The organism is Frigoribacterium sp. PhB116 (assembly GCF_004364285.1).
Taxonomy (GTDB): domain Bacteria; phylum Actinomycetota; class Actinomycetes; order Actinomycetales; family Microbacteriaceae; genus Frigoribacterium.
The window spans coordinates 449,325-563,287 of sequence record NZ_SOBE01000002.1 but is presented as its reverse complement, the minus strand read 5'-3'; the positions used below and the strand labels follow the sequence as shown (position 1 = coordinate 563,287).

Sequence of the window (113,963 nt, the reverse complement as noted above, 5' to 3'; positions counted from 1 at the left end):
AACGCGTTCAAGCGCCTCTGCCGTGAGGAGTACCTCAACTACCTGCGCGTGCGCGAGTGGCAGGACGTCTACCGGCAGCTGCTGCGGGCGGCGAAGCCCCTCGGGCTGCACGTCGGCGAGCGCAGCACGAACCCCGACGGGGTGCACCGCAGCCTGCTCGCCGGCCTGCTCAGCCAGATCGGGCTGCTCGACCCGCAGAAGAAGGACTACGTCGGCGCCCGCCAGACGCGGTTCCTCGTGTTCCCCGGCAGCTCGCTCGCCAAGAAGCAGCCCGCCGCGATCATGAGCGCCGAGCTCGTCGAGACGAGCCGCCTCTTCGCGCGCGTCAACGGCGCCATCGACCCGGCCTGGGCCGAGCCGCTCGCCCCCGACCTCGTGAAGCGCAGCTACGGCGAGCCGCACTGGGAGAAGAAGCAGGGCTCCGTGGTCGCCTACGAGCGCGTGACGCTCTACGGCGTCCCGATCGTGCCGCGGAGGCGCATCCAGTTCTCGCGGATCGACCCCGGCTACGCCCGCGAGCTCTTCATCCGGCACGCCCTCGTCGAGGGCGACTGGGAGAGCCGGCAGTCGTTCGAGAAGGCCAACCAGCAGCTGATCCGCGAGCTCACCGAGGTGGAGGAGCGCACCCGTCGCCGCGACATCCTCGTCGACGGCGACGCCGCGTTCGAGTTCTTCCAGCGCCGCGTGCCGGCCGAGGTCACGAGCACCCGCGACTTCGAGGGCTGGTGGCGCAAGGCCAAGCAGGAGACCCCCGACCTCCTGACGATGACCGCCGCCGACCTGCTCGGCGACGACGAGCCCGACGTCGACGAGGCCGGGTTCCCGAGCACGTGGCGGCAGGGCGACCAGACGCTGACCCTGCGCTACAAGTTCGAGCCGGGAGCCGACGACGACGGCGTGACTGTGGTCGTGCCCCTGCCGCTGCTGGCGCGCCTCCGTCCGGCCGGGTTCGACTGGCAGGTGCCGGGCCTCCGCGACGAGCTCGTGACGTCCCTGATCAAGTCGCTGCCGAAGCAGATCCGCAAGAACGTCGTGCCCGCCGCCGACTGGGCGTCGAAGATCACCGCCGAGCTGCCGGCCGAGCCGCCGCACGACGTCGCCGAGTCGTTCACCGCGACCCTCGCCTCCGTGATCAAGAAGCTGACGTACACGCCCGTCGACGCCGCCGACTTCGACCTGGAGCGCGTGCCCGCGCACCTGCGCGTGACGTGGGCGGTCGTCGACGAGCGCGGCCGCACGGTCGGCGCGGGCAAGTCGCTCGACGAGCTGCAGCACCGGCTCAGCGACGACATGCGCGAGAGCGTCGCGCGGGTCACCCAGGGGCAGGGCGCAGGAGGCGCGGGTCGCGGACGACGAGGACGCGGCGGCCCCGAGGGCGGTCGCCCCGACGCCGCGACCGACGCCCCCGCGAACGCCATCGAGCGCGGCGGCCTCACCTCGTGGGACTTCGACGAGCTGCCGACCGTCGTCGACACGCGGCACGGCGACACCGTGATCCGGGCGTACCCGGCGCTGGTCGACGAGGGCGCCTCCGTGGCGATCCGCCTCATGGCGACGCCTGCCGACCAGGCGCGCGAGACGCCCCGGGGGGTGCGCCGCCTCCTCATGCTCGCCGTGCCGAGCCCGGTCGCCTACGTGCAGCAGCACCTCACCGCGCCCGAGAAGCTGATCCTCGCGACGAGCCCGTACCAGAACACGTCCGCCCTCTTCGCGGACTGCCTCGTCGCGGTCGTCGACGACGTGCTGCACCGGGTGAAGCCCGACGGGCAGCTGTACACGAAGAAGGAGTTCCTCACCGTGCGCGACCGGGTGTCGGGCGCCGTGATGGACCAGATGTTCCAGACGGTGTCGCTCGTGGCCCGCACGTTGACTGCCGCCCGCGATGCGGACAAGGCGATGAAGGCGGCGACGAACATGTCGCTGCTCACGGCGCTCACCGACATGCGGCAGCAGCGCGACCGGCTGGTGTACCCGGGCTTCGTCTCGGCCACCGGCCTGCAGCAGCTGCAGCGCGTGCCCGTCTACCTCGTCGGCATCACCCGCCGCACGGCGAAGCTGCTCGAGGCGCCGTCGCGCGACCGGGCGTGGCTGACCGAGGTGCAGCAGGCGACGGAGCGGTACGAGGCGGCGGGCGGGGCGTTCCCGCCGGCCGAGGGGGCGCCTCCCCCGCTCGTGCGTGCCCGCTGGATGCTCGAGGAGTTCCGCCTCAGCCTGTTCGCACAGGACCTGCGGCCCAGCGAGAGCGTGTCGCTGCAGCGCATCGCGAAGGTGCTCGCCTCGGCGTAGCCGCCGGCCGCCGCGACCGGTCGCGTCCCACGTGCGGCGCGGCGCTAGCCTGGACGGATGCGAGCGACGGTCAAGGACGTGGCCGCCCGGGCGGGCGTCTCTCCGAAGACGGTCTCGAACGTCGTGACGGGGGCGGTCCGGGTCAGCGCCGAGACGAGGGCGCGAGTCGAGGAGGCGGTGGCCGCCCTGGCCTACGTGCCCAACCTGAGCGCCCGCGGGCTCCGCACCGGCCGCACGGGCTCCATCGCGCTCGCCTTCCCCGACCTCACGACGCCCTACAGCGCCGAGATGTCGCACTGGTTCGTCGAGGTCGCGCACGAGCGCGGCTGGTCGGTGCAGCTCGAGCAGACCGGAATGCGCCCCGAGCGCGAGCGCGAGCTGCTGCTGAGGGGCAAGGAGCACCTCGTCGACGGTCTCGTGCTCAACCCAGTGAGCCTCGACGAGAGCGCCATCGTCGGCGCGGAGTCGCTGCCGCCGGTCGTCGTCATCGGAGAGGTCGAGCAGAGCCTCGTCGACCAGGTCAGGGTCGACAGCGTCGCGGCCGCCCGCGACATGACCCGGCACCTGATCGAGCTCGGACACCGGCGCATCGCCGTGCTCGGCAGCTCGGGCGACCGCTTCGACACCGCGACGGCCCGCGCGCGCACGCTCGGCTGGCAGCAGGCGCACGAGGCGGCCGGGCTGCCCGTCGACCCCGCGCTCCGGTGGTCGTGTCGATCGTGGTCGCCCGAGGCGGGCGCCGCTGCCGTGCGCGAGCGCCTCGCCGCCGACGGCCCGCCGGACGCGCTCTTCTGCTTCACCGACTCGCTCGCCATCGGCGCCGTGCACGCCCTCTGGGCGGCGGGCCTGCGGGTGCCGGACGACGTCTCGGTCGCGGGCTTCGACGACATCGCCGACGGACGGTTCACGCTGCCGCCGCTCACGACCGTGCGCCTCGACAAGCGGCTCTTCGCCGAGCGCACGCTCGAGCTGCTGGCGGCGCGCATCGCCGACCGCGACCGGCCGCCCGAGCTCGCGATCATCCCGCACGAGATCGTGCGGCGCGAGAGCACGGCCGCCGCGCGCTCGAGCTGACGCTCGGACTGCCCTAGTCACACCCCCTCCAAGGCACCGCACCCCCGAATTCGGGGGTGCGGTGCACCGTCCGGGGTGTGTCACGCGACCGAAGTGTCCGCGGACGGCAGGCGCGTCACTCGACGATCAGGGCCGCAGTGCCGCTGACCGTGATGCCGCCGACCACGGGGACGTCGACCACGAGCAGGCTCGGACGCCCGACGTGCCGGCCCTGCCGCACCGCGAACCGCGCAGGAGGCGCGAGCAGGCCGCCAGCCCGCAGGTACGCCCCGAGGGCGGCGGCCGCCGATCCCGTGGCCGGGTCCTCGGTGATGTCGCCGACGGGGAACAGGTTGCGAGCCTCGATCGCGGGCAGCTCGGCGTCGGCTCCGCGGGTCGCGACGACAGCGGCGAGGTCGAGGTCGAGGTCGACACCCTCCGTGCAGACGACCGTGACGGTGCCCGACCAGCCCTGCTGGTCCATCACCTCGCGCACCGCACCGGGGTCGAACTCGAACGAGTCGAACACCGCGAGCGACCGCACCGCGACGACCGGGTGCCAGTTGCCGGCGAACGCCTCGGCGAGCGGCCACGCCGGGTCGAGGTCGTCGCGGTCGAGCGCGAGCAGGCCGAGCAGCTCGTCGCCGACGGCGTCGCCCAGGGGACGTGTGCGCGGCTCGACGCTCGTGAAGGAGGCGCGCAGCTCGCTCTCTCCCCCGGCCACCGCCACCTGCGTGGTCTCGATGACGACCGGCCCGACGGCCGTCTCGAAGCGGAACAGCCCGGGGCCGCGCTCGTCGGCGAGCGCCACGGCGGTCGCGATGGTCGCGTGCCCGCAGAACGGCACCTCGGCGATCGGTGAGAAGTAGCGGGTGCGCACGACTCGGTCGTCGCCGCCGACGGCTCCGTCGACGACGAACGCGGTCTCGGCGTAGCCGACCTCGGCGGCGATCACCTGCATCTGCAGGTCGTCGAGCCTGGACGCGTCGAGCACCACACCGGCAGGGTTGCCCCCGCCCGGCCCGTCGGCGAACGCAGTCAGCCGCAGCACGTCGGTCGAGGAGGCGGTCGTCGGCACGCGGGGAACGGTCACCGCACCACTGTCCCGGCGGACGCCTCCTCCGGGCAAGGTCCACCCGGCAGTCGCTGGCCGTGCCGGGCCGATGCGCGACGACCTGCCGGCTGCCTCTTGCGCCTGGATTACAACGATGGAATAGTGCGAGCAGTCACACGTCACGAAGGAGTGAAGATGACCCTGCCCGACCACCCCGCTCGCAGCCGTCCAGGCGCCGAGGCCGGCCCGCCCGCCACCCGCCGCCACGGCGCCCGCGACAGCCGCACCCGCGCCGACACCGCCGACACCGCCGGCACTGCCGGCACTGCCGGCATCGGCTCAGGCCTGAGCCGCCGCGGCGTCCTCGTCGGCGGCGCGGCCCTGCTCGGCACCGCGTTCGCGGCCACCGCCCTCTCGGGCTGCGCGACTGGCGCGACCACCGCCTCCGGCGCGACGGTCGAGCAGCTCAAGTTCTGGCACCTGCTGAGCGGGGGCGACGGCGTGAAGATGTCCGCCCTCGTCGACCAGGCCAACGAGCAGAACCCCGAGTTCCACGCGACGCAGACCGTGCTCGCCTGGGGCACGCCGTACTACACGAAGCTCGCCATGGCGTCGGCCGGCGGCCGCGCCCCGGACGTCGCGATCATGCACGCGTCGCGCGTGCCCGGCTACGCGCCCGGCGGTCTGCTCGACGCGTGGGACGTCGAGAAGCTCGCCTCGTACGACCTCCGAGAAGAGGACTTCGCACCGGCGGTCTGGAAGGCCGGCTTCAGCGGCGACCAGCTGTACTCGGTCGCGCTCGACTCGCACCCGTTCATCCTGCTGTACAACACCGACATCGCCGCCCAGGCCGGCGTCCTCGGCCCCGACGGGCAGCTCGCCGAGATCACGAGCCCCGCGCAGTTCCTCGAGGTCGCGACCGCGATGCAGGCCGTCACCGGCAAGCACGGCGCCTCGTGGGGGTACCTCAACGACGGCGCCCAGCTCTGGCGCATGTTCTACACGTTCTACAAGCAGCAGGGCGCCGACATGGAGCTCCGCGAGGGCGGGACCGTCGAGTACGACGAGGAAGCGGCCGTCACCGCCCTCGAGTTCATGCAGCAGATGACGGACGGCACCGTGATGGCCGAGGCGAGCGACATCCAGTCGGGCATCGCCGAGTTCGTCTCGGGCGAGAGCGGCATGCTCTTCACCGGCGTGTGGGAGGTGCCGAGCGCCGCCGCGTCGGGCATCCCCTACGACGCGAGCATCATCCCCACTCTGTTCGGCACCCCCGCCGTCTACGCCGACTCGCACGCGTTCGTGCTGCCCCGGCAGAGCACCGTGGACGAGACCAAGCGCGAGGACGTCTACAAGATGGTCTCGACGATCCTCAAGGACTCGATCTCGTGGGCCGAGGCCGGGCACATCCCCGCGTACGGGCCCGTGGTCGACAGCAGCGAGTACGCCGACCTGATCCCCCAGGCGCACTACGCCGAGGCGGCCGAGTACCTGAACTACGACCCGCCGGCCTGGTTCACCGGCTCGGGGTCGGACTTCCAGACGTACTTCCTCGACAGCATCCAGTCGGTCATCCTCGCGAAGGACGACGCCGCGACGGGCATGAAGCGGTTCGTCGACCGGGTGAACACGCAGCTCGGCCGCCCCGCCCCGGTGTGAGCCGAGCAGCTCCTCCTCCCCCTCCCTGACGACCCAGCCCTGCACGACGACGAAGGAGTCGATCTGTGACGACCACGACGGTCACGACCCCGGCGGCCCCCGCCGACCGGAGCCCTGCCACCGCCGGCAGGCGCGCCCGCGCCGGCGGCACCGGCGGCGGGACGACCACCCGCCTGCGCCCCGGCGCCCACAAGGAGAACCGCATCGGCTGGGGCTTCGCCGCCCCGTTCACGATCCTGTTCGCCCTCTTCCTCGTGTGGCCCCTCCTGCACGGCCTGTACCTGAGCTTCACCGGGCAGAGCCTCACGGGCCAGGGCGGCGAGCTGATCGGCGTCGCCAACTACGCCGAGGCCTTCGCCGACGGCGCCATGTGGCGCTCGATGCTCAACACGTTCTGGTTCACGATCCTCAGCACGATCCCGCTCGTCGCGGTGGCGCTCGTGCTCGCGCTGCTGGTCAACACGGGCCTGCCGGGCCAGTGGCTCTGGCGGCTCAGCTTCTTCCTGCCGTACCTGCTGGCGTCGACCGTCGTGTCGCTGTTCTGGATCCAGCTGTACAGCCCGACGCTCGGCCCGATCAACAACGTGCTGGCCACCCTCGGGCTGCCGCAGCCCGCCTGGCTGCAGGACCCGGACACGGCCATGATCGCCGTCGTCGCCACGACGGTCTGGTGGACGGTCGGCTTCAACTTCCTGCTGTACCTCGCGGCCCTGCAGAACATCCCCGACCAGCAGTACGAGGCGGCCTCGCTCGACGGCGCCGGCCGCTGGCGCTCGCTCTGGTCGATCACGATCCCGCAGCTCGGCCCGACCACCGGCCTGATCGTCATCCTGCAGGTGCTCGCGTCGCTCAAGGTCTTCGACCAGATCTACCAGATGACCAACGGCGGGCCGGCGGGCACCACGCGCTCCACCGTCCAGTACATCTTCGAGTCGGGCTTCACCGGCTACCGCTTCGGCTACTCCAGCGCCATCTCGTACATCTTCTTCGCCGTGATCGTGGTCATCTCGGTCGCCCAGTTCTCGATCACGGCCCGCAACCGCAAGGGAGCCCAGCGATGACCGCACCTGCCGTCGCCCCCGCCGCAGCGCCCGGCGGCGACCTCCGAGCCCCCACCGCCGAGCGCGGCCGAGGCGCGAGCCGAGGAGGCGGCAGCCACGGCCACGCACCCGGCAAGCAGCGCTTCGGCGTCATGGGCGTCCTCAGCATCGTCGTCCTCGTCGTGCTGGCCGTGCTGTGGCTGCTGCCGTTCCTCTGGTCGCTGGCCACGTCGTTCAAGAGCGAGGCCGACGCCGCGGCGACGCCCCAGACCTGGCTGCCCGCGGGCGGCTTCACGCTGCAGGCCTACCGGGCGATCCTCGAGCAGGGGAACATCCCCACCTGGCTCTTCAACAGCCTGCTCACGTCGATCGCCATCACGCTGATCGTCGTGGCGACGTCGGCCCTCGTGGCCTACGCGTTCTCGCGGCTCGACTTCCGCGGCAAGAAGTGGCTCTACGTGGCGACGATCGCGTCGATCATCGTCCCGCCGCAGGTTCTGATCGTGCCGCTGTTCTACCAGATGCTCGCCTTCGACATGGTCGACACGTACTGGGGCATCATCCTTCCGCAGGCCATCGCGCCCGCCATGGTGTTCGTGCTCAAGAAGTTCTTCGACCAGGTGCCGATCGAGCTCGAGGACGCGGCCCGCGTCGACGGCGCCGGGCGCATCCGGGTCTTCTTCACGATCCTGCTGCCCCTGTCGCGGCCCATCCTCGGCGCGGTGTCGATCTTCGTGTTCATCGGAGCCTGGAACAACTTCCTCTGGCCCTTCATCGTGACGAACGACGCGTCGCTGCTCACGCTGCCCGTCGGGCTGCAGACCATCAAGAGCGCGTACGGCATCCAGTACGCGCAGAACATGGCCGCGGCGATCTTGGCGGCGCTCCCGCTCATCCTGGTGTTCCTGTTCTTCCAGCGGCAGATCATCAAGGGCATCTCGACCACCGGCTTCGGGGGGCAGTAGCGACCAGCGCCTCCTCTGCGCGGCCGGCGCCTCCTCGGGGCGCACGCCGCGCCTCCTCGATCCGCACCTCCTGACCGACCGACCACCCGCCAGCACGCCGCTCCCCCTCTACCTAGGAGAACCATGACCACCGCCCGCATCACCGTCGACCGCGAGTTCACGATCGGCACCGTGCCGCGCCGCCTGTTCGGCTCGTTCGTCGAGCACATGGGCCGGTGCGTGTACACCGGCATCTACGAGCCCGGCCACGAGACCGCCGACGAGAAAGGCTTCCGTCGCGACGTCCTCGCCCTCACCAAGGAGCTCGGCGCGACCGTCGTCCGCTACCCCGGCGGCAACTTCGTCTCCGGCTACAACTGGGAGGACGGCGTCGGGCCGGTCGACCAGCGCCCCCGCCGCCTCGACGGCGCGTGGCACACCGTCGAGTCGAACGCGTTCGGCCTGCACGAGTTCGTCGAGTGGTCGAAGCTCGCCGAGGTCGAGGTGATGGAGGCCGTCAACCTCGGCACCCGCGGCGTCGACGCGGCCCGCGAGCTCGTCGAGTACGCCAACCACCCCGGCGGCACGGCCCTCAGCGACCGCCGCATCGCCAACGGCGCGGCCGACCCGTTCGACATCAAGCTCTGGTGCCTCGGCAACGAGCTCGACGGCCCCTGGCAGATCGGGCACAAGACGGCCACCGAGTACGGCCGCCTCGCCCAGGAGGCCGCCAAGGCGATGAAGTTCGTCGACCCGAGCATCGAGCTCGTCGCGGTCGGCAGCTCGGGCCGCGGCATGCCGACCTTCGGCACGTGGGAGCACGAGGTGCTCACCCACGCCTACGACGAGGTCGACTACGTCTCGATGCACGCCTACTACCAGGAGCACGACGGCGACGCGACGAGCTTCCTCGCGACGGCGGTCGACATGGACGCCTTCATCGAGGAGGTCGTCTCGACGATCGACGGCGTCAAGGCCGCGGGCAAGCACGACAAGCAGGTGCACATCTCGTTCGACGAGTGGAACGTCTGGTACCAGACGGGCCTCGACACCGACGACCAGCCGCACAACGTCTCGAAGGGCTGGGTCGAGCACCCGCGCCTCATCGAGGACCAGTACAACGTCACCGACGCGGTCGTCGTCGGCACGTTCCTCAACTCGCTGCTGCGCCACGGCGACAGGGTCAAGATCGCCAACCAGGCCCAGCTCGTCAACGTGATCGCCCCGATCCGCAGCGAGCAGGGCGGGCCGGCCTGGCGCCAGACGATCTTCTGGCCGTTCGCCCGCATGGCGGCGCTGGCCCAGGGCGAGATCCTCCGCACGCAGGTCACCAGCGACAAGATCGACACCCCGAAGTACGGCGACGCCGACCTCGTCGACGTCAGCTCGACGTGGGACGAGGAGACGGGGCGCATCGCGTTCTTCCTCGCCAACCGCGGACTCGAGGAGGCGGCGGACGTCGAGCTCGTCCTCCGCGGCTTCGCGGACGCCCGGGTCGTCCGCTCCGAGGTGCTGGCGGTGCCGGAGGGCGGCGACCGCTTCACCGCCAACACCGAGCAGGCGCAGGACGCGGTCGGCCTCGTGCCCCTCGACGGCGTCGCGGTCGACGGCGGCAGCGTCCGCCTGACCCTGCCGGCCCTGTCGTGGGCCGTCGTCGAGCTCGAGGTCGCGAAGGCCTGAGCCGTGCAGCGGAAGGATCCCTCTCGAATTTGAGAGGGGTCCTTCCGTCGAGAGCCGCAGCATCAGCGTTCACGAACGCTCGGGACGCCGATCTGTCTCGCTTCGGGGGACGGCCCCCGGCCCTACTTCTTGCGACGCGGGAACAGCCGTGAGATCGAGTCGCGCACCGACTCCTCGATCGTGTCGCTGAACGAGTTCGAGAACGACAGCGAGTCGCCCGCCGCGGACGACGCGGTCATCGACGCGATCACGCTCTGGCCGTGGTGCGCGCGGGCCTCGCGCGCGGTCGGGAAGCCGAGGCCCTGGGCGGCGGCGAGGCGCTCCAGGAGGCCGACCCGCTCCTCCTCGGTGCGCCCGGTCGCGGCGGCGAGCTCACGTGCCGCGTCGTCGTCGATCCCGTCGGCGACCCACTGGGCGGCCCGGCTCGGCAGCTCGCCGGCAGCGAGCATGCCGATGACGCGCTTGGCCTCGTCGTCGCGGATCTCGGCGCGGGCGACGGCGACGTCGCGGGGCGTGGTCTCGGGAGTCGGGGTCTCGTCAGGCACGCTCCACCCTAAGCACACGATGCCGAGGGCCACCTCCCCCAGAGCGGGCCGTCAGCTGTAGAGCCGGACCGGCGCCGCGTCGTGAGCGGTCGGCGTCGGCAGTGCGTCGAGCCCGTCGACCTCGCCGCTGACCGCACGCTCGATGCGACGCTTCTCGTCGACGCTCGACCGGATCAGGGGCAGGCCCCGGGCGATGGCGGCCCGGATGCGCTCCTGCAGCAGCGGCGCCGTCACGCGGCGATCGGTGAAGTCGCTGGCGTGCGCGTAGACGCCGAGGGGCAGCGTCAGTGCCTGGAAGAAGCCGAACAGCGGCCGCAGCGAGTGCTCGAGGATCAGCGCGTGCCGCTCGCTGCCGCCCGTCGCCGCGAGCAGCACCGGCACGTCGACCAGCGCGTACTGCTCGACGAAGTCGAAGAAGTGCTTGAAGAGCCCCGTGAAGGAGGCGCGGTAGACCGGCGAGGCCGCGATCAGCAGGTCGGCGCCCTCGACGGCACGGAGCTCGCGCTCGACCCGTTCGTCGAGCTGGTCCCGGGTCAGCGCGCCGGCGAAGAGCGGCCCGAGCTCGCTCACCCGGATCACGTGCCGCTCGATCGGCAGCACGAGGGCGAGCTCGTCGAGGACGGCGTCGACGAGCGCGTCCGTCTTCGAGGGCGAGCTCAGCGTGCCCGACACGGCGACGACACGGAGCGGCTGCGGAGGTGTCTGCGTCATGCAGCCATGGTGCTCCGGAGACGGCGCGTAACGAAGCCGTGTGACGCCGTGAGTCATGCGACAGTGGTCGCGTGAACCCGACCACGCACGCGCACGGCCCCGATCCGGCCGACCCCCTCAGCACCCTCGCCTCCTCGTTCGGCCAGGCGGCGGACGTCTACGAACGCGGCCGCCCCTCCTACCCCGTCGACGCCGTCGAGTGGCTGCTGCCGCAGGGCGCACGGCACGTCGTCGACCTCGGCGCGGGCACCGGCAAGCTCACCCGCGTCCTCGTGCCGCGTGCCGAGCAGGTCACCGCCGTCGAGCCCAGCGAGGGCATGCGCTCCGTGCTCGAACAGGCCGTGCCCGAGGCCCGGTCGCTCCCCGGGTCGGCGGAGTCGATGCCGCTCGACGACTCGTCGGTCGACGCGGTCTTCGTGGCCCAGGCCTGGCACTGGGTCGACCCGCGGGCTGCCGTTCCCGAGGTCGCCCGGGTGCTGCGTCCGGGCGGCACGCTCGGCCTGCTCTGGAACATCCGCGACGAGACCGTGCCGTGGCTGGCCGAGCTGTCGCAGGTGATGCACTCCCCCGCCGAGCGCGACATGTCGTCCGACGCCCCGACGGTCGGCGAGCCCTTCGCCCCGATCGAGCGTCGCGACTTCCCGTGGGTGCACGAGCTCGGCCGCGACGAGCTGCTCGCCATGATCGCGTCGCGCAGCTACGTCATCACGCTGCCCGAGGACGACCGCGCCCAGGTGCTCCGCGACGTCGGCCAGCTGCTCGACACGCACCCGGACACCCGCCGAGCTGACCTCATCCGCCTGCCGTACGTGACCCGGGCCAGCCGGGCGGTGCTGCCGGGCTGACCCGCCGGCCCTACGGTGGGGGCATGCAGCAGGAGGCGCGACTCGTCACCGTCGACCGGGTCTGGTCGGGCAGGTGGCACGGCCCGAGCGTCGTGCGCGTGTCGCCGACCGCGATCCACCTCGTCGGGGCGGTCGACCCCGGCCACGGCGAGGACGCCGACCTGCCCCACCTGCCCGGCGCGCTGTTCTCGCCCTTCACCGACTCGCACGTGCACCTCGGCCTGGTCGACCCCGAGCAGCTCGTGCGGGGCGGCGTCGGCCGCGTGCTCGACCTCGGCTGGAGCCCCGACGTCGCCGCGCTCTGGCCCGAACGGGGCCGGGTCGACGCCGGCTGGCCCGAGGTGCAGGTCGCGGGCGGCCTGCTCTGCCCTCCCGGCGGCTACCCGTCGCGGGCGGGCTGGGCGCCGGGCGACGCGTCCGTCGTCGTGGCCGACGCCGCCGACGCCGAGCGGGCCGTCGTGCGGATGCGCGACCTCGGCGCCTCCGTCGTCAAGCTGACCCTCAACAGCGACGTCGGGCCCGTCTTCGACGACGACGTGCTGCGGTCGATCGCGGTCGCGGCCGATCGGGTCGGGCTGCTGACCGTGGCGCACGTGCAGGGTGCCGGGCAGGTGGGCCGCGCGCTCGACGCCGGACTGCTCCGGTTCGCGCACACCCCGTTCAGCGAGCTGCTGCCCGACGACCTGCTCGACCGCGCGGCCGACGGCACGTGGATCAGCACGCTCGACATCCACCGCGGAGACGAGGCGCAGGAGGTGGCGATCGCGAACCTGCGCGGGTTCCGCGAGCGGGGCGGCCACGTCCTCTACGGCACCGACCTCGGCAACGGCGACCTGCCGGTCGGGGTGAACGAGCGAGAGCTGCGGGCGCTGCAGCGCGTCGGCCTCGGCCGCGAGGCGCTGCTCGCCGCACTCGGCAGCGACGACTCGCTCGACGCCGGGCAGGACGGCGCACACTGGACACCGCGCGCGTCGTGGGTGCCCCAGCCGCCGCCGGACGACGAGCGCGACGATCCCGCGTGGCTGGCCCGCGCCTCCGTCCTCACCGCCTCGACCCTGCAGGAGCTGCTCCCGTGACCACCGCCTCCGACTCGCCCGCCGCCGCCTCGGCGTCCCCTGCCTCGACGACCCCGACCACCTCGTTCGGGCCGGCCGCCCCGCCCGTCGACCCGGCCGAGCTCGACGACCCGCTGGCGAGTGCGCAGCGCGACGCGGCCGACCCGCTCGCGCACCACACGGCCCTGTTCCTGCCCGCGGGCGACGTGGTCTCGTACCTCGACGGCAACTCCCTCGGCCGGCCGATGGCGGCGACGCCGGCCCGTCTCGACGCGTTCGTGCGCGGCGACTGGGGCACGCGCCTGATCCGCTCGTGGGACGAGCGCTGGATGCAGCTCCCCACCGAGCTCGGCGACCGGATCGGCGCCGCCGCCCTCGGAGCGGCCCCGGGGCAGACCGTCGTGGCCGACTCGACGACGGTGCTGCTCTACAAGGCGATCCGCGCCTCCTTGGCGGCTCGTCCCGGCCGGCACGAGATCGTCATCGACGACGACCAGTTCCCGACCGACCGCTTCGTCGTCGAGGGGATCGCCCGCGAGCGCGGCGCGACCGTCCGCTGGCTCGCGGTCGACGAGACCCGGGGGGTGACGCCCGAGCAGGTCCGCGACGTGGTCGGGCCCGACACCGCCGTCGTGCTCGTCAACCACGTGTCGTACCGGTCGGGGTTCCTCGCCGACCTGCCCGCGATCACCGAGATCGTGCACGAGGCCGGGGCGCTGCTCGTCGCCGACCTCTGCCACTCCGTCGGCGTCGTGCCGACCGAGCTCGACGCGTGGGGCGTCGACGTCGCCGTCGGCTGCACCTACAAGTACCTGAACGGCGGGCCGGGCGCGCCGGCGTTCCTCTACGCCCGCGCCGACCTGCTGCCGGAGCTCGAGCAGCCGGTCCAGGGCTGGATGGGCGCCGCCGACGTGTTCGCGATGGCCGAGGGCTACGTGCCCGACACCGGCATCCGCAAGTTCATCAGCGGCACCCCGCCCGTCGTCGGCATGCTCGCGATGCAGGACATGCTCGACGCGATCGAGGAGGCCGGGCTCGAGGCCATCCGCGACAAGTCGCTCGCGCTCACCGACTACGCGTTCGACCTCGTCGACGCCTGGCTCGCGCCCCTCGGCGTCACGACGGCGACGCCGCGCGAGCACGAGCGCCGGGGCAGCCACGTGACGGTGCGGCACCCGCGGTTCCGCGAGGTCGTGGCGACGCTCTGGCAGGAGGGGGTGGTGCCGGACTTCCGCGGCCCCGACGCCCTGCGCATCGGCCTCTCGCCGCTCAGCACCACCTTCGACGAGGTGCGCGTCGGGGTGGCCGCGATCCGCGAGGCGCTGCAGCAGGGCTGACCCGCGCCTCCTGCGCTCACGGCCCGGGGCTCAGCCAGCCGGCGCCGGCCCGGCGCTCTCGCGCACCACGAGCCGCGTCGGCACGATGCGGTCGCCCGACGCCGGCCGCCCCTCGAGCAGCTCGAGCAGCACCCGCATCGAGCGGGCGCCGATCTCGCCGAAGTCCTGGTGCACGGTGGTCAGCGGCGGCCAGAACGAGCCCGACTCGTCGGTGTCGTCGAAGCCCACCACGCTGATCTCGCCCGGGATGGACCGTCCGCGCTCGTGCAGGGCGTGCATGACGCCGAGCGCCATCTGGTCGTTCGCGGCGACGACGGCCGTCACGTCGTCGCGGCTGGCGATCGCGTGGCCGAGGCGGTGGCCGGAGGCGGTCGTCCAGTCCCCCTTGAGCGGCGCCTCCGGCTCGAGGCCCGCGTCGCGCATCGTCGCGTGCCACGACGCCGAGCGCCGGGTCGCCGAGTACGACGTGTCGGGGCCGGCGATGTGCACGATGCGCGTGTGCCCGAGGTCGATCAGGTGCTGGGTCGCGAGGCGGGTGCCCTGCTCCTGGTCGGTGTCGACCACGACGAAGGGGTCGCCCGCGTCCGAGTCGATGATCACGACGGGCAGCCCGCTCGGGATGATCACGTCGGCCCGGTCGAGCATGTGCGCCTCGATGATGATGACGACTCCGTCGACCGCCTCCTCCTGCAGGCGACTGAAGGCGCCGGCCACCTCGCCCTCGGTGGGCTGGGCGACGGGCATCAGCGTGATCGTGTAGCCGGCGCCGGAGGCGGCGGTCACGATCGCATCGAGGGTGCGCATGTTCCCGAGGGTCGACAGCGTGAACATGATCACGCCGACGCTGCGGAAACGACCCGTCTTCAGCGCCCTGGCCGCGCTGTTCGGCCGGTAGTCGAGCGCGGCCATCGCGTCGAGCACCTTCTGGCGGGTGCCGTCCTCGACGTTCTGCGCGCCGTTCGAGACGCGCGAGACGGTCTGCGACGAGACGCCGGCGCGTGCGGCGACGTCGGCCATCGACACCGTACGGGTCCGCGGGGCGCGTCGAGATGCCGACTTGATTTCGGACGGCGGAGGTGTCATGGTTGCGAGCATCCCAGATGTTTACGTAAACACACACCCTCACGGGCAGCGTGTTCACGGCTCCTCACCCCGATGAAGTGGATGGACATGACGACGACGTCGACACCCGCGACCCGCTCGGAGGCGACCGCACCGTCGCCCCGCAGCAGCTCGCAGATCCGTCGAGACAAGCGACGCTGGACAGGCTGGGGCTTCGTGCTCCCGTTCCTCGTCGTCTTCGCACTCGTGCTCGTGGCCCCCGTGGTCTACGCGATCTACCTGAGCCTGTTCCAGGAGCAGATGATCGGCGGCAACTCGTTCGTCGGCGCCGACAACTACGTCCGCGCGCTCACCGACCCGAACTTCTGGGACGCGCTCGGCCGCGTCGCGCTGTTCCTCGTGGTGCAGGTGCCGATCATGCTGGTCGTCGCCCTGGCCGCCGCCCTCGCCCTCGACTCGGCCCGGCTGCACTTCACGGCGTTCTTCCGCATCTCGATCTTCCTGCCCTACGCCGTGCCCGCGGTCGTCGCGGCCCTGATGTGGGGCTTCATCTACGGCAACCGCTTCGGCCTCGTCGGCAACCTCGAGGACGCCACGGGATGGGACCTCCCCGACCTGCTCTCGCAGAGCTGGGTGCTCGCGTCGATCGGCAACATCGTCACGTGGGAGTTCGTCGGCTACAACATGCTGCTGTTCTACGCCGCCCTGCGCGTCATCTCGCCCGACCTGTACGAGGCCGCCGAGCTCGACGGCGCCGGCCCGTTCCGCATCGTGCGGAACATCAAGCTGCCCGCCATCCGCGGAGCGATCGTCATCGGCATCATCTTCTCGATCATCGGCAGCTTCCAGCTCTTCAACGAACCGAACATCCTGCAGACGCTGGCGCCCAACGCGATCAGCACCTTCTTCACCCCGAACATGTACGCCTACAACCTGTCGTTCGCGGGCCAGCAGTTCAACTACTCCGCCGCCATCGCGATCATCATGGGCGTCCTGACGATGGTCGTCGCCTACGTGGTCCAGCTCGTCGGCACCCGGAAGGACCACTGATGTCGACCCTCACCGGAACCCCGATCGCCGCGCCCGACGCAGGGACGCCCACCGTCACGCCGAGCCGTGCAGCCACCTCCAGGAAGCGCCGCGCCGGCGCCCCCCGCGACAAGCGCAGCGTGCTGCTCACCGTCGTGATGGCCCTGCTGCTCGTCTACTCGGTGCTGCCGCTCTTCTGGCTGCTCGTCAACTCGACCAAGACGCAGGAGGCGCTGTTCAGCTCGTTCGGCCTCTGGTTCAGCGGCGACTTCGCGCTGGTCGACAACATCGAGGGCGTCTTCACCTACGGCGACGGCGAGTTCGTCCGCTGGCTCGGCAACACCCTGCTCTACGTGGTGGTGGGCGCAGGAGGCGCGACCCTGCTGGCCACGCTGGCCGGCTACGGCCTGGCCAAGTTCGACTTCCCGGGCAAGAAGGCCGTCTTCGCGGTCGTGCTGGGCGCGGTCGCCATCCCCGGCACCGCCCTCGCCGTCCCGACCTTCCTGATGTTCAGCCAGATGGGCCTGACCAACACCCCGTGGGCGATCATCCTGCCCTCGCTGATCAGCCCCTTCGGCCTCTACCTGATCTGGACCTACGCCGTCGACTCCGTGCCGACCGAGATCCTCGAGGCCGCGCGCATGGACGGCTCGAGCGAGGTCCGCACGTTCTTCACCATCAGCCTCCGCCTCCTCAGCCCCGGCCTCATCACCGTGCTGCTCTTCTCGATCGTCGCGACCTGGAACAACTACTTCCTGCCGCTGATCATGCTGAGCGACTCGCGCTGGTACCCCCTGACGGTCGGCCTGAACCAGTGGAACGCGCAGTCGACGACCGTCGGCGGCGATCCGATCTACAACCTCGTCATCACGGGATCGTTCCTCGCGATCATCCCGATCGTCGTGGCGTTCCTCTTCCTCCAGCGCTACTGGCAGTCCGGCCTCTCGGCCGGCGGCGTCAAGGCCTGACGCGCGTCGGCACTGCCGGCCCGCCCCTCCTCGTCCCCTCCCGCACCACAGCCCCTCCCGCACCACAGCCACGCCCCCGTCCCACCTCCACGATGAAGTGAAAGGCACCACCCATGTCCCGTAACCTCCCCCGCACCGCGAAGCGCGTCGTCGCTCTCGGTCTCGGCATCGCCCTGGCCGGCTCGCTGGCCGCCTGCTCCTCCGGCTCCGGAGGCGGCGCCAGCGCCGACACCGCGACCAGCGACGAGCTCGCCGCGGCTCTCGAGGAGAAGTCCTCGATCACGGTGTGGGCCTGGGCCCCCGCCGTCGAGCCCATCGCCGAGGCCTTCGAGAAGGCGCACCCCGACATCACCGTCGACGTGCAGAACGTCGGCACCGGCGCCGACCAGTACACGAAGCTGCAGAACGCGATCAAGGCCGGCAAGGGCGCCCCCGACGTCGCCCAGGTCGAGTACTTCGCCGTCCCCCAGTTCTCGCTCGGCGACTCGCTCGCCGACCTGAGCGGCTACGGCTACGGCGACCTCGAGGACGACTTCACCGCCTCGACGTGGAACTCCGTCACCGACGGCGACGCCGTCTACGCCCTGCCCCAGGACTCCGGCCCCATGGCGATGTTCTACCGCCAGGACGTCTTCGACAAGTACGGCATCGCCGTCCCCACGACGTGGGACGAGTACGTCGCCGCGGCCGAGACCATGCACGCCGCCGACCCGAACCAGTTCATCGCGGGCGACACCGGCGACGCGGGCTTCACGACCAGCATGATCTGGCAGGCCGGCGGGCACCCCTACTCGGTCGACGGCGACACCGTCTCGATCGACCTGCAGGACGAGGGCGCCAAGAAGTGGACCTCGACCTGGAACACCCTCGTCGAGAACGGCTCGCTCGCACAGACCCCCGGCTGGACCGACGAGTGGTTCCGCGCCCTCGGCGACGGCTCGATCGCGACGATGCTCACCGGCGCCTGGATGCCCGGCAACCTCGAGGCCCAGGCCGCCGACGGCTCCGGCCAGTGGCGCGTCGCCCCGATGCCCCAGTACGAGGAGGGCGACACCGCGACCGCCGAGAACGGCGGATCGTCGATCGCCGTGATGGAGCAGTCGCAGAACAAGCTCGTCGCCGCCGAGTTCGCCAAGTTCGCCACCGCCGAGGAAGAGGGGCGCCAGATCTCGTTCGACGCCGGCGGCTTCCCGTCCACCACGGCCGACCTCACCGACCCCGAGTTCCTCTCCGAGGCACCCGAGTACTTCGGCGGCCAGAAGATCAACGAGGTGCTCGGCCAGGCCGCGCAGGACGTGCTGCCCGACTGGCAGTACCTGCCCTTCCAGGTCTACGCGAACAGCATCTTCAGCGACAGCGCGTCGTCGGCCTACACCAACGGCACCTCGCTCGACCCGGTGCTCGAGGAGTGGGCGAAGGCCACCGCCTCGTACGGTGAGCAGCAGGGCTTCACGGTCGAGACCAAGTAGGGCCTCGCAGCACACGCACGACCAGCACCACCAGCAGCACCAGCACCAGCACCAGCACCAGCACCAGCACCAGCACCAGCACCACCGCAGCACCGCCTGACCACCGCAGCGGGGAGGCGCGACGCACGTCGCGCCTCCCCGTCGCTACGTCCCCTCGCCCCACCGGAGGAACACCATCAGCAGCAGCACCGCCCCCACGAGCACCCGTTTCGTGATCGGCCCCGACCACTTCGAGCTCGACGGCGCCCCCCACCGTGTCGTCGCCGGCGCCCTGCACTACTTCCGGGTGCACCCCGACCAGTGGGCCGACCGGATCCACAAGGCCAGGCTGATGGGCCTCAACACCATCGAGACGTACGTCGCCTGGAACGCGCACTCCCCGCGCCGCGGCGACTTCGACACGAGCGCCGGCCTCGACCTCGGCCGGTTCCTCGACCTCGTCGCCGCCGAGGGCATGCACGCGATCGTGCGCCCTGGCCCCTACATCTGCGCCGAGTGGGACGGCGGCGGCCTGCCCGGCTGGCTCTTCGACGACCCGGCCGTCGGCGTCCGCCGCAGCGAGCCGCTCTACCTCGCTGCCGTCGACGAGTTCCTCGAGCGCGTCTACGAGGTCGTCGTGCCCCGGCAGATCGACCACGGCGGGCCCGTCGTGCTCGTCCAGATCGAGAACGAGTACGGCGCGTACGGCGACGACTCCGGGTACCTGCGGCACCTCGTCGACCTCACCCGCGCCTCCGGCGTGGTGGTGCCCCTGACGACGGTCGACCAGCCCACCGACGAGATGCTCGCGGCGGGCAGCCTGCCCGAGCTGCACAAGACCGGGAGCTTCGGGTCGCGCGCGGAGGAGAGGCTCGCCACCCTGCGCCGTCACCAGCCGACGGGGCCCCTGATGTGCTCGGAGTTCTGGGACGGCTGGTTCGACCACTGGGGCGAGCACCACCACACGACCCCGGTCGAGGAGGCGGCGCGCGAGCTGGACGCGCTGCTGACGGCGGGCGCGTCGGTCAACATCTACATGTTCCACGGCGGCACGAACTTCGGCTTCACGAACGGCGCCAACCACAAGGGCACGTACCAGTCGCACGTGACCTCGTACGACTACGACGCTCCCCTCGACGAGGCCGGCTGGCCGACCGACAAGTTCTTCGCGTTCCGCGAGGTCATCGCGCGGCATCTGCCGGTGCCCGACGAGTTGCCCGCGCGGCGGTCGCCGTCGCCCGTGCTGTCGACGACGTTCGACCGGAGCGTGCGGCTGGTCGACGTGGTCGGGGACCTCGGCACGCGACCGGCCGTCGGCGGAGACCTCGGCGTCGGAGCCTCGGGCTGGACCGCGACCGAGGACGTTCCCACCATGGACGCGCTCGGCAGCTACCGCGGCTTCGCCCTGCACCGTGTCGACCTGCCGGCCGGCGACGAGCCCCGGGTGCTGTCGTTCGCGGGTGTGCGCGACCGCGCCGTCGTCTCCGTCGACGGTCGCCGGGTGGGCGTCCTCCAGCGCGACCAGCACGAGCGCGCGATCACGGTGCCGCCGGGCCGCGTGCTGGAGGTGCTGGTCGAGGACCAGGGACGCGTCAACTACGGCGTCCGCATCGGCGAGGCGAAGGGCCTCGTCGGGCCGGCGCTGCTGGACGGCGCCGCGCTGACCGGCTGGCGCAGCACGCCGCTCGACCTGGGGGCGGTCGTCGCGACCCTGTCCGGCGACGCGACCCAGTCGGGCGGCGCGACCCAGTCGGGCGGCGCGGCCCAGTCGGGCGGCGCGACCCAGTCGGGCGGCGCGGCCGGCGCCTCCTCGGGGTCGGCGTCGGACTCCGCCGTGACGACGCTCGACGGCCCGGTGTTCGCGCACGCGACGGTGACGCTCGACGAGCCCGCTGACCTGTTCCTCGACACACGGTCGTGGGGCAAGGGCGTCGCGTTCGTCAACGGCTTCGCGCTCGGCCGGTACTGGACGCGCGGGCCACAGCACACGCTCTACGTGCCCGGTGAGCAGCTGCGCGCGGGCGAGAACGACCTCGTGGTCTTCGAGACGGGTGCCGCGGCGGCCCCGGTCGTGTCGTTCGTGGCCGACCCCGACCTCGGGCACACCGAGCAGTAGCCCCGCTCGCGGGGCCCGTCCTGCCGAGCTACACCCCCGAACCAGCACTACACCCGCAGAACTGGGGGTGTAGTGCTGGCTCGGGGGTGTTTCGTCTTCGCACGACGTGTCGTCAGCGGCGGCGGGAGGCGCCCGGTCGACGGAACCGGCCCGTGGCGGCGAGCACCGCGACGAGCAGCACGGGGACGATCCAGCCCGACCAGCCGAGGATCGTGCCCTGCACGAGGTCGATCCGCTCGCCCGCCGCGGCGAAGAGCAGGGACGACCCGGCTGCGGCGTTGAACGCGCCGTGCGCCAGGGCGGCCGGCCAGACGCTGGCCGACCGCAGCCGCAGCCAGGCGAAGACGGCCCCGACCACCACGCACGTCCCGGTCATCATCAGCACGCCGAGCCACCCCGGCGTCTGGACTCCGTAGTTGTACCCGAGCAGGATCAACGGCGTGTGCCAGAGCCCCCACGCGACGCCGCTGAGCAGGACGGCAGGCGCGGTGCCGAGGGGCAGGAGGCGCGGCAGCAGGAAGCCCCGCCAGCCGAGCTCCTCCCCCAGCGCGGGCACGGTGTTGACGAACGCGCCGATCGGGATCGACACGAGCTGCAGGGCGACGAGCAGGCCGATCGGCGGCAGCGGCCCCGGATCGCCGAGGCCCGCGGTCGCCTGGGCCACCTGCTGCTCGGTCAGCTCTCGGAACGCCGAGAACCCGGTGACGTCGGCCGGGTAGGAGCCGAGTGCGGCACCGATCGGCAGGGCGACGAGCACGAGCGCGACGGGCACGACGAGCCCCAGGCCGAGGTACGCGAGCAGTCGTCCGACAGGGCGCAGTGGCCACAGCCCGAGGGCCCCCGGGATGGAGGCCGGTCGGTCGACGAACCGGCTGACGAGCAGGGCCCCGATCGCGGGCGTCGCCATCATCGCGACCGCGCAGACGCCCAGCAGCGGGCTGGCGAGGCCGTCGCCGAGCCAGAGCGGCAGGCAGACGAGCCAGGCGAGGCCGAACGCGATCAGCACGAAGGCGGCGATCGGCCACCACGAGACCCTCAGCCCCACGACGATCGAGCCGGTGGAGGCGTCGGCCGAGTCGGCAGGCAGGTACCGGTCACCAGCCACGTGCGCCGCGACCGGCTGCCACTCGGCGGTCGTCGACTCGTCGAGGTCGCACGCGTCGGCATCCACGTCGTCGACCCGCTCGCCGCCAGGTGCCGTCCATCCGTGCGCGGGCGGCCGGGAGGAGGGGTTCGTCGTCATCGTTGCTCCGTCGGTCAGCTCGGGCCTCGTGGCAGGGGTCTGCTCCATGGTCGCGTGCGCGGCGGGCCTGCGCCTCCTCCGACCAGCCGACCCGCGCCTCCTCCGCTCGGCCCGACCTGCCCGACCTGCTCGACCGTCGAGCGCGCACATCTCAGGAACAGCTCGTCTCGCGTTCCTGATCCGTGCACGACGAAGGAACCCGCGTCCTGATCCGTGGAGGATCAGGACGCGGGTTCCTGAGTGGTGCAGCAGAGCCGGGCGGGCTAGAAGTCCCAGTCCTCGTCCTCGGTGTTGACGGCCTTGCCGATGACGTACGACGAGCCCGACCCCGAGAAGAAGTCGTGGTTCTCGTCGGCGTTCGGCGAGAGCGCCGACAGGATCGCCGGGTTCACGTCGGTCGTCTCCTTGGGGAACATCGGCTCGTAGCCGAGGTTCATCAGCGCCTTGTTGGCGTTGTAGTGCAGGAACTTCTTGACGTCCTCGGTCAGGCCGACGGTGTCGTAGAGATCCTGCGTGTACTGGATCTCGTTCTCGTAGAGCTCGAAGAGCAGGTTGAACGTGTAGTCCTTGATCTCCTGCTTGCGCTCGTCCGAGGCGCCCTCGAGGCCCTTCTGGAACTTGTAGCCGATGTAGTACCCGTGCACGGCCTCGTCACGGATGATGAGGCGGATCAGGTCGGCCGTGTTGGTGAGCTTGGCGCGCGACGACCAGTACATCGGCAGGTAGAAGCCGCTGTAGAACAGGAACGACTCGAGCAGGGTCGAGGCGACCTTGCGCTTCAGGGGGTCGTCGCCCGTGTAGTAGTCCAGGACGATCTGGGCCTTCTTCTGCAGGTTCGGGTTCTCGACCGACCAGCGGAAGGCGTCGTCGATCTCGGGCGTCGACGCGAGGGTCGAGAAGATCGACGAGTAGCTCTTGGCGTGCACCGACTCCATGAACGCGATGTTCGTGTAGACGGCCTCCTCATGAGGGGTGATCGCATCGGGGATCAGGCTGATCGCGCCGACGGTGCCCTGGATCGTGTCGAGCAGCGTCAGGCCCGTGAACACGCGCATGGTGAGCTGCTGTTCTTCGGGCGTGAGGGTGTTCCACGACTGCACGTCGTTCGACAGCGGGATCTTCTCGGGCAGCCAGAAGTTGTTGACGAGGCGGTTCCAGACCTCGACGTCCTTGTCGTCCTGGATGCGGTTCCAGTTGATCGCGCTGACCGACTTGATCAGCGGGATCGACTTGCCGGTGGCGTGCACCGGGTCGCCGGCGACGCTGTTGATCTTGTCGGTGATGGTCATGTCGTCTCTTCCGTCGGGATGATGCCGTGGATCTCAGTTCAGGAGGCGGGGGCCGGTCGTCGAGACCGGCCCCCGCCGGGTGGCCCTCAGGCCTGGGTCGTGCGACCTACAACATGCAGCTGACGCAGCCGTCGACCTCGGTGCCCTCGAGGGCCAGCTGGCGCAGACGGATGTAGTAGATCGTCTTGATGCCCGCGCGCCATGCGTAGATCTGGGCCTTGTTGATGTCGCGGGTCGTCGCGGTGTCCTTGAAGAACAGGGTGAGCGAGAGGCCCTGGTCGACGTGCTGCGTGGCCGCGGCGTAGGTGTCGATGATCTTCTCGGGGCCGATCTCGTACGCGTCGGTGTAGTACTCCAGGTTGTCGTTCGTCATGAACGGCGCCGGGTAGTAGACGCGGCCGAGCTTGCCTTCCTTGCGGATCTCGATCTTCGACGCGATCGGGTGGATCGACGAGGTCGAGTGGTTGATGTACGAGATCGAGCCGGTCGGGGGCACCGCCTGCAGGTTCTGGTTGTACAGGCCGTGCTGCATGACGCTGGCCTTGAGCTGACGCCAATCCTCTTGCGTGGGGATGGCGACGCCCGACGCGGCGAAGAGGCCGGCCGCGCGCTCGGTGCTGGGCACCCACTCCTGCTCGGTGTACTTGTCGAAGAACTCGCCGGAGGCGTACTTCGAGTCCTCGAAGCCGCCGAAGGTCACGCCGCGCTCGATCGCGATCGTGTTCGAGGCACGCAGGGCGTGGAACAGCACCGTGTAGAAGTAGATGTTCGTGAAGTCGATCGCTTCTTCGCTGCCGTAGTGGACCCGCTCACGAGCGAGGTAGCCGTGCAGGTTCATCTGGCCGAGGCCGATGGCGTGCGACTGGTCGTTGCCGACCTCGATCGAGCGGACCGACTGGATGTGGCTCATGTCGCTGACCGCGCTGAGGCCGCGGATCGCGGTCTCGACGGTCTTGCCGAAGTCGGGGGCGTCCATCGACAGCGCGATGTTCATCGACCCGAGGTTGCACGAGATGTCCTTGCCGATCTCGTTGTACGACAGGTCTTCGTTGAACGTGGTCGGGGTGTTGACCTGCAGGATCTCCGAGCACAGGTTCGACATGTTGATGCGGCCCTTGATGGGGTTCGCCTTGTTGACCGTGTCCTCGAAGACGATGTAGGGGTAGCCCGACTCGAACTGGATCTCGGCGATCGTCTGGAAGAAGTCGCGCGCCTTGATCTTGGTCTTCTTGATGCGGCCGTCGGCCACCATCTCGCGGTACTTCTCGCTGATCGCCACGTCGCCGAAGGGGACGCCGTAGACCTTCTCGACGTCGTACGGCGAGAAGAGGTACATGTCCTCGTTGTTCTTGGCGAGCTCGAACGTGATGTCGGGCACGACGACGCCGAGGGACAGCGTCTTGATGCGGATCTTCTCGTCGGCGTTCTCGCGCTTGGTGTCGAGGAACCGCATGATGTCGGGGTGGTGCGCGCTGAGGTACACGGCACCGGCGCCCTGGCGGGCACCCAGCTGGTTCGCGTAGCTGAAGCTGTCCTCGAGGAGCTTCATGACGGGGATGATGCCCGACGACTGGTTCTCGATCTGCTTGATCGGGGCGCCGGCCTCGCGGATGTTCGAGAGCGACAGCGCGACGCCGCCGCCGCGCTTCGACAGCTGCAGCGACGAGTTGATGCCGCGCGAGATCGACTCCATGTTGTCCTCGATGCGCAGCAGGAAGCAGCTGACGAGCTCGCCTCGCTGGGCCTTCGCGGTGTTGAGGAACGTGGGGGTGGCCGGCTGGAAGCGGCCGCCGATGATCTCCTCGACGAGGTCGATCGCGAGCTGCTCGTCGCCCTGGGCCAGGCCGAGGGCGGTCATCACGACTCGGTCTTCGAAGCGCTCGAGGTAGCGCTTGCCGTCGAACGTCTTGAGCGTGTACGAGGTGTAGTACTTGAACGCGCCGAGGAAGGTCTGGAACCGGAACTTCTTCGAGTAGGCCAGGTCGTTCAGGCGCTCGATGAAGGCGAAGTCGTACTGCTCGATGGTGGCGAGCTCGTAGTACTCGTTCTCGACGAGGTAGTCGAGACGCTCACGCAGGTTGTGGAAGAAGACCGTGTTCTGGTTGACGTGCTGCAGGAAGTACTGCTTGGCCGCCTCCCTGTCCTTGTCGAACTGGATCTCGCCCGACGGGCCGTACAGGTTCAGCATCGCGTTGAGCGAGTGGTAGTCCATGCTCATGCCCTGCCCGGGTGCTGCGATCACTTCGAGATCGTCGACTGCTGCGTCCAAAATTCTTCCAATCCGTTCTGTACTGCTGAGACGTCGTCCGGGGTGCCGAAGACCTCGAACCGGTAGAGCAGAGGCACGTCGCACTTGGCGGCGACGATGTCGCCGGCCAGGCAGTACCCCTCTCCGAAGTTGGTGTTGCCCGCCGCGACCACGCCTCGGATGAGGCTGCGGTTGCCCTCGTCGTTGAGGAACCGGATGACCTGCTTCGGGACGGCGCCTCTGCCCTCGCCGCCGCCGTAGGTCGGCAGGACGAGGACGAAGGGGTCACGGGCGTGGAGCGGGGGCTCGGAGGGGAAGAGCGGGATGCGCTCAGCCGGCACCCCGAGCTTCTCGACGAACCGGTGCGTGTTGCCCGAGACGCTGGAGAAGTAGACGAGATGGGTCACGGTGACGACCGCCTCCTCTGCTCGTGGTGCTGTGCCTCCGGCGACGGGAACGGGCTGTGGCCCGCACCCGTCACGAGGAGGCGCGGGTCAGGAGACGCGGGCGGCCAGGCCGGCGATCTTGTCGGGGCGGAAGCCGCTCCAGTGGTCGTCGTCGGCGATGACGACGGGCGCCTGCAGGTAGCCGAGCGCCTTGACGGTCTCGAGCGCGGCGTCGTCGGCGGTGACATCGAGGACTTCGTACTCGATGCCCTTGTTGTCGAGGGCGCGGTAGGTGGCCGTGCACTGGACGCAGGACGGCTTGGTGTAGACGGTGATGGCCATGGTTTCCCCTGTGTTCTCGGGCCGACGCGGGGGTCGGACGCGGTGGTTCTGATGCGGGTCTGGGGCAGCGGGCGTAGTGCCTGCGGCAACTCCTCGATACTACATCTTGTGGCCCGGACTCGGGCCCACAACTAGATGCGGTGTTACAGGCGTGTAGTTCTGTCGGGCGAGTTCTCCACAGGAGTTCCCCCAAGTTCTGCACAGATCTGGCGGAGTTGCCCCCAGGATCTGGCGGTTGTGCACATGTTCCTCCCCACCTCCGACATCGCGACGGCGTCGTCCCCAGTTCGGGGCCACGGCGTGTCGCGGCGTGTCGGGACGGGGCTGCCGCACGCGCCCGCGCCTCCGTAGACTCGACCTCTCGTGAGCACCTATTCGTCCCTCCTGAAGACCCCCGGCGTGGGGCGCATCATCGCGGCCCAGCTGACCGCGCGGTTCCCCTTCGGGATGCTCTCGCTCGCGTTCCTGCTGCACGTCGAGCACGTGCACCACTCCTACGCGGCAGCCGGGCTCGTGCTCGCCGCGACGAGCATCGGCCAGGCGATCTCCGGACCGCTCACCAGCCGCTGGATGGGCCGCTGGGGCATGCGCCCCGTGCTGCTCCTGACGCTCAGCGTCTGCCTCGTCACGATGCTCGCGTTCACCGCCTACGACTTCTCGGTGCCCGCCTTCATGGCGCTCGGCTTCGTCACCGGCCTCAGCGTGCCGCCCGTGCAGCCCGCCGTCCGCACGATCTACCCGAAGATGGTCAACTCGTCGCAGCTGACTCCCCTCTTCTCGCTCGACGCCTCCGCCCAGGAGATCATCTGGGTCGCCGGTCCGGTCATCACCACCTTCGTCGGGACGCAGGTGGGCACCCGCGAGGCGATCTGGCTGGCCGCGCTCTTCCTCGTCGGCGGCGGCATCTGGTTCATCGCCTCGCCTGAGGTCGGCCGTGTGCGCATCCCGCGCAGCAAGCGCTCGTTCGGCAAGGTGCTCGCCCGGCCCACCGTGCTGCTCGCCACCGTCGCGGGCTTCCTGCTCATCGGCGCGTGCGCCGCGGTCGAGGCCGGCGTCGTGGCGCTCTTCGGCGAGGGCAGCGCCGACTCGGGCATCGCCCTGGCCGTCTTCGCCGCCGGCTCGCTCGTCGGCGGTCTCGCACTCGGGCACGTGCCCGTCGGCCCCTGGGCGCTCGGCCGCCGCCTCGCGATCGTGTTCGTCGGCATGGTGCTCGCGATCTTCGCCACGGGACTCCTGCCGATCAGCGGCGCCCTCCTCGTCGCCGGGGTCGGCATCGCGCCGGCCCTCGCCGTGATGTTCGCCATCGTCTCGTCGAGCGTCAAGTTCAGCGACACCGCCGAGGCCTACGGCTGGGCCGGCACCGGCCAGCTGATCGGCTCGGCCCTCGGCTCGGCGATCGCCGGCTTCTGGATCGACCGCATCGGCGGGCAGGGCGGCCTCGTGGTCGCCGCCGCGTTCGCGTTCGTGGGGGTGATCGTCGGACTCGTGTTCCACCGCTCGCTGCCCGACCTCCGGGGGCGCGACGCGAGCCCGCTGCCCGACACGGAGCCGGTCCCCGTCCAGGCCAGCTGACCGGCGCCTCCTCCTCGTCGCCCGGCCCGTGCCTCCTCGTCTGCCGGCCCGGACCTCCTCGGCCCGGCCGTGATCGCGGATGGGAGGATCGGGGCATGTCCGACATCAGCGTCCCGTCCGTCGCGCTCTCCGACGGAGCCCGCATCCCCCAGCTCGGCCTCGGCGTCTACAAGGTCGCCGACGACGAGGCGCGCACAGTCGTCGCCACCGCCCTCGATCTCGGGTACCGCCACGTCGACACGGCGTCGTTCTACGGCAACGAGGTCGGCGTGGGGCAGGCACTGCGTGCCTCCGACGTGCCGCGGGACGAGGTCTTCGTCACGACCAAGGTGTGGAACACCGAGCAGGGCTTCGACGAGACGCTGCGCGCCTTCGACGCGAGCCTCGACCGCCTCGGCACCGACCACGTCGAGCTCTACCTGATCCACTGGCCGGCCCCCACGCAGGACAAGTACGTCGACACCTGGCGTGCGCTCGAGCGGATCGCCGAGGAGGGGCGGGCCCGGTCGATCGGCGTCAGCAACTTCCAGGTGCACCACCTCGAGCGGCTGCTCGGCGAGACGAGCGTCGTGCCGGTCATCGACCAGGTCGAGGCCCACCCGTGGCTGCAGCAGCACGAGCTGCGCGAGTTCTGCGCGGCCCGGGGCATCGCCGTCGAGGCCTGGTCGCCGCTCGCCCGCGGTCGCGTGCTCGACGACGCCGCGATCGGCCGGATCGCGGCGAAGCACGGCGTCGAGCCCGCGCAGGCCGTCATCCGCTGGCACCTGCAGCAGGGGCTCGTGGTGATCCCCAAGACCGTGGACGCGCGCCGGCTGGCGTCGAACCTCGACGTGTTCGGCTTCGAGCTCGACGACGACGACCTCGCCACGATCGCCGCGCTCGACAGCGGCGAGCGCTCCGGCTCGCACCCCGACCAGGTCGGCTGACCTCTCCTCTCTCTCTCGTCATTCTTTCTCGCTCGAGTCGGCGGGTTCCCGTCACCCCCAGCGGGTTCCTGTCACGTGCGGCGGGTTGCAGTGCCCGCCGGCGGGTGGGCGCCGACCCGCCGCGGGCTGCGGGAACCCGCCGACATCGACCGAGACGAGACGAGAGAGGCCTGCCCCGGCAGCACCGGGGAGGCGCAGGTCGAGGGGCGCGCGCCGCTCGCGTACCGTGGTGGGCGCACATCACGAGCAAGGAGCACCCATGACGATCGTCGCCGCCGCTGACGGATCCGCCCTCGGCAACCCCGGCCCCGCCGGCTGGGCCTGGTACGTCGACGACGACCGCTGGGCAGCGGGCGGCTGGCCCCGCGCGACGAACAACCAGGGCGAGCTCACGGCCGTGCTCGAGCTGCTGCGGGCCACGGCCGACGCCGGCGAGCCGGTGCACATCCTGTGCGACAGCCAGTACACGATCAAGGCGTGCACCGAGTGGATGCCCGGCTGGAAGCGCAAGGGCTGGCGCAAAGCCGACGGCAAGCCGGTGCTGAACGTCGAGATCCTCAAGGAGCTCGACGACGCCCTCGCCGGGCGCGAGGTCACCTTCGAGTGGGTCCGCGGCCACGTCGGGCACGAGATGAACGAGGCGGCCGACGTCCGCGCCCGGGGTGCCGCCACCGCGTTCCAGAACCGCACCGACGTACCCTCAGGCCCCGGCTGGCCCGGCGCGCCCGTCGCGACGACGTCGCCGGTCGCGGCGCCGCCCGAGCCGCCCGCCACCCTCTTCTAGGCATCGCACCGGGTCTCGTGCACCGCACCGCGCCTGGACCCGGCGCAGCGCACGGGACGCGGTGCGGCGAGCCGCGGCGCGGCGCGCTACATCGAGGGGTGCGTGCTCGACAGCCCGCCGTCGACGACGAACTGCGCGCCCGTCGAGAACGCGGAGTCGTCGGACGCGAGGTGCAGGGCGAGCCCGGCCACCTCCTCCGGCATGGCCAGCCGCCCGCGGGGGCTCATCGTGCGGAACGCGTCGAGCAGGGCGGGCTGGGCCTCGACCTGACGTCGGAACAGCGCCGTGTCGGTCGGCCCGGGGTGCAGCGAGTTGATGCGGATGTCCCAGCCCTCCTGGGCGGCGTGCGCGGCGCTCGAGCGGGTGAGGCCGACCAGGGCGTGCTTGCTGGCGGTGTAGGCCGCGTCGTCGCCGAAGCCGAGGAACGACGTCGCCGGCGCCAGGTTGATGATCGAGCCGCCCGACCGCTCGGGGTTGGCGCGCATCTGCTCGATCGCGAACCGCGTGCCGAGCATGACGCCCGTGACGTTGACGGCGAAGACGCGGTTCCAGCTCTCGAGCTGCGTCACGTCGATCGACTGTCCCGAGACGATGCCCGCGTTGTTGACGAGCACGTCGAGGTGCCCGTAGTGGTCGGCCACCCTGTCCATCACGCGCTTCCAGTCGCCGCCGTTGGCGACGTCGTGCTGGATGAACTCCGCGCCGGCCTCGGCCGCGACGGCCGATCCGTCGAGGATGTCGGTCGCGACGACCTGCGCCCCCTCGTCGGCGAAGCGGCGGACGATGGCCTCGCCGATGCCCGAGGCGGCTCCCGTGACGATCGCGACTTTGCCGGACAGGCGAGACATGGGTCCTCCTCGGGGGGCCCGGCGACGGGTCGCCGGGGGCGGTGCACCGGAGGGTCGCTCCGGGGGTGACGGGCAGCCGTGGTCGGCCGGGCCGCCGACAACGTTACTCCTCGACGACCCTGCCTCCGCTGCCGCCGGCGCGCTCGGAGGCCGGGCCGACGGCCGTGACCGTGACCACCGCCTCCCCCCGCTCGTCGCTCGACGCGAGGTCGACGACGGCCGAGATGCCGAAGTCGTGGTCGCCGTCGGGGTCGGCCAGGATCTGCCGCACGCGCCACACGGTCGGCAGCTGCTCGATCTGCAGCATGTGCGGCCCGCGCGCGTCGGTGTCGGTGCCGATCGTGTCGTACTCGTCGAAGTAGCGGTCGAGGGCCTGGCCCCAGCGGTCGGTGTCCCACCCCGAGGAGGCGTCGAGCTGACCCAGCCCCTCGGCGTCGTCCCGGGCCATCAGCTGCACCCGGCGGAACATCTCGTTGCGGACCGCGATGCGGAACGCGCGGTCGTTCGCCGTGAAGCGGCGGAGCACCGGCGGCACGATCTCGTCATGGGCCTCGACCTCGCGGGGGTTGAGCATCTCCTCCCACTCGTCGAGCAGCGACGAGTCGACCTGGCGCACCAGCTCGCCGAGCCACTCGATCAGGTCGGCCAGCTCGTCGGTCTTGGCCTCGTCGGGAACGGTCTGGCGCAGGGCCCGGAACGCGTCGGAGAGGTACCGGAGCACGAGGCCCTCCGAGCGCGCGAGACCGTAGAAGGCCACGTAGTCGCCGAACGTCATCGCGCGCTCGTACAGGTCGCGCACGACCGACTTGGGGCTCAGCGCGAAGTCGCCGATCCACGGCTGGGACGCCGCGTACGTCTCGAACAGCGCGGTCAGGAGCTCGTCGAGGGGCTTCGGCCAGGTGACGCCCTCGAGCAGCTCCATCCGCTGGTCGTACTCGACGCCCTCGCGCTTCATCTCGGCCACGGCCTCGCCGCGGGCCTTGAACTGCTGCTGCGAGAGGATCGGGCGCGGGTCGTCGAGGGTCGCCTCCACGACGGAGACGACGTCGAGCGCGTAGCTCGGCGACTCCTGGTCGAGCACGTCGAAGGTCGCCAGGGCGAACGGCGAGAGCGGCTGGTTCAGGGCGAAGTTCGCCTGGAGGTCGACCGTCAGGCGGATGGTGGGCGCGCCTCCGTCGTGGCTCGCCTCCTGCACGACGACCTCCGCGGTGCGGAGCGTGCGGTAGATCGAGATGGCCTGGCGCGCCATCGCGTACTGCGCCGACCGGGGTTCGTGGTTGTCGAACACGAGCGAGCGCACGTTCGCGAAGACGTCGCCCCCGCGGCCGATGACGTTGAGCAGCATGGCGTGGGTGATCTGCATGTGCGAGACCAGCGCCTCCGGCTCGGCGGCGATCAGCTTGTGGAAGCTGGGCTCGCCCCACGAGACGAATCCCTCCGGCGCCTTCTTGCGGACGATCTTGCGCTTCTTCTTCGGGTCGTCGCCCGCCTTCTCGATCGCTTTCAGGTTGTCGATCTCGTGCTCCGGCGCCTGCAGCACGACGGTGCCCGAGGTGTCGTAGCCGGCGCGGCCGGCGCGACCCGCGACCTGGTGGAACTCCCGCGCCGTCAGCTGTCGCATCCGGGTGCCGTCGAACTTCGTGAGCGCGGTGAGCAGGACGGTGCGGATCGGCACGTTGATGCCCACGCCGAGGGTGTCGGTGCCGCAGATGACGCGGAGCAGCCCCCGCTGGGCGAGCTGCTCGACGAGGCGCCGGTACTTGGGCAGCATGCCCGCGTGGTGCACGCCGATGCCCGAGCGCACCAGTCGGCTGAGGGTCTTGCCGAAGCCGGTGCTGAAGCGGAACCCGCCGATCAGCTCGGCGATCTCGTCGCGCTGCTCACGGCTGGCCACCTTGATGCTCGACAGGGCCTGCGCGCGCTCGAGCGCGGCGGCCTGCGAGAAGTGCACGACGTAGACGGGGGCCTCGCCGGTGGAGAGCAGTTCTTCGACCGTCTCCTGCACGGGGGTCTGGGCGTACGAGTAGTGCAGCGGCACCGGGCGCTCGACGCCGGTCACCCGGGCGACCGGGCGCCCGGTGCGGCGCGACAGGTCGTCGACGAGGCGCGTGACGTCGCCGAGGGTCGCCGACATGAGGAGGAACTGCGCACGGTCGAGCAGCAGCAGCGGCACCTGCCAGGCCCAGCCGCGCGACTGGTCGCCGTAGAAGTGGAACTCGTCCATCACGACCTGGTCGACGTCGGCGTCCGAGCCGTGGCGCAGGGCGAGGTTCGCGAGGATCTCGGCGGTGCAGCAGATGATCGGCGCGTCGGCGTTGACCGACGAGTCGCCCGTGACCATGCCCACCTGCTCCGGCCCGAACAGCTCGACCAGGGCGAAGAACTTCTCGCTGACCAGGGCCTTGATGGGCGCGGTGTAGTAGGTGCGCTTGCCCTGCGAGAGGGCGACGAAGTGCGCGCCTGCGGCGACCAGCGACTTGCCGGTGCCGGTCGGCGTGCTGAGCACGACCGAGGCGCCGGAGACGAGCTCCATCATCGCCTCGTCCTGCGCCGGGTACAGCGGCAGGCCCCGGTTCTCGGCCCACTCCGCGAAGTCGGCGTAGGCCGTGTCCTGGTCGTACGACTCGGGCCCCGGGTTCTCGGGCAGCAGGGCGGACAGCGGTGCGGAGGGGGCGGGCGACATGATGTGTCGATCCTGCCCCATGCCAGCGACAGCGAGGCGAGGCGGGCCGGAGGCGGTCGGCACCGGTCCGGGCACGCGGGAGGGGCGAGACGGCGAGTCCCGAGACAGCACACGCCCCCGTGGCCGAGCAGGGCTCGGGCGGAGGCGTGCGGTCGCGCCCTCGGACGGGGCCGGGCGGGATCGGATCAGGAGACCACGCTCGGTCGCACGTCGACGATGACGGGCGCGATGTGCCCCGGTAACCAGCCGGTGAGCACACTGCACTGTAGCCCGCGCCTCTTCGGCGCGGTGGGGTGAACGGCGGGTGATTCATGCGTCCGACTAGAACTGGGGGCACCGAGGGGCTGCGGAGCTGCGCTCCGCGGCCAACGGGCTCAGCGCAGCGGGATGTGCCCGCCGAGCGTGTCGTCCACCTGCTCGACGGCGCCCTCGCGAGCGGCGTCGTCGGCGGCCGAGCCGGCGTGCTCCTCGACGGGCGCCGGGTCGTCCCCGTGCACGGCGGCCGAGTCGTGGCGGGGGTCGACGTCGTGGTCTGCGGGGTCGTGGCTCTGGGTGTCGCTCATGGGGCGCCTCCTCGTGTCGTCCGTCGCCGTGGCGGCGGAGGGGCCCGGACGGCCCCGTCCCGCACGACCGTACCCGCGGCTCCGTCGCGCACGTCCAGCGCCGACACGGTAGACAGGAGCAGGCGCACCGAGCGCCGCCCCGACCCCAGGAAGAGTGCAGACGATGTCGTCATCCACCCCGTCCCCCGCGGCCCTCCGCGTCGCAGTCACCGGAGGCAGCGGCAAGCTCGGCCGAGCCGTCGTCCGCGACCTCGCCGCCCACGGCTGGGAGGTCGTGCTGCTCGACCGCGTGCCGAGCCCCGACCCGGTCGAGGGCGTCACGTACGTGCAGGTCGACCTGTCCGACTACGGCCAGGTGCTGCAGGCGCTCACCCACGTCGACGACCGCTACGACTCGATCGACGCCGTCGTGCACCTCGGGGCGATCCCGGCGCCCGGGCTCGTGCCGAACGCGACCCTCTTCCACAACAACGTCACCGGCAGCTACAACGTGTTCGCCGCAGCCCGTGCGGCCCACATCCGCAACGTCGTCTGGGCCTCGAGCGAGACCCTGCTCGGCATCCCGTTCGACCTCGACCCGCCCTACCTGCCCCTCGACGAGGAGTACGCCGTGCGGCCCGAGTCGTCGTACTCGCTCGGCAAGGCCCTCGACGAGGAGATGGCCCGCCACTTCACCCGCTGGGACCGCCAGCTGAAGATGATCGGCCTCCGCTTCTCGAACGTCATGGACGACGGCGACTACTCCGAGTACCCCTGGGACGAGACCCCCGAGAAGAAGACGTTCAACCTCTTCTCGTACATCGACGCCCGCGACGGTGCCCAGGCCGTGCGGAAGGCGCTCGAGAGCGACCTCGTCGGCTTCGAGGCGTTCATCATCGCCGCGACCGACACGGTCATGAACACGCCCACCGCCCTGCTCGCCGACCAGTTCTGGCCGACCGTCGAGCGCCGGGCCGCCGTCGAGGGCACGGACTCCCTGCTCAGCAGCGACAAGGCCCGCGACCTGCTCGGCTTCGTGCCCGAGTACAGCTGGCGCACCTGGGGCGACCGGGTCGGCAAGCAGGAGGCAGCGGCGGCCGACGACGAGACGGGCGACGACCTCTAGCCCGTCGGAGCCGAGCGGGCACCGCGGCCCTGCCCGCTCGGCGATCAGGCGCGGAGCATCCCCGTCGTCACGAGCTCGCGCACCCGGGGCAGGAGCTCGGCCGTGAGCGCGCCCTCGTCGGCCTCGAGCAGGTGGGCGAGCGCGCCCACGATCGCGCCGACGCTGAGCTCGCCGTCGCAGGCGCCCACCAGCGCCGAGAGGGCCGTGCCCGACTCGACCGACCGGGCGAAGCCGCCTCCCTGCCTCAGCGTGATGACCGTGGGGTCGTCGTTGCCGGGCCAGTAGTGCCGCTCCTCCGTGACGTCGCCGGCGACCGTGAGACGGGTGCCCAGCAGGGCGTCGTCGTCGAGCGAGCGGAGCAGGTCGACGGCGTCGAGCGTCGCCCCGAGGTGCCGACCGAGGCCGACGTCGTTCGAGCCGAGGCCCCCGAGGAGGCGCTCCGTGCGGACCACGGGCTCCGTCGCCGCGTCGAGAGGTCGCCTCAGGGTCACGTAGCCGAAGCCGACCTCGACGACGCCCCGCTGCTCGAAGTCGCCGAGCCAGGCCTCGTAGAGCCGCTCGAAGTCGGCGGTGCCCGCACGGGTGCCGCCGTCGCGGATCCAGGTCTCGGCGTAGGCGGCCGGGTCCTGCAGCTCGCGCTCGACCACCCACACGTCGAGCGGGACGCCGCCGCGGGCGACCCAGTCGGCCACCGAGTACGCCCCGCGCTTCCCGGCAGCCGCGTCCGCCCCTCCTGTCTCCCAGTTCCCGAGCAGCTGCGCGACGCCTCCCGGCGTGAGGTGGGCGCCGACCTGCGACACGACGGACGCGACGAGGTCGTCGCCGACCATGCCGCCGTCGCGGTACTCGTACTCGGGCACGCCCTCGGCCCGGGGCGTGATGACGAACGGCGGGTTCGAGACGACGTGGTCGAAGAACTCGCCCTCGACGGGCTCGAAGAGGCTGCCGAGCCGGAACTCGATGCCGTCGACGAGGTTGAGGGCGGCGTTGAAGGCCGCGAAGTCGAGGGCGCGCTGCGAGATGTCGGTGGCGACGACCCGGCGGGCGTGCCGGGCGACGTGCAGCGCCTGGATGCCGCAGCCCGTGCCGAGGTCGAGCGCGCTGTCGACGGTGCGCGGGATCATCAGCCCGGCCAGCGTCGCCGACGCCCCGCCGACCCCCAGCACGTGGTCCTCGCGGAGCGCGCCCCCGAGGGCCAGCTCGCCGAGGTCGGAGGCGATCCACCAGCTGGCCTCGCCGGACGCGTCGACGAACGCGTACGGCCGCAGGTCGACCAGCGCGCGCACCTCGTCGTCGGAGGCCTCGATCAGGCCGAGCGCGGCAGCGCCTGCCGCCCCCAGGGTCGGCAGCGCCGCCTCCACGTCGGCGAGCGGCTGCGGCCATCCCAGGATGAGCAGCGACGCCAGCGTCGCCGCCGGACGGAGCGACGGCACGCGGGAGGCGCTCCTCACGAGCGCACGACGGGCCGCGACGCGCTCTCCCCGGAACAGTGCCGCGCCCGCGCTCGCGCCCCAGGCGTCGGGCCCCGTCAGCCGGTCGACCGTGAAGTCGGAGGACGCGAGGTCGGCCCGGAGGCGCGCGAGCAGGTCAGGGTCACGGGAGTCGAGGGGCACGACTCCATCTTCGCGGACCAGCGGTCGGCCCGTCTGCCCGCACGGCCCAGTCGCGCCAGACGCCCCACGCTGGCCGCCGCCACGCCGTGCCTGCGCTGCAAGGGAGTCTCCGAACTACGTCCCGTGGCGGAGCATCTGCCCCTAACTAAATGCGCACGACAGCCCATCCGCTAGCTTATACTTCGTGTCTTCAAAGACCTCCAAACTCGTTCGAGGTTTGCTACTACTCCCGCTAGCACGGTGTCTGGTCAGGACGCCCGCGGCAACCATTTCGGGACCGGCCAGCTCGGCCGCTCCGCCGCGGTTTCCAACGACAAGGTTGGTGATCGCAGTCCTGGGGACCGTGGCTCTTGGTCTCGGGACTGTGGGGCTCGTAAATCAGTTCGACGCCGCTCTGCCGACGATCGGCGATCCTCCGCCGCCTGGATCGATCAATCTCTACTTTGATCGTCCCGACGTTAGAGCTCAGCTCAACGTTGAGGTCACCTCGGCCTTGGCGACAATGGAGAATGAGGACTACGCCTCAGATGCGTACGTCGTTCGCGTCCTGGCCGAAGGCCTCGACCAGAATGACATGCCAACGTTTTTCATAGCACTTGGTGGATCCGCTCTTCCGCGAGACGACCTTGCAGATCAGAGTGACCGACAGAGCTCGAATGGCAGATGTTCATCGGCGACTGTTAGCGCGGTTCCGGAGCTGGCCTGTATCGAGACCAGCGGCTCACCCGATTCCGCCTGGGCCTCAAACGAGGTTAAGGAAGACATCGTCGTCGTATCCGGGCGACTCAAGCCCGTCGGCGAACATGGTGGCGGAATCGCGTACCTCGACATCTCGGCCTATGCATCGACGCTCGTCAAGTCAGGCCAAACTGAAGTGTTCCAGCTACCCACCGTCGGAACGACCTACTTGCCGGCCACGATCGGTGACGAGGCCGAAATTGTTATCGACGATTTCACAGGGCTGAAGGTTCCTAGTCCTTTGTCGATCACCGTCAGCTACGGACGACTCTCCCCTGCAGACCGGCTCGAGTCGGTGTCCATCGAGCCAATCACGCGTGAACCATTGACGTGGGTCGAAACATCTCGCGCGACTCTGACCCCATCCGGCACCATCACTGATTCGAGGGCGGAACGAGATGCCGGCCGGGTGACTTTCTTCTGGGGCGTTTTGGCGGGGATCCTAGGGAGTCTTCTCCTGCCGCTACTTGGCTGGTGGCGGGTTACGGTTGCTGCTTGTTGGCGGTGGGGGATTTGCGGCCGCACAAGCAATAAGTCCGTTCGTGGCCTGAGCGGATAGTCCAGTCGCGGCCTTCTTGATTCGTCGGCGTGCCGCAATCCGGCCAGGGCGTTAAGACCCGCGCGCGAGGATGTCCGGCAGGCTGCCTGGCGGGCGTGGCCCGCGCCTTCGAGTTCACTTTGGAGCAGTGAACAGAGACGTCGGCGCACTCGAATGGGACGCCTCCTTACTCAATGCAGCCGAGGCTGCCTGACGCCGAATCCTCTGGGCAGCGATAAGCGCCCTGATCGCTGTACACACAAAGTCCACAATTAGCTAGGTTCGTGTCATGAATGACGAAGCGGGCGAATTTCTGAACGTGCGACAGACAGCCATGGCTCTTGGTGTTCACGTGAACACCGTCCGCAATTGGGTGAAATCGGGAGTCTTGGTGTCTTCCCGAGTGCCTGGATCCTCGGCACACCGATTCTCACGCCTGTACGTCGAACGAGTAGCTCGAGAGCGGGGCGAATCGAAGTCCGTGGCCGCCCCTTCCTTCAGCACCATCGGGCCAGAGCTTGCTCGCGCGCTAGACATTGATCGATGGGGCGCCACGCTCGATGCTAAGGGCGCGTTCCCTGACCTCGTACGCCGCCTCCTCGCCAGCACGCCCGGTGTCACGGATCTGGAGATGCGTGCCCATGAGGGCGTGGCGGCACCTGGGTGGGACGGCACCGCTGCCTCAATCAGCGCGCTGGTTCTGCCGAACGGACCGCTTCGATTCGAGCTCGGCACGGACGCAAAACCGAGACAGAAAGCGCAAAGCGATTACGACAAGCGAGTCCCTCCATCTGCTGAGGACTGCCGCGCGACCTTCGTGTTCATAACGCCGCGAAATTGGGCAGGAGGTCAAGACTGGGCCGCCGAGCGAGCTCGCGACGGACACTTCGCAGGGGTGCGCGCACTAGACGCTCACTCGATAGAGGCATGGTTGCTCACAGCACCAGCCGTCCACTATTGGCTGTCCGAACGCCTGGGCTACCGGCCGCGCGACGCATACACCATCACGACATGGTGGGATCGGTTCACGTCACGCACCAGCCCGAGACTTCCAGAGAGCTTTTTCATCGCCGGTCGCGAGTCCGAAGTGGAGAAGCTAGAAAGCTTCCTCAGGGCGGGGACGAACGCTGAGCCCATAACGATCTCTTCCCCGTGGGTCGACGAGGTCATCGCCTTTGCCTACGCCGCGATCGCACATGTCGACCATGCTCGCGAGCGAATGGTCGTCGTACAAGACGAGTCTTCATGGCAGCGCATCTCCGAATCGCGCGAGCAGCTGATCCTGATTCCCCTTCATAGGGATGGCCTCGATCTGGGTGCTGCGATTGATCGCGGCCACCAGGTGATTCTTCCAGCAGGAACGGCCGACATCGTGCGGGGAGACCGTCACATAGCCCTCCCACGAATCGGACGCGTGGAGGGCGCGGCAGCATTGAGCGAAGTTCCTGATCAGGACCGAGCGAGCCTCGTGGCCCTCGCTCGCCGGAGCATGCCAGCCTTGTTCCGACGGATCGGGCGCGAGTCTAGATACCAGCTTCCTCCCTGGGTTGAACACGCAGATACAGCCGCAGTTCTTGCGCCGCTGATTTCCGCTGGCTCATGGACGGCCTCGGAAGGCGACCAAGCGGTCATCGAACAACTCACCGGAATACCTAGGGCGCAGATCGAACTCCTCCTGAGTTCGCTCGCCACCAAACCGGATCCCCCGTTCGTGCGCTCTGGTGGGAACTGGACTCTCGCGTCGCCCGCGGAGGCGGCGCTCAGCCTCCTCCCCAAGCTAAGCCCGGACCACTACCGAGTCTGGTCCGACGTCGTGACGAAGGTGCTTCTTGAAGTAGACCCATACGACGGCATGGGCAGTTTCGAGCGCATGCAGGCCCAGGCGAGCGGGACACGGCCAAAAACTTCCGAGACTCTGAAGCGTGGAATGGCAAACGCCCTCACCCTCGCGGCAGCCACCAGCGAAGATTTACCCACCTTGCAGATACAACGTCAGATCGACCAGATCGTTCACCGACTACTAACAGAGGCGAGCACCCGCAGGGGTTCTGGCTGGAGTCAACTCTCAAGATCGTTTGCCGCTCTGGCCGAGGCGTCACCGGATATCTTTCTGGATTTCGTGGACAGTGATCTCGGTGCCGCAGAACCGCAGTCAGCGGACCTCTTCCAAGACAAGTCCGGCGACTTCTGGGGCCCATCGTCCCCTCACCCCAATCTTCTCTGGGCGCTCGAACTGCTCTGTTGGTCCCCCGTCTACTTCTCTCGCAGCGCATCGGTGCTAGCCAAGCTGACACACATCGACCCGGGTGGACGACTTAGCAACCGTCCTGCCGAGAGTCTCGCAAGTGTCGAACTCGGCTGGCTTATGAATAGCGGTGCGAGCGTCGACGACAAGGTCGAGTTTGCTCGCCAGCTCCATCTCCGAGACCCGCAGGTTGGGTGGAAGCTCATCCTCGCCCTATTGCCCTCTCGCCATGCGACGGCACTAACGCCGCAGAAGCCGAAGCACCGGGATTGGACCGCCACGAGGGAGTCGGTGACGTGGGCGGACTGGGGCCGTTTCACGGAAGCTATGACAGCTCTGTCCACAGACGCTGCCGGAGCCAATGCCGATCGATGGCGTGACCTCATCCCGAAGATCGACGAGCTACCGCCGGCCTTTCGAGACGGGTCTCTTGACGCACTCGAGCGGGCTGCGCTAGAGGGTACCTGGTCACAAGCCGAACGAACCGCCGTCTGGCAGACGATCGAGAACGAGACTCTCCAGCATCGTGAGTTCAGCACGAGTCAGTGGGCGATGCCTGAAAAACACTTGCGACGTCTCGAGGCCATCGCTGCTGTCATCGAGCCAGCCGACGATCCAATGCGTTTTGTCAGCGCCTTCGGATGGCGGGCCCCGATTCCGGGTACACCTCGGTCAACCGACAAGTACCGAATCGAGCGAGACCGTCTGCAGCGCAACGCGGTGGAAGCTGTTCTTTCGCAGGGAATAAATGCGCTCACTAGGCTCGCCCTCGCAGTCGAAGACGCACGATCGCTGGGCACCGTTCTGGGCGCTCGAAACGATGCGCCTGACGGCCAACTCCTCGACTGGCTCGATAGCGATCAGCAGAACCTTGCCCAGGTTGCAGTCGCTTTTGTAGGGAGCCGCATTGCCGAGAACGGCTTGTCAGAAGCTGAGACAATTCTCAGTTCCGGTCACGTCGAGAGTGAGCGCGCCCAGGTAAATGTCTTGGGCACGCTTCCGTTTGGGCGAGCCCAGTGGGAATGGGCTTCGACTCTTGAAGCTCCGCTTCGAGACAGCTACTGGAAGAGCGTCCGCCCTTTTCACGTGGAGCCGGGAGAACTCGAGGAAGCCCTCCGGCTTCTCTGTGGACACGAGCGTCCTTGGCGAGCGCTCGACTTACTTTCGGCTTCGTTGACCTCGGAACCTAAGCCAGGAATCTCCATCGTCGAATTCGTTGTGGATGCACTCGTCATGACGCACGAACCACTAACGGACCATCAGGCAACGTCGCACCACTTGGAACAGGTACTCACCTTCCTAGAGCAGGAGGCACCTGATCACCCACGACTGCCGGCGTTCGAGTTCACCTTTTTTGAGCTTCTCCATGATCATCGGCCATCAGCAGCCCTTTACGGGCTCCTGAACGAGGACCCAACAGAGTTCGTCGCGCTCGTCAGCATGGTCTACCGAGGCGAGAACGAGCCAGCTGGCGATCCGTCCGCCCAAGATCAAGCGCGAGCGCACCTTTCGTGGAGTGTGCTGCACGAATGGAGCGCGATTCCTGGTGGGCGACCTGACGGCACGGTCGACGTGAACCATCTCACGACTTGGGTCCGAGCGGCACGGCTCGCCTTCTCTGAGACCGCGCGGATGTCTATCGGTGACGAGGTCATTGGTGAGGTTCTCGCCACGAGCCCTACCGGTACCGATGGCGCCTGGCCTGCCGAGCCAGTGCGCGAGATCATCGAAAACGTCGGCAGCGCCCGGCTCGACGCGGGCCTCGCGATCGGCCGCTACAACCAGCGTGGTGTGCACTCTCGGGATCTTTTTGACGGCGGAACCCAGGAAAGGACGTTGGAAGAAACTTACCGAGCATGGTCAGCGCAGATCACCAACAAGTGGCCCCGCACGGCAAGGATTCTTCGCGGTATTGCTGAGGACTTCGCGCGCGAGGCGGAACACCACGATGCCGACTCTGAGAGGCGTTCCGACGACGCATAAGCTCGGCTCTCGGCAACACCCCCGCCTGCGGAGCCGTGGCGAACTTTTTTCGGTATTGCGATGGACGCCACTCATGACAAGCGAGGTCACAGGGGCTAATGGTGGCGTGACTGACTAAACACGACGACCATCCGGTGGCTCTCAACGTCGTTCCGCGACCCTTAGATCTGCGCCGACCGAGGCACCTCATGCATCAAGACGCCAAACTTGGAGGTAGAGAGCGGGTAGGGATTCGGACACGCTGAATCCGGGGTGCCCATAGGAGTCGCCAACATGAATGCTGACGCCCCCCAAGTGAGGCGCATTCGACGAACGTAGCTGCAGTCGTGGGCGCACCGAACCCGACGAAGAAAGCCGGTTAAGCACGATCCCTCGTGCCTAACCGGCTGTCTGATGGTGGAGCTAAGGGGATTCGAACCCCTGACCTTCTCATTGCGAACGAGACGCGCTACCAACTGCGCCATAGCCCCAGACCTGCTCCGCAACGATAGCACCCGAGGAGGCGCCGGTCCGAATCGACGCGACGCCCGCCTCCCCGAGGCGGCTCAGACCGCGCGGCGTCGCTCGAGCGCCTCGTCGAGGCGGAAGCTCGGCTCGCCGAGGTCGTCGACGATGCCCATGCGCGCGAAGCGGCTGGGGGCGGCGGGAGGCGGCGGCGGGGGGGCAGCCGCCGTCTGCGCGGCAGGTGCCCTCGACGTCGCGGGCGCCGGCACCGCCCGGGGCGCGGAGAGGGCCGCCTCGGCCCGAGCGGCCTCGCGCAGCGCCTGGTGCTGTGCCCGCTGGGACTCCCTCAGCGCCTGGACGGAGCGTTCCGACTGACGTCGCAGGTCGTCTGCGGGCGACTCCGCGGCGGGAGCCGACGCCGCCGCCGTGGCTGCGGGCCGGGACGCGGGTCGCTGGCGTCCGCGGCGCAGGTACAGGGGCGTCGGCACGGGGACCGGGGTCCACTCCCGCGACTCGGCCTCGACCTCTGCCTCGGGGTCGGCGAGCGACGAGGAGAAGTCCTTGAGCGGCTGGCCGACGCGAGGAGCGGAGGCGACCTGACGCCGCGCCCGCGCCCGTGACACCGCGGCCAGCTGGGCGAGCATCGCGACCGCTCCGGCCCCGAAGACGAGCCCCGCGATCGAGGCGACCCAGAACGAGGTCGCGATGCCCGCGACGATCGCGACCGCCCCGAGCACGAGCACGACGGTCGAGACGAGACGCGAACGACGGAGGCGGCGGGCGGCCAGGGCGGGATCGTGGTCGGCGGCACGGAGCACGGGTGCCGCTGCGGCCAGCTCGCGGGTGACGGCACGCTGACGAGCGGCCTCGTGGGCCCGGCGGAGGGCCTCACGCTTCGTCTCCTCGCGGGCGAGGATGCGCTGCGCGTCGGCGACGGACCGAGCGTTGGCCTCGATCCGCACCTCCTCCGGCAGCTCGGCCGTCTGGGCGAGGATGCGGAGGGTCTGCTGCAGGCGCACGGCGTTGCGCTCGGTGGCGAGGTACTCGCGACGGCGCTGCCAGGTGGGCACGAGGTAGACGAGCCAGAGCACGGCGACGAGCGCCAGCACGAGGCCCCCGCCCCACGACCCGATGTCCATGCTGACGAGGGTATGAGCGGCGGCACGGCGCGTCGGCCATGTCGTGGGGTGTGTCTCGCCCAGTTCTGCGCGGATCCAGGCCAGATCCGGGCAGATCTCCAGCAGACCCGCCTAGAGCGGCAGCTGCCGCTCGGCCTCCGCCAGCGCGTCGGGCGGCACGCTGCCCTGCCCGACCGGGACCGTGCCCGACCGCCACCGGTGCAGGACGCCCTCGGGCACCTCCTCGGCCACCAGCGCGAAGCAGAAGTGGTCACGCCACATGCCGTTGATGTGGATGTAGCGACGCCGGAGCCCCTCGTAGCGGAAGCCGAGCTTCTCGACCACGCGGAGGCTCGGACCGTTCTCGGGGCGGATGCAGATCTCCATCCGGTGCAGGCCGAGGGCACGGAAGCAGTGGTCGGTGGCCAGCGCGACCGCGATCGGGGTCGCGTCGTTCCCGGCTGCCGACTGCGTGACCCAGTAGCCGATCGTCGCCGAGCCGAGCGAGCCGTAGGTGATGCCGCTGACGTTGAGCTGCCCGACGAAGCGGCCGTCGAGCTCGATGGCGAACGGCAGGCCGAGGCCGGCGCGGGCGTTCACCTGGAGGGAGCGGATGCTGCCGCGGACGTCGTGGCTCGTGAACCCGTTCGGGTTGGTGGCCTCCCACTGCCGGAGCCACGAGCGGTTCTCAGCCAGCGCTTGGTCGAGGTCGCGGGTGTCACGCAGGCGGAGGGGCCGGATGACGACCCGCCCCTCCGCCAGCGTGGGGATGCTGCTCACGTGGTGGTCGCCTACTCCAGCCCTGCCGTGAACTCCTTGAGCCACGGGCGGAGCTCGTCGCCGAGGTCCTCCCGGTCGCTCGCGAGCTGCACGATGGCCTTGATGTAGTCGAGCTTGTCGCCCGTGTCGTACCGGCGGCCGCGGAAGACGACGCCGTACACGCCGCCGGTCCACTCCTCTGCGCCGGCCATCTTCATCAGGGCGTCGGTCAGCTGGATCTCGCCGCCCTTGCCCGGCTCCTGCTTCTCGAGCACGTCGAAGACTTCGGGACGGATGACGTAGCGACCGATGATGGCCAGGTTCGAGGGCGATTCGCCCTGTGCCGGCTTCTCGACCAGGCCGGTGACCTTGACGACGTCGTCCTCGTCGGTCTCCTCGACCGTGGCGATGCCGTAGAGGTGGGTCTGCGAGGGGTCGACCTCGAGCAGGGCGATCACGGTCGCGTTCTTCTGCCCCTGCACCTCGACCATGCGCGTCAGCAGCGGGTCGCGGGCGTCGATGATGTCGTCGCCGAGCAGGACGGCGAACGGCTCACGGCCGACGTGCATCTTGGCGCGGAGCACCGCGTGGCCGAGGCCCAGCGGGTCGCCCTGGCGGACGTAGTGCATGTCGGCCAGGTCGGTCGACTGGTTGACCTTGGCGAGCTTGTCGTGGTCGCCCTTCTTCTTCAGGGTCTCCTCGAGCTCGGACACGTGGTCGAAGTGGTTCTCGAGGGCGTTCTTGTTGCGCCCGGTGATCATGAGGACGTCGGTGAGGCCCGCGTTCACGGCCTCCTCGACGACGTACTGGATCGCCGGCTTGTCGACGACGGGGAGCATCTCCTTCGGCATTGCTTTGGTCGCGGGGAGGAATCGGGTACCCAGGCCGGCGGCGGGGATGACTGCTTTGCTGATCGTGAAGCCCATGCCGCTCAGCGTATCCACCCGCGGCGTTCCGCGGGGGGCACATTTCGTGCCCGTACCATCGGGGACATGACGGACGAGGTCGGCAACGCCAAGCGCGCACTCCGGGCGGAGCTGCGACAGCGGCGCCGCAACCAGGGCGACCACGCTCGTGACCAGGCGACCGCGGGCCTGACGAGGCACCTGGTCGACCTCGCGTCCGGGCTCTCCGTCCGGTCGGTGTCGGCCTACCTCTCCACCGCGGACGAGCCGAACACCCGGCCGTTCCTCAACTGGGCCTACGAGAACGACGTCCGCGTCCTGTTCCCCATCTCCCGTCCCGACGGGCTGCTCGACTGGGCCGTCGGCGACGGCGAGACCGAGACGCTCGGGCTGTTCGACCTGCCCGAGCCGGTCGGCGAGGTGCTCAGCCCGATGGCGATCAACGACGTCGACCTCATCATCGTGCCGGCCGCCTCCGTCGACCACACGGGGATGCGGATGGGCTGGGGCCGAGGCTACTTCGACAAGACCCTCGGATCGATGGAGAAGCGACCGCCGGTCTATGCTGTGGTGTTCGATTCCGAGTACGTGGAGCAGGTGCCGTGCGAGCGTCACGACCAGCCCGTCGACGGCGTCGTCACGCCCAGCGGCATCCACGAGTTCTGAGCTCGCAGGCCGCCTCCTCGACCCACAGCTAGGACGCCCGTGCCCACCTACTCGTACCGCTGCACCGAGTGCGGCAACGCCTTCGACGTCGTCCAGTCGTTCACCGACGACTCGCTGACGGTCTGCCCCGTCTGCCAGGGCGTGCTCCGCAAGGTGTTCAGCCCCGTGGGCGTCACCTTCAACGGGTCGGGCTTCTACCGCACCGACTCCCGGAGCGGGAGCGGCAGCTCCTCGACCAGCTCGTCGTCGACCTCGTCGTCGTCCTCCGACAAGAAGTCGTCGGGCGCGAAGGAGAAGAGCGCAGGAGGCGGCGCGTCGTCCACCGGGTCGGGCTCGTCCTCGGGCGGGTCGTCGAGCTCGTCCTCGGGCGGCTCCTCGTCGGGGAGCTCCGGCTCCTCCTCCTGACCCCGGTCTGCGTGACCGGGCGAGGAGTGGTTGAGTTGTCGGCGACGACGACCACCCCTCGACCCGAAGGAGCGCACCTGTGAAGGGCTTCAAAGAATTCGTCCTGCGCGGCAACGTGATCGACCTGGCTGTCGCCGTGGTCATCGGAGCCGCGTTCACCGCGATCGTCACCTCGCTCGTGACCAACATCTTCAACCCCCTGATCGGTGCGGCGTTCAACGCGTCGATGCTCGACAAGGCCCTGATCGTGAGCATCCCCACGGTGAGCGGCGCCGAAGCCGAGCTCAAGTTCGGTGCCGTGCTCGGTGCCCTGATCAACTTCCTGATCATCGCCGCCGTCGTGTACTTCTGCCTCGTGCTCCCGGTGAACAGCCTGCTGAAGCGCACCTTCGCGAAGCAGTCGGACGAGACCGTGCCGCCGGCGGACGTGCCGCCGACCGACGTCGAGCTGCTGAGCGAGATCCGAGACCTGCTGCGGGCGCAGTCGGGCGTCGACTCCGGCGTCGCCGGTCACGGCAGCCACGCCGCCGACCCGACCCCGAGCGGCAGCGTCAACCTCGGGAACGGACCGCTCGGCAGCCGCTGAGCTCCCGGCTCCGCACGACGACGACGGCCCGCCACTCCCTCACCGGGAGCGGCGGGCCGTCGTCGCGTGCGGGGAGCTAGGGGGTCAGCCCCAGTGCGGCGGCACGTCGTCGCGGAGCTGACGGTCGTTCTCCCCCGACGCGTGCCGAGGAGGCTCGGGTGCAGGAGCAGGATCGCTGCCGGGCACCGGTTCGGTCGAGACCCGCCGGCCGCCGCGACGCCGCACCACGAGCGGGGCCGACGCGATCGCCTCGACGACCGCGGGGTCGTCGGCGGGCCGACCCGCTCCTCCTGCGGGACCTGAGTCGGGGTCGCGCGGGCTCGTCACCTCCGTCATCGCGGTCAGAGCCGGTTGACGTGCTGGCGGGCCGACAGCGTCGGGACCTCCTGCGTGCGCGTCCCGTCGATCCCCAGCACCTCGGCGACCCGTGCGGCCACGGAGTCGGGATCGGTGAACAGCTGGAAGGCGTGCACCCGGACGTAGTGCCAGCCGAGGCGGCGCAGCGTCTCCGGCCGGGCCCGCAGCGACTCGCGGAGGCTCGTGCGCGACAGCGTCGTGTCGGTCTCGATGGTCACGCAGACGCCGTCGTGGGCGGCGACCAGCCCGAGCTTGCCGCGGTGCCCGAGGGCGACGGGGATGCCCTTCGCCTCGAGGCGCCGCGCCAGGTCGACGAGCATCGGGTCGGAGTCGTCCGGCACGTGCTCGGCGCTGGTGCGCGCCTGGACCTCGGTGAGGATCTCGGACAGCGCGACGGTGCCGTGGCCCATGCGTCCGCCGTCGATGTCGTCGGGCTGGAAGCAGGTGACGATGATCATCGAGCGACGCGCCCGCGTCATGGCGACGGCGAGCAGACGCTCCCCGCCGGGCTGGCCGAGCGGCCCGAAGTCGCTGAGCACGCGGCCGTGCGGGGTGCGCCCGTAGCCGATCGAGAAGATCACGTGGTCGCGGCTCTGGGCGACGCTCTGCTCGAGCGTGGCGACCATGAACGGCTCGCCCCGGTCGCCGACGACGAACTCCGTCAGGTCCTTGTGGCCGGACACCGCCGTGAGCACGGCCTGCTGCACGCGCACGGCGTGCTTCGCGCTCGCGGTGATGACCATGAGCGACTCGGCCGGTCGGGTGCGCGCGTGCTCGACGACGAGCGAGACGACGCGGTCGACCTCGGCGTCGACGCTCTCGACGGCACCGGACTCGGGGTCGGGCACGGCCGTGCCGCCGGAGACGTAGTCGAGCGCGATGCTGCCGTGCCCGAGGAAGCTGCCCGCCCAGGGCAGCGACTCGATGCGCCCGCCGTAGAAGCGGCGGTTGACGAGCTCGGCGAGGTCTTCTCCGCCGGCGCGGTAGCTGCGGGTCAGCGAGAGGGTCGGCAGCAGGGTGGACAGGCGGGCGAGGGCGCTGTCGGCGTGCAGGGCGTCGAGCTCCGCCTCGTCGTGACGAGGCGGCTGCTTGCCGGGCGTCACGGCGATGTCGAACTCTGAGGGCGTCTGCGTCACGGGGTCGCCGAAGGCCACCGTCTGCTTGCCCCGGCGGATCGCCCCGACGTTCTCGGCGATGGTCGTCGCGCCGGCGTCGACGAGCACGACCGTGTCGAACGGCACCGTGTCGGCGATGGTGTGCACCTCGTAGGGCGAGGCCAGCCAGACCGGGGCGATGGCGCGCGAGAGGTGCGGCGCGGCGTCGTGCAGCAGGCGGGCGGTGAGGTGCGGCTGGCGCAGCAGGGCCTTGAGGGCGGACGCCTCCTCCGGCCAGTCGACGAGACCGATCTTCCAGTTCTCAGCCAGCTGCCAGCCGAGCAGCTGGGCGCTGCCGGCCGCGTGCGCCTCGTCGACGAGCCTGAAGTCGGCCTCGAGGCGGTCGAGCATGGCGGTGTTGGCCCCGAGCAGCGCACGGTCGGCCTCGAGCAGCGACTCGAGCGCCGAGCGCCACCAGGCGAGCTCGAGCTCGGCGGCGACCTGCTGCTCGGGCACGTGGCGGTTCGCGAGGTCGGTGATGAGCGGCGCAAGCTCGAGGTCGCGCAGGGTCGTCATGAGCTCGGTGCGCTCCTGCAGGTTCTGCAGCACGTCGCTCTCAGCGGCGAGGTCGCGCAGCTTCGGGCCGAGCTCGGCCACGCCGATCTCGGTCAGGCTGTCGTCGCCGCGGAGGCCGAGGGGCGAGTCGAGGCGCTCCAGATCTTGGCTGACCTGCTGGTGCAGCACGTGCGCGTCGGCGATCCCCGTGGGCACCTCGGGCGGCGTGCCCGCGACCACGTAGCGCTGCCAGGCGATGCGCTGCTGCTGGATGCGCTGCAGGGCGCTGTGCAGGTCGGCGATGTGCACCCCGGGCCGCACGTATTCCTTCGCGAGCTTCTTGAGGCGGCGGCGGTTGGCGCTCGACATGTCGGGCGCCTCGCGCTTCGGCGCGGTCGCCGCGACGAGCTCGGCGACGGAGCGGTCGAACACCACGGGCTGGAACTTGTCGAGCGTGTCGCGGATCTCGATGAGGAGGCGCAGGTAGACGCCCAGCTCGGCCACCGATTCGAAGGGGCGCATCCGGGTGCTGCCGATCACCTCCTGCGCTCGCTCGAGCAGGCGGGGCAGGTCGCGGTGGTGCAGGTTCTTGGCGAGCTGGTGGGCGTCGCCGGCGCCGAACGAGTCGGTGAAGCGCGCGCCGTACCAGGGCGAGTCGCCCGGGCCGTAGCGGAACTCGCCGAGGTTGGCGGCGTTGACCATCGTCTCGGCGACGCGGCGACGGCCGTCGACCATCGCCTCGACGCTGCGGCGGCTGAGGCGCGCGGTGGTCGCGGGAGGCGCGGGCAGCAGGGCGAGCCGCGACAGCTCGGTGAGGCAGTCGAGCACCGACACGCGGAGCCCGTCGTCACGTCGGCTCAGCGCGCCGCGGTAGTCGACGAGCACCTTGCGGAGGCGCACGAGCGCGTCGTCGACCTCGCCCATCTGCGGGTGGGTGGCCTTCTCGTCGCGGCTGATGGCGCGGATGACGTCGCGGCGCAGCGTGGTCGGCGAGACTGCGACGCCGGGCAGGCCGATGTCGGCGAGGCGGGCGGTGATGCCTCGCAGGGAGGCGCGGCGAGCGCTGACGACGAGCACCCGCTTGTTCTGCGACACGAGTCGGCCGATCGCGTTGACGATGGTCTGCGTGCCGCCGGTGCCCGGCAGCGTCTTGACCACGACCGAGGCGCCGGCCGCGATCTGCGCGACGACGTTCTCCTGCTCGGGGTCGGCGTCGAGCAGCAGGGTATCGGTCTCGGGGCTGCGCTCGTCCTGGGGGGTCGCCGTGGTCGGGCGGTACCCCTCCTGCACCTGGCGGATCGCCATGGCGTTGCCGCCGAGCGCGTCGAGCACGGGGTGGCCGAGCTCGCGGGCGTCGAGGGCCATCTCGGTCGAGACCTCGGCGAAGGTCGACACCACGAGGCGCGGCTGCACGGTGAACCAGTCGAGGTGCGCCGTGAGGCCGCGGAGGCGGTCGATCACGGGGTTGGGCGTGAACGCGCCCTCGCGGCCGGCGAGCGCGACGAACGCGTCGGCGTCGAGCGAGATGTCGAACTGGTCGTGCAGCGCGTCGGAGAGCGCGGGGTTGAGGAACGGCTCGCCCAGCAGCTTGACCTCGAAGTCGCGGCCGTGGCGCCGGATGGCGAGCGGGCGGAGCAGGACGGGGGCGCGGTGGTCGCGGCCGGCGAACGACCACGCGGCGACGCCGATGGCGAGGTGGACGGCGTCGATGCCGCGCACGGTGCTCAGCTCGAGGCCCTTCGCGGCGATCTCGCCGGCGGCGACGCGGGCGGTCCGGAGCGCGAGGTCGTCGCGGATGAGGCTCGACAGCAGGGTCGTCTTGCCGGTGATGAACTGGGCGAGGCCGCCGGGGTGGGTGGTGCTGAGCTCGATGCGGGCCCGCTGCTCGTCGCCGAAGTGCAGCAGGGTGGAGGTGCCGCCCACGACGCTCAGCTGGTCGCGCCACCCGGTGCGGGACGGCTCGGCCACGTTGCCCACCGCGAGGCCGGGGTCGCCGAGGCTGACCGTGCCCGGGGACGCTGCTCCCCCGGGCGCACCCGTCGGGGCGACGCCGGGACTGGTCCCGTCGTCGTCGTCGTCATGCTGTCTGTCGGCGCGCCACACACGGCCACCTTAAGCCGTCGTCACCGTGATCCGCCTCAGGACGGGCGGGTCGGCGGCGACTGGACGACCGCCTCCTGCGCGCCGGGTCGCCGTCGTGGTCGACACGGTCGACGCGCGACACGTGTGGTCATGTCATCGGACGTGGTGCGCCACGTCGTGCGCCGCGTGCTGCGCATCATGATGACACGTCCTCATATGTGCCGCGCCGTCCGCGTCGGCTCATGTGTACGGCGCGGCAGGCCTCGCGTGGTCACGGAACGAGCGAGACCGTGCTCGTCATCACATATTTCTATCTATATCTACTCATGTGAGGTGAGAGTGCAGTACCGTCGGCGTCAACGGTCCTGTGGTGACGACGGATGCGCCGTCACCACGTGGCTGCTCCCCCGCCCTCCTCACGACCGGAGACACGACATGCCCTTCGAGCAGAAGTACACCGACGAGACGCGCGAGCAGTCGCTCGCCCGCGTCCTGGAGCGCCGCGAGGCGGAGCCCGGCAACCGCGCCATCATCCGTGAGACCGCCGAGCAGTTCGAGGTCGGCGAGCAGTCGCTCCGTGGCTGGATCCGCGCCTGGGAGAAGGCGAACGCCCCCGCGGCGTCCGTCATCGCCGAGGAGGCGGCCGACACCGCCGACGACGGCTCGGCCGTGCGCACCGACGGTGACGCGCAGGAGGAGCCGGCCGCCGCGCCCGCGCCCCGACGCGGTCGTCCGCCCGGCAGCGGCGCCAGCGCCAAGGGCGGCGACGGCGCCGACCAGGCGTCCGCCGATCGCCTCGCGGAGCTCGAGGCCGAGGTCGCCAAGCTCCGTCGCGACCGCGACACGCTCAAGGCCGCCATCGGCGTGCTCGTCGGCGACTGACCGACCCCGGCAGAGCCGGGTGGCCAGGCCGCGGCGAGCGCGGCGGCAGCGGGGGCTGCTGCTGCGCTCGACGCGGCCTCGTGCACGTCGCGACGCGCGTCGCTCGTCGCGCGGCGTCATGTCGCGGCCCCGTGACACGGACGAAACACGCGCTGCCTATGCTGACGCGACGCGGAGCGCGCAGACGCCGCTCCCCGGACGCGAGGAGGACGCCATGGCCGGCAAGTTCATCGTCACGCAGGGCGAGTCGGGCGAGTACCGCTTCGTGCTCACCGCCGCGAACGGCGAGGTGATCGCGACCTCGGAGGGGTACCGGCAGAAGGGGTCCGCGCTCAACGGGATCGACTCCGTGCGCCGGACCGCGGTCGACGCGATCGTCGACGACCGCACCCTGGAGCCCTCGCCGACGCACGCCGACTGACCCGCGCCTCCTGCCCCCGTCTTCGTTCAGGAAGACGAGTCCTGAGCTGCGCGGCGGGGGGAGTGCGCGTCCTGAGTCGTGCACGAGTCAGGAGGACACCCGGGCGAGTTCGTGAGTCAGCCGGGCTCGGCGCCCGTCGCGACGAGGCGGCCGGGGTCGGACGACCACGCGCTCCACGACCCCGGGAACAGCACGGGGTCGTAGCCGACGACCGTGAGCGCGACGGCGGCGTGCGCGGCGGTGACGCCCGAGCCGCAGTAGACCGCGACGGGCTCGCCCGGCCGGACGCCCGCCTCCTCGTACCTCGCCCGCAGCGCGTCCGCATCGAGGAACAGGCCCGAGGCGTCGAGGTTGCCCGCGGTCGGGACGCTCACGGCGCCCGGCACGTGACCGGCCCGCGGGTCGACGGGCTCGACCTCGCCGCGGTAGCGCTCTCCGGCGCGGCTGTCCACGAGGGTGCCGTGCGCCGGGAACGCGGCGGCCTCCTCCGCGTCGATCGTCGGCAGCCGACCCGAGCCGAGGACGACGTCTCCGGGCTCCGGACGCACGTCCCCGGTCTCGACCGTCAGGCCGGCCGCGGTCCACGCTCCGAGCCCGCCGTCGAGCAGCCGCACGTCGGCGAGGCCGGCAGCCCGCAGCAACCACCACGCCCGCGCCGCGGACTGGCCGCCCAGGTCGTCGTAGACCACGACCGGCTCGCCCTCGCGCAGCCCCCAGCTGCGGGCGGACCGCTGCAGGTCGTCGGGCGCGGGCAGGGGGTGACGCCCCTCCGTCGCCGCCAGGCCGTGCCCGGCGAGCTCGGAGCCGAGGTCGACGTAGACGGCCCCCGGCAGGTGGCCCTCGCGGTGCGCCGGCCGGCCGTCGGGACGGTCCAGCCGCCAGCGCACGTCGAGGAGGCGCGGCGGCCGATCGCCCCGGAGCGACCGCTCCAGCTCGGCGACGGAGACGAGGGGGTGCGGCGCGGAGGTGCGGTCGGCGGTGTCGGCGGTGTCCATGCCGCGAGGGTAGCCCCGGGCCTAGGCTCGGGTCGTGCCCGACGCTCCCGCCCCGCAGTCTCCGTGGGAGGCCGCCGCGGGCGAGGCGCTCTCGGGGCTGCACCCGCGCCTCCTGCCGTACTTCCGGGCGATCCCGGCCGGTTCCGTCGGACGCGGCCAGGGCGTCTTCGCCCGGGCGGGCACACCTCGGCGCTGGCTCTGGCCCGTGCTGTGGGTGCTCGGTCGGCAGGGAGTGCTCTTCGCCGCCTGGCAGCACGACGTGCCCTTCACCGTGACCAACCGACCGGACGTCGACGACTCGGGTGCTCCCGTGGTCCGGGCGGTCCGCACGTTCCGCTTCGCGTCGGGCGAGCGCCACATGGTCGACGCCGTCAGCGCGTCGCCGACGGGGCTCGTCGACCACCTGGGGCACCGGAGGCGCTGGTCGGCCGACCTCGTCGCGCACGCCCGCGACGGGGCCCTGTCGATGACGTCGGGCACGATGCGCCTGCGCGTCGGCCGGCGTTCCGTCGCGGTGCCCGCCGCCGTGTCGCCCCGGGTGTCGCTGCGCGAGGAGTTCGACGAGGCCGTCGGTCGACAACGGGTCTCGGTGATCCTCGACGCGCCGCTCGTCGGCCGGATCTACGAGTACACGGGCCACTTCGACTACTCGGTCGAGCCCGACGACACAGGGGGAACAGCATCGTGACCGACCACATCGTCATCGCCGGCGCGTCCGGCTTCATCGGCCAGCACCTCGCCGCCGCCTGGCGCGCCCGCGGCGCGCGCGTCAGCGAGATCGGCCGATCCGGCCCCGACGCCCGCTGGGGCGACACCGCCGCGATCACCCGCCTGCTCGACGGCGCCGACCTGCTCGTCAACCTCGCGGGCAAGAGCGTGAACTGCCGCTACGGCCCGGCGAACCGCGCCGAGATCATGCGGTCCCGGGTCGAGACGACCCGGGAGCTGAGGGAGGCGGTGCTCGCCTGCGCCGCGCCTCCTCGGCTCTGGCTGAACTCGTCGACCGCGACGATCTACCGGCACGCCGAGGACCGCCCGATGACGGAGTCGACGGGCGAGCTCGGGCGGGGCTTCTCCGTCGACGTCGCCACGAGCTGGGAGCGCGAGTTCTTCGAGGGCGAGCTGCCCGGCACGCGCCGTGTCGCCCTGCGGATGGCGATCGTGCTCGGCGACGGCAGCGCCCTGGTGCCGCTGATGGCCCTCGCCCGGGTCGGCCTCGGCGGGCCGCAGCTCGACGGGCCCTGGCCGGCGACGAAGGCGCGGCTCGCGGCCGGCACCCACCACCATCAGGGCGCCGGAGGCGGTCGCCAGAAGTTCAGTTGGATCCACGTCGACGACGTGCTCGGCTCGATCGACTGGCTGCGCGAGCACGACGATGTCGACGGGGTCGTGAACCTGTCGTCGCCGAACCCGAGCGACGACCGGACGATGATGGGGATCGTGCGCCGTGCGGTGGGCATGCCGATCGGGCTCCCCGCGACGCGATGGATGCTCGAGCTCGGCACCGCCGTGCTGCGGACCGAGACCGAGCTCGTGCTCAAGAGCCGCTGGGTCGTGCCCGAGCGACTGGTCGAGGGCGGCTACGAGTTCGTGCACCCGCACCTCGACGAGACCGTGAAGCAGATCGTCGCGGAGCGCCGCCGCCGCTGAGGCCTGGCCGGGGCGGGGCGGGGCGGGGCTTCCTAGCGGAGAAGGGACGTCAGAACCGCGGGCCCACGGCTCTTTCGTCCCTTTCGGTCCGAACCTCCGCTGGCGCCGACGTCAGTCGAGCGGGAGCTTCGCGGAGAGCTCGGCGTCGGACGGCTCCACGAGGTGGCTGCCGTCGGGGAACACGACCACGGGGATCTGCGTACGGCCGCTGATCGCGAACGCGCGGTCAGCCCCGTCGTCGACCGACTCGAGGTCGACGTAGTCGTAGGCCACGCCCTCGCGGTCGAGCAGGGCCTTCGAGCGGCGGCAGTCACGGCACCACTCGGCGCCGAACATGAGGATGCGGTCGGGGGCTGCGTCGGACATGCGCCCATCGTACGCTCGGCCCCCTCGGGGCCCGTCCGAGTCGCTCCTCACCGTGCGCGCGTCCACCGCCCGGGTCAGGCGAGCGGGTCAGGTGAGCAGGTCAGGCGAGCGGCCGCGCCGGCGACGCGGTCTCGGCGCCGCGACCCGTCTCGGCCGTGCGGGACGCGAAGACCTGGCGGAGGCGGACGACGGCGATCTCGACCAGCTGGGCCCCCACCTCCTGCTTCTCGGCCTCGTCGTCGAGCTTGAGCCGACGGTCGAGCTCCTCGACGACCTCGTCGCGGCTGCGGCCGGCCGTGCGGATGACGAAGGCGCGGCCGAAGCGCTCCTCGTACACCGCGCCTCCCTCGGCCAGGGCCTTGACGAGCTGCGGGTCGTCGGTCTCGTGGGAGGCGCGCTCCTCGCGACGCCCGTACTCGTCGGCGCCCGCGTCGCCGGTCGCGGGCTCAGCGACGAGGTCGTGGTGCTCGAGCGCCTGGTCGACCTCGTCGGACGTGAGCGACCCGGCGCGGCGTGCGACGGCGATCAGGGCGTCGACGTCGTCGAACGGCGCCTGACCGGCCACCTCGTCGACCCAGCGAGGCACGGACAGGGCGGTGGCCAGCCGCTCGCGCAGCTCGCCTTCGGGGAGGTCGATCATGCCGTGAACTGTATCCGGCGGAGGCCCGCGCGGCCCCGCGCGGCTGGTGCGGGGCAGGGCCCGGCCCCGGCGCGGCGGCGCGCGTGGCTAGGTTGGGCGCATGCGCATCGCCCTCGCCCAGATCTGGAGCACCCGTGATCCGGCCCGCAACCTCCGTGAGGTCGAGCGGGCAGCCGAGGAGGCGGCAGCCGAGGGAGCCGAGCTGGTCGTGTTCCCCGAGGCGGCCATGACCGCGTTCGGCTCCGACCTCGCCGCGTCGGCCGAGCCGCTCGACGGCCCCTGGGCCTCGGCCGTGCTCGGCCTCGCCGGGCGGCTCGGCGTCACGATCGTCGCCGGCACCTTCACGCCGGGGCAGGAGAACACGGTGCGGAACACCCTCCTCGTGGCCGGCCCGGGCGGCGAGCTGGCCGCGAGCTACGACAAGGTGCACCTCTTCGACGCGTTCGGCCACGCGGAGTCCGACTCGGTGGAGGGCGGCGACGAGGCCGTCACCGTGGCCGTCGGGAGCGGCGACGGGGGCGGCGACGACGCCGGCCGTGGTGCCGTCGTGGGCCTGGCCACCTGCTACGACGTGCGGTTCCCCGCGCTGTTCCTCGCGAACGCCGCGTCGGGCGCCGAGGTCAGCGTCGTCGCCGCGTCGTGGGGCGACGGCCCCGGCAAGGTCGACCAGTGGCAGCTGCTGACCCGTGCGCGCGCCGCCGACAGCACGACCTTCGTCGTGGCCGTCGGGCAGGCCGACCCCGCGGCGGTCGCGGCGGCGGCCAGGGTCTCCGGCGACGCCGAGACCGAGCGCGACGCGACGGCCGCGGCGGCGAGCGCGTCGCCGACCGGCGTCGGGCACAGCCTCGTCGCCTCGCCGTTCGGGGCCGTGGTCGCCGAGCTCGGCGCCGAGCCGGGGCTCCTCGTCGTCGACCTCGACCTGGACGAGGTGGCGGCGGCGCGGCGCACCCTGCCCGTGCTGGCGAACCAGCGCTTCGCGGTCGCGGACCGTCCGCGGGGCTGACGCCGCACCTCCTCGGGGGTGTCGGCGGGCGGGCCTACGGTGGGTCCATGACTCGTTCGCAGCAGCCCCCGTCCGTCGTCGTCGCGATCACGGGCGGCCGCGTGGTGCCCGTCGTGGGCGAGCCGATCGAGGGCGGCACGGTGCTGATCCGCGACGGCGTGGTCGAGGTGGTGGGCGCCGACCCCGACGTCGAGGTGCCCGTGGGCGCCCGGGTCGTCGACGCCACGGGCCGCTGGGTGCTGCCCGGCTTCGTCGAGGCGCACGGCCACGTCGGCATCAGCGAGGAGGCGAACGGGCCCGTCGGCAACGACACCAACGAGATGACCGACCCGAACACCGCCGGGGTGCGGGCGATCGACGCGATCGACATCGACGACGAGGGCTTCCGCGACGCGCTCTCGGGCGGCGTCACGAGCGTCGTCGTCAAGCCCGGCAGCGGCAACGTGATCGGCGGCCGCACGGTCGCGATCAAGACCTGGGGCAGCCGCACGATCGACGAGCAGGTGATCAAGGAGGCCGTGAGCGTCAAGTCCGCGCTCGGCGAGAACCCGAAGCGCGTCTACGGCAGCCGCGACGTGCTGCCCTCCACGCGGCTCGGCGTCGCGTACGTGCTGCGGCAGGCCTTCGAGGACGCCCGCTTCTACGCGGCGTCACGCGCGGCGGCGGCGGTGGGGGGCGAGCCGTTCCGACGCGACCTGCGGCTCGAGACGCTCGCCGACGTGCTCGACGGCACCCTCGTCTGGGACCAGCACGTGCACCGGCACGACGACATCGCGACGGCGATCAGGCTGTCGGAGGAGTTCGGCTACCGCCTCGTCGTCAACCACGGCACCGAGGGCCACAAGCTGGCCGACGTGCTGGCCGAGAAGGGCGTCCCGGTGATCTTCGGGCCGATGCTCACCTCGCGCACCAAGGTCGAGCTGCGCGACCGGGCGATCTCGAACCTCGCCGCCCTGGCCCGCGCCGGAGTGACGGTCGCGATCACCACCGACCACCCGGTGGTGCCCATCAACTTCCTGGTGCACCAGGCGTCGTTCGCCGTGAAGGAGGGGCTCGACCCCGTCGTCGCTCTCGAGGCGCTGACGATCAACCCGGCACGCATGCTCGGGCTCGACGACCGCGTCGGGGCGCTGACGCCCGGGCTCGACGGCGACGTCGTCATCTGGTCGGGCGACCCGCTCGACGTGATGAGCCGTGCGGAGCACGTGCTGATCGGCGGAGTCACCGTGTACGAGTGGGACGCGGCGGCCGGGCGCGGCCGCACCGTCGAGCGGGCGGAGCGCTTCGTCGCTGCCGCTGCAGCTGCAGCCGCCGGACGTGGTGGTCGCACCCGCGGACGGCGCGCCAGCCGGCCATAGGCCTCGGCGGGCGCCTGGCGGCTGGGTGAGGGTACGGCGTCCGGCGTCCGGCGTCCGCCCGCGCCTACGGGGCGTCGGGCGAGTCGACCGTGACCGTCCCCGCGACGATCTCGTCGCGCAGGGCGTCGATCTCGGCGGCGAGGTCGGCGGGCACGCTCGACTCGAGGTCGTGGAACGGCGCGAGGCCGACGCCCTCGTTCTCGAGGGTGCCGACGTACGGCTCGTTCGTGAAGCTGTCGTCGGTCGTCGACACGGCGATCTCCCGCACGGCCTGCTCGGTGTCCTTGAGCACGGAGGTCAGCAGGATCGGGCGGTACGCCTCGGGCAGCGTGTCGTAGCCGTCGTTGTCGACCCAGATGACGCTGACTCCCCCGGCGTCGAGCGCGGCGGAGGCGGCGCCCTCGCCGACCTGGCCGGCGACGGGCATGATCACGTCGGCACCCTGGTCGATCAGCGCCTGGGCGACCTGCTTGCCCTTGTTGACGTCCTCGAAGTCGCCGGTGAACGAGCCGTCGCGGGCGACCGGGTCCCAGCCGATCAGGCGCACGGAGGCGCCGTGCGCGGCGTTGTAGGCCTCGACGCCCTGCGCGAAGCCGTCCATGAAGAGGGTCACGGGCGGCTGGTTGCCGCCGCCGAAGGTGCCCACCGCGCCGGTCTTCGAGACCCCGGCCGCGAGGTAGCCGGCGAGGTACGACGCCTGCGCCGTGTCGAACAGGATCGGCTTGACGTTGTCGCCCTCGACGGTCTCGTCGACGATGGCGAAGTCGACGTCGGGGTTCGCCGCGGCCTGCTCCTGGGTGGCAGCGGCCAGCTCGTAGCCGACGGTCAGGACGAAGCCGCAGCCGGACTCGACGGCCTGGGTCACGTTCGGCGCCAGGTCGGTCTCGGAGGTCGAGACGAGCACCTGGGCGGCGACGCCGTCGGCCTCGGCAGCCTGCAGCCCGGCCCAGCTCGACTGGTTGAACGAGCGGTCCTCGAGGCCGCCGGAGTTGGTCACCATCCGGGCGCAGTGCGTCGAGGCCGTCGCGGCGCCCCCGTCGCCCGACGGTGCCGACGCACACCCGGACAGCAGGACCAGCCCGGCCAGGCCGGCGACGGCGCCGAGGAGGCGCGGACGGGCGGGGCGGGACGCGACGCGGACGGGCACGACAGCACGGACAGACACGACGGATGACCTCCTGGACGGCGAGCGGACGCTGCTCTGCCGATGATCATGGCATCTCGCCCGGGCCGGCACCGGGTCGTGGCCGTGCGGGGGCACAGGCGGTGTCGAATCGTGACCTGGGGAGGAGCGGCGTCAGTCCTCGGGGAGCCCCGCCGCCCGCGCCAGCAGCGCGAGCTGCACCCGGCCGTCGACGCCGAGCTTGTCGTAGGCGTGGCCGAGGTGGGTCTTCACCGTCGCGACGCTGACGTACAGCTCGGCGCCGATCTGCGCGTTCGACCGGCCGCGCACGACCCCGCGCACGACGTCGGCCTCGCGGGCGGTGAGCGAGGCGAGACGGGACCGGGCCTCGTCGGCCGCGGCCGCCGCCTCCTCGGCGCTGCCGTCGACGGCCTGCACGGGGACGGACGCCGTCGCGGCTCCGATCACGCGGTCGAGCACGCTCGGCGACAGGGTCGACCGGCCCTGCGCCGCCGCGAGGACCGCCGCCACCAGCTCGGCCGGCGGCGTGTCCTTGAGCAGGAATCCACGGGCGCCGAGGCGCAGCGCCCCGAGCACCATGTCGTCCGCGTCGAAGGTCGTGAGCACGAGGACGGCGAGGTCGGGTCGACGCGCGAGCTCGCGCTCGGTCGCGGCGAGCCCGTCACGGCGCGGCATGCGGATGTCCATCAGGACGACGTCGGGAACGGTCTCGGCGATGACGTGCTCGGCCTCGACGCCGTCGCCGGCCTCGCCCACCACCTCGACGGACGGCTCGCCGCCGAGGATGAGGCGGAGTCCGGTCCGGACGAGCCTCTCGTCGTCGACGAGGACGACACGCACGGGGGCGCGGACCGGGGCGGAGGTGCGGGTCACCGGGTCCACGGCAGCCTCGCCTCCACGACGTGGCGACCCGCGGACGAGTCGAGGGTCAGGGTGCCGCCGGCGAGACGGGCTCGCTCTGCCAGCCCGTCGAGGCCGTGGCCGCCGCGCAGGACACGCGCACCAGCAGCTGCGGCTGCACCTGCACCTGCGCCTGCACCTGCACCTGCACCTGCACCTGCACCTGCACCTGCACGCAGGGAGCCTGCCGCCGACAGGGCCGGCGACGGCGCCCCGGGACTCGACGGATACGCGGGGACGGCCCCCCTGGACGCAGCCCCGAGGGCGTTCTCCACCCGGACGACGAGCTGGTCCCCGGGACGCCCGTCGAGCGTCACCGTCACCGGCTGCCCGGGGGCGTGCCGGCGGGCGTTCGTCAGGCACTCCTGCACGATGCGGAACGCGTGCCGGCTCGTCGTCGTGGGAGGCGCCTCCTCGGACGGGCCGTCCGCCGCGGCGGGGTCGCCGCGGCCGCCGGTCAGGGCCTCGGGGAGCGACGACTCGAGCCGGACGACCATGCCCGCGGACCGTGCCTCGTCGAGCAGCTCGTCCAGCCCGGCCAGGGTCGGCTGGGGCGGGGCGGCCACCGTGCCGCCGTCGGGACCGGGCTCGCGGAGCACCCCGAGCACGTCCCGCAGCTCGGTCAGCGCCGTCCGCGCGTTCTCCCGGATGACGCCCGCGGTGGCCCGCGTCTCGGCCGGGTCGAGGTCGTCGCGGTACTCGAGGGCCCCGGCGTGCAGGGCGACGAGCGAGAGCCGGTGGGCGAGCACGTCGTGCATCTCGCGGGCGATCCGGGTGCGCTCGTGGTCGCGGGCCTGGGCCAGGCGGAGGTGCTCCTCCTCCTCGACGAGGCGGGCACGCTCGCGCAGGCTGCGCAGCAGCTCACGACGACCGCCGATGTAGAGACCGACGACGACGATCAGTGCCGTGACGACGACGACCGCGACGAGGGTCTGCCAGAGCGGGAGGACCGGCTCGGAACGGAACCACAGCACCTCGCCGAGCACGCTCGCGACGACGAAGGCCAGTGCCACGGGGATGATCTCGGCCGCACGCCGACGGGTCGCGAGCGACACGAGCATGAGCGACGCGGCGCACGACGCGAACGGCGAGATGCCCGCGAGCACGACCGCCACCAGGGTGAGGACGAACGGGGCGCGGTGCCGCAGCGGCAGCATCACGAGCACGGTGAGCCCGACGAGCACGTCGAGGAACACGAAGAGGCCGAAGAGCGGCTCGGCGTCGCGGGCACCGGCCGGGTCGCCGAACCAGACCGCGAGGGACACGACCAGGCCGAAGACGAGAGCGACGAGGAGCCGCCACGTCTCGCCCCAGGCGCGGGCCCAGCCACGGGGTCTGCCGTCGGTCACGGTCTCGGTGCTCATGCTCCGAGGGTACGGAGGGGCCGCCTCCTCGGGGATCGACCGAAGGTCGGAGGTGGCCCCGGCGGCACGAGACCGGGCGCGTCAGCCTGCAGGAAGTCCGTCGATCGCGTTCCTGCATCGTGCACGACTCAGGAACATCGGTCCCCCCGCCGCGAGACGCAGGACCGATGTTCCTGAATGAGGGAGGAGAGGTCAGCCCGTGTTCTGCAGGCCGGCCGCGATGCCGTTGACGGTGAGCAGCAGGAGGCGGTGGTCGGCGTCCGCCGGGTCCTTCTCGACCGAGCGGCGGATGCCCCGCAGCGCCCGCAGCTGCAGCAGCGACAGCGCGTCGACGTAGGGGCTCCGGAGGCGCACCGAACGGCTGAGCACCGGTCGCCCCTCGAGCACGTCGCTCGACCCGCTCGTCGCGAGCACCCACTCGCGGGTCAGCGCCATCTCGGCCAGCACCCTGTCGGCGAGGTCGTCGCGCTCGGCCAGGCCGAGGTAGCGGCGGGCGATGTGGTCGTCGGTCTTCGCCAGCGACAGCTCGACGTTCTTGATCATCGTGCGGAACAGCGGCCAGGCCTCGTAGGCCTCGCGCAGCACCTGCACGTCGCCGACCGCGGCGAGCGCCGAGCCGAGGCCGTACCAGCCGGCGAGGTTGATGCGGGCCTGGGTCCACGCGAAGACCCACGGGATCGCCCGAAGATCCTCGAGCGACTCGACCGAGAGGCCGCGCCGCGCGGGACGCGAGCCGAGCGCGAGCAGGCCCACCTCCTCCATCGGGGTGACCGTGGCGAACCAGGTCGCGAACCCGTCGGCCTTGACCAGGCCGAAGAAGGCGTCGCGCGAGGCCGCGTCCATGGCCGCGGCCAGCGGGGCGAAGCGCTCGGCGGAGGCGGCGTTCGCGGCGGCCGTGGACGGCGTCGACGCGTGCAGGGTCGCGGCGGCCATCTGCTCGATGTGGCGGGCAGCGATCACCTTGTTGCCGTAGTTCGCGAGGATGACCTCGCCCTGCTCGGTGATCTTGAACCGGCCCTCGACCGACCCGGGCGGCTGGGCTCGGACGGCCTCGTGGGCCGGTCCGCCGCCGCGGCCCATCGAGCCGCCGCGGCCGTGGAACAGGGTCAGCTCGATGTCGTTGCTCCGTGCCCACTCGGCGATGCGCGCCTGCGCGTCGTAGAGCGCGAAGGTGGCGCTGACGGGGCCGACGTCCTTCGACGAGTCGGAGTAGCCGAGCATCACCTCGAGCTTTCGGCCGGTCGCGGCGAGACGACGCTGCACCGCGTCGGTCTGCAGGGCCTCGTCGAGGATGCGCGTCGACGCCTCGAGGTCGGCGAACGTCTCGAACAGCGGGATGACGTCGAGCACGGGCGCCGCCTCGGCCGAGCCGAGGGCGAGCTCGGCCAGCTCGACGACGTTCGCGAGGTCGGCCGACGACTGGGTGAACGACACGATGTACCGGGAGGCGGCACGACGCCCGAAACGCTGCTGCAGCGAGGCGACGGTGCGGAACACGTCGAGCACCTCGACGGTCTGCGCGCTCAGCTCGCCGCCGGCGCGCGCCTCCTCCAGGGCGGTGCGGTGCACCTGCGAGTGCTGGCGCACCTCGAGCTCCGCGAGGTGGAAGCCGAAGGTCTCGACCTGCCAGACGAGGTTCTGCAGCTCGCCGTTGGCCGCGCGGTGGGCGCCGGCCGCACGGAGCGACGCCTGGACGGTGCGGAGGTCGGCGAGCAGGTCGTCGGGCCCGGCGTAGGCGAGGCCCTCGACGCCGCGGCGCGTGGCGTCGATCCGCTCGGCGACGAACAGGAGCACTCGGCGGTGGGTCTCGTTGGGCGAGCGGATGCCGATGCGCGAGGCCGTGTCGGGGTCGAGCGCGCGCTGCTGCTCGGCGAGCTCGCGGACGCCGGCGTCGGCCGGGGTGTCGGCCTCGTCGAGGGTCAGGGTGCCGCCGATGCGGCCGGCCGCGCGGTGCAGGCCGAGCAGCACGTGCTCGGACGCGATCTCGGCGGCGGCGCGGGTGACCTCGGCGGTGACGTGCGGGTTGCCGTCGCGGTCGCCGCCGATCCAGCTGCTGAAGCGCATGAAGGCGGGGGCCGCCACCGGCTGACGGCCGGCCGCGTCGCCGTTGAGGCGGTCGTCGAGCACGCGGTAGACGTGCGGCACGACCTCGAAGAGCGTCTGGTCGAAGACGTTCATCGCGGTGCGGACCTCGTCGAGCGGGGTCGGGCGCGTGGTGCGGAGCGGCGAGGTGCGCCACAGCACGTCGATCTCCTCGAGGAGGCGGCGCTCGGTCTCGAGCAGGTCGGCCGTGCTCTGCGCGGCGTCGCGCTCGTCGAGCAGGTCGCTGATGCGGCGGATGGTGCTCGCGACCGCACGGCGGCGGGCCTCGGTGGGGTGCGCGGTGAAGACGGGCTGGAACCGCAGCGCCTGCAGACGTGCCGACGCCTCCTCGGCCCCCAGCTCGTCGACGAGCCGCTCGACCGCGGCGGGCAGCGAGTCGGCGCGCTCGCGGCGTCGGCGCAGCACGCGCACCCGGTGGTGCTCCTCGGCGAGGTTGGAGAGGTGGAAGTACACGGTGAAGGCCCGGGCGACCTGCTCGGCGCGCTCCTGGTCGAGCTCGGCGACGATCTCGCCGGCGCGGTCGACCGGCTCGGCGGAGTCCGTCTTGCCGGCGTGGCCCGCGGTCGCGTCCTCGTAGGCAGAGATGACGGCGGCGCGCAGGCGCTCGACGTCGGCCAGGAGGTCGGGGCCGCCGGCCTCGGTGAGCACGCGCCCGAGCAGGCTGCCCAGGAAGCTCACGTCGGCGCGCAGGTCGGTGTCGACCGCCCCCCGGACGTCGTCTCGGCTGGCTCCGTCGGGTCGCTTCACGGTGTCGGTGTCGGTCACGGGACCATCATGGACGAACTCGGGGGCAGATGACGCCGTGTGCCGAGAAGACAGCGCGAGGCGGACGGCTGCGAGTATGGCCGGGTGACCGACGAGCCCCGCCCCCGCACCCGTACCCGTACCCGTCGCCGCCCCGACGTGACCGAGCTCGACCTGGTCGGCGGCCCCGAGGCGATCGCCGTCACGCTGCACGACCCCGACCCGAGGTGGCCCGAGCTCTACCGCGAGCACGAGCGGCGCATCGTCGCGGCCCTCGCGACGACGGGGACGCAGGCCGACGTGGAGCACATCGGCTCGACCTCCGTGCCCGGCCTGGCCGCGAAGCCGATCGTCGACCTCGTCGTCGCGGTCGACGACGTCACCGCCGAGGAGGACTGGCTCGAGCCCCTGCTGGCCGCCGGCTACGTGCTCCGCGTGCGCGAGCCGGGGCACCGGCTGGTGCGCACCCCGGAGCGGGACGTGCACGTGCACGTCTACGACCGCGGGGCTCCTGCGGTGGCCGAGTACCTCCTCCTTCGCGACCACCTGCGCCGTGACGACGACGACCGCGCCCTCTACGAACGGACGAAGCGCGACCTGCTCGCCCGCAGCTGGGACGACATGAACGACTACGCCGACGCCAAGACCGAGGTCATCTCGGCGATCAAGGGCCGGGCGAGGGAGGCGCGCGAGGGCTGACGGGGGCGGCTCCCGCAGCTACGCTGCCGCCATGGACCGCAACGGCCGCATCTTCGAGACCGCGTTCGCCGACGTCTACCCGCTCTACGTCGCGAAGGCCGAACGCAAGGGGCACACGCGGGCCGAGGTCGACACGGTGGTCTCGTGGCTGACCGGCTACGACGACACGCGGCTCGCCGAGCACCTGGCGGCACGGACGTCGTTCCGTGACTTCTTCGCGGCGGCCGAGCTGAACCCGCGGGCGTCGCTCGTGACCGGGGTGATCTGCGGCGTCCGCATCGAGGAGCTCGACGACGAGCTGATGCAGCAGATCCGGCGGCTCGACAAGCTCGTCGACGAGGTCGCACGCGGGCGCGCCATGTCGAAGGTGCTGCGCGAGGGCTGACCTCGCCGGCGGCGATCCCTAGCCGAGGCCGCCCGTCGTGAGCCGGCGCAGCGCCGCCCACTGCAGCAGCATGATCGTCTTGCCGTCGACGATGCGGCCGTCGTCGACCATGGCCAGCGCCTCGGCGAAGGGCAGCTCGAGCACCTCGATCTCCTCGCCCTCGTCGGCCACTCTGGCGGGTCAGCAGGACTCCCGGAAGCGGCGGACGGCCAGCCCGAGCCGGTTGACTGGACGGCATGAAGACGCTCATCGTCACCGCCCACCCTGACCCCGAGTCGCTCACCGCAGGCATAGCCGAGCTGGTGCGGGCGGCGCTGGAGCCCGGCGAGGTCGAGATCGCCGATCTCGCCGCCGAGGGCTTCGACCCGCGGTTCGGCGCCGCCGACAGGCACAGTTACCGGGTGGGGGGCGAGTTCCCCGCCGACGTCGCAGCCGAGCACCGCCGTCTCGACGCCGCCGACCACCTCGTGCTCGTCCTCCCCGTCTGGTGGTGGTCGATGCCGGCCCTGCTCAAGGGCTGGATCGACCGGGTGTTCGTGAACGGCTGGGCGTTCGACGTGGGCGGGCCGGAGGGGGAGGGCGGGATGCGACGCAACCTCGGCAGGCTCACGGTCCACCTCCTCCTCGTGGCCGGGGACGACGCCGGGAGCTACGAGAAGCACGGCTACGAGCAGGCGCTCGAGACGCAGGTCGGCCACGGGATCGTCGACTACGTGGGCGCCCGACGCGGCGCCACGGCGTGGGTGCACGACTCCGAGCGCGACGACGACGCGGGTCGGCGGAAGGCCGTCGAGGAGGCGGTGGCCCAGGTCGCTGCGGCTGTCCGGGGCGCCTGAGGCACCCCCGGTCGTTCCTCCGAGCGAACTCCGAGCCTGATCTGAGCGATCTCCGAGCTATGAGCCGTGACGCCGTCCTACCATCGAGTCACCGAGTTGAGCCACACCGACTCAACTCTCCACGAGACAGTGAATCCGTCACGGAAGGGGACTCTTCATCATGGCAATGACCTTCGATCCTTTCACCGAGCTCGACCGCCTCGCCGGCAGCCTGCTCGCGACGCGGCAGGGCCCGCGGCAGATGCCCGTCGACCTGTACCGCGACGGCGACCGCTACGTGCTCTCCGCCGACATGCCGGGCGTCGACCCGGGCAGCGTCGACGTCGACGTGGACGGCCAGGTGCTCACCGTCAAGGCCCAGCGGACGGCCGACGCCCGCACCGGCGCGCAGTGGCTGGCGAAGGAGCGCCCGCACGGCTCGTACCTCCGTCAGTTCAGCCTCGGCGAGGGAGTCGACGCGAGCGGCATCTCGGCCCACTACGACGCCGGCGTCCTCTCGATCGTCATCCCGGTGACGCAGAAGGCCGCCCCGCGCCGGATCGAGGTGACGACCAGCCCGGCCACGGCCGTCGAGACGGGCTCCGGGTCCGGCGCCGGCACGACGCAGGCCGGGTCCGAGTCGACTCGCGCCGATGCCGACGCGGCGTCGACGAGTGCGTAGGAGGCGCGGGTGAGCACGTTCGCGCTGCAGGCGCTCGCCGAGACCGTCGGTGAGCACCGGGCCTACTGGGACCCGACGGCGGACGACGACGACTGACCCGTCTCGCGCCTCGACCTCGAGCACCCCGTAGTGGACCGTGCACCCCGTCGTTCCGGGGTGCATCGTCCACTACGGGGTGCTTCGCGCTGGCGACGACGGCGACGGCGCGCGCCGCCGCAGGTCAGCGCCTTGGGACCCGCTCGTCGCCGCCGACGATCGTCCGCACGGTGTCGGTCGAGATGCGGTCGTCGCGCGCCGGTCCCGTGGTCTCGGCCGCCGCCTCCTCGGCACCGGCCCCCGTGGCGGCCGCGCGTGCCGCGTCGCCGTGGCCGTCGGCGCTCATCGTCGACTCGTCGAAGGGCGACCGGCCGCCGAGCACGCGCTCGACCTGGTCCGTGTCGACCTCGCGGGTCCAGGTGCCGACGAGCAGCGTCGCGACCGCGTTGCCGGTGAAGTTCGTCAGGGCGCGGGCCTCCGACATGAAGCGGTCGATGCCGACGATCACGCCGACGCCGTCGACCAGGTCGGGCCGGTGCGCCTGCAGCCCTCCGGCGAGGGTGGCGATGCCGGCGCCGGTGACGCCTGCGGCGCCCTTCGAGGCGATCATCATGAAGAGCAGCAGCGAGAGCTGCTCCCCCACGCTCAGCGGCGTGCCCATCGCGTTGGCGATGAACAGCGACGCCATCGTCAGGTAGATCGCGGTGCCGTCGAGGTTGAACGAGTAGCCGGTGGGCACCGTGATGCCGACGACGGGCTTCGAGACGCCGAGGTGCTCCATCTTCGCGATCAGGCGGGGCAGGGCCACCTCGCTCGACGAGGTCGACACGATCAGCAGGTACTCGCGGCCGAGGTAGCGCATCACCCGGAAGATGTTGATGCCCGTGACGAGCTTTAGCACCGTGCCGAGCACGCCCGCGACGAACACGATGCAGGTGACGTAGAACGCGACCATCAGGGTCGCCAAGGCGACGATCGCCGCGACGCCGGTCTCTCCGACGACGGCCGCGATGGCGCCGAACGCGCCGATCGGGGCGACCCACATGATCATCGCGAGGATGCGGAACACCAGCACCTGCAGGTTGCGGACCCCCTCGAGGATCGTCGCGCCGCGCGCGCCCATCCGCTGAAGCGCGAAGCCGACGAGCAAGGCGACGAAGAGCGTCTGCAGGATCGAGCCGCTGGTCAGCGACGACACGAGGGTCTCGGGGATGATGCCGAGCAGGAAGCCGGCGGTGCCGCCCGCCTCCTCGCTCGCGGGGGCCTCGTAGCCGGTGCTGCCGACCATCAGGCCCTCGCCGGGGTGGATCAGGTTGCCGACGACGAGGCCGATCGCCAGGGCGAAGGTCGACATCGCGATGAAGTAGCCGAGCGCGAGCCCGCCGACCTTGCCGACCGTCGCCGCCTTCGCGATCGAGCCGACGCCGAGCACGATCGTGCAGAAGATCACCGGCGCGATCATCATCGAGATCAGCGAGACGAACGCGGTGCCGATCGGCTTCAGCTGCACCGCGACGTCGGGCGCCGTCAGGCCGACGAGGATGCCGGCCCCTACCGCGACGATCACGGCGATGTAGAGCCAGTGCGACTTCTCGATCCGCCGGAGGCGCGAGAGGGGCGAACGGTGGATCGTGTCGTCTCGGGGGGAGGGCGTCGTTGCCATCGGTGGTCCTCGTGCTCGTGACCGGGACGACGTCGTCGCCGGTCGGCGGGTGGATCGGGCCAGCATGACCTCGGTGCGCTCGCCGCACGAGCTTGCGTTCATAGTGTTCGCGGCGGACTCGGACGTGTCCGCGGCGGTCGCTAGGGTGGCGCCATGACCGACGACGACGTCACCACGAAGACCGTCCAGCTGCGCCGCTACGAGCTCGCCCCCGGGGTGCTCGACGACTTCGTCGCCTGGTTCACCTCCCGGCTCGTGCCGGCCCGCACCTCCTCGGGCTTCACGATCGAGTTCGCGTACGCCGACCGCGACGTCGACGAGTTCACCTGGGCCGTCAGCGCTCCCGGCGACGCCGAGGCGTTCCTCGCGCTCGAGGCCGAGTACCTGGCGTCCGAGGCGCGAGCCGCGGCGTTCGCCGGGGAGCCGACGCGCGTCGCCGTCTCGCACGTGCGGCTGGTCGAGCCCGTCCTCTAGGCGACCGGACCGTCCGGCAGTCCGATGCGCCGCGCCAGCATCGCCACCCGCCTGTTCGCCCTGCAGGTCGTCGGCGTCGTCGTGCTCGCCCTCGTCGCCGGGGGGTGGCAGTGGACGAGCGCGCGCACCGACACCGAGCGCGCGGCCGCTGCCCGCTGCACCGCCCTCGCGACCTCGATCGCCGACAACCCGTTCGTGCTCGAGGCCCTCGACACGGACGACCCGTCCGCCGTGCTCGAGCCGTACGCGCTCGACCTGATGCGCGACACCGACACCGACTTCGTGACCGTGATGACGCCCGACCGCACCCGCCTCACGCATCCCGACCCCGCCGAGATCGGGCGGCCGTTCATCGGCACGATCGCCCCCGCGCTCGCCGGGCGGTCGTTCACCGAGACGTACTCGGGCACCCTCGGGCCCTCGGTCCGCGCCGTCGTGCCCGTGCTCGACGACGCGGGGGACGTCGTCGCCCTCGTGGCCGCGGGCGTGACGGTCGACAGCGTCTCCGCGGCGCTCGGCCACCGCCTCCCCCTGCTCGTCGGCGGGGCCCTCGCGACCGTCGCCCTCGGGGCGCTGGCGGCGTGGCTGCTCAGCCGCCACCTCCGGCGGGTCACCCGCGGTCTCGGCGCCGAGGAGCTGGGCCGGGTCAGCGACCACCACGAGGCGGTGCTGCACTCGGTCGGCGAGGGGCTCGTGCTCGTCGACGAGCAGGGGCGGATCACGCTCGCGAACGACCACGCGGCGCTCCTGCTCGGGCTGCCGTCGCTCGTCGACGACGTCGGGCGGCGTCCCGTGCCGGTCTCCGAGCTCGCGCTGCCGACGTCGTTGGCCGCGCTGCTCGCCGGGGGCGACGAGGCGCAGGACGAGGTGCACGTCGCCGACGACCGCGTGCTCGTCGTGAACCAGCGGGTGGCGGCGGCGCCGGCCGCAGGGGCAGGCGGCGGGCGGGTCGCGGTCGGGCGTGGCGCGATGGGGCGGGGAGCAGTCGGGGGCCGAGGAGGCGCGGGTCGCGCCCTCGGGACGGTCACCACCCTGCGCGACCACACCGAGCTTCGGCAGCTCACCGACGAGCTCCGGACGATGAGCACCCTCTCGGCGGCCCTGCGCTCCCAGACCCACGAGTTCGCGAACCGGCTGCACACGATCGTCGCCCTGATCGAGCTGGGCCGTGCCGACGACGCGCTCCGCTTCGCCTCGGACGAGCTGGACCTCGGCCAGGTGCTCGCCGACCAGGTCGTGGCCGCCGTCGACGAGCCGGTGCTCGCGGCGCTGCTGCTCGGCAAGAGCGCCCAGGCGCGGGAGCGAGCCGTCGAGCTCGAGCTGCACGTCTCGCCCGGCTTCGGCACGCCTCGGGTGCCCGTTCGCGACCTCGTGACGGTGCTCGGCAACCTCGTGGACAACGCGCTCGACGCGGCGGCGCCGCGCTGGGCGGACGCGGGGGCGGGTACCGAGGCCGACGTGGAGGCGGACACCTCGAACCGCGTTCCGAACCATGAACCGCGAAAGAACGCAGTTCATGGTTCGGAACGCGGTTCATCCCGCACCGCGACCGTGAGCGTCGTGCTCGCGCGGCCGGCACCGGGCGTCGTGCGGATCGCCGTCTCCGACAGCGGACCCGGGCTGCCCGAGGGGCGAGACGTCTTCGCGCGCGGCGTCAGCACCAAGCCCGGGGGCGCCGAGGGGCGCGGCATCGGCCTCGCGCTCGTGGCCCAGGTCGCGCGGCGGGCGGGCGGCACCGTCGACGCCCGCTCGACGGTGCACGGGACCACGATCACGGTCGACCTGCCCGACGACGAGGAGGCGGTGGTGCGGTCGTGACCGACGCCTCCTCGTCCCGGCCCCTGCCCCCGACGACGCCCCCGGTGCGCGTGCTCGTCGTCGACGACGAGCCGCTCACGGCCGAGGCTCACGGCGCGTACGTCACGCGGCTCGACGGGTTCGAGCTGGTCGGCGTGGTGCACGACGGCCGGTCCGCGCTCGACAGGCTGCGACAGCCGGGCGTGGACCTCGTGCTGCTCGACCTGACCCTGCCCGACATCCACGGGATCCAGCTCTGCCGAGCACTGAGGGCCGCCGGCTCGACGGTCGACGTCGTCGCGATCACAGCGGTGCGCGACGTCGCGGTCGTCAAGAGCGCGGTGTCGCTCGGGATCGTGCAGTACCTGATCAAGCCGTTCGGCTTCGCGACCTTCGCGGAGCGGCTCACCGGCTACCTCGCGTTCCGCCGCGGGCTCGACCAGGGCGAGGGGCAGGTCACCCAGACCGAGGTCGACGCGAGCCTCGCGACGCTGCGCACGACCGCCGCCCCCTCGCTCGCGAAGGGGATCGCCCCGGAGACGCTCGCCGCCGTCGTCGAGGCGCTGCGGACCGCGTCGGACCCGGCGGTCCGCGCGTCTCCTGCTCTCGACGACGAGCAGGGGCAGCCCCGAGGAGGCGCGCTGTCGGCCGGCGAGGTCGCCGCGGCCGTCGCCGTCTCCCGCGTCACGGCCCGTCGCTACCTCGAGCACCTCGCCGACGCGGGCCAGGTCGACCGGGTGCCCCGGTACGGCGCGCCGGGCCGTCCCGAGCACGAGTACCGCTGGCGCTGAGCCGGCGGCCGACTCCGATTCAGGGTGGGGCTACGGACATGCCTCACGCACGACCGCGACCCCGCCGGCGGGCACCACGACGCGCCCTGCGCACACCGCGCCGGTCAGGAGGTCGGTGCCGGCTACCTCGGCCCAGCCCTCCGACTCGGCGTGGTTGAGCACGAACAGCCACGACCCCTCGTCCGAGGCGCGCCGGACGGCCTCCACGCCGGGCGACGTCGCCGCCGCCGGGCTGATCCCGACCTCGTCGAGCAGCCGATCCACCAACTCGCCGAGGCCTGCGGGCTCGAGGTCCGAGGCGAGGTACCAGGCCGAGCCCGAACCGACCGGGCGCCGGGTCACGGCCGCCCCGCCGGAGACGCCGCCGGTCGTGTAGGACGCCACCACCTCGGCGGTCGTCGCCGTGACGTGCTCCGTCCACCGGCGGGCGCGCCAGCCGGTGTCGAGCTCGACGACCTCGGTCTCGTCGAGGGGCCAGAAGTCGTCGCCGCGCACGCCGAGGAGGTCGCGGAACGCACCGGGATGACCACCGGTCCTGACCGAGTTGGTCTCGTCGACGATGCCGGAGAACCAGGTCACGAGCACCGTGGCGCCCCGCTCAGCAGCAGCGGCCACGGCGGCGGGCGTCGTGTCGTCGACGAGGAACAGCCCCGGCACGACGACGAGGTCGTAGTCGTCGAGGGGGTGCCACGGCGGCACCACGTCGACGGTGACCGACCGCTCGAACAGCGCCGCATGGACCGCCCTGGCTGTGGTGGCGTAGTCCAGCTGTACGGCGGGCTTGTGGCCGCTGCGCAGGGCCCAGCCCGCCTCGTCGTCGTGCAGCAGCGCGACCCTCGCGCCGACGACACGGCTCCCGGCGACCTCGGCCAGACGAGCCAGGTCCGCGCCGAGCGCCACGATCTGCCGGAACGTGCGCGACTCGGGGCCGGAGTGGGGCAGCATCGCCGAGTGGAACTGCTCGGTCCCCGATCGTGACGCACGCCACTGGAAGTACATGACGCTGTCCGAGCCGCGCGCCACGTGCCCGAGCGCGTGCCGCACCAGCTCGCCGGGCCCCTTGGGCTGGCTGACCGGGTGCCAGGTCGAGCCGCCCGTCGCGTGCTCCATCAGGAGCCACGGGCCGCCTCCCGAGATGCCCCTCATGCGGTCGCCCGCGAAGGCGAGCTCCTGGTGCTTCATCGGGTCGGGGCCGTAGGTGTAGTGGTCGTTCACCACGATGTCGACCTCGTCGGCCCACCGGGGGTAGTCGACGACGTCGGGCCCGAGACCGACCATGAAGTTGGTCGTCACCGGCACCTCGGGCGTCACACGACGCAGCACGGCAGCCTCGGCCCGGTAGCAGTCGAGCAGCGCGTCCGACGAGAAGCGCTCGTAGTCGAGCAGCTGACCCGGGTTGTGCGCCGTGATGCCCCGGGGTGTCGTGACCTCGTCGAACGACGAGTACGAGTTGCCCCAGAACGCCGTGCCCCAGGCGGTGTTCAGGGCCTCGACCGTGCCGTGCCTGGCCTCGACCCACGACTGGAAGGCCGCCTCCGAGACAGGGCAGTGGCACCGGGCGTTGCCGCCGCCGAGCTCGTTGCTCACGTGCCACAGCCGCACCGCCGGGTGGCCTGCGACGTGCGCGGCGAGCGCCTCGACGACGCGCAGCGCGTAGCGCCGGAAGACCGTCGACGACGGGCAGAACCCGAGGCGGCCGCCGGGGGCGAGAGGGTGTCCGTGCGCGTCCTGGGGCAGGATCTCCGGGTGCAGGCGGTGCAGCCACATGGGCACCGACGCCGTGGGGGTGGCGAGGTCGACCCGGATGCCGTTCTCGTGCAGCAGGTCGAGCACCCGGTCGAGCCAGTCGAAGTCGAACGCGCCGTCACGCGGCTCGTGCTTGATCCACGAGAACACGCCGACGGTGACGAAGCCGACTCCGGCCTCGCGCATCAGCTCGACGTCCTCGAGCAGCACGTCCCAGTCCCACTGCTCCGGGTTGTAGTCGCCCCCGAAGGCGATGCCCTCCGTCGGCCACGTGACGACGGCGCTCACGCGACGACGTCCGATCGGATCTCGAGGACCCGCGCGGTGGGTCCCGCGACGTCGACGGTCACCGTGAGCTCCGCCTCCTGCGGGTCCCAGCGCCACGACCAGCCGGCGGGGTCGGCCGGGAAGAACGGCCGCACCTGCACCTCCTGCCCGCGCAGCGCCGGCAGCGGGAGGACGACGCGGTCGTCGTCGCCCGAGCACCGCCACACGCTGAGGTGCGTCACGGCGCCCACGCCCACGCCCGCACCGGTGCGGGCGCCTGCACCCTCACCCGCGCCCGCGGTCAGCGCCAGGGCCGTCCACGCGTCCTCCCACGCCGGCAGCCCGAGCGGCCACGACGGCACGGCCCGCTCGATCGAGCCGAGCACGTCCCGGTGCGCCGCGACGGCGGCGCGCACGACGTCGCGCTGGGCGGCGTCCATCCGGTTCAGGTGCCCCGACAGGTACATCCGCCCGAGCACCGCGTTCACGAGCGAGAACGTGAACAGCTCGGGCTCCATGCCGGCGTGCGGGTAGGCCCAGTGCCCCGCCTGCTCGGGCAGCAGCGCGGCGGGTGCGGCGGCCGCGATCGTCGCGTACATCACCGGGTCCTGCTGGTCGGAGGTCGACTGCACGTGCAGCCGCGACATCATCGCCCAGTCCATCCGCATGGCGCCCGAGGCGCAGTTCTCGATGAGGAGGCGCGGGTGGCGCTCCTGGACGTCGTCCAGCCAGGCGAGCAGCGCCCGCGTGTGCTCGAGCAGGCCCGCACCGGGAGCGAGCCCGCCGGCGTCCGTGCCGGGGCCCGTCATCGTGTTGTAGTCCATCTTGAAGAAGCCGACGCCGTGGTCGCCGACGAGCCGGTCGACGACTCCGTCGAGGTGGGCGCGCGCGGCGGGGCTCCGCAGGTCGAGCAGGTGCCGGCCGTGGTCGGCGACCCGGACGCCGCCGCGGCTGAAGAACGCGTCGTCCGGCAAGGAGGCGGCCAGCGGCGACCGCACGCCGATCACCTCGGGCTCGAGCCACAGCCCCGGCACCATCCCGCGGTCGCGGATCCGGTCGAGCACCTCGTCGATCCCGCCGGGGAACCGGCTCGCGGCGGGCTGCCACTCGCCGACCGTGTCCCACCAGTGGCCCTCGGCGTACCAGCCGGCGTCGATGCAGAAGTAGTCCGCCCCGACCTCGGACGCGGCGTCGACGAGCGGCAGCAGCTTCTCGGTGGTGGGGTCGCCCATCAGCGTGTTCATGTAGTCGTTGAAGACGACGGGCAGGTCGTGGTCGACCGCGCGCACGAGGCGCGTGGCACGACGTTGGGCCGTCATCGCGGCCAGGACCTGGTCGATGCCGCCTGCCGCGACGGCGACCGAGGCCGACGCCGACGTGAAGACCTCGCCGGGGCGGAGCACGAGGCTCCAGTGGTTCTCGGGGTCGGTCGGTCCGGACAGCAGCAGGTAGGCACCGTGCCGCGTCTCGCCGAGCTCGAACAGCCAGGGCCCGGCGTGCTCGACCTGCCAGGCGAGTGCGGCCGAGCCGTCGCGGGCGAGCAGCGCGGCGGTGGGCACGGCCTCGCCGCTCGACCACGAGCCGCGGTCGCCGACGACGAGCCGCGTGCGCGGCGGCTGGTGCTGCACGTCGCGGTCGATGCGCGCGAGCCCGGCGTCGCGCAGCGGGGTCGTCGACCAGCGGCTCTCGGCCACCCAGTCGTTCGCCGCCGTCGCGAGGGCGAACGCGTCGACGTCGTCGTCGCGGCCGAGGAACGCCCCGGTCGCGATCGTCGACACGGCGTCGAGGGTGAGCGGGACGGCGCCGGGGGCGAGGCCGACCTCGGTGTGCGTGCGGAACGCGGCCACCGCCTCCTGCGCCTCGAACACGCTGGTGACGACGAGGCCCGAGGCGTCGTCGCGCTGCTCGATCCGCAGCCGGGCCGTGCCGTCGTCGTCGACGCCGGCCTCGTGCGACACGTGCCGCAGGGCCGCGCCGAGCACGGTGTCGACGTGCCGGAAGCTGCCGGGGAACCGCCCGTGCCCGAACGCCGACACCTCGACCAGGGCCTGCAGGAGGCGGTCGGGCACGTCGCCGACGTCGCCCGGCCAGAGCGCGGGTGAGGCCGCGTCCGGGCCGGCGCCCTGATCCGGCGCCGGCGCGGCCTCGCCGGTCGGCACCGCCCCCGGCTCGATCGCGACCAGCGCGACCGGCGCGTCGTCGGGCAGGGCGAAGGTCAGGTGCAGGGCGTCGGTGCCCCAGTGCAGCAGCCGCACGTCAGCGGACCGCGGCCTTGGCGGCGAGCGCGTCGCCGGCCGGGGCGGACCCGGCCTGCACCCACGCGCCGGCGTAGTGGTCGTAGCAGATCGAGTTGTCGATGCTCGAGCGGTCGGGGGCCGACTCGTCGCTGACGACCTTGCCGACACGCTCGGGGTCGGGCGCGGCGAGGGCGAGCAGCTTCGTGTAGTCGTGGTGCGGGTCGAGGATGACGTCGTCCGCGGGACCCCGCTCGACGACCCGGCCGCGGTAGAGCACGAGGATCTCGTCCGAGAAGTGCCGCGCCGTGGCGAGGTCGTGCGTGATGTAGAGCACGGCGAGGTTGTCCTCGCGCTGCAGCCGGCCCATCAGGTTGAGGACGCCGAGGCGGATCGAGACGTCGAGCATCGAGACCGGCTCGTCGGCGATGAGCACCTGGGCACCGGGGGCCAGGGCCCGGGCGATCGCGATCCGCTGACGCTGTCCGCCCGACAGCTCGTGCGGACGACGAGCCGCCATGTCCTCGGCGGGGCGCAGGTTGACGCGCTCGAGCATGTCGAGCACGCGCTCGTGCGTCTCGGCGCGGCCCCTCGTGCGGCGGTGGATCCGCAGCGGCCGCGCGATGTGGTGCTCGATGGAGTGGAACGGGTTGAGCGACGCGAACGGGTCCTGGAACACCATCTGCACGTGTCGCCGGTAGACCGAGCCCATCACGGGCGTGCCGTCGTCGAGCGTCACGTCGATCTTCCCTGAGCTCGGCTTCTCGAGCTTCGCGAGCATGCGGGCGATGGTCGACTTGCCCGAGCCCGACTCGCCGACGAGGGCGACCGTGCGGCCGGGCAGCAGGTCGAACGACACCGAGTCGACGGCCCGGAACGCCTCGCGGCCGATGCCCTTGCGGACCGAGAAGTCCTTGGTCAGGTCGGTGACGTGGATGCTGGTCATCGCGGGTCCTCCAGGTCGTCGGGGTCGGGCAGCACGATGGTGCGGGTGTCCTGCTCGAGGGGCGAGCCCTCGTCGACGCCGGTGCGGATGAAGGCGCCGCGCGAGCCGCTGAGGCTCGGGAACGAGCTGAGCAGGCGGCGCGTGTAGGGGTGCTGGGCGTCGGCGTAGATCTGCTCCGCGGTGCTCAGCTCGACGATCTCGCCCTGCAGCATCACGGCGATGCGGTCGCTGATCTCGAGCAGCAGCGGCAGGTCGTGCGTGATGAACACGACGGCGAAGTCGAGCTCGTCGCGCAGCCGGACGATCTCGCGCAGGATGTCGCGCTGCACGACGACGTCGAGGGCCGTGGTCGGCTCGTCCATGATCATGATCTGCGGCTCGAGCAGCATCGCCATCGCGATCATCACGCGCTGGCGCATGCCGCCCGACAGCTCGTGCGGGTACGAGCGCAGCCGTACCGGATCGACCCCGACGCGCTCGAGCACCTCGGCCGCCCGCGCACGCCGCTGCGCCTTGCTCAGCTGCTTCTCGTGCGTGACGAGCACGTCGTCCAGCTGCGTGAGGATCGTCGTCACGGGGTTGAGGGCGTTCATCGCGCCCTGGAACACCATCGACAGCTTCGACCAGCGGAACGCCCGCAGCTCCTGCTCGCCGAGGGCGAGGAGGTCGACGTCCGTGCCGTCGCGGTCGTGGAACGTGATCGAGCCCGTCGCGATGCGCGCCGGCGGCTTGTGCAGCCGGTTGATCGCGTAGGCGAGCGTCGTCTTGCCGCAGCCCGACTCCCCCGCCAGCCCGAGGATCTCGCCCGGCGCGAGCGTCAGGCTCGCCGACTTGACCGCCGTGACCGGGTTCTCGACCTCGTAGACGACGGTGAGGTCGTCGATCGTCAGCACCGCGTCGCGACGGGTGCGGGGCCGGGAAGCTGTGGGCGCCTCCTGCGTGGGGGTCATCGGGAGGCCTTCTTCGCGAGACGGGCGCGCTTGCGGTGCAGGCGCACGTTCTTGAGCTTGGGGTTGATGATCTCGTCGATCGAGAAGTTGATCAGCGAGAGGCCGGTGCCGAACAGGGCGATGATGAGGCCGGGAGGGCCGAACCACCACCAGGCGCCGAGCGGCAGGGCGAAGCCGTTCTGCGCGTAGAACAGCATCGTGCCGAGGGTCGACGAGTTGGAGGCGCCCAGTCCGAGGAACGACAGGCCCGCCTCCCCGAGGATGGCCGCGATCACCGCGAAGACGAACTGCGACGCGAGCACCGGCAGCAGGTTCGGCAGGATCTCGACCGAGATGACGCGCCACGGCTTCTCGCCGGCGACGCGGGCCGCGGCCACGTAGTCGCGGCTGCGGATCGACAGGGTCTGCGCCCGCAGCACCCGGCTGGACGCGGCCCAGCCGGTGATCGCCAGCACGATGCCGATCGTCCAGAGCCCGCGCTGCTCCTGGGGCACGAAGCCCGAGATCACGATGACGAGGGGCAGGCCGGGGATCACGAGGAACACGTTCGAGAACAGCGAGAACGCCTCGTCGGTGAACCCGCCGATGTAGGCGCCGAGGATGCCGAAGAAGGCCGAGAGGGCCGTCGCGAGGATGCCGACGATCAAGCCGATCTGCAGCGAGCCGCGGGTGGCCCAGGCGAGCTGGGCGAAGACGTCCTGCCCGGTCTGGGTCGTGCCGAGGAGGTGCTGGGCCGACGGGCCGGTGAGGCCGATGTCGCGGATGACGGTCGGGTCCTGCACGAAGAACGGGCCGACGATGCCGAAGAGCGCGATGGCGCCGACCAGGCCGAGCCCGGCGGCGAGCCACGGGGTCATGGTCGGCAGCATCAGCCGCCAGGCGGAGCGTCTCGGCTTGCCGAGATCGGCGGCCTCGGCGGCGAGCTGCGAGGTCGAGTCGACGACCGTGGTGGTCGTGTCGGGGGCGACGTTCGTCATGGGTGCTGCCTCCTGCTGGTGGTGCGGCGGGCCATCAGCTGCGCGCCCGGGTGCGGGGGTCGATGATCCCGTAGAAGAGGTCGACCACGAGGTTGGCGCCGAGCACGGCCAGCGTGATGAAGAGGAAGATGCCCTGCATCAGCGCGTAGTCGTTGTTCGTGACGGCCGACAGGAGCTTGCCGCCGATGCCCGGGTACGAGAACACCTGCTCGGTGACGATCGAGCCGGAGACGACGAACCCGAGCGAGATGGCGAAGCCGGCGACGCTCGGCAGCACCGCGTTGCGGGCCGCGTAGCCGCGGAGGATGCGGCCCTGGCTGAGGCCCTTGGCCTGCGCCGTGAGCACGTAGTCCTCGGACAGCGTCGAGACCATCATGTTGCGCATGCCGAGCAGCCAGCCGCCGATCGACGCGATCACGATGGTGAGCGCCGGCAGGAACCCGTACTCGACCGCCGACGAGATGAACTGCCAGTTCAGCCCCGGGTCGAGCACGACGTCGTAGCCGCCCTGCGAGGGGAACAGCCTCAGGGAGGTGGCGAGCACGTACACGAGGATCAGCGCGAGCCAGAAGTAGGGCACCGCCGCCAGCAGCGTGGTGGCCGGCACGAGCGAGTCGAGCCAGGTGCCGGGCTTCCAGCCGACGAACGCGCCGAGCAGGACGCCGAGCCCTGCGCCGATCACGGTCGCCAGGCCGACGAGGACGATCGTCCAGGGCAGCGACGACCCGATGACCTCGGTGACCGGGGTCGGGAAGTAGCCGACCGAGATGCCGAGGTCGCCCTTGAAGATGTTGATCAGGTAGTTCCAGTACTGCACCGGGAGCGGGTCGGAGGAGTCGCCTCCGAGGAGGAGCTCGTACGCCTTGCGGGTGTCAGGGGTGACGATCCCGCCGCGCTGCTGCAGCTTGGCCAGCAGGATGTCCACCGGGTTGCCCGGCAGCAGGCGCGGGATCAGGAAGTTGATGGTCAGCGCGGCCCACAGGGCGACCGCGTAGAAGCCGAGCTTCCGGACGAAGTAGTTCACGTGTCCTCACCGGTCCTCACGACGACGAGCTCCTCCTCCGCCACGGCTACTCGCCGACCGGCTTCAGGGACTTGAAGATGATCGAGTTGTCCGGCGAGGCCCAGATGGCGGGGAACGCGTAGAGGTCGTCCATCGTGGGCCAGCCGGTGAACTTCGACGAGTGGTACTCGCTCGTCGTGCCGCCGGTGAGGACGGGCACGTAGGGCATGTCCTCGACGATCGCGGCCTGGATCACGTCGAACTGCGCCTGGCGCGCCTCCGTGTCCTCGGGGTTCGTGGCCTTGAGGGTCTCGAGCGCCGCGTCGACCGCGGGGTCGCTGAAGCGGGCCATGTTCGTCGGTGCCGCCTCGCCGACCGCCGCCGTGTAGGCGGTGTTGAAGTACTGGTCGTAGAGGTAGTACGGGTCGGACGCGGCGCCCTGGCCGAGCGAGTCGATGGCGAGCTGGTAGTTGCCCTTGCTCTTCTTGTCGGTCCACTCGTTCCACGACGACTGCGAGGCGGTCAGCGAGATGCCGGCGGCCTTGAGCTGCTGGCCCATCGTGTCGATCGCCGTGATGTAGTCGGTCCAGCCGGTGACGACCTCGACGGTCAGCTTCAGCTCCTGGCCGTCCTTGGCGTAGATGCCGTCGGAGCCCTTGGCGTACCCGGCGTCCTCGAGCAGCGACGACGCCTTGTCGAGGTCCGGGGCGGACGGGGCGACGGGCTCGGCGACGGCGCTCGAGATGAGGTCCTCCTGCGTGCTCGTCAGCGCGAACGTGGGCGACACCTCGCTGGCGGTGTCCTGGAACGCGAGGGAGTTCACCTGGTCGCGGTTGAGCGCGTAGTAGATCGCCTGGCGGACGGCCGGATCCGTCTGGGGGCCCTCGCAGCCGAGCTCGGCGTTCGAGCAGGTCATCAGCGCGACCTGGTTCTGCGGGATCGTCACGGCGTCGTAGCCGGGGTAGTTCTTCGAGACGTTCTGGATGTCGGGCACCGGGCCGGTCTGCCAGTCGATCGTGCCCGCCGCGAGCGCGTCGGCGCCCGCGGTGTTGCCGGACAGCGAGAGGTAGCGGACCTTCTTGACCGCGGGCTCGCCGCCCCAGTAGGTCGGGTTGGCGGCCAGCGTGAAGGCCTGCGCCTTGAAGTCGTCCATCGTGTACGCGCCGGTGCCGACGGGCTCGGCGATGACGTCGGTCGTGGGGTCGATGTCGCTCCACAGGTGCTCGGGCACGATCGGCGTGCGGCCGAGCAGGGCCGGGCCGGTCACGAACGCCGGGTGGTCCCAGGTGAAGGTGACGTGCGTGTCGTCGGCGGCGGTGACCGTGCCGTCGAAGCCGTTGGTGTTGATCGAGGGGGTGTCGAGCAGCATCTCGAAGGTGAAGACGACGTCGTCGGCCGTGAAGGCCTCGCCGTCGGACCAGGTCGCGTCGTCGCGCAGGGTGACGTCGAGCTGCGTGCCCTCGTCGTTCCAGGTGTACTCGCTGCCGAGCAGGGGCTCGTAGTCCTCGGTGTTCACGTTGGTGACGAAGAAGAGCGACTCGTAGATCGCGCCGATGCCGCCGATGGACGACGGCGAGTACGGGTTGAAGTTGATCTGGTAGTCGCCGGCCTGGCCGGTGTAGACGACGAGCGTGTCGCTCGGGCTGCTCGAGCCCGAGCCGCCGGCGGAGCAGCCGGTGAGGCCGAGGGTCAGCGCGGTGGCGGCGGCTGCCGCCCCGATCGCCCAGGCCCTGCGGACGGGCCTGCGGCCCGTGGTTGCGCGGAGGAACATCGTTGATCCTTTCCCAGGGCGCGACCACTCGGGGCAGTCGACGCCGACTTCGTTGTCACAGGCGGGCTGGGCCGCGCTGTCGGGTCATTGTTACCCGACTAAATTAAGTCCGTCAAGTTTGTGGGAGCAAGCCTCAGGAACCGTGACCGGACCGTTGCCGGGCGATGTAGCCATCGAGGAGGCGCGATTCAGGAACGGGGGCGGCTGCGGTCCTGACTCGTGCACGGATCAGGACGGCGCCTCCCCCCGTGGCGAGGCTCAGGACCGATGTTCCTGAATGAGGAGGGGGGCAGGTCAGCGGCGGGGCGGCGCCGTCGTGCCGCGCACGACGATCTCGCTGTCCGGGGCGCGGACGAGCATCTCGGGACGTCCGTCGAGCATCGCGAGCACGGTGCGCGTCGCGGATTCCCCCAGCGACGGCACGTCGCGGCTCACCACGGACAGCGGGGGCGTCGCGAGCTGGCAGAGGGGCGAGTCGTCCCACGCGAGCAGCGAGAGGTCGCCCGGCACGGAGACGCCGAGGTCGGCCGCCGCGGCCAGGCCGCCCACCGCCATCGCGTCGTTGTCGTAGACGATCGCCGTGGGCCGCCGCGGCCCGCGCAGCAGCCGGCGGGTCTGCGCCTCGCCGCTCTCGGCCGAGTAGTCGCCCGGCAGGACCAGGCCGCTCGCGCCTCCTCGTCCGACGGTGAGGTCGAAGGCCTCCGAGCGCGCCCGCGTGTGGCCGAGCTCCACGGGCCCGCTGACCCGCCCGATCACCGAGTGGCCGAGGCCCACGAGGTGCGCGACGGCCTGCCGCATCGCGCCCCGGTCGTCGACCTCGACGGTCGAGACGCCCCCGCCCTGCGGCTCCTGGCCGAGGACGACCGTGGGCAGCCCGAGGGCCGCGAGCACGGGCAGCCGCGGGTCGTCGTCGACGAGGTCGGCGAGCACGACGCCGCGCACCCAGCCCTGGGCGGCCCAGCGGCGGAAGCAGGCGAGCTCGTCGTCGTGGTCGGCCACCAGCTGCAGCAGCACCGTCGCCCCGGCCCGCGTCGCCGCCGCCTCCATGCCCGCGAGGAACGCGGTGTGGAACGGGTCGATCCCCAGGCTGAAGGGCGCCCGGCGCTGCACGAAGCCGATGGCCGGGAGGGAGGGAGGCGCGCCGGCCGTGCCGGCGCCCACGGGCGGGGACACCAGTGCAGTATCGCCCACCGCGGGGACCACGGTCGACCTGCGGAGCCGCGGAGGCGCCTCCTGCGTCACGAGGCCGGTCAGGACCTCGGTCAGGGCGCCACCGCCAGCAGCAGGCCGTTCGCGTGCCGGAGCACGCCCCGGCCTGTGAGCGCGTGCGGGTCGACGTCCGCGGCCCCCTCGACGCGGAACGTCGCCGACTCCCCCGCGAGCAGGGTGACGAGGCCGCGGTCGACCGTCGCCCGCGGGTCCAGGACGTCGACCAGCAGGGTGACGTCGCGGGCGTAGCTGCGCGCCGTCACGGTGACGAGCCAGGCGTCGCCGTCGCGGACGACCTCGGTGGCGACGGGGTCAGGGTCGAGGCGCTGGTCGACGACCTCGGCCGCGTCCCAGACCGCCCGGCCCGAGCCGAAGCCGGGCAGCACGGCGACGAGCAGCTCGGCGACGGGGTCGAGCGCGTCGGCGAGCGGGGACGGCACCTCCAGCTCGACGCTGCCCCGGGAGCCGACGGCCCCGGGCACGACGACCTCGTCGAGCACGTCGCCCGAGAAGCTCGTGCGGCGCAGCACGACGTCGCCCGCCCACGCGTTGTCGACGTCGTTGAGCAGCACCACGGCGAGCGAGTCGCCGCGCGGCTGGATCGTCGCGAGGCGCGGCGCGTAGCAGTCGCGCAAGGCGAACCAGAGCGGCTTGCGGTGCTCGTCGAAGTCGACCGCGGCCCACGACGTGACGGGCCAGTCGTCGTTCAGCTGCCAGACGATCGTGCCGGTGTTGAGCGGCGCGAGCGACCGGAAGTGCTCGACGCCGAACCGGATCGCTGCGGCCTGGTTGAGCTGCGTGGCCCAGTGCCAGTCCTCGATGGTCGCCGGGGCCGGCAGGTGGCCCTGCATGCCGCGCTCGAGCTTGAGGTTGCCCTCCTCGGCCTTCTGGTGCACGAGCATCTGGTGGCCGTACGGGTCGAGCGGCTCGTCGTGCACCGAGCCGACGAGCGTCGACCAGGCCGGTGGGCCCTGGAACCCGAACTCCGAGACGAAGCGGGCGGGGTACTCGCGGTAGGCCGTGTAGTCGCGGCGGTTCCAGACGTCCCAGATGTGCATCGTGCCGTGGCGGTGGTCGTTCGGGTGCACCTCGTCGTCCGACGCCCCGGGGTCGCCGAACGAGAACGGGCTGCCCGGCGAGTAGGCGCGGGTGCCGTCGAGCTCGGCGACGAGCCGCGGCAGCAGGTCGCGGTAGTAGCCGTCGCCCCAGGTGCGGCCCTGCAGCTCGGCCTTCCAGCCCCAGTCGACGAAGCCCCAGATGTTCTCGTTGTTCCCGTTCCAGATGACCAGCGACGGGTGCGGGCTGAGCCGCGTGATCGCCTCGCGCGCCTCGGCCTCGACCTCGGCCGCCAGCCAGTCCTCCTCGGCGTAGGCCGCGCAGGCGAAGAGGAAGTCCTGCCAGACCAGCACGCCCGCCTCGTCGCAGGCGTCGTAGAAGTCGTCCGACTCGTAGATGCCGCCGCCCCAGACGCGCAGCAGGTTCATGTTCGCCTCGGTCGCGTCGGCGACGCGACGCTGGTAGCGGTCGCGGTCGATCTCGGTGACGAACGCGTGGTCGGGGATCCAGTTCGCCCCGCGCACCTGCACGACGCGCTCGTTCACGAGCACCACGAAGGGCGTGCCGTCGGCGTCCGGCGTCGTGTCGACGCGCACGGTGCGGAAGCCGATCCGCGAAGCCCAGGAGGCGGTCGTCGCGTCGGGCGCACCGCCTCCTGCGCCGTCGTCCGCGGGCGCCGCGGTCACGCGGACGCCGTACAGCGGCTGGTCGCCGTGGCCGAGCGGCCACCAGAGCCGCGCGTCGGGGACGACGAGCCCGAGGGCGGCGTCGGCGGTGCCGGCCGCGACGACGACGCTCGCGTCGGCCACGCGGTGGCCCTCGAGCGAGGTCACCTCGACGGCGACGCGGTGCTCGCCGGTCGTCACGCCGTCCCACTCGAGCGCGACGCGGGCGTCGAGGGTGCCGGCGGTCCCGTCCACGCCGACGAGCGGACGCACCGAGGCGATCCGGACGCCGGACCACGAGTCGAGCCCGATCGGCCGCCAGATGCCGGCGCCGGCCACGTCGACGCCCCAGTCCCAGCCGAACGAGCTGGCCTGCTTGCGCAGCATGTTGAACGGGTGGTGGTTGACGTGGGGCAGGGCACCGTGGAGGGCGACCCGGGCCTCGGCCTCGGCGACGGGGGCCGCGAAGGTGACGGTGAGCGCGTTCTGCCCCTCGACCAGCGCCTCCCTCACGTCGACGCGGTAGCTGCGGTGCTGGTTCTCGGTCCGGGCGACGACGCGGCCGTTGAGCTCGACCACCGCGACGGTGTCGAGGCCCTCGGCGACGAGGTCGTGGCGGGCGGACCCGTCGTCGTGCCAGACGAACGTGGTCGAGAAGCGCCACGAGGTGTCGCCGATCCACTGCTGGGCCGACTCGGCGTCGCCGTCGAACGGGTCGGTGACCAGGCCGGCGGCCAGCAGGTCGGTGTGCACCTGGCCCGGCACGGTCGCCGGGACTCGTCGGCCGGCCACGGCGTCGGGCACCGGACCGGTGACGGCCTCGACGGTCCAGTCGTCGTGCAGGGGGGAGAAGGCCATGGTGTCCCTTTGCGTCCAGGGATCTCCGACCCCTTCGTCAAGCAGCCTAAGTAAGCCGCTCAGACCCTAGACTACGGGTTGGAGGTACCACATGGTCAACCCGCGCCTGCTCTCGAGCGCCCCGACGAGCCGCGGGCTCGCCTTCGACCTGATCCGCTCGCAGGGGCCCATCAGCCGGGTCGAGCTCGCCGAGCGCACCGGCCTGACGCAGGCCACGATGTCGAACGTCGTGCGGCAGCTGATGGTCGACGGGCTCGTCGTCGAGGCGGGCCGCCGCGAGTCGACCGGGGGCAAGCCGCGCACCCTGCTCAGCATCGACCCGCTCGCCCGCTTCGCGCTCGGCGTGCAGCTCGGCGCGGACGCGGTCACGGTCGTGCTCACCGACCTCGGCGGGGCCATGGTCGGCCGGCTCCGCACCCACGGCGTCTACGGCGAGGCGCCCGACGCCGCGGTCGCGCGCATCGCCGCCGTGGTCGCCGACTTCCTCGGCGGGCTGGGCGTCCCCGCCGAGCGCGTCGCCGGCCTCGGCCTCGTGACCCCGGGGCCGATCGACCTCCGCCACGGCAGCATCCACGGCGCTCCCCCGTTGGAGGCGTGGGCCGGGTTCCCCCTGGTGAGCGCCGTCACCGAGGCCACCGGCCTGCCCGTCGTCCTCGACAACGACGCCACCGCGGCGGCCATCGGCGAGTTCTGGGGCGGCTCGGTCGCCGACTCGGCGGCGCACTGCACCGTCTACTACGGGGCGGGCATCGGCGCGGGCATCGTGCTCGACGGCGTCGTGTTCCGCGGGGCCAGCTCGAACGCCGGCGAGCTCGGGCAGGTGATGAGCCGCGCGCCCGGGCCGTTCCTGGCGAACACGACGGTCGAGAAGCTCGCGGGGCCGGTCGGCGTCGCGCTCCGGGCCCGTGCCGCGGTGGCCGCCGGGCGCGAGGCCGGCTTCGCCCTCACCGGCCTGACCGACCCCTACGCCGACTTCAGCGTGGTCGCCACGGCGGCCGTCCACGGCGACCCGCTCGCCCTCGAGCTCATCCGCGACTCGGCCGAGCACCTCGCCGCCGCGGTCGTCTCGATCGCCAACGTGCTCGACCTCGACTCGATCGTGCTCGCCGGGCCGAGCCTCGCCATCGCCGGCGCCCTCTACCTCGAGGCGGTCCGGCGGCGCGTCGACGAGGACTTCTTCGCCCGGGCCGCCCACGGCGTCAGCGTCGAGCTGTCGGCGTACGTCGCCGACGCGGCGGCCGTCGGCGGGGCGGCGCTCGTGCTGCAGCGTGAGATCACGACGCGCTCGGCCGGCGCCGCGCCCACCAGCCCGTCCGCGCCCGCCAGCCCGTCCGCTCCCCCCAGACCGCCCGCGCCCGCCAGCCCGCCCGCGCCCCTCGTCCCGCCCACTCCCCCGGAGGCACCGTGACCAGCTCGACCGCACCCTCGTCCTCGTCGTCCCTCACGTTCCCCGAGTCGACCGCGACCCCGCTGCGCGGCGGGCCCGCCCTGCGCTGGGGAGTGATCGGCACCGGCGAGATCGCAGGCGACTTCACCGACGCCCTGCACGCGCACACCGACCAGCGGGTCGTCGCCGTCTCGTCGCGCACGCTCGACAAGGCCGAGCGCTTCGCCGCCTCCCACGGCGTCGCCACGGCGGTCGAGGGGCAGGAGGCGCTGGTCGCCCTGGCGGAGGTCGACGTCGTCTACGTCGCCACGCCCCACACGAGCCACGTGCCCGACGCCCTGCTCGCGATCGGCGCCGGCAAGCACGTGCTGGTCGAGAAGCCGTTCGCGACGACGACGGAGGAGGCGGACCGGCTGATCGCCGCCGCCCGCGCGGCCGGGGTGCTCGCCACGGAGGCCATGTGGACGCGCTACGTGCCGCACAGCACCGTGCTCGCCCGGCTGCTCGCCGACGGCGCGATCGGGGACGTCCGGCTCGCGACGGCCGACGTGGCCTGGGCGAACGACCTGTCGTCGGGCGGGCGCATGGCCGACCCGTCGCTCGGCGGCGGCGCGCTGCTCGACATCGGCGTCTACGCCGTCTGGTTCGCCCAGTTCGCGATCGGCCGGCCGGTCGACGTCCGGGCCACGGGCACGACCCGCGCCGACGGCGTCGACCTCGAGGCCGCGATCGCGCTCCGCACCGCCGAGGGCCGCGTCGGCACGGCGGTCACGAGCCTGCTCACGACGTCGCCGGGCCTCGGCACCATCAGCGGCTCGACCGGCACCGTGCGGATGCTCGAGCACCTGGTCTTCCCTGCCTCCTTCGAGGTGTCCACCGCCGACGGCACGGCGACGTGGCGGGACCCGTCGGTGCTGCGGGGCCGGGACGGGCTCGCGTACGAGGCGACGGCGCTGGCCGCGTTCGTCGCCGAGGGGCGCACGGACTCGCCGCTGCACTCGCTCGACGACGCGCGGTCGGTGACGGCCGTGCTCGAGGCGACCCGCGCCTCCTTGACGGTGGCCTGAGGCCGCTGGCCGGCACTGGCTGACACCCACCGGAGCACGGGCGAGTTCGTCCCGAACGGGCAGTCGTGACGGCCCGCCCGAGACGAACCCGCCCGGAGTCCCGGTGGCCCGGGAGGCGGCCCGTCGGGCGCCTCAGGCTCCCTACGAGCGGGGCACCCGCACGGTCAGCCCGCCCGGCTCGATCCAGGTGCGCACGCCCGTGGCGACGCCGAAGCCGTCGCCGTCGACCTCGATGTCCTCGGGGCTCTTCAGCTCGACCTCGATCTGCTTCGCCTTGACGTAGCGCAGCGCCTCGTTCTCGGTGCCGGGCAGCTTGTCGGCGAAGGGCAGGCGACGCACGACGCCGTTCTCCCAGAACACCTTGAACAGGATGTGGGCCCAGCCGCGGACGCCCTTCGGGCGCAGCAGCAGGATGTCGAACAGGCCGTCGTCGATCGCCGCGTCGGGCAGCAGCACGATGTTCGCGGGCAGGGCGCCGCAGTTGCCCACGATGATCGTGTGCGCGTGCATGTCGCGCTGCTTGCCGCCGTCGATCCTGTAACGGAACACGAGCTGGTTCTCGTCGCGCAGCGTGGCGACGAGCGCCTTCACGTAGGCGAGCCAGCCGACCTTCTTCTTGAGGTCGTCGTCGGTGTTGGCGAGCATCTTCGCGTCGATGCCGAGGCCGGTCATCACGACGTAGACGTGCTCGCTCGACGAGCCGTCCTCGCGGCGGATCTCGAGCATGCCGAGGTCGATGTCGCGGTCCTCGCCCGAGAAAGCGGTCTCGAGGGAGTTGTCGAGGTCCTCGAGGGTGAGCTTGAGGTTGCGGGCGAGCAGGTTGCCCGTGCCGCTCGGCAGCAGGGCGAGCGAGGCATCGGAGGCGTGGACCGTCTCGGCGACCGCCCGCACGGTGCCGTCGCCGCCGGCCGCGATGACCATCGTCGCCCCTGCCTCGACGGCCTCGCGGGCGGGGCCCTGGCCGGCGTCGTCCTCGCTCGTCTCGAACCAGAGCGTCGCGCCCCAGCCGGCGGCGCCCTCGGCACGGGCGACCGCGGCCTTCACCGCGTCGAGGTCGACCTTGATCGGGTTGTAGACGACCGCGGCGACCCGTGTCGCCTGGGACGCCGTGGAGTCGGTCGACGAGGCGGTGGCGGCGTCGGCTCCGGACGTGACGGGGGGCGTCGGGTCGGTGTCAGTGGTCACCCGTCGATGATGCCACCGCGACGGCGCGGCGGGCCGGGCCAGCGCCTGCTGCACGATCCAGGAAGTCGCGACCGCGGAGTCCAGGATCGTGCACGACTCAGGACCGCCAGTCCTGCGCAGCGCAGACGCAGGACCCGTGTTCCTGGACGAGGAGAGCAGGAGGCGCGGGTCAGGCGTCGACGGAGGGCACCGAGGCGGTCGCGATCTCGACGCCGTCCGCACCGCGCACCTCGACGGCGACGACGTGCTCGCGCAGCACCGCCGCGTTCATGCGGCAGTCGATGGTCACGTCCGTGCCGAGGAACGCCCCCGACTCGTGCTCGGCACCGGTGTCGTCGACGACGACGACCGAGAACGCCTGCCCGGTCGGCAGGCCGTCGACCGTGAGCACGGTCTCGGTGCCCCAGGTGTGCGCCACGAGGTCGCCGTCGACGGCGACTCCCGACGGCTCACCGGCGAACGCCACGTGCTCGACGGCGCCGAGGGTGCCGGGCGGGCCGGCGACGTGGGCGTCGCGGGGCGTCGCGGCGAGCACGCCGCCGCCGACGCCGACCGCGACGCAGGCCGCTGCGCCGAGTACGGTGAGGGCGACGCGGCGCGACCGGCGGGGGCGCAGGGGGACCACCGGGGCCGACGCGTCCCCGGGGAGCGGAGCCGGGGCGCCTGCCGCGACCGCCGCCTCCTCGGCTCGGTCTGAGGGGTCGGCTCGCTCGGCTCGCTGGGCGTCCGCTGCGGCGGCGCCGGCGGCGGCCGGCTCAGCTCGCTCAGCGGCGTCGGACGACCCGTCCCGGGCGACAGCCGACTCGACCCGGTCGCGCAGCGCGGCGTCGGCCGGGGCGTCCTGCCAGGTGCCGACGGGCCCGAGCCGCGCCACGACCCCGCCGAGCGAGGCGATCTCGTCGTCGACGGTGGGGTCGACGACGCGCAGGGCGTCGAGCTCGACGGCCTCCGCGGGCGACAGGTCGGACGTGAGGGCGGCGGCGATCAGCTCGGCGCGGCGGTCGAACTCGGAGCCCGCCGGGTTCGCGGCGGGTTCGGACGTGGGGTCGGTCATGAGAGGTTCTCCCCGTCGTCGAGGTGGGTGCGGAGGGCGCGCAGGGCGTAGAAGCACCGCGTGCGGAGGGTGGCGACCGGGACGCCCGACACGTCGGAGAACTCCTGGTAGCTGAGCCCGGTCAGGTGGACGGCGACGACGACCTCGCGGTGCTCGTCGCTGAGGCGCGCCAGCCCCTCGACGATGCCGACCCGCTCGAGCGGGTCGGCCGCGGGGGCCGCCAGCTCGGGCGCGTGCTCGTCGGGCACCAGCAGCGGCGCGCGCTGACGGGCGCGGTGCACGTCGAGCACGACGCGCCGCTCGATCGCGAACAACCAGGTGCGCTCGCCGCCGCGGGCCGGGTCGAAGGAGGCGCGGGCACGCCAGGCGCGGAGGAACGTCTCCTGCACGCAGTCCTCGGCGAGGGCGCGGTCGCGGAGGGCGTTGACGGCGAAGCCGAGCAGGGCCGAGCCGTGCTCGGCGAAGGCGGCCGACACGTCGAGGCCCGTCGAGGGCGTCTGCGGAGAGGTGGTCTGCGCCGAGGGGCCGGGCGTCGGCTGGCTCATCGGGCTCCCCTCCTGCGTGCCGGGACGCGTGACGACGAGCGACATCCGGCTCCTCTCAGCCTACGGGGCGGCTCCCGACGGATCACCAGGAGCTCTCGAGAGGAAGTACGTCGTGGAGCCCGTGCGCGTTCATCGACGCGGTGTGGCGGACGCTGACCACGACCGCCCCGTCGTGCTCGGTCACGGTCTCGTCCGGACTTTCTCGCGCCACCGGTGAACGCCGGACGGGTCGTCGTCGTAGGCCCTCGTGACAGGCGTCGTCCGACCGGGCGGCGTGACGCGCCGCCCCCGACGGGCCGGCGTCCACGAGAGGCAGAGGAAGCATGACGATGAAGCGTTCCGTCCGACACCTGACCATCGGAGGCGCGGCCGCGGCCGCCGCCACCCTGATCGTGGCCGCGCCCGCCGCGGCCGAGACCACCGTGCCCGAGCCCAGCTCGTTCACCAGCGCGTTCACCGTCATGGCGACGCCCGACCAGGTCATCAACAACGACGGCGTGGCCGTCGCCGGCGAGCCGGGGGCCACCGGCACCTTCGACTTCCGGATCAACTCGGACACCGAGGTGATCTGCTACGACATCACCCTGACCGGCGTGACGGGCGACTACCAGAGCCCGGCGAAGACGGCGACGCACATCCACCAGGCCGCGGCCGGCCAGCCCGGCCCGCCGCGCATCTCGTTCCCGAACCCGACCGACGCGGACGGCGACGGCGTGCGCGAGGCCAGCGGCTGCCTCCAGGGCCCCTTCACAACCGGCGTGACGAACGACGCGGGGGCCGACACCGGCACCGGCTTCACGCTCGCGCAGATCGAGGCGAACCCGGCCGGCTTCACCGGCGACTCGCACACGGCCTCCTTCGCCGCGGGCGTCGTCCGCGGCCAGCTGACCCAGGTGCCGGTCGGCGGCGTCGACACGGGCGCCGGCGGAGCGGCCTCGGCCGTCGCCGCGGGCACGTCGGCCTCGTCCGGCACGGACAGCGGCGCGCTCGTGGGCGCCGCCGCGGTCGGCGGGCTCGTGCTCGTCGGCGCGACCGGTCTCGTGCTGCGCCGTCGGGCCGCCGCACGCGCATGACCCCTCGGGCCGGTGCGCGTCGGACGGGCGGTCCCCTGCGGGGGGCCGCCCGTGCGGCGCGCCTCGGCGGGGGCCGGAGCGGCCGCAGAGTCGCCGTCGGTCTGGGACTCGCCGCCGTCCTCGTGCTGACGGGGTGCGCGTCGAGCGAGGCCGACCCCGCGGCGTCGAGCCCTCCCGGGGCGGCGGCGAGCGATGCGCCCTCCTCCCCCGCACCTCCTGCGACACCGTCGCCGGCCGCGCCCGCACCCGCGCCCGCCGTGGGGACCGGAGCGGAGCCTGCCCGCGTCGCCGTTCCGGCCATCGAGCTCGACGAGCCCCTGATCGGCCTCGGCATCGCCTCGACCGGCGCCATGGAGGTGCCCGACGACGCCGACGAGGTCGGCTGGTTCACGGGAGGCGGGCGTCCGGGAGGCCTCGGACCGACCGTCATCGCCGCCCACGTCGACTCGACGTCGGGGCCGGCGGTGTTCTTCCGGCTCTCGGAGCTCGTGCCGGGCGACGACGTGACCGTGACGACCGTCGAGGGCACCGCGGTGCGCTACGTGGTGGACGAGGTCGTCGACGTGCCCAAGGCGGAGTTCCCGACCGCCCGGGTCTTCGGCGCCCAGCCGACCGACCAGCTGCGGCTGATCACCTGCGGCGGCGTGTTCGACCCGGGGTCGGGCCACTACGACCAGAACCGCGTCGTCTTCGCGTCGCCCGCCGCCTGAGCGGGTCGCCTGCCCGCGGCGCCGTGCCGCCTCCGGCACCGTCGAGGGCGGGTCATCGTCGTCGAGGGCGGGTCAGCGCGGACCCGCCCTCGACGCGGATGACCCGCCCTCGGCAGGGGACAGGCGCCGACGCACGATGCCCCCACCGATGGCGGAGGGCCGGACCGCGCATGCGACCCGGCCCTCCGGCATCCCTCTAGGGGCACCTCCTGCGGACTCAGCCTCGACGCGCCCGACGGTGCGCCGTGACGACGAGCGCCGTCCCGACCGCGGCGAAGAGCAGCGCGATCAGGGCCGGCGCGAGGGGCTCGTCACCCGTGAACGCGAGCGACGAGTCGGACGAGCTCGGCGACGACGGCTGGCGCGTGGGCGAGGCGGCGGCCGGCGTCGCACGCGTCACCGGGGTGACGGCGGTCGCGGCCGGAGTCGTCGTCACCGGCGTGGTCGCGGCGGGCGTGGTCGTCACGGGCGTGGTCGTCACGGGCGTGGTCGTGACGGGCGGCACCTCGACGGTGGGGTTCGTCCCGGCGGGCAGCGTCGGGATCGGCGGCGTCGTCACCGGCGGCGTCGTCACCGGCGGCGTGGTCACCGGCGGCGTCACGACCGGGGGCAGGTCGGTGCCGTCGGCCTCGCCTCCGGCGCTGGCCTGACGGGTGACCGACTGGGCCGGGAACGACTGGGGGGCCGCGCCCTCGGTACGGGCGAGCACGGTCACGGCGCTGTTCGAGAAGCTCTGCGCCGCGCCCGTCCCCGTGGCGGCGGCGAAGTCGACCGGGGCGACGAGGCGGTAGAAGTGCCCGGCCGGCGCCGAGGGCCACGTCACCGTGACCTGGCCGGGGGTGCACGTCACGGAGGCGGCGGGGACGGCGAGCGGCTTCGACGAGCCCGCCACGTAGAGCCCGCGGGCGTCGGCCTGGCGGTCCTGGAAGCTCAGCGAGCCGCAGGCGAAGGTCCAGGTCTGGCCTGCCGGACGGGTGTCGGTCGTCGTCGCCGTGGCGAACGGGCCGACGGGCGTGTCGATGCGGTACTCGAGGGCGCCCAGCGGGTTCGTGCGCCCCTGGTCGGCCCGGGTGAAGACGCCGTACTTCGAGGCGTTCAGGTGGCTGCCGACCGGCCCGACGGGCGTGACCTGGGTGGTGAAGGTCGCGCCGCCGTCGACGACGGAGGTGAAGGGCGACGTGACTCCCGAGGGCGTCGTCGTCGAGTCGAAGGACGACTCGATGAAGGCCGAGCCGCTCACGTTCATGTGCGTCTGCACGAAGTCCGTGAAGGTCACCACGAGACGGATGCCGGCGGGTGCGCCGTTCGAGGCCGCCGTCTTCACGACGACGGCGTTCGCGACGACCGCGCCGCTCTCGAGATCGATCACGGGGAACGTCTCGGGCAGGTCCTTGAGGCGAGGGCTGAGCTGCACCGTGAACGAGTCGCCGGCGACGGCGTCGGCCGGCACGGTGAAGTCGAGCGTCGTCGTGACCTGGGCGCCCTGCTCGGGCGCGGTCGGCGTGACGGCGATGTCGGTCACGGCGCCGGGCAGGTTCGTGCCCGGCGTCGGGGCGACGGCCGCAGCGGCGGCGACGGACTCGGCGGCGGAGGCCGGAGCGACGACGCCGAGGGCGAGTCCCCCGGTGGCGAGCGTCAGGGCGATCGCGGCGGCGAGGCCCGCACGGCGACGAGGCCGGTGCGGGGACGAGGAGGCGACGGGCGCCTCCTGCAGGAGGGTCGGGTTCGGGAGGAGACGCGGATCGGCGACGATCCCACGGGTTCTGGGCATTCGGGTGCTCTCTGTCGGGGCCCGCTCGGGTGTGGCGGCGGCGCGACGAGCCCGTGGACACGCCGGTGGGTGGCCGACGAGACGTTCGGGTGGGGCTCGGCGCAGCTGCTGCCGCGGGACGATGAAATCTAACCCCCCGGACGGGGGGACGGGCTCGTCTGTCGTCCGATGCTCACCCGTATCGACGTGGAATCCACCCGCGGCGGGTGGCCGCCGAGGCGCGGATGAGTGCACGGGTGCTCGGCTCCGACCCGCACATGCCCCGCCGTCAGCGGTAGTGCTGCTCCCCGCGGGCCGCCTTCTCGACGACGTCGCGGACGCGGGCCGCCCGCACCGCCGGCGTCTTGATCGACGCGAGCCGGAAGAACACCCGGAACCGCTCGGTCTTCGTCAGGCCGGCGAAGAACGCGGCCGCGGCCGGGTCGGCGGCGAGCGCGGCCTGCAGGTCGTCGGGCGCGACCGCGTCGCGTTGCCGGTACGCGGCGTCCCACCGGCCGTCGGCCTTCGCGCGCTCGACCTCGGCGAGCCCCGCCGGCTGCATCCGCCCCTCCTCGACCAGGCGCGCGACGTGTTCGCGGTTGATCTGCGACCACGGGCTGTTCCGTCGTCGCGGCTGGAACGCGGTCAGCATGTAGTCGTCGTCGAGCCGCGCGCCCTGCCCGTCGATCCAGCCGTGGCAGAGGGCGACGTCGAGCGCCTCGGACCAGGTCATGCCGGGGGCGCTGCTCGTCTTCTTGCGGAGCTTGAGGCGCACGCCGACGACGTCGTCGGTGGCGGCCAGCCACTCGCGCCACTGCTCGACGGTGAGGTCGAGCACGGGCTTGTCGGAGACGCTGACCATGGAGCGAGGGTAGCCGCGACCGCCGACAGGGCGCGACGGTCGCCGCAGCTCGATGGCTCAGCGGCTCAGCGGCTCAGCGGCTCAGCGGCTCAGCCACGCTCGGTGTCGAACGAGTGCAGCCCGAGCTCGCGGCTGAGCCCCTCCATCAGCGCGGCCCCGCGGACGCTGGTGCCGAGCGGGTCGAGCGGCGGGCTGTACGACGCAGCCCCCAGGCGTCCCGGCACCGAGAGGACGAGGGCGCCCGAGACGCTCGACTTGGCGGGCACCCCGACCTCCCGCATCCACCGGCCGGAGCCGTCGTAGACCCCGCAGGTGGCCATCACCGACACGACGTCGCGGGCGATCGCGGCCGAGACGACCTGCTCGCCCGTCACCGAGTTGCGTCCGCCGAGGGCGAGCGTCGCGCCCATGACCGCGAGCGCCTCGGCGTCGACGAGCACCGCGCAGGCCCGGGCGTAGGCCGAGACGGCGTCGTCGGCCCCGACGTGCAGGGTGCCCTCCGAGCGCATCAGGTGCGCCAGGGCGTGGTTGCGGTCGCCGAGCAGCATCTCCGAGCCGGCGACGTCGTCGTCGACCTCGAGCTCACGGCCCGCGAAGGCGACGAGGCCGCGGAGGATCCGCTCGGCACGGCCGTCGGCGTCGCCGCCGTCGACGAGCGCGGCGGTCAGCAGGGCGCCGGCGTTGACCATGGGGTTCGGCGGACGGCCGGTGCCGACCTCGAGCTTGATCGCGTCGAAGGCCTCGCCCGTCGGCTCGATGCCGACCGCGTCGATCGCCGCGCCGTCGGTGTCGGCGAGCGCCAGGGCGAACAGGAACGGCTTGACCGCCGACTGGATCGAGAACGCCTGCCGCGCGTCGCCCGCCGCCGTCACGGAGCCGTCGGGCCGCGCCAGCGCGACGCCCAGCCAGCCCGGGTCCGCCTCGGCGAGCTGCGGCACGCTGTCGTCGACCTCGCCGCCGCCCACGTCGCGGACGCCGTCGAGCAGCGCGGCCAGCCTCTCGTGCAGGTCGTCGTCGCGCGCTCCGCCGGCTCGTCGCGGGGAAGCGGCCGAGGAGGCGCGGGTCGAAGGGTCGGGATCGGTCACCCGCCCATCCTCCCGCGTCGCCCTCCTCCGGGCCCGGCCGAGCGCGATCGGCCAGACTGGGCAGGTGAGCACCCCGCACGACGCCGTCGAGATCCGCGCCCTGCCGTACGACCACCCCGACGTGCAGCAGCTCGTCGAGGGGCTGCAGCAGCTCTACGTCGAGCTGTACGGCGGACGCGACGACAGCCCCATCGACCGGTCCGAGTTCGAGCTGCCGCGCGGCACGTTCGCGGTCGCCTACGACCCGGCGGGCGACACGGCCGCGAGCCCGGCCGACGACGTACCGACACCGGTCGCGATGGGTGCCTGGCGCCTCCTGCCCGACGGTCGCGCCGAGCTCAAGCGCATGTTCGTGCGACCCGACCAGCGGGGGCGCGGGCTCTCCCGGCTCGTGCTGCGCTGGCTCGAGCAGTCGGCCCGCGAAGCCGGGGTCGTCGACATGGTGATCGAGACGAACACGGTGCACGCCGAGGCGATCCGGCTCTACGAGTCGGTCGGCTACGCCCCGATCCCCGCCTACGGGCACTACGCGGACGAGCCGGAGACGGTGTCGCTCGGCCGGTCGCTCGCCGAGCGCGACTGAGCCGGTCCCGGCCGCCCCGGCCCGCGCCTCCTCAGCCCTCCTCGAACCAGCCGCGCGGGTGCATGTCGGCGGTCAGGTCGCGTCGCGCCTGCGTCGGCCGCGCCCAGCGCACCCCGTTCGCCAGCACCCGCCGGATCTCGGGCTGGTGGTACACCGGGTACTCCTGGTCGCCGGGCGAGAAGTAGAACAGCTTGCCGAGCCCGCGCCGCCAGGTCGCTCCCGAGCGGAACACCTCGCCGCCCGTGAACGTCGACAGGAAGATCAGCTCGTCCGGCGTCGGGATGTCGAAGAACTCGCCGTAGGTCTCCTGCTCGGGGATGACGAGCGGGTCGGGCACGCCCTCGGCGATCGGGTGCGTCGGCGCCACCGTCCAGACGAGCTCGCGCTCGGCCTCGTTCCGCCAACGCAGCGAGCAGGTGGTGCCGAGGAGGCGCGTGAACGGCTTCGAGTAGTGCCCGCTGTGCAGGACGATCAGCCCCATGCCCGCCTGCACGTGCCGCACGACGCGCTCGACCACCTCGTCGGCGACCTGGTCGTGGGCGATGTGCCCCCACCAGAGCAGGACGTCGGTGGCGGCGAGACGCTCCTCCGTGAGGCCGTGCTCGGGATCGGCGAGGGTGGCCGTCGAGACGTCGACCTCGTCGCCGAGCAGCTCGACGAGGCCGTCGGCGACGGCACCGTGGATGCCGTGCGGGTAGTTCCGGGCGACCGTCTCGTCACCCCGGGTCTCGTGGACGTTCTCGTTCCAGACGACGACCCGCGTCCGGGCGGTCGTGCCGGTCGTGCCGGTCGTGACGTCGCTCATCGGACGCCTTCCTCGGAGTCGGTGCGCACGCCCGCGTCGACGTCGTCCTGCGGCACCTCGACCTCGCGGCCCTGCTCGGCCGAGGCGTAGATCGCGTCGACGACACGACTGCGGTGCAGCGCGTACTCGCCGTACCGGCCCTGGTACTGGGCCTCGCCGCCCGCGGGCGCCGCGCCTCCTGCGGACTGCCTGCCCGGCTGCGCCGACGCCCCCGACCGCACCGAGGCGATGAAGCCCTCGATCACGGTGCGGTGGTGCCCGGCCGGCACGTGGACGGCGGGCCGGGTCTCGGCGGGCTGCCCGAGCACGTCGGAGTAGAGGGTGAGCGTGCCGTCGGTCGCGTAGTCGTCCACGTGCAGGCGCGCGCCGCCGGTGGCGCCGAGCAGCTCGACCTCGATGTCCTCGTGCACCTTGGAGTACGAGGCCCACGACGCCTGCAGCTGCAGGCTGCCGCCGTCGTCGAGACGGAGCAGGGCGCTGGAGAAGTCCTCGACGTCGAAGGCGGACCCGGTGGGCGCCGACGAGACGCCGTAGACCCGGCCGCCGCGGCCGGCGGCGCCGAGCACCCCGTAGGCGACGGCGGACACGCTCGTCACCCGCGGCTCGCCGAGCAGGTGCAGGGCGATGTCGAGCACGTGCGATCCGAGGTCGATCATCGGGCCGCCGCCGGACGCCTCCTTGTTCGTGAACCACGAGCCCATGCCGGGCACGCCGGCCCGCCGCATCCAGCTCGCGCGGGCGTGGTAGACGTCGCCGATCGGGCCGTCGGCCAGCCAGTCGGCGAGGAAGGCCACGTCGGCCCGGCGCCGGTGGTTGTAGGCGACCTCGAGCACGCGGTCGGCGTCGCGTGCCGCACGCACCATCTCGGCGGCGAGGTCGCCGGTGGTCGCGAGGGGCTTCTCGCAGAAGACGTGCTTGCCCGAGCGCAGGGCCGCCATCGCGATCGGGTGGTGCAGGGCGTTGGGGACGCCGATCGAGATGACGTCCAGGTCGTCCATGGCGACGACGTCCTCCCAGTCGGCGACGAGGCGCTCGACGCCGTAGGCGCTGCCGAGCTCGTGCAGGCGAGCCTCCTCCTGGCCCGCGAGCGCGACGACCCGGGCGCCCGGCAGGGACGAGAACGCTTCCAGGTGGGTCGATCCGGCGAAGCCGAGGCCGATCACCCCCACTCGCAGCTCTGCGGTGTCGGTCGGGCTGGTCTGGTCGGACGTCATCGTTCCCTCTCGTCGTGCGGCGCTGCTCGCGGTGCGTGCTGGTCCGGCGGCCGTCCGACGGACGCGACGCAGCGCCATCCCCTCCACCGTACACAGCCGCGGGGACCGCAAATACCGACCGGCGGGGGCCGACACGCCGCTCACGTTCTTCGTCACGTGGCGTGTCGGACCCTCACGGTCGGCATGTGCGGAAGGAGCCGCGGCCGCGCGCTGCTACAGCGTCGCGAGCGCCGCGTTCAGCGTCGCCGACGGCCGCATCACGGCCTCGGTCGCGGCGGCGTCCGGGTGGTAGTACCCGCCGATCTCGACGGCGGTACCCTGCGGGGCGATCAGCTCGGAGACGATCGTCTCCTCCTGCCCGCCGAGGGTCGCCGCGAGCGACGAGAACGCCGACGCCAGCTCGGCGTCGTCGGTCTGCGTCGCGAGCTCGTCGGCCCAGTACTTCGCGAGGAAGAAGTGGCTGCCGCGGTTGTCGATCGAGCCGAGCTTGCGGCCGGGCGACTTGTTCTCGTCGAGGAACGTGCCGGTCGCGCGGTCGAGGGTGTCGGCCAGCACCTGGGCGCGGGCGTTGCCGGTCGAGGTGGCGAGGTGCTCGAAGCTGACCGCGAGGGCGAGGAACTCGCCGAGGCTGTCCCAGCGCAGGTAGTCCTGGTCGACGAGCTGCTGCACGTGCTTCGGCGCCGAGCCGCCGGCTCCGGTCTCGAAGAGGCCGCCGCCGTTGATCAGCGGCACGACGGACAGCATCTTGGCCGAGGTGCCGAGCTCCATGATCGGGAACAGGTCGGTCAGGTAGTCGCGCAGCACGTTGCCGGTGACGGAGATCGTGTCCTCGCCGCGGCGGATCCGCTCGAGCGAGAAGGCCATCGCGTCGACGGGCGACAGGATCTCGATCTGCAGGCCCTCGGTGTCGTGCTCGGCGAGGTAGCCGCGCACGAGCCCGATCAGGGTCGCGTCGTGGGCGCGGGTCTCGTCGAGCCAGAAGACGGCGGGCGTGCCGCTGGCACGGGCGCGGGTGACGGCGAGCTTGACCCAGTCGCGGATCGGGACGTCCTTCGTCTGACAGGCGCGCCAGATGTCGCCGGTGGCGACCTCGTGCTCGATCAGCACGTCGCCGGCCTCGTTCAGCACGCGGACGGTGCCGTCGGCGGGGATCTCGAAGGTCTTGTCGTGCGACCCGTACTCTTCGGCGGCCTGCGCCATGAGGCCGACGTTCGGCACGGAGCCCATCGTCGCGGGGTCGAAGGCGCCGTTCGCGCGGCAGTCGTCGAGCACGGCCTGGTAGATGCCGGCGTAGCTCGAGTCGGGGATGACCGCGAGCGTGTCGTGCTCCTCGCCGTCGGGGCCCCACATGTGGCCCGAGGTGCGGATCATCGCGGGCATCGAGGCGTCGACGATCACGTCGGACGGCACGTGCAAGTTGGTCGTGCCCTTGTCGGAGTCGACCATCGCGAGGTCGGGCCCGTCGGCGATGCCCTGGTCGAAGGCCGCGCGGATCTCGTCGCCGTTCGGCAGCGACGCGAGGCCCTGCAGGATCCCGTTGAGGCCGTTGGCGGGGTCGAGACCGGCGGCGCGCAGGTCGTCGCCGTACTTCTCGAAGACCTGGGGGAAGAAGGCGCGGATGACGTGGCCGAAGAGGATCGGGTCGCTGACCTTCATCATCGTGGCCTTGAGGTGCACCGAGAACAGGACGCCCTCGGCCTCGGCCCGGGCGATCTGCGCGGCGAGGAACTCGTGCAGCGCGGGGACGTGCAGCACCGTGCCGTCGACGACCTCGCCGGCGAGCACGGGGATCGACTCGCGCAGCACGGTGGTCGACCCGTCGGCGCCGACGTGCTCGATGCGCAGCACGTCGTCGGCGGGCAGCACGACGGTCTTCTCGTTCGAGCGGAAGTCGTCGACGCCCATGGTCGCGACGTTCGTCTTGCTCTCGGCGGTCCAGGCGCCCATGCGGTGCGGGTGCTTCCGCGCGTAGTTCTTGACCGAGAGCGGCGCACGGCGGTCGCTGTTGCCCTCGCGGAGCACCGGGTTGACGGCGCTGCCCTTGACCTTGTCGTAGCGGGCCTTGACGTCGCGCTCCTCGTCGGTCGAGGGCGAGTCCGGGTACTCGGGAAGGTCGTAGCCCTGGCCCTGCAGCTCGCGGACGGCGGCCTTCAGCTGCGGCATCGACGCCGAGATGTTCGGCAGCTTGATGATGTTGGCCTCGGGCGTCTTCGCCAGGGCCCCCAGCTCGGCGAGCGCGTCGCCCTGTCGCTGCTCGTCGGTGAGCCGCTCCGGGAACTGGCTGATGATGCGTCCGGCCAGCGAGATGTCGCGGGTCTCGACGTCGACCCCCGCGGTGCGGGCGTACGCCTGGACGATGGGCAGGAACGAGTAGGTCGCCAGCATCGGCGCCTCGTCGGTGAGCGTGTAGATGATCGTGGCCATGCGGCAGGTGCTCCTCTGGTGTCGCGCGTGCGTGCGGTCGCCCCCACGGTACTCGGCGGGGGTCTCTCGACATCAAGATACATGCCCCCTCCGACGGTCCGCTGAGGGGCGGGCGACGGGGACGCGAGACCCTCGAGGAGGCGCAGAGGACGACCGCAGGAGGCGCGGGCCGGCTCAGCGAGGCAGCGGCGGCTCGATCACGCGCGCGGTCACCGACACGACCACCTCGGCGCCCGAGCCGCCCCCGGCCCGGTCGCGCAGAACCGCGGCGACGCGGGCCAGGGTCTCCGGCGTGGCCTGGCCGACGTCGGTGGCGACCGAGGCGGCGACAGTCAGCACTCCCCCGGTCCGCACGACGTCCACGAGGCCGCGGGGGCCGCCGCCGTCGATGCCGTCTGCCACGGCGGTGATCGCGGCGACCACGACCGGCCGCGCGTCGAGCACCTCGACGACGCCCTCGACCCCGCGCAGGGCGTCGGTCAGGTCGAGCGAGAGGTCGTCCAGCTCGGCCGCGGCCCCGTCGTCGTGCGCGCCGTGGTGCTGGTCGCCCGCTCGGTCCTCGGTGCTCATGACGCGCCTCCCCCGTCCAGCCACACGTCGTCGACGACGACGTGCACGGCAGCGATCCGCAGCTCGGTGTGCAGCGCGAGCGCGGAGACCGCCGCCGCGCGCAGGGCGCCGGCAGCCTCGCGCAGCGGTACGCCGTACCGCGCGGTCATCGTGAGGGTCACCTCGATCGGGGCGTCCACCTCCGTGACGTCGCCGTCGAGCTCGCTCGACCGCACGACGACCCCGTCGACGGCGTCGCCGACCTGCCGCAGCAGCCCGCGCACCGCGGCCTCGGTCACGCCGAGGCGCACGCCGGGGTCGGGGTGCCGGAGGGGGATGTCACGTCCGCCCACCACCTCGGCCTTGATCGAGTCGATCAGCCCGGCGATCCAGGTGTCGTCACGCGACGGCAGGCGCGACGCCTCGTCCTCGAGCACCGACAGCGAGAGGCCGCGGACCCGCTCCAGGGCCCGCAGCGTCAGGCGGCACTCGGCGCTCGCCTCGATGCCGGGGTCCCGGGGCGTCCGGCCGCTGTCGAGGTAGTCCTCGAGCTCGTCCAGGGTGCGGCCGTCCACGAGCTCGTCCTGGTCCGCAGGCTGCGGGGGCACGCCCGGCACGCCTGGCACGCTGGGCGCGCCCGGCACGCGCGCGTCGTCGTCGTGGTCGCTCATCGCCAGGCCTCCATCTCGTGGAGCAGGAACTTGCGGGCACGGGCGATCTGTCCGCGCACGGTCGAGACGGGGAGCTGCAGGGCCTCGGCGATCTCCGCGTACGACCAGCCGCCGGTCTCCCGCAACAGCCAACACCGTCGCTGGTCGAGGGGCAGCTTGTCGAGGGCGGTCCACATCGCGTCCAGCTGCAGCCGCGACTCGACGACGCGGTCCGGGGCGGCGGCGCGGGACGCGGGGGCGTCGTGCGCGTCGATGTCGTCGTGGTCGCGGCGCACGCGGAGCCGGTCGATGCTCTTGTTGCTCACGATGCGCATCAGCCAGGGCCGCAGGCGGGACGGGTCCTCGAGGTCGGACAGGCGCCTCCAGGCGGTCAGGAACGCGTCCTGCACCACGTCGTCCGACTCGAGGTCGGTGCCGAGCAGGCGGCCGGCGTAGACGCGCATCAGCGGGCCGTGCCGGCGGGCGACGACCTCGAACGCGTGCACGTCCCCGTCGCGGGCGCGGACCGCGAGGGTCGCGTCGGTCGCGGACGAGAGCGGGTCGACGACGGGCTCGGGACCGGGGGCCTCGTCGGGCGTCGCGGTGCCGGAGATGTCGTCCTCCTCCAGCTCGGCCCTGCGGCCGAGGTCACGGCCGTCGCGCCTCCGAGGATGCCACCGCGCGAGGAGCGGGCGCCCAGCACTGGCCGCTGACCGAGTGGGCGGGCACCGGCCTGCACCGTCGACGTGAGCGTTCTGCCCCCGTTCTGGGGCACCTCCTCGACCCGTCGATCCCGTCACGAGTATCGAAGATCCTTCATGTCCTGTGGATCTGTGACGTTCTCGCCTCGGCGGACGTCTTGGAGGTGCACGAGCCCCTCACCAGGAGGCGCGCGCAGCAGGGCAGAGCACCGAGAGGACCACGCATGACCACGACGAGCACAGGACCCGTCACCACGGCGCGACCCACCACCGACGCCGACGCCCCCACGACCGCCGACCGGGCGATCACCGCCGCCCACGACGACTCCCCCCGCCGCCACGTCCGCTCCGAGGACGGCGGCGACGACCTCGGCGAGGCCGCCGCCCGGCTCGAGGAGCTCTACGGCGGTCGCCGGTTCCGGGTCCGCACCAGCACCGAGCCGTTCCGCTGGCGCTACGCGTCGGCCGGCGACGACCGGCTGAGCCTGCGCACCTCGACGATCACGGGCCACCTCCAGGGCGAGGTGCCCTGGTCGACCGAGTACGTCATGTCGTGGTTCCGCCACGGCAGCGGCACCCTCGCCAGCCGTGGCGGCTCGTTCGCGAGCATCGGCGGCGAGCCGTTCCTGCTGCCGGCCGAGACGTCGTTCTCGTTCACCCTGACGCCGCACCGCAACTCGCTGGTGCACGCCTCGGCGGAGTTCCTCGAGCAGGTCGCGACCGAGCGGCACGGCGGTCCGCCGCAGCGCGTCCTCTTCCAGCCCGGGCCGACGCTGTCGGCCGAGGCCCTCACGGCCTGGCGGATCAGCGTCTCGGGGGCCACGGCGGCCGTCGTCGACGAGGACGTCCCCCCGCTGACCCGCCTCGAGGGGCAGCTCACGTTCGCGCGGGCGATGCTCGACCTGTTCCCGTGGCGCGCCGTCGACGTGCCGCGCAGCATCCGCACGCCGCGCACGGCCCGGCTCCGCGAAGCCGCCGAGTACGTCCACGCGTACGCCGACCAGGCCATCACGCCGGCGGACGTGGCGAACGCCGTCGGCATGCACACGCGGACGCTGCAGCAGGCCATGAGCACGCACCTCGGGATGTCGCCGACCAGCTACCTCCGGCAGGTGCGGCTCGACCGCGCCCACCGGGAGCTGCTCGACGCGTCGCCCCGCGAGGCGCTCGTCTCCGAGGTGGCGCGGCGGTGGGGCTTCGGCAACCTGGGCCGCTTCTCGGCCGCCTACCTGGCCCGCTTCGGCGAGTACCCCCGCGACACCCTGGCCCGCTAGGGCCTCCCCCAGCCAGGGAGGCGACGGCCCTCGTCCAGAAAACGAGCGCCGCCTCCCCGGATGCTGAGAGCAAGCTGACCGACCGTGACACCGCCAGCTCTCGATGCGTCTGAATGATGAGTCCCACACCGGGGCCCCGGACGACCACCAGGTCGTCCACACGAACAACCCACGCACACCACGAACTGAGGAGCACCACATGACCAACGTCGCCCCCGCCACCAACTCCGTCGCGAAGCACACCTCCGACGCTGCGGGCAAGAACACGATCGCCGACGGCGTCGTCTCGAAGGTCGCCGGCATCGCCGCCCGCCAGGTCCCCGGCGTGCACGACCTGGGCAACGGCGCCGCCCGTGCCATCGGCGCGATCCGCAACGCCATCAACCAGCAGGACCGCGGCCAGGGCGTCTCGGTCGAGGTCGGCGAGAAGCAGGTCGCTGCCGACATCGTCATCGTCGCCGAGTACCCCGTCGACCTGCAGCAGGTCGCCGACGAGGTCCGCTCGTCCGTCACCGACGCCATCTCGCAGGTCGTCGGCATGGAGGTCACCGAGGTCAACGTCACCGTCTCCGACGTGTACATCCCCTCCGAGGACGACAACGACTCCGACGACAGCCGCGTCCAGTAATGACTGCGACGAACAGAGGCATGCTCGTCGGCGCGGTCCTCGCGCTGGCGGCCCTGCAGTTCGGCTTCGGAGGCCTCCTCCTGGTCGCCCTCGCGATCGTGATCGGCTACTTCGTCGGCCGCTTCACCGAGGGCAAGCTGGACGTCCGCGGTGTCGCGGACGCCCTCCGCGGGCGGCGGTCCTCGTGACCGCGGCGGTGACGGCCGACCAGGCCTCCCACGGCCGCACCGTGATCACGTCGCGCGCCGTGCGCCGTGTGGTGTCGGCCGTCACCGCGGAGGCACTGGACGCGAAGGCGTCCGACGTGTCCGTGGAGCTGACCGACCGTGACGGCGGGCTCACCCTCGTCGCCAAGGCGCCCGTGCGCATCACGCCGCTCGGCCTGCCGAACCGCGCGTCGGGCACCCTGCTGGACCGGCTCACGTCGGCTCAGTCCACCATCCGGGAGCGAGTCCTAAAGCTCACCGGCACCGAAGTCGAACGCGTCGACCTGCAGATCACCGGCGCCGAGCTCAGCCAGAGGAGGCGGGTCTCATGAGCACCAGCACCACCTACCGCCGCATCCTCCGCCGGGAGACGCACTCGTCGAGGTCCGGCATCGCCGTGACCCTGGCCGTGCTGCTCATCCTGGTGTTCGCCTGGATCGGCACCGAGTCCGTCCTGGCCGCCGTCGGCACCGCACCCCTCCTGGTCGCTCCCGCCGACGCCGCCTCGGCCGTCCTCGGAGCAGCCGGCGCCCCCGTCGGCGCGCTCACGGCGATCGGCGTCGTCGTCGCGATCGTCGGCCTCGTGCTGATCGTCGTGTCGCTCGCCCCCGGGCGCCGCGGACGCCGTGCCGCCGGTGCCGACCGCACCGCAGCAGTCGTCGACGACCGGGTGATCGCTCGCTCTCTCGCCCGCACCGCCAGCTTCGCCGGCGACGTCCACCCCGACCGGGTGAGCGTCAGCGTCGGCAAGAAGGTCGCGCTGGTCGAGATCGACCCCGTCACGGGACGCACCGCCGACCTCCGCAGCATCGAGGAGGCGGTCCGCGACGAGATCTCCGGCTACGACTACACCCCGGCGCTCCGCCCTCGGGTGAAGCTGTCCAAGAAGAAGGGCAAGGTCGGTCGATGAACGACACCAACCGCGGGCTCAACCGCTTCGTCGTGTTCCTCGTGGGCCTCGTGCTCCTCCTCGCCGGCGCTGCCGTCGCGGTGGGCGCACTCTGGCCCGACGTCCAGCAGACGGTCTCGGACGGCGCGTCCGACGCGACCGGCCCGGTGACCGACGCCCTCTCGGGCGGCCAGGTCTGGATCCTCTGGGTCACGGCCGCGGTCTGCGCCGTGCTGATCGTCCTGCTCGTCGCGTTCATCGTCCGTCAGGGCGGCGGCCGCACGAGCACGCTGCTCGACCTCTCCGAGTCGGACGGCAGCCACTCGCCGACCGGCGGCCACGTGGTCGTCGACGCGAAGGTCGCCGCGAACGTGCTCGAGGAGGCCCTGTCGAACACGCCGGGCGTCCTCGCCGCCGACGTCGTCGCGTTCCGCGTCAAGGGCGAGAACGTCCTCCGCGTGACCGTGGACGCCCGCCGCGGCGCCTCGCCAGTCGACCTCCGTCGCGCCGTCGACGAGGCCGTCGTCCGCTGGGACGAGCTGCTCGGCAGGGTCACCCCGGTGGTCGTGCAGATCAACGGCGGCCTCCGCACGCAGATGTCGTCGGCCACGCGCCTCGACTGACGCCGCTCCACCCGCACCACCCCGGACGGCCCTCGCTCTCGCACGAGGGCGGGGGCCGTCCGCGTCCCGCCCGGGACGCCCGCGTCGACTCGACCGCCAGGCCTTCCTCGGCCACCACGTCGACCTCGACGCCCGGGAGCAGCCACCGGCGCTCCCCCCAGACTCCGGACCCCCCGGTCCGCACCCTCCAGGAAGGACGGCCCCTCGTGACCGACTCCGCGCACCACGTGACCCCCATCGACCTCGACGACGCAGGCCCCGCCGAGGCGGAGACGCCCGAGCAGGCCCTGCACCGCATGATCGCCGTGACCGCCCTCGGCACCACCGGCGTGCACAAGCTGGGCACCACGGCCGCCCGCGTCGCCGGCGCCCTCCGCACCGCCGTCGGCGCCACCTCCACCCCCGGCATCCGCACGAGCACCACCGACGCCGGCCTGCTGGTCGAGGTGTCGGTCGTGGCCGAGTACCCCGCGAAGGTGACCGACGTCGCCGACCACGTCCGCACCGCGGTGCAGCACGCCGTCGGACAGGTCGGCGACGAGGCCGTCACGGTCGACGTGGCCGTCACCGACGTGCACGGCCCGTTCGACGAGGCCGACGAGGCGCGTCGCCAGGCGGCCGCCGAGAAGCGCAAGGCCGCCCTCGCCGACGCCCGCGACTCGGCGAAGGCCAAGGCCGGAGAGGTCCGCGACACCGTCGCCGACCGTGCTGGTCAGGTGGGCGACGCCCTGAAGGAGGGGGCCGACAAGGCCTCCGACACGATCCAGGAGAAGGCCGCGCAGGTCGCCGACAAGGCCGACGAGGTCCGCGAGGCCGCGTCCGACAAGGCCGACGAGCTCGGTCAGCAGGCGAGCCGCAAGGCCGACGAGCTCGGCGACCAGGCCCGCGACCTCCGCGACGAGGCGAGCCGTCGCGGCGACGACGCCGCAGCGAGCGCAGGAGGCGCAGCCTCCGACGCGAAGGACGCCGCCGGCGACCTGCTGGACGCCGCCCGCACCCGCGCCGCCGACGCGCTCGACTCGCTGTCGGACGCCTCCGACCGGGCCGGCGACGAGCAGGATCGCGACCGTGCCGAGACCGCGAGCGACGCCTCCTCGTCGACCCGCGCCTCCTCGTCGACCTCGGACGACGTCGTCACCGACGTGCCCGACGGCACGACCGTGACGGTCACCGTCGAGGACGGCGACACCACCGTCGTCGTCGACACGGCGGACGACGCTCGACGCGACGGCGACACGGACGACCAGGGCACCTCCGCCCGCTGACCCGCACCACCTCGACCACCAGCTGACCGCGAGAGGCGACGACGATGTTCGGACGCACCACCATGTCCACCCGACGGGCTCGGCCCCGTGCCGTCTGGGCAGCGCTCGTCACCTCCGCGGTGCTCTGCTTCCTGGTCGTGGTGGGCGTCTTCGTGCCCGTCCTCGGTCTCATCGGGGCCGCCGACGGCGGCACCGCGGGGGCGCTCGACGTGCCGGTCGGCTCCATCGCCGCGGCCGCCGTGGTCGGCTACCTGCTCGCTGTCGTGCTGCTGGCGCTGGTCCTCGTGGTCCGCAACGGGGCGCTCGCGTGGGTGCTCGGCGTCGCCGCCGTGATCTCGACGCTGCTCGTGTCGCTCTGGCCCCTGCTCGCGACCGCGCTGGCGGGCGTCGACCAGGCACGTGACGTCGGCCCGTTCATCCAGGAGCTCCTCCAGCGCTTCAGCTGACCCGCTCTCGACGTCGTCAGGGCGGGAGTCAGCTCCGCAGCTCGGCGAGCAGCCGCTCGACGCGGCCGCGGATGTCGTCGCGGATCGGCCGGACGGCGTCGATGCCCTGGCCGGCCGGGTCGGCGAGCTCCCAGTCCTCGTAGCGCTTGCCGGGGAAGATCGGGCAGACGTCGCCGCAGCCCATCGTCACGACGGCGTCGGAGGCGTGGACCTGCTCGGTCGTCATCAGCTGCGGCACCGCCGTCGAGATGTCGATGCCGACCTCGGCCATCGCCTGCACGGCGACCGGGTTGATGCTCTCGCCGGGCTCGCTGCCGCCCGACCGCACCTCGACGGCGCCGTCCGAGAGCGACCGCATGAAGCCGGCGGCCATCTGCGACCTCCCCGCGTTGTGGACGCAGACGAACAGGACGACGGGCTTCGGGCTCATGTGGTCATCCTGCCGGAGGCGTCGGTCCCGAAGCTGAGGGCGTGTCTCGGCGCTCAGGCCGAGCCGAGCAGGACGCCGAGCACGCAGGCCGCGACGGCCAGCACGAGCACGCCGAGCCCGTACACGACACCCGGCCCCCAGCGGCGCTCGGCGAGCAGCCGAACGGTCTCGACGCTGGCCGTGCTGAAGGTCGTGTAGCCGCCCATCAGGCCGCCCCCGAGCACGAGCAGCCACCCGGGTGCGAGAGCCGAGGAGGCGGCGAGACCGGTGAGCAGGCCGAGCACGAACGAGCCCCCCACGTTGATCACCGCCGTGGCGAGCGGCAGGCGAGTCGACACGGCCGCGCGGACGACCCCGTCGACGACGAGCCGCAGCGCGGCGCCGAGGCCGCCGGCGAGTGCCACGGCCACGAACAGCCAGGGGGCGATCACGAGTCGTGCCGCCGGTCCGGGCGCGCGCGGGAGCTGGCGCGACCGCGGGCGAGCGCGGCTCCGAGCGCGATGCCGCCGGCCGCGGCGAGCGCCCCGGCGACGACCGACCCGAGCGCGTACGCGAGGGCGACGCCGGCGTGCCCGTCGAGCAGCAGCCCCGTGTCGACGGCCAGCGCGCTGTACGTCGTGAAGCCGCCGAGCACCCCCGTGCCGACGAACAGGCGGAGGTCCCGGCGGCGTCCGCGGTCGGGCCCGCGACGCAGCAGCGACTCGAGCAGCAGGCCGAGCGCGAACGAGCCCACGACGTTGATCACGGCGATGGTGACGGGCAGCGTGCCGGGCGCCGCAGGGAAGGTCAGGGCCAGCGCCTCCCGGGCCCCGGTGCCGAGGGTCCCCCCGACGACGACCGTGCCGAGCGACCGCCAGCGCAGGTGCACCGGCCGGGCCGTCGCCTCCTCGACTCGCAGGTCGGCGTCCCCGGGGTCGGCCGGCGGCGGTGCGGTCACGTGCGCCTCCCCGGTCCCGTGCCGACGGGCGCGGCACCTCGGCAGTCAACCACGCACGGGGGCCCCGGGTCGGCGACGACCCGGGGCCCTGCACGAGCGAGGGGTGCGCCTAGAGCTCGATCTTCTGGTTGTCGGCGTCCAGCGCGTCGCCGGTCACCTTCGACTTGACGAACGAGAGGGCCGAGGCGACCTTGCCGCCGGGGCTGTCCCAGTACTCGGCGCTGTCGGCGGAGAACTTGACGAGTCCGACGGTCGGGTCGGACGGGCCCTCGGGGAACCACGCCTCGACGCGGCTGTTCCACAGCTGCTCGAGCTTCGCGTGGTCGTCGACGACGGCTGCGGTGCCGGCGAGCGAGACCCACGAGTCGCGGGCGCTGAGGGTGACGCCGACGGTGTCCTTGCGCTGGAGGTGCGCGACGGCCGTCGAGCCGAGGCCGACGATGAACCAGAGGTCGCCGTCGAACTCCGTCTCCTGCAGGGTCATCGGGTGCCCCACGAGGGCCCCCTTCTCGTCGATGGTGGTGAGCATCGCGAAGTCGAAGTCGCCGAGCAGCTTCGCGAGCTTGGCGACGTCGTCGTGATGGGTGGTGCTGGTGCTGTCGGCCACGAGTGGCTCCTTCCGTCCGTCGGCCTGGGCCGACACGAGTCGAGCGGGGGTGGTGCTCCGCCCACACTGCTCCCCCGGGCGCCCCGGATGCACGGCTCCCGACGCGGGACCTCGGAGACCGTTCCCAGCCGGGTGCGTGTCTCCCGTGTGGAGCAGCCGCGACGTACGCTGTCCGTGCACGCTGCTCCCCGCACGTCCCCGGCGCGAAGGACCCCCATGCGACACGACGGTCACCCCGACGACCTGCCTGCCGACCTGCCCGAGGGCGGTCCCGCGACGGGACCGGCCGAGGAGGCGCGCGAGGCGGGGCGGGAACGCCCGGTGACCGACGCGGTCGCCCAGGAGGCGCCTCCTGCGTCCGACCTGGACGCCTGGTCGGAGGAGCGGCACCGCGAGCTCGAGCTCTACCTCGAGCACGACCGCGAGGTCGAGGCGCTGCGGCAGCGGGAGCTCGAGGCCGCCGAGCGGCAGCGCCGGGAGCGCGCCGCCCGGCTTCGCGAGGCCGAGCTGCCGCCCGAGCTGCGCGACGCGGACGACGACGACTGGGTCCCCGGGCGCCGGCGCCGACTCGTCATGGGCACGTCGCGGGTCGTCGCGGCGATCGCCCTGGTGGCGGTGCTGGCCCTGGCCGTGACTGCTGTCTTCTAGGCGACCCGCACCTCCACGACTCCGGGCGTCCGGGCAACTCGGACACCGTCGAGTGAACCGAACACCGCCGGGGTGGGCGGTGCTCCGTCCACTCGGCGGTGCTAGAGGACCTCGGCGTCGTAGCGGGCGCGTGCGCGCTCGACCTCGGGCAAGTTCCGGCTCGTCCAGGTCAGCAGGGCGTCGACGAGCTCGTTGAGCGAGTCGCCGATCGGGGCGATGCGGTACTCCACGGCGATCGGCCTGGTCTGCAGCACGACGCGCTCGACCATCCCGTTGCGCTCGAGCCGACGGAGCGTGGCCGTCAGCGACTTCTGGCCGACCGCGGGCACGACTCGGCGCAGCTCGTTGAAGCGGAGCGGACGCTCGCAGAGCTGGTCGAGCACCTGCAGCGACCACTTGTCGAGCAGCTCGTCGAGCAGCTCGCGGTGCGGGGCGTCGACGTGCAGCAGCTCGGGGCCGGCAGGGGAGGCGGTGTCGTCCATGCCACCTAGTCTCGTTGAGGTGCCTCTCGTGCACCAGGTAGACAGAGGGAACCACGACGACCCGCGACGAACGGCGTCGCCCCTCGCGTCGTGCCACGAGAGGAAGCCCTGAGATGACCGTCCAGACCCTGAGCCCCGAGGGCATGTTCCAACCCGTCCCCTACGACCACGTCTCGATCGCGACCGGCTCCCGGCACGTGCACGTCGCGGGCCAGATCGCGCGCGACGGCGAGGGCCGCCGCCTGTTCCCCGGCGACCTCGCGCAGCAGGTGGCCCAGGTGCTCCGCAACGCGCACCGCGGGCTCGCCGCCGCCGGGGCCGATTTCTCGGACGTCGTCCGGCTCCGCTTCTTCCTCACCGGCTCGACGCCCGAGATGTTCGCCGACTTCACGGCCGGCATGGCGCTGGTCGCCGACGAGCTCGACCTGCCGACTCCCTTGCCCCCGGTGTCGGCGATCGGCGTCGACTTCCTCTTCGAGCCCGACGTCCTGGTCGAGCTCGAGGCGTACGCGATACTCGACTGAGACGAGGGAGACCCGCCCACAGCGGGCCGAGGCCGGGCCGGGCTCGGCTCGGCTCGGCTCGGCTCGGCTACTCGGCGATCTCCGCGTCGTCCTGGGCGCTGAGGTAGAGCCGGTGGCTCGTGATGATCAGCGAGAGCCAGCCGGTGCCGGTCACCCAGCCGACGGCGACGTCGGTGAACCAGTGCGCTCCGAGCAGCACCCGCGAGAGGCCGACGGTGACCGCAGCGGCGGCCGCCCCGCCGATGACGGCCACCTGGGGACCGTTCTTCTCCTGCCGCAGGGCCACGAGGTAGGCGAGAACGCCGAGGATCGTCGTCGTGTTGAGCGTGTGCCCCGACGGGAACGACGGCGACTTCTCGAAGGGCGGGATGGCCTCGTGCTGCGGCGGCCGGTTGCGGGCGATCAGCTTCTTGCCGATCAGCGTCATGGCGAGCGACCCGGCTCCCGCGGCCACGATCAGCGTCACGGGGTTGGCCCGCCGGTCGCGCACGCCGAAGGCCACCGCCGCGCTGACGGTGAGCAGCGGCATGGCGATCGGGCCGAAGACGTGGGCGATGGTCGCGGCCGCGCCGTTGACGACGGGCGAGCGCAGCGCCTTCGCCTTCTCCAGCGCCGGCCGGTCGAGGCGGCCGATGCCGTCGCGGTCGGTGACTCCGTCGTAGATGTAGGCGGCCCCCACGGTCGCCGCGGCGAGGACGCTCCCGCCCACGGCGAGCGTGCCGACGAGCGCCCGGCGGGCGCCGACGCGCTTGGCGATCTCGCGGTGCTGCGACGCGAGCCGCCGCCCCGCCGGGCTGCGCCACTCGGTGAGGTCGCGCTGCCCGATCCGCCGGTCCGCCCGAGCTGACGGGCCGCCGCCGCGGAAGGGGCCGGTCCTGGGGGTCGTCGTGCCGGCAGCATCAGAGGTGCGCGTCATGGGACCAGTCTGCCTCCCCGGTCGTCCCCGCCTCACAGCGGGCGGCTCCCGGTGCCCTGCTGCTGCTGTGCCCAGTCGTCGTACCCGACGACCCCTCGGAAGTCCGGGCCGCCGTCGGCCCCCACCGGCAGCAGCGTGCCGTCGTCGTAGCGCGGCCACTGGAGCGACCGCTGCCCCGGGCGCGCGTACGCCGTCGCGGGCGGCCGGAACCCCGCCGAGGAGGCGGCAGACTCGGCCTCGGGACCAGGTGCGCCCGTCGTCCACGCACCTGCCTGCTGCTCGGACGGCACCGACGTCACACCGGCCCGGGCTGTGCCACCCTCGGACCCACCCCGCGGCGACGCCCCGGCGAACAGCTGGTACCCGAGCGGCACGAGCACCGTGCCGAGGGCGTCGAGCACGGCCACGACGCCGACCGCCCGCCAGTACGTCTCGTGGACGTCGAACCACGTGAACAGCACCGGCAGGGTGAGCAGCGCGGCCAACGTGCCCACGAGCACGAGCGTCACCGTCGTGACCACGGACATGACGCGGTACCGGAGGCGAGCCCCGATGGCCAGCACGAGGTGCACGTGCAACAGCGCCACCCGCGCGATCACGGCGAGGAGCACCCAGCCGAGGAACCCGTCGAACGGCGACCACGGGGCGTAGCCGTCCGGGTCGGCGAGCGTCCGTGCCGGAGCCCAGATCTTCGCCATGCCCGCGACGAACAGGTAGATCGAGACGCTGAAGCTGACGACGGCGAAGGCCGAGCTGCGCCGGGACGACACGTCTGCGTCGTACCAGGAGAAGAGGGCGAAGGCCGTGAAGAGCACGGCTGTGCCGATCAGGCGCCACGAGGTGTCGCCGAAGTTCGCCGTGGCGATCGAGACGATGGCCACGACCGCCGCCACCACGAGGGAGGCGATCACCACCCGGAGCATGATCGGCCTGACGCGGCC

General features: G+C 72.1%; 105 protein-coding genes and 1 tRNA gene (2 of these 106 cut by a window edge). 50 read left to right on the top strand and 56 right to left on the bottom strand.

The annotated features are described in order from the left end of the window. Together hrpA and EDF20_RS09120 are read left to right on the top strand one after the other, a co-directional pair. Positions 1-2,286, top strand: the 3' portion of a protein-coding gene (hrpA, locus tag EDF20_RS09125) for an ATP-dependent RNA helicase HrpA (protein ID WP_133738439.1). It extends 1,698 nt beyond the left edge of the window; only the last 2,286 of its 3,984 coding nucleotides appear in the window; its start codon lies off the left edge, out of view; it ends in the stop codon at positions 2,284-2,286. A gap of 57 nt (positions 2,287-2,343) precedes the next feature. Next, a complete protein-coding gene (locus EDF20_RS09120; RefSeq protein ID WP_133738438.1) occupies positions 2,344-3,360 on the top strand; it encodes a LacI family DNA-binding transcriptional regulator in 1,017 nt (338 codons plus the stop codon). A 115-nt stretch (positions 3,361-3,475) separates the two neighbouring features. Here the strand turns inward: EDF20_RS09120 and EDF20_RS09115 are convergent, their stop codons facing one another. After that, positions 3,476-4,432, bottom strand: a complete 957-nt coding sequence (locus EDF20_RS09115) for a PhzF family phenazine biosynthesis protein (protein ID WP_243833429.1) — start codon at positions 4,430-4,432, stop codon at positions 3,476-3,478. 156 nt (positions 4,433-4,588) lie between these two features. Here EDF20_RS09115 and EDF20_RS09110 point away from each other — a divergent pair, with 156 nt between their 5' ends. The 4 genes from EDF20_RS09110 (at position 4,589) to EDF20_RS09095 (ending at position 9,716) form a co-directional block, all read left to right on the top strand. Continuing rightward, positions 4,589-6,052, top strand: a complete 1,464-nt coding sequence (locus tag EDF20_RS09110) for an extracellular solute-binding protein (RefSeq protein WP_133738437.1) — start codon at positions 4,589-4,591, stop codon at positions 6,050-6,052. A gap of 173 nt (positions 6,053-6,225) precedes the next feature. Next, the gene (locus EDF20_RS09105) at positions 6,226-7,113 is read left to right on the top strand and encodes a sugar ABC transporter permease (protein ID WP_123548321.1); all 888 of its coding nucleotides are present in this window, start codon (positions 6,226-6,228) and stop codon (positions 7,111-7,113) included. Then, positions 7,110-8,057, top strand: a complete 948-nt coding sequence (locus EDF20_RS09100; RefSeq protein WP_233569113.1) for a carbohydrate ABC transporter permease — start codon at positions 7,110-7,112, stop codon at positions 8,055-8,057. The genes EDF20_RS09105 and EDF20_RS09100 overlap by 4 nt, the downstream gene beginning before the upstream one ends. 123 nt (positions 8,058-8,180) lie before the next feature. Beyond that, positions 8,181-9,716, top strand: a complete 1,536-nt coding sequence (locus EDF20_RS09095; RefSeq protein ID WP_133738436.1) for an alpha-N-arabinofuranosidase — start codon at positions 8,181-8,183, stop codon at positions 9,714-9,716. 122 nt (positions 9,717-9,838) lie between these two features. Here the strand turns inward: EDF20_RS09095 and EDF20_RS09090 are convergent, their stop codons facing one another. Both EDF20_RS09090 and msuE read right to left on the bottom strand, forming a co-directional pair. Further along, positions 9,839-10,261, bottom strand: coding sequence for a hypothetical protein (locus EDF20_RS09090; protein WP_133738435.1), 423 nt, complete (start codon positions 10,259-10,261; stop codon positions 9,839-9,841). Between the two features lie 51 nt (positions 10,262-10,312). Beyond that, positions 10,313-10,972, bottom strand: a complete 660-nt coding sequence (msuE, locus tag EDF20_RS09085; RefSeq protein WP_133738434.1) for an FMN reductase — start codon at positions 10,970-10,972, stop codon at positions 10,313-10,315. Positions 10,973-11,043: 71 nt separating this feature from the next. Between msuE and EDF20_RS09080 the strand changes: the two genes are divergently transcribed. From EDF20_RS09080 to EDF20_RS09070, 3 genes are all read left to right on the top strand, one after another. Next, positions 11,044-11,817, top strand: coding sequence for a class I SAM-dependent methyltransferase (locus EDF20_RS09080; protein ID WP_133738433.1), 774 nt, complete (start codon positions 11,044-11,046; stop codon positions 11,815-11,817). Between the two features lie 23 nt (positions 11,818-11,840). Continuing rightward, positions 11,841-12,893 carry an amidohydrolase gene (locus EDF20_RS15700; protein ID WP_166644788.1) on the top strand — a complete coding sequence of 351 codons (1,053 nt, stop codon included), beginning with the start codon at positions 11,841-11,843 and terminating at the stop codon, positions 12,891-12,893. 113 nt (positions 12,894-13,006) lie between these two features. Next, complete coding sequence (locus EDF20_RS09070; protein WP_133738725.1) at positions 13,007-14,209, top strand: aminotransferase class V-fold PLP-dependent enzyme; 1,203 nt, start codon at positions 13,007-13,009, stop codon at positions 14,207-14,209. 30 nt (positions 14,210-14,239) lie between these two features. Here EDF20_RS09070 and EDF20_RS09065 read toward each other — a convergent pair whose 3' ends face one another. Further along, a complete protein-coding gene (locus tag EDF20_RS09065; protein ID WP_243833428.1) occupies positions 14,240-15,226 on the bottom strand; it encodes a LacI family DNA-binding transcriptional regulator in 987 nt (328 codons plus the stop codon). Between the two features lie 153 nt (positions 15,227-15,379). Here EDF20_RS09065 and EDF20_RS09060 point away from each other — a divergent pair, with 153 nt between their 5' ends. The 4 genes from EDF20_RS09060 (at position 15,380) to EDF20_RS09040 (ending at position 20,832) form a co-directional block, all read left to right on the top strand. After that, positions 15,380-16,321 (top strand): sugar ABC transporter permease, encoded by a 942-nt coding sequence (locus EDF20_RS09060; protein ID WP_123548317.1) that lies wholly within the window; start codon positions 15,380-15,382, stop codon positions 16,319-16,321. Next, entirely contained in the window at positions 16,321-17,268 is a 948-nt protein-coding gene (locus EDF20_RS09055; RefSeq protein ID WP_123547997.1) for a carbohydrate ABC transporter permease, read from the top strand. The genes EDF20_RS09060 and EDF20_RS09055 overlap by 1 nt, the downstream gene beginning before the upstream one ends. Positions 17,269-17,381: 113 nt before the next feature. Beyond that, the gene (locus EDF20_RS09050; RefSeq protein ID WP_133738431.1) at positions 17,382-18,737 is read left to right on the top strand and encodes an extracellular solute-binding protein; all 1,356 of its coding nucleotides are present in this window, start codon (positions 17,382-17,384) and stop codon (positions 18,735-18,737) included. Between the two features lie 211 nt (positions 18,738-18,948). Continuing rightward, the gene (locus EDF20_RS09040) at positions 18,949-20,832 is read left to right on the top strand and encodes a beta-galactosidase family protein (protein WP_166644787.1); all 1,884 of its coding nucleotides are present in this window, start codon (positions 18,949-18,951) and stop codon (positions 20,830-20,832) included. A gap of 112 nt (positions 20,833-20,944) precedes the next feature. Here EDF20_RS09040 and EDF20_RS09035 read toward each other — a convergent pair whose 3' ends face one another. From EDF20_RS09035 to nrdH, 5 genes are all read right to left on the bottom strand, one after another. Next, on the bottom strand, positions 20,945-22,075 hold the full coding sequence (locus EDF20_RS09035; RefSeq protein WP_133738428.1) for a CPBP family intramembrane glutamic endopeptidase: 1,131 nt from the start codon (positions 22,073-22,075) through the stop codon (positions 20,945-20,947). A 263-nt stretch (positions 22,076-22,338) separates the two neighbouring features. Then, positions 22,339-23,364 (bottom strand): class 1b ribonucleoside-diphosphate reductase subunit beta, encoded by a 1,026-nt coding sequence (gene nrdF / locus EDF20_RS09030; protein WP_228506869.1) that lies wholly within the window; start codon positions 23,362-23,364, stop codon positions 22,339-22,341. Positions 23,365-23,470: 106 nt separating this feature from the next. After that, a complete protein-coding gene (nrdE, locus tag EDF20_RS09025; protein WP_208292626.1) occupies positions 23,471-25,576 on the bottom strand; it encodes a class 1b ribonucleoside-diphosphate reductase subunit alpha in 2,106 nt (701 codons plus the stop codon). A 26-nt stretch (positions 25,577-25,602) separates the two neighbouring features. After that, positions 25,603-26,019, bottom strand: coding sequence for a class Ib ribonucleoside-diphosphate reductase assembly flavoprotein NrdI (gene nrdI, locus EDF20_RS09020; RefSeq protein WP_123547993.1), 417 nt, complete (start codon positions 26,017-26,019; stop codon positions 25,603-25,605). Between the two features lie 87 nt (positions 26,020-26,106). Then, complete coding sequence (gene nrdH, locus EDF20_RS09015) at positions 26,107-26,340, bottom strand: glutaredoxin-like protein NrdH (protein WP_123547992.1); 234 nt, start codon at positions 26,338-26,340, stop codon at positions 26,107-26,109. A gap of 363 nt (positions 26,341-26,703) precedes the next feature. On the opposite strand from nrdH, the gene EDF20_RS09010 reads away from it, so the two are divergent. The 3 genes from EDF20_RS09010 to EDF20_RS09000 all read left to right on the top strand — a co-directional run bounded on the left by EDF20_RS09010 (position 26,704) and on the right by EDF20_RS09000 (position 29,622). Continuing rightward, positions 26,704-27,912, top strand: a complete 1,209-nt coding sequence (locus EDF20_RS09010) for an MFS transporter (protein WP_123547991.1) — start codon at positions 26,704-26,706, stop codon at positions 27,910-27,912. A gap of 95 nt (positions 27,913-28,007) precedes the next feature. After that, positions 28,008-28,838, top strand: coding sequence for an aldo/keto reductase (locus EDF20_RS09005; RefSeq protein ID WP_123547990.1), 831 nt, complete (start codon positions 28,008-28,010; stop codon positions 28,836-28,838). 259 nt (positions 28,839-29,097) lie between these two features. After that, positions 29,098-29,622, top strand: a complete 525-nt coding sequence (locus tag EDF20_RS09000; protein ID WP_133738427.1) for a ribonuclease H — start codon at positions 29,098-29,100, stop codon at positions 29,620-29,622. An 86-nt stretch (positions 29,623-29,708) separates the two neighbouring features. Here EDF20_RS09000 and EDF20_RS08995 read toward each other — a convergent pair whose 3' ends face one another. From EDF20_RS08995 to EDF20_RS08985, 3 genes are all read right to left on the bottom strand, one after another. Continuing rightward, the gene (locus EDF20_RS08995) at positions 29,709-30,470 is read right to left on the bottom strand and encodes an SDR family oxidoreductase (RefSeq protein ID WP_123547988.1); all 762 of its coding nucleotides are present in this window, start codon (positions 30,468-30,470) and stop codon (positions 29,709-29,711) included. A 103-nt stretch (positions 30,471-30,573) separates the two neighbouring features. Beyond that, on the bottom strand, positions 30,574-33,153 hold the full coding sequence (locus EDF20_RS08990) for a DEAD/DEAH box helicase (RefSeq protein ID WP_123547987.1): 2,580 nt from the start codon (positions 33,151-33,153) through the stop codon (positions 30,574-30,576). 374 nt (positions 33,154-33,527) lie between these two features. Continuing rightward, a complete protein-coding gene (locus EDF20_RS08985; protein WP_123547986.1) occupies positions 33,528-33,716 on the bottom strand; it encodes a hypothetical protein in 189 nt (62 codons plus the stop codon). Positions 33,717-33,879: 163 nt separating this feature from the next. On the opposite strand from EDF20_RS08985, the gene EDF20_RS08980 reads away from it, so the two are divergent. Beyond that, on the top strand, positions 33,880-34,821 hold the full coding sequence (locus tag EDF20_RS08980; protein WP_123548314.1) for an NAD(P)-dependent oxidoreductase: 942 nt from the start codon (positions 33,880-33,882) through the stop codon (positions 34,819-34,821). A 44-nt stretch (positions 34,822-34,865) separates the two neighbouring features. Here EDF20_RS08980 and EDF20_RS08975 read toward each other — a convergent pair whose 3' ends face one another. Continuing rightward, positions 34,866-36,434 (bottom strand): methyltransferase, encoded by a 1,569-nt coding sequence (locus EDF20_RS08975; protein WP_133738426.1) that lies wholly within the window; start codon positions 36,432-36,434, stop codon positions 34,866-34,868. Between the two features lie 322 nt (positions 36,435-36,756). Between EDF20_RS08975 and EDF20_RS08970 the strand changes: the two genes are divergently transcribed. Beyond that, on the top strand, positions 36,757-37,731 hold the full coding sequence (locus EDF20_RS08970; protein WP_133738425.1) for a hypothetical protein: 975 nt from the start codon (positions 36,757-36,759) through the stop codon (positions 37,729-37,731). Positions 37,732-37,999: 268 nt separating this feature from the next. Next, positions 38,000-41,938, top strand: coding sequence for a helix-turn-helix domain-containing protein (locus tag EDF20_RS08965; protein WP_166644786.1), 3,939 nt, complete (start codon positions 38,000-38,002; stop codon positions 41,936-41,938). A gap of 394 nt (positions 41,939-42,332) precedes the next feature. Here the strand turns inward: EDF20_RS08965 and EDF20_RS08960 are convergent. From EDF20_RS08960 to galU, 4 genes are all read right to left on the bottom strand, one after another. Then, a tRNA-Ala gene (locus EDF20_RS08960) sits at positions 42,333-42,408 on the bottom strand. Between the two features lie 75 nt (positions 42,409-42,483). Further along, a complete protein-coding gene (locus tag EDF20_RS08955) occupies positions 42,484-43,521 on the bottom strand; it encodes a DUF3040 domain-containing protein (RefSeq protein WP_133738423.1) in 1,038 nt (345 codons plus the stop codon). Between the two features lie 111 nt (positions 43,522-43,632). After that, positions 43,633-44,280, bottom strand: a complete 648-nt coding sequence (locus EDF20_RS08950; RefSeq protein ID WP_133738422.1) for a GNAT family protein — start codon at positions 44,278-44,280, stop codon at positions 43,633-43,635. An 11-nt stretch (positions 44,281-44,291) separates the two neighbouring features. Further along, a complete protein-coding gene (gene galU / locus EDF20_RS08945; protein ID WP_133738421.1) occupies positions 44,292-45,185 on the bottom strand; it encodes a UTP--glucose-1-phosphate uridylyltransferase GalU in 894 nt (297 codons plus the stop codon). 66 nt (positions 45,186-45,251) lie between these two features. Between galU and EDF20_RS08940 the strand changes: the two genes are divergently transcribed. The 3 genes from EDF20_RS08940 to mscL all read left to right on the top strand — a co-directional run bounded on the left by EDF20_RS08940 (position 45,252) and on the right by mscL (position 46,821). After that, positions 45,252-45,830 (top strand): 5-formyltetrahydrofolate cyclo-ligase, encoded by a 579-nt coding sequence (locus EDF20_RS08940; RefSeq protein ID WP_133738420.1) that lies wholly within the window; start codon positions 45,252-45,254, stop codon positions 45,828-45,830. Positions 45,831-45,869: 39 nt separating this feature from the next. Then, a complete protein-coding gene (locus tag EDF20_RS08935; RefSeq protein WP_133738419.1) occupies positions 45,870-46,235 on the top strand; it encodes an FmdB family zinc ribbon protein in 366 nt (121 codons plus the stop codon). 79 nt (positions 46,236-46,314) lie between these two features. After that, entirely contained in the window at positions 46,315-46,821 is a 507-nt protein-coding gene (gene mscL / locus EDF20_RS08930) for a large conductance mechanosensitive channel protein MscL (RefSeq protein WP_133738418.1), read from the top strand. A gap of 84 nt (positions 46,822-46,905) precedes the next feature. On the opposite strand, the gene EDF20_RS08925 is transcribed toward mscL, so the two are convergent. Beyond that, a complete protein-coding gene (locus tag EDF20_RS08925) occupies positions 46,906-47,148 on the bottom strand; it encodes a hypothetical protein (RefSeq protein WP_133738417.1) in 243 nt (80 codons plus the stop codon). Positions 47,149-47,162: 14 nt separating this feature from the next. Then, positions 47,163-50,930, bottom strand: coding sequence for an ATP-binding protein (locus EDF20_RS08920; protein ID WP_133738416.1), 3,768 nt, complete (start codon positions 50,928-50,930; stop codon positions 47,163-47,165). A gap of 414 nt (positions 50,931-51,344) precedes the next feature. On the opposite strand from EDF20_RS08920, the gene EDF20_RS08915 reads away from it, so the two are divergent. After that, positions 51,345-51,791 (top strand): hypothetical protein, encoded by a 447-nt coding sequence (locus EDF20_RS08915; RefSeq protein WP_123547975.1) that lies wholly within the window; start codon positions 51,345-51,347, stop codon positions 51,789-51,791. A gap of 214 nt (positions 51,792-52,005) precedes the next feature. Next, on the top strand, positions 52,006-52,212 hold the full coding sequence (locus tag EDF20_RS08910; protein WP_123547974.1) for a DUF1508 domain-containing protein: 207 nt from the start codon (positions 52,006-52,008) through the stop codon (positions 52,210-52,212). 116 nt (positions 52,213-52,328) lie between these two features. Here EDF20_RS08910 and EDF20_RS08905 read toward each other — a convergent pair whose 3' ends face one another. Then, positions 52,329-53,207 (bottom strand): sulfurtransferase, encoded by an 879-nt coding sequence (locus EDF20_RS08905; protein ID WP_133738415.1) that lies wholly within the window; start codon positions 53,205-53,207, stop codon positions 52,329-52,331. A 34-nt stretch (positions 53,208-53,241) separates the two neighbouring features. On the opposite strand from EDF20_RS08905, the gene EDF20_RS08900 reads away from it, so the two are divergent. Both EDF20_RS08900 and EDF20_RS08895 read left to right on the top strand, forming a co-directional pair. Beyond that, a complete protein-coding gene (locus EDF20_RS08900; RefSeq protein WP_133738414.1) occupies positions 53,242-53,895 on the top strand; it encodes a DUF4166 domain-containing protein in 654 nt (217 codons plus the stop codon). Beyond that, entirely contained in the window at positions 53,892-54,857 is a 966-nt protein-coding gene (locus EDF20_RS08895) for a DUF1731 domain-containing protein (protein ID WP_133738413.1), read from the top strand. Before EDF20_RS08900 ends, EDF20_RS08895 begins: the two co-directional genes overlap by 4 nt. Before the next feature lie 111 nt (positions 54,858-54,968). Here EDF20_RS08895 and EDF20_RS08890 read toward each other — a convergent pair whose 3' ends face one another. Both EDF20_RS08890 and EDF20_RS08885 read right to left on the bottom strand, forming a co-directional pair. Further along, a complete protein-coding gene (locus tag EDF20_RS08890; RefSeq protein WP_123547970.1) occupies positions 54,969-55,223 on the bottom strand; it encodes a glutaredoxin domain-containing protein in 255 nt (84 codons plus the stop codon). Between the two features lie 100 nt (positions 55,224-55,323). After that, positions 55,324-55,863 carry a 2-oxo-4-hydroxy-4-carboxy-5-ureidoimidazoline decarboxylase gene (locus EDF20_RS08885; RefSeq protein WP_123547969.1) on the bottom strand — a complete coding sequence of 180 codons (540 nt, stop codon included), beginning with the start codon at positions 55,861-55,863 and terminating at the stop codon, positions 55,324-55,326. A 100-nt stretch (positions 55,864-55,963) separates the two neighbouring features. Here EDF20_RS08885 and EDF20_RS08880 point away from each other — a divergent pair, with 100 nt between their 5' ends. Together EDF20_RS08880 and EDF20_RS08875 are read left to right on the top strand one after the other, a co-directional pair. After that, on the top strand, positions 55,964-56,866 hold the full coding sequence (locus tag EDF20_RS08880; protein ID WP_133738412.1) for a carbon-nitrogen hydrolase family protein: 903 nt from the start codon (positions 55,964-55,966) through the stop codon (positions 56,864-56,866). Positions 56,867-56,913: 47 nt separating this feature from the next. Continuing rightward, positions 56,914-58,224 carry an amidohydrolase gene (locus EDF20_RS08875; protein ID WP_133738411.1) on the top strand — a complete coding sequence of 437 codons (1,311 nt, stop codon included), beginning with the start codon at positions 56,914-56,916 and terminating at the stop codon, positions 58,222-58,224. A 64-nt stretch (positions 58,225-58,288) separates the two neighbouring features. Here EDF20_RS08875 and EDF20_RS08870 read toward each other — a convergent pair whose 3' ends face one another. The 4 genes from EDF20_RS08870 to EDF20_RS08855 all read right to left on the bottom strand — a co-directional run bounded on the left by EDF20_RS08870 (position 58,289) and on the right by EDF20_RS08855 (position 64,482). Beyond that, entirely contained in the window at positions 58,289-59,389 is a 1,101-nt protein-coding gene (locus tag EDF20_RS08870; protein WP_347876497.1) for a BMP family ABC transporter substrate-binding protein, read from the bottom strand. Positions 59,390-59,521: 132 nt separating this feature from the next. Next, positions 59,522-60,241 carry a response regulator transcription factor gene (locus tag EDF20_RS08865; protein WP_166644785.1) on the bottom strand — a complete coding sequence of 240 codons (720 nt, stop codon included), beginning with the start codon at positions 60,239-60,241 and terminating at the stop codon, positions 59,522-59,524. Next, the gene (locus tag EDF20_RS08860; protein ID WP_133738410.1) at positions 60,238-61,632 is read right to left on the bottom strand and encodes a histidine kinase; all 1,395 of its coding nucleotides are present in this window, start codon (positions 61,630-61,632) and stop codon (positions 60,238-60,240) included. The genes EDF20_RS08865 and EDF20_RS08860 overlap by 4 nt, the downstream gene beginning before the upstream one ends. A 192-nt stretch (positions 61,633-61,824) precedes the next feature. Next, positions 61,825-64,482, bottom strand: a complete 2,658-nt coding sequence (locus EDF20_RS08855) for a phosphoenolpyruvate carboxylase (protein ID WP_243833457.1) — start codon at positions 64,480-64,482, stop codon at positions 61,825-61,827. 102 nt (positions 64,483-64,584) lie between these two features. Here EDF20_RS08855 and EDF20_RS08850 point away from each other — a divergent pair, with 102 nt between their 5' ends. Together EDF20_RS08850 and EDF20_RS08845 are read left to right on the top strand one after the other, a co-directional pair. Then, positions 64,585-65,178, top strand: coding sequence for a GrpB family protein (locus EDF20_RS08850; protein ID WP_133738408.1), 594 nt, complete (start codon positions 64,585-64,587; stop codon positions 65,176-65,178). A gap of 31 nt (positions 65,179-65,209) precedes the next feature. Then, positions 65,210-65,563 (top strand): DUF2200 domain-containing protein, encoded by a 354-nt coding sequence (locus EDF20_RS08845; RefSeq protein WP_133738407.1) that lies wholly within the window; start codon positions 65,210-65,212, stop codon positions 65,561-65,563. 18 nt (positions 65,564-65,581) lie between these two features. On the opposite strand, the gene EDF20_RS15695 is transcribed toward EDF20_RS08845, so the two are convergent. Further along, entirely contained in the window at positions 65,582-65,734 is a 153-nt protein-coding gene (locus EDF20_RS15695; RefSeq protein ID WP_199732426.1) for a hypothetical protein, read from the bottom strand. A gap of 65 nt (positions 65,735-65,799) precedes the next feature. On the opposite strand from EDF20_RS15695, the gene EDF20_RS08840 reads away from it, so the two are divergent. Both EDF20_RS08840 and EDF20_RS08835 read left to right on the top strand, forming a co-directional pair. After that, entirely contained in the window at positions 65,800-66,399 is a 600-nt protein-coding gene (locus EDF20_RS08840; RefSeq protein WP_123547961.1) for an NAD(P)H-dependent oxidoreductase, read from the top strand. 166 nt (positions 66,400-66,565) lie between these two features. Next, positions 66,566-67,060 carry an Hsp20/alpha crystallin family protein gene (locus EDF20_RS08835; RefSeq protein ID WP_233569109.1) on the top strand — a complete coding sequence of 165 codons (495 nt, stop codon included), beginning with the start codon at positions 66,566-66,568 and terminating at the stop codon, positions 67,058-67,060. A gap of 220 nt (positions 67,061-67,280) precedes the next feature. Here EDF20_RS08835 and EDF20_RS08830 read toward each other — a convergent pair whose 3' ends face one another. Then, positions 67,281-68,759, bottom strand: a complete 1,479-nt coding sequence (locus tag EDF20_RS08830; RefSeq protein ID WP_133738406.1) for a cation:dicarboxylase symporter family transporter — start codon at positions 68,757-68,759, stop codon at positions 67,281-67,283. A gap of 153 nt (positions 68,760-68,912) precedes the next feature. Here EDF20_RS08830 and EDF20_RS08825 point away from each other — a divergent pair, with 153 nt between their 5' ends. Genes EDF20_RS08825 through EDF20_RS08815 form a run of 3 tightly spaced genes read left to right on the top strand, consistent with a single transcriptional unit; the run spans position 68,913 to position 71,821 of the window. Then, positions 68,913-69,233, top strand: coding sequence for a hypothetical protein (locus EDF20_RS08825; protein WP_123547958.1), 321 nt, complete (start codon positions 68,913-68,915; stop codon positions 69,231-69,233). A gap of 24 nt (positions 69,234-69,257) precedes the next feature. Then, positions 69,258-71,051, top strand: coding sequence for an ATP-binding protein (locus EDF20_RS08820; protein ID WP_133738405.1), 1,794 nt, complete (start codon positions 69,258-69,260; stop codon positions 71,049-71,051). Next, entirely contained in the window at positions 71,048-71,821 is a 774-nt protein-coding gene (locus tag EDF20_RS08815; protein ID WP_233569108.1) for a response regulator, read from the top strand. Before EDF20_RS08820 ends, EDF20_RS08815 begins: the two co-directional genes overlap by 4 nt. Positions 71,822-71,851: 30 nt before the next feature. Here EDF20_RS08815 and EDF20_RS08810 read toward each other — a convergent pair whose 3' ends face one another. The 9 genes from EDF20_RS08810 to EDF20_RS08770 all read right to left on the bottom strand — a co-directional run bounded on the left by EDF20_RS08810 (position 71,852) and on the right by EDF20_RS08770 (position 85,503). Then, positions 71,852-73,855: a beta-galactosidase gene (locus EDF20_RS08810; protein ID WP_243833427.1), complete on the bottom strand. Its 2,004-nt coding sequence runs from the start codon at positions 73,853-73,855 to the stop codon at positions 71,852-71,854. After that, positions 73,852-76,089 (bottom strand): glycoside hydrolase family 36 protein, encoded by a 2,238-nt coding sequence (locus EDF20_RS08805; protein WP_133738404.1) that lies wholly within the window; start codon positions 76,087-76,089, stop codon positions 73,852-73,854. The genes EDF20_RS08810 and EDF20_RS08805 overlap by 4 nt, the downstream gene beginning before the upstream one ends. A 1-nt stretch (position 76,090) precedes the next feature. Continuing rightward, positions 76,091-77,014 carry an ATP-binding cassette domain-containing protein gene (locus EDF20_RS08800; protein ID WP_133738403.1) on the bottom strand — a complete coding sequence of 308 codons (924 nt, stop codon included), beginning with the start codon at positions 77,012-77,014 and terminating at the stop codon, positions 76,091-76,093. Beyond that, entirely contained in the window at positions 77,011-77,964 is a 954-nt protein-coding gene (locus tag EDF20_RS08795; protein WP_123547954.1) for an ABC transporter ATP-binding protein, read from the bottom strand. Before EDF20_RS08795 ends, EDF20_RS08800 begins: the two co-directional genes overlap by 4 nt. Next, positions 77,961-78,941, bottom strand: coding sequence for an ABC transporter permease (locus tag EDF20_RS08790; protein ID WP_123547953.1), 981 nt, complete (start codon positions 78,939-78,941; stop codon positions 77,961-77,963). Before EDF20_RS08790 ends, EDF20_RS08795 begins: the two co-directional genes overlap by 4 nt. 34 nt (positions 78,942-78,975) lie before the next feature. Further along, a complete protein-coding gene (locus EDF20_RS08785) occupies positions 78,976-79,965 on the bottom strand; it encodes an ABC transporter permease (RefSeq protein ID WP_123547952.1) in 990 nt (329 codons plus the stop codon). Positions 79,966-80,011: 46 nt separating this feature from the next. Beyond that, on the bottom strand, positions 80,012-81,715 hold the full coding sequence (locus EDF20_RS08780; RefSeq protein ID WP_123547951.1) for an ABC transporter substrate-binding protein: 1,704 nt from the start codon (positions 81,713-81,715) through the stop codon (positions 80,012-80,014). A 294-nt stretch (positions 81,716-82,009) separates the two neighbouring features. Continuing rightward, on the bottom strand, positions 82,010-82,888 hold the full coding sequence (locus EDF20_RS08775) for a substrate-binding domain-containing protein (RefSeq protein WP_123547950.1): 879 nt from the start codon (positions 82,886-82,888) through the stop codon (positions 82,010-82,012). Positions 82,889-82,977: 89 nt separating this feature from the next. Further along, complete coding sequence (locus EDF20_RS08770; protein WP_133738402.1) at positions 82,978-85,503, bottom strand: glycoside hydrolase family 2 protein; 2,526 nt, start codon at positions 85,501-85,503, stop codon at positions 82,978-82,980. 91 nt (positions 85,504-85,594) lie between these two features. Here EDF20_RS08770 and EDF20_RS08765 point away from each other — a divergent pair, with 91 nt between their 5' ends. After that, positions 85,595-86,911 (top strand): ROK family transcriptional regulator, encoded by a 1,317-nt coding sequence (locus EDF20_RS08765; protein ID WP_123547948.1) that lies wholly within the window; start codon positions 85,595-85,597, stop codon positions 86,909-86,911. Next, positions 86,908-87,957 (top strand): Gfo/Idh/MocA family oxidoreductase, encoded by a 1,050-nt coding sequence (locus EDF20_RS08760; protein WP_133738401.1) that lies wholly within the window; start codon positions 86,908-86,910, stop codon positions 87,955-87,957. Before EDF20_RS08765 ends, EDF20_RS08760 begins: the two co-directional genes overlap by 4 nt. Before the next feature lie 141 nt (positions 87,958-88,098). Here the strand turns inward: EDF20_RS08760 and EDF20_RS08755 are convergent, their stop codons facing one another. The 3 genes from EDF20_RS08755 to EDF20_RS08745 all read right to left on the bottom strand — a co-directional run bounded on the left by EDF20_RS08755 (position 88,099) and on the right by EDF20_RS08745 (position 90,786). Then, positions 88,099-89,142: a diacylglycerol kinase family protein gene (locus EDF20_RS08755; RefSeq protein ID WP_133738400.1), complete on the bottom strand. Its 1,044-nt coding sequence runs from the start codon at positions 89,140-89,142 to the stop codon at positions 88,099-88,101. Between the two features lie 169 nt (positions 89,143-89,311). Further along, the gene (locus EDF20_RS08750) at positions 89,312-90,196 is read right to left on the bottom strand and encodes a hypothetical protein (RefSeq protein ID WP_133738399.1); all 885 of its coding nucleotides are present in this window, start codon (positions 90,194-90,196) and stop codon (positions 89,312-89,314) included. Then, complete coding sequence (locus EDF20_RS08745; protein WP_243833426.1) at positions 90,193-90,786, bottom strand: sigma-70 family RNA polymerase sigma factor; 594 nt, start codon at positions 90,784-90,786, stop codon at positions 90,193-90,195. Before EDF20_RS08745 ends, EDF20_RS08750 begins: the two co-directional genes overlap by 4 nt. 284 nt (positions 90,787-91,070) lie before the next feature. Here EDF20_RS08745 and EDF20_RS08740 point away from each other — a divergent pair, with 284 nt between their 5' ends. Together EDF20_RS08740 and EDF20_RS16055 are read left to right on the top strand one after the other, a co-directional pair. Continuing rightward, a complete protein-coding gene (locus tag EDF20_RS08740) occupies positions 91,071-91,814 on the top strand; it encodes a CHRD domain-containing protein (protein ID WP_243833425.1) in 744 nt (247 codons plus the stop codon). Positions 91,815-92,071: 257 nt separating this feature from the next. Beyond that, a complete protein-coding gene (locus EDF20_RS16055) occupies positions 92,072-92,524 on the top strand; it encodes a class F sortase (RefSeq protein ID WP_243833424.1) in 453 nt (150 codons plus the stop codon). Positions 92,525-92,741: 217 nt separating this feature from the next. Here EDF20_RS16055 and EDF20_RS08730 read toward each other — a convergent pair whose 3' ends face one another. The 3 genes from EDF20_RS08730 to glsA form a co-directional block, all read right to left on the bottom strand. Continuing rightward, positions 92,742-94,295 carry an Ig-like domain-containing protein gene (locus tag EDF20_RS08730; RefSeq protein ID WP_133738396.1) on the bottom strand — a complete coding sequence of 518 codons (1,554 nt, stop codon included), beginning with the start codon at positions 94,293-94,295 and terminating at the stop codon, positions 92,742-92,744. 268 nt (positions 94,296-94,563) lie between these two features. Then, entirely contained in the window at positions 94,564-95,136 is a 573-nt protein-coding gene (locus EDF20_RS08725) for a YdeI/OmpD-associated family protein (RefSeq protein ID WP_133738395.1), read from the bottom strand. Positions 95,137-95,225: 89 nt separating this feature from the next. Continuing rightward, positions 95,226-96,221, bottom strand: coding sequence for a glutaminase A (gene glsA, locus EDF20_RS08720; RefSeq protein WP_243833423.1), 996 nt, complete (start codon positions 96,219-96,221; stop codon positions 95,226-95,228). Positions 96,222-96,285: 64 nt separating this feature from the next. Here glsA and EDF20_RS08715 point away from each other — a divergent pair, with 64 nt between their 5' ends. Continuing rightward, the gene (locus EDF20_RS08715; protein WP_133738394.1) at positions 96,286-96,804 is read left to right on the top strand and encodes a GNAT family N-acetyltransferase; all 519 of its coding nucleotides are present in this window, start codon (positions 96,286-96,288) and stop codon (positions 96,802-96,804) included. 31 nt (positions 96,805-96,835) lie between these two features. Here the strand turns inward: EDF20_RS08715 and EDF20_RS08710 are convergent, their stop codons facing one another. From EDF20_RS08710 to EDF20_RS16185, 6 genes are all read right to left on the bottom strand, one after another. Further along, entirely contained in the window at positions 96,836-97,609 is a 774-nt protein-coding gene (locus EDF20_RS08710; protein ID WP_133738393.1) for a ThuA domain-containing protein, read from the bottom strand. Next, on the bottom strand, positions 97,606-98,823 hold the full coding sequence (locus EDF20_RS08705) for a Gfo/Idh/MocA family oxidoreductase (RefSeq protein ID WP_133738392.1): 1,218 nt from the start codon (positions 98,821-98,823) through the stop codon (positions 97,606-97,608). The genes EDF20_RS08710 and EDF20_RS08705 overlap by 4 nt, the downstream gene beginning before the upstream one ends. A 213-nt stretch (positions 98,824-99,036) precedes the next feature. After that, positions 99,037-101,247, bottom strand: coding sequence for an NADP-dependent isocitrate dehydrogenase (locus tag EDF20_RS08700; protein ID WP_133738391.1), 2,211 nt, complete (start codon positions 101,245-101,247; stop codon positions 99,037-99,039). A 174-nt stretch (positions 101,248-101,421) separates the two neighbouring features. Beyond that, positions 101,422-101,817, bottom strand: a complete 396-nt coding sequence (locus EDF20_RS08695) for a hypothetical protein (protein WP_133738390.1) — start codon at positions 101,815-101,817, stop codon at positions 101,422-101,424. Continuing rightward, positions 101,814-102,467: a hypothetical protein gene (locus tag EDF20_RS08690; protein WP_133738389.1), complete on the bottom strand. Its 654-nt coding sequence runs from the start codon at positions 102,465-102,467 to the stop codon at positions 101,814-101,816. The genes EDF20_RS08695 and EDF20_RS08690 overlap by 4 nt, the downstream gene beginning before the upstream one ends. Next, on the bottom strand, positions 102,464-103,246 hold the full coding sequence (locus tag EDF20_RS16185) for a sigma-70 family RNA polymerase sigma factor (RefSeq protein WP_347876496.1): 783 nt from the start codon (positions 103,244-103,246) through the stop codon (positions 102,464-102,466). Before EDF20_RS16185 ends, EDF20_RS08690 begins: the two co-directional genes overlap by 4 nt. Positions 103,247-103,371: 125 nt before the next feature. Here EDF20_RS16185 and EDF20_RS08680 point away from each other — a divergent pair, with 125 nt between their 5' ends. The 8 genes from EDF20_RS08680 to EDF20_RS08645 all read left to right on the top strand — a co-directional run bounded on the left by EDF20_RS08680 (position 103,372) and on the right by EDF20_RS08645 (position 108,478). Continuing rightward, positions 103,372-104,421 carry a helix-turn-helix domain-containing protein gene (locus tag EDF20_RS08680; RefSeq protein WP_133738388.1) on the top strand — a complete coding sequence of 350 codons (1,050 nt, stop codon included), beginning with the start codon at positions 103,372-103,374 and terminating at the stop codon, positions 104,419-104,421. A 199-nt stretch (positions 104,422-104,620) separates the two neighbouring features. Beyond that, on the top strand, positions 104,621-105,049 hold the full coding sequence (locus EDF20_RS08675; protein WP_123547932.1) for an Asp23/Gls24 family envelope stress response protein: 429 nt from the start codon (positions 104,621-104,623) through the stop codon (positions 105,047-105,049). After that, a complete protein-coding gene (locus tag EDF20_RS08670) occupies positions 105,049-105,237 on the top strand; it encodes a DUF2273 domain-containing protein (protein ID WP_123547931.1) in 189 nt (62 codons plus the stop codon). Before EDF20_RS08675 ends, EDF20_RS08670 begins: the two co-directional genes overlap by 1 nt. Then, positions 105,234-105,587: a hypothetical protein gene (locus EDF20_RS08665; protein ID WP_133738387.1), complete on the top strand. Its 354-nt coding sequence runs from the start codon at positions 105,234-105,236 to the stop codon at positions 105,585-105,587. The genes EDF20_RS08670 and EDF20_RS08665 overlap by 4 nt, the downstream gene beginning before the upstream one ends. Beyond that, a complete protein-coding gene (locus EDF20_RS08660) occupies positions 105,584-106,165 on the top strand; it encodes a DUF6286 domain-containing protein (RefSeq protein ID WP_133738386.1) in 582 nt (193 codons plus the stop codon). The genes EDF20_RS08665 and EDF20_RS08660 overlap by 4 nt, the downstream gene beginning before the upstream one ends. After that, positions 106,162-106,767, top strand: coding sequence for a hypothetical protein (locus EDF20_RS08655; RefSeq protein WP_133738385.1), 606 nt, complete (start codon positions 106,162-106,164; stop codon positions 106,765-106,767). Before EDF20_RS08660 ends, EDF20_RS08655 begins: the two co-directional genes overlap by 4 nt. A gap of 206 nt (positions 106,768-106,973) precedes the next feature. Beyond that, a complete protein-coding gene (locus EDF20_RS08650; RefSeq protein WP_133738384.1) occupies positions 106,974-108,032 on the top strand; it encodes an Asp23/Gls24 family envelope stress response protein in 1,059 nt (352 codons plus the stop codon). Positions 108,033-108,076: 44 nt separating this feature from the next. Further along, entirely contained in the window at positions 108,077-108,478 is a 402-nt protein-coding gene (locus EDF20_RS08645) for a hypothetical protein (protein ID WP_133738383.1), read from the top strand. A gap of 28 nt (positions 108,479-108,506) precedes the next feature. On the opposite strand, the gene EDF20_RS08640 is transcribed toward EDF20_RS08645, so the two are convergent. The 4 genes from EDF20_RS08640 to EDF20_RS08625 all read right to left on the bottom strand — a co-directional run bounded on the left by EDF20_RS08640 (position 108,507) and on the right by EDF20_RS08625 (position 110,452). Next, positions 108,507-108,908 (bottom strand): arsenate reductase ArsC, encoded by a 402-nt coding sequence (locus EDF20_RS08640; RefSeq protein WP_133738382.1) that lies wholly within the window; start codon positions 108,906-108,908, stop codon positions 108,507-108,509. A 53-nt stretch (positions 108,909-108,961) separates the two neighbouring features. Then, positions 108,962-109,336, bottom strand: coding sequence for a CrcB family protein (locus EDF20_RS08635; protein WP_133738720.1), 375 nt, complete (start codon positions 109,334-109,336; stop codon positions 108,962-108,964). After that, positions 109,336-109,776 (bottom strand): CrcB family protein, encoded by a 441-nt coding sequence (locus EDF20_RS08630; protein WP_133738719.1) that lies wholly within the window; start codon positions 109,774-109,776, stop codon positions 109,336-109,338. Before EDF20_RS08630 ends, EDF20_RS08635 begins: the two co-directional genes overlap by 1 nt. A 178-nt stretch (positions 109,777-109,954) precedes the next feature. After that, the gene (locus tag EDF20_RS08625) at positions 109,955-110,452 is read right to left on the bottom strand and encodes a pyridoxamine 5'-phosphate oxidase family protein (RefSeq protein ID WP_123547924.1); all 498 of its coding nucleotides are present in this window, start codon (positions 110,450-110,452) and stop codon (positions 109,955-109,957) included. Between the two features lie 216 nt (positions 110,453-110,668). Here EDF20_RS08625 and EDF20_RS08620 point away from each other — a divergent pair, with 216 nt between their 5' ends. After that, entirely contained in the window at positions 110,669-111,100 is a 432-nt protein-coding gene (locus EDF20_RS08620; RefSeq protein ID WP_133738381.1) for a hypothetical protein, read from the top strand. Between the two features lie 101 nt (positions 111,101-111,201). Here EDF20_RS08620 and EDF20_RS08615 read toward each other — a convergent pair whose 3' ends face one another. Beyond that, positions 111,202-111,582, bottom strand: coding sequence for a helix-turn-helix domain-containing protein (locus EDF20_RS08615; RefSeq protein ID WP_133738380.1), 381 nt, complete (start codon positions 111,580-111,582; stop codon positions 111,202-111,204). Positions 111,583-111,695: 113 nt separating this feature from the next. Between EDF20_RS08615 and EDF20_RS08610 the strand changes: the two genes are divergently transcribed. Further along, positions 111,696-112,106 carry a Rid family hydrolase gene (locus EDF20_RS08610; protein ID WP_133738379.1) on the top strand — a complete coding sequence of 137 codons (411 nt, stop codon included), beginning with the start codon at positions 111,696-111,698 and terminating at the stop codon, positions 112,104-112,106. Positions 112,107-112,173: 67 nt separating this feature from the next. Here EDF20_RS08610 and EDF20_RS08605 read toward each other — a convergent pair whose 3' ends face one another. Both EDF20_RS08605 and EDF20_RS08600 read right to left on the bottom strand, forming a co-directional pair. Continuing rightward, positions 112,174-113,022, bottom strand: coding sequence for a phosphatase PAP2 family protein (locus EDF20_RS08605; protein ID WP_133738378.1), 849 nt, complete (start codon positions 113,020-113,022; stop codon positions 112,174-112,176). Between the two features lie 32 nt (positions 113,023-113,054). Next, positions 113,055-113,963: the 3' portion of a hypothetical protein gene (locus EDF20_RS08600; protein WP_133738377.1), read on the bottom strand. It continues 21 nt past the right edge of the window; only the last 909 of its 930 coding nucleotides appear in the window; its start codon lies beyond the right edge, outside the window; it ends in the stop codon at positions 113,055-113,057.

Excerpts from the sequence above, each read along its gene's own strand:
- EDF20_RS09120 (WP_133738438.1), top strand. The coding sequence starts at position 2,344 with ATGCGAGCGACGGTCAAGGACGTGGCCGCCCGGGCGGGCGTCTCTCCG.
- EDF20_RS09110 (WP_133738437.1), top strand. The coding sequence starts at position 4,589 with ATGACCCTGCCCGACCACCCCGCTCGCAGCCGTCCAGGCGCCGAGGCC.
- EDF20_RS09100 (WP_233569113.1), top strand. The coding sequence starts at position 7,110 with ATGACCGCACCTGCCGTCGCCCCCGCCGCAGCGCCCGGCGGCGACCTC.
- EDF20_RS09095 (WP_133738436.1), top strand. The coding sequence starts at position 8,181 with ATGACCACCGCCCGCATCACCGTCGACCGCGAGTTCACGATCGGCACC.
- msuE (WP_133738434.1), bottom strand. The coding sequence starts at position 10,972 with ATGACGCAGACACCTCCGCAGCCGCTCCGTGTCGTCGCCGTGTCGGGC.
- EDF20_RS15700 (WP_166644788.1), top strand. The coding sequence starts at position 11,841 with ATGCAGCAGGAGGCGCGACTCGTCACCGTCGACCGGGTCTGGTCGGGC.
- EDF20_RS09065 (WP_243833428.1), bottom strand. The coding sequence starts at position 15,226 with ATGGCCGACGTCGCCGCACGCGCCGGCGTCTCGTCGCAGACCGTCTCG.
- EDF20_RS09060 (WP_123548317.1), top strand. The coding sequence starts at position 15,380 with ATGACGACGACGTCGACACCCGCGACCCGCTCGGAGGCGACCGCACCG.
- EDF20_RS09055 (WP_123547997.1), top strand. The coding sequence starts at position 16,321 with ATGTCGACCCTCACCGGAACCCCGATCGCCGCGCCCGACGCAGGGACG.
- EDF20_RS09050 (WP_133738431.1), top strand. The coding sequence starts at position 17,382 with ATGTCCCGTAACCTCCCCCGCACCGCGAAGCGCGTCGTCGCTCTCGGT.
- EDF20_RS09035 (WP_133738428.1), bottom strand. The coding sequence starts at position 22,075 with ATGACGACGAACCCCTCCTCCCGGCCGCCCGCGCACGGATGGACGGCA.
- nrdF (WP_228506869.1), bottom strand. The coding sequence starts at position 23,364 with ATGACCATCACCGACAAGATCAACAGCGTCGCCGGCGACCCGGTGCAC.
- nrdE (WP_208292626.1), bottom strand. The coding sequence starts at position 25,576 with ATGGACTACCACTCGCTCAACGCGATGCTGAACCTGTACGGCCCGTCG.
- nrdH (WP_123547992.1), bottom strand. The coding sequence starts at position 26,340 with ATGGCCATCACCGTCTACACCAAGCCGTCCTGCGTCCAGTGCACGGCC.
- EDF20_RS09005 (WP_123547990.1), top strand. The coding sequence starts at position 28,008 with ATGTCCGACATCAGCGTCCCGTCCGTCGCGCTCTCCGACGGAGCCCGC.
- EDF20_RS09000 (WP_133738427.1), top strand. The coding sequence starts at position 29,098 with ATGACGATCGTCGCCGCCGCTGACGGATCCGCCCTCGGCAACCCCGGC.
- EDF20_RS08995 (WP_123547988.1), bottom strand. The coding sequence starts at position 30,470 with ATGTCTCGCCTGTCCGGCAAAGTCGCGATCGTCACGGGAGCCGCCTCG.
- EDF20_RS08990 (WP_123547987.1), bottom strand. The coding sequence starts at position 33,153 with ATGTCGCCCGCCCCCTCCGCACCGCTGTCCGCCCTGCTGCCCGAGAAC.
- EDF20_RS08985 (WP_123547986.1), bottom strand. The coding sequence starts at position 33,716 with ATGAGCGACACCCAGAGCCACGACCCCGCAGACCACGACGTCGACCCC.
- EDF20_RS08980 (WP_123548314.1), top strand. The coding sequence starts at position 33,880 with ATGTCGTCATCCACCCCGTCCCCCGCGGCCCTCCGCGTCGCAGTCACC.
- EDF20_RS08965 (WP_166644786.1), top strand. The coding sequence starts at position 38,000 with ATGAATGACGAAGCGGGCGAATTTCTGAACGTGCGACAGACAGCCATG.
- EDF20_RS08955 (WP_133738423.1), bottom strand. The coding sequence starts at position 43,521 with ATGGACATCGGGTCGTGGGGCGGGGGCCTCGTGCTGGCGCTCGTCGCC.
- galU (WP_133738421.1), bottom strand. The coding sequence starts at position 45,185 with ATGGGCTTCACGATCAGCAAAGCAGTCATCCCCGCCGCCGGCCTGGGT.
- EDF20_RS08940 (WP_133738420.1), top strand. The coding sequence starts at position 45,252 with ATGACGGACGAGGTCGGCAACGCCAAGCGCGCACTCCGGGCGGAGCTG.
- EDF20_RS08915 (WP_123547975.1), top strand. The coding sequence starts at position 51,345 with ATGCCCTTCGAGCAGAAGTACACCGACGAGACGCGCGAGCAGTCGCTC.
- EDF20_RS08910 (WP_123547974.1), top strand. The coding sequence starts at position 52,006 with ATGGCCGGCAAGTTCATCGTCACGCAGGGCGAGTCGGGCGAGTACCGC.
- EDF20_RS08905 (WP_133738415.1), bottom strand. The coding sequence starts at position 53,207 with ATGGACACCGCCGACACCGCCGACCGCACCTCCGCGCCGCACCCCCTC.
- EDF20_RS08890 (WP_123547970.1), bottom strand. The coding sequence starts at position 55,223 with ATGTCCGACGCAGCCCCCGACCGCATCCTCATGTTCGGCGCCGAGTGG.
- EDF20_RS08885 (WP_123547969.1), bottom strand. The coding sequence starts at position 55,863 with ATGATCGACCTCCCCGAAGGCGAGCTGCGCGAGCGGCTGGCCACCGCC.
- EDF20_RS08880 (WP_133738412.1), top strand. The coding sequence starts at position 55,964 with ATGCGCATCGCCCTCGCCCAGATCTGGAGCACCCGTGATCCGGCCCGC.
- EDF20_RS08875 (WP_133738411.1), top strand. The coding sequence starts at position 56,914 with ATGACTCGTTCGCAGCAGCCCCCGTCCGTCGTCGTCGCGATCACGGGC.
- EDF20_RS08860 (WP_133738410.1), bottom strand. The coding sequence starts at position 61,632 with ATGAGCACCGAGACCGTGACCGACGGCAGACCCCGTGGCTGGGCCCGC.
- EDF20_RS08845 (WP_133738407.1), top strand. The coding sequence starts at position 65,210 with ATGGACCGCAACGGCCGCATCTTCGAGACCGCGTTCGCCGACGTCTAC.
- EDF20_RS08840 (WP_123547961.1), top strand. The coding sequence starts at position 65,800 with ATGAAGACGCTCATCGTCACCGCCCACCCTGACCCCGAGTCGCTCACC.
- EDF20_RS08835 (WP_233569109.1), top strand. The coding sequence starts at position 66,566 with ATGACCTTCGATCCTTTCACCGAGCTCGACCGCCTCGCCGGCAGCCTG.
- EDF20_RS08830 (WP_133738406.1), bottom strand. The coding sequence starts at position 68,759 with ATGGCAACGACGCCCTCCCCCCGAGACGACACGATCCACCGTTCGCCC.
- EDF20_RS08825 (WP_123547958.1), top strand. The coding sequence starts at position 68,913 with ATGACCGACGACGACGTCACCACGAAGACCGTCCAGCTGCGCCGCTAC.
- EDF20_RS08820 (WP_133738405.1), top strand. The coding sequence starts at position 69,258 with ATGCGCCGCGCCAGCATCGCCACCCGCCTGTTCGCCCTGCAGGTCGTC.
- EDF20_RS08800 (WP_133738403.1), bottom strand. The coding sequence starts at position 77,014 with ATGACCAGCATCCACGTCACCGACCTGACCAAGGACTTCTCGGTCCGC.
- EDF20_RS08795 (WP_123547954.1), bottom strand. The coding sequence starts at position 77,964 with ATGACCCCCACGCAGGAGGCGCCCACAGCTTCCCGGCCCCGCACCCGT.
- EDF20_RS08790 (WP_123547953.1), bottom strand. The coding sequence starts at position 78,941 with ATGACGAACGTCGCCCCCGACACGACCACCACGGTCGTCGACTCGACC.
- EDF20_RS08780 (WP_123547951.1), bottom strand. The coding sequence starts at position 81,715 with ATGTTCCTCCGCGCAACCACGGGCCGCAGGCCCGTCCGCAGGGCCTGG.
- EDF20_RS08770 (WP_133738402.1), bottom strand. The coding sequence starts at position 85,503 with ATGGCCTTCTCCCCCCTGCACGACGACTGGACCGTCGAGGCCGTCACC.
- EDF20_RS08765 (WP_123547948.1), top strand. The coding sequence starts at position 85,595 with ATGGTCAACCCGCGCCTGCTCTCGAGCGCCCCGACGAGCCGCGGGCTC.
- EDF20_RS08750 (WP_133738399.1), bottom strand. The coding sequence starts at position 90,196 with ATGACCGACCCCACGTCCGAACCCGCCGCGAACCCGGCGGGCTCCGAG.
- EDF20_RS08745 (WP_243833426.1), bottom strand. The coding sequence starts at position 90,786 with ATGTCGCTCGTCGTCACGCGTCCCGGCACGCAGGAGGGGAGCCCGATG.
- EDF20_RS08740 (WP_243833425.1), top strand. The coding sequence starts at position 91,071 with ATGAAGCGTTCCGTCCGACACCTGACCATCGGAGGCGCGGCCGCGGCC.
- EDF20_RS08730 (WP_133738396.1), bottom strand. The coding sequence starts at position 94,295 with ATGCCCAGAACCCGTGGGATCGTCGCCGATCCGCGTCTCCTCCCGAAC.
- EDF20_RS08725 (WP_133738395.1), bottom strand. The coding sequence starts at position 95,136 with ATGGTCAGCGTCTCCGACAAGCCCGTGCTCGACCTCACCGTCGAGCAG.
- EDF20_RS08710 (WP_133738393.1), bottom strand. The coding sequence starts at position 97,609 with ATGAGCGACGTCACGACCGGCACGACCGGCACGACCGCCCGGACGCGG.
- EDF20_RS08705 (WP_133738392.1), bottom strand. The coding sequence starts at position 98,823 with ATGACGTCCGACCAGACCAGCCCGACCGACACCGCAGAGCTGCGAGTG.
- EDF20_RS08700 (WP_133738391.1), bottom strand. The coding sequence starts at position 101,247 with ATGGCCACGATCATCTACACGCTCACCGACGAGGCGCCGATGCTGGCG.
- EDF20_RS08695 (WP_133738390.1), bottom strand. The coding sequence starts at position 101,817 with ATGAGCACCGAGGACCGAGCGGGCGACCAGCACCACGGCGCGCACGAC.
- EDF20_RS08690 (WP_133738389.1), bottom strand. The coding sequence starts at position 102,467 with ATGAGCGACCACGACGACGACGCGCGCGTGCCGGGCGCGCCCAGCGTG.
- EDF20_RS08680 (WP_133738388.1), top strand. The coding sequence starts at position 103,372 with ATGACCACGACGAGCACAGGACCCGTCACCACGGCGCGACCCACCACC.
- EDF20_RS08675 (WP_123547932.1), top strand. The coding sequence starts at position 104,621 with ATGACCAACGTCGCCCCCGCCACCAACTCCGTCGCGAAGCACACCTCC.
- EDF20_RS08670 (WP_123547931.1), top strand. The coding sequence starts at position 105,049 with ATGACTGCGACGAACAGAGGCATGCTCGTCGGCGCGGTCCTCGCGCTG.
- EDF20_RS08660 (WP_133738386.1), top strand. The coding sequence starts at position 105,584 with ATGAGCACCAGCACCACCTACCGCCGCATCCTCCGCCGGGAGACGCAC.
- EDF20_RS08655 (WP_133738385.1), top strand. The coding sequence starts at position 106,162 with ATGAACGACACCAACCGCGGGCTCAACCGCTTCGTCGTGTTCCTCGTG.
- EDF20_RS08645 (WP_133738383.1), top strand. The coding sequence starts at position 108,077 with ATGTTCGGACGCACCACCATGTCCACCCGACGGGCTCGGCCCCGTGCC.
- EDF20_RS08640 (WP_133738382.1), bottom strand. The coding sequence starts at position 108,908 with ATGAGCCCGAAGCCCGTCGTCCTGTTCGTCTGCGTCCACAACGCGGGG.
- EDF20_RS08620 (WP_133738381.1), top strand. The coding sequence starts at position 110,669 with ATGCGACACGACGGTCACCCCGACGACCTGCCTGCCGACCTGCCCGAG.
- EDF20_RS08615 (WP_133738380.1), bottom strand. The coding sequence starts at position 111,582 with ATGGACGACACCGCCTCCCCTGCCGGCCCCGAGCTGCTGCACGTCGAC.
- EDF20_RS08610 (WP_133738379.1), top strand. The coding sequence starts at position 111,696 with ATGACCGTCCAGACCCTGAGCCCCGAGGGCATGTTCCAACCCGTCCCC.
- EDF20_RS08605 (WP_133738378.1), bottom strand. The coding sequence starts at position 113,022 with ATGACGCGCACCTCTGATGCTGCCGGCACGACGACCCCCAGGACCGGC.